Source organism: Vibrio sp. vnigr-6D03 (assembly GCF_002835515.1).
In the GTDB taxonomy this organism is placed as follows: Bacteria; Pseudomonadota; Gammaproteobacteria; order Enterobacterales; family Vibrionaceae; genus Vibrio; species Vibrio penaeicida.
On record NZ_PIZL01000021.1, the window covers coordinates 1074 to 116416 of the forward strand.

Annotated in this window: 95 protein-coding genes and 2 pseudogenes (1 of these 97 only partly in view); 69 read left to right on the top strand and 28 right to left on the bottom strand. The window is 44.1% G+C overall.

The genetic code is table 11. The features are described 5' to 3' along the window. The first annotated feature begins 35 nt into the window (after nt 1-35). From CW749_RS17925 to CW749_RS17955, 7 genes are all read left to right on the top strand, one after another. A complete protein-coding gene (locus CW749_RS17925; RefSeq protein WP_101113648.1) occupies nt 36-617 on the top strand; it encodes a hypothetical protein in 582 nt (193 codons plus the stop codon). Nucleotides 618-668: 51 nt separating this feature from the next. Beyond that, the gene (locus CW749_RS17930; RefSeq protein WP_101113649.1) at nt 669-1133 is read left to right on the top strand and encodes a GNAT family N-acetyltransferase; all 465 of its coding nucleotides are present in this window, start codon (nt 669-671) and stop codon (nt 1131-1133) included. Nucleotides 1134-1440: 307 nt separating this feature from the next. Continuing rightward, nucleotides 1441-2073, top strand: a complete 633-nt coding sequence (locus CW749_RS17935; protein WP_101113650.1) for a hypothetical protein — start codon at nt 1441-1443, stop codon at nt 2071-2073. Nucleotides 2074-2212: 139 nt separating this feature from the next. Continuing rightward, a complete protein-coding gene (locus CW749_RS17940; protein WP_101113651.1) occupies nt 2213-2572 on the top strand; it encodes a hypothetical protein in 360 nt (119 codons plus the stop codon). Nucleotides 2573-2758: 186 nt separating this feature from the next. After that, nucleotides 2759-3067 carry a transposase gene (locus CW749_RS17945; protein WP_216602694.1) on the top strand — a complete coding sequence of 103 codons (309 nt, stop codon included), beginning with the start codon at nt 2759-2761 and terminating at the stop codon, nt 3065-3067. Then, entirely contained in the window at nt 3064-3915 is an 852-nt protein-coding gene (locus CW749_RS17950) for an IS3 family transposase (RefSeq protein WP_101113652.1), read from the top strand. Before CW749_RS17945 ends, CW749_RS17950 begins: the two co-directional genes overlap by 4 nt. Before the next feature lie 55 nt (nt 3916-3970). Continuing rightward, entirely contained in the window at nt 3971-4321 is a 351-nt protein-coding gene (locus CW749_RS17955) for a lipoprotein (RefSeq protein ID WP_101113653.1), read from the top strand. Between the two features lie 27 nt (nt 4322-4348). On the opposite strand, the gene CW749_RS17960 is transcribed toward CW749_RS17955, so the two are convergent. Further along, the gene (locus CW749_RS17960; RefSeq protein WP_101113654.1) at nt 4349-5305 is read right to left on the bottom strand and encodes an IS110 family transposase; all 957 of its coding nucleotides are present in this window, start codon (nt 5303-5305) and stop codon (nt 4349-4351) included. 341 nt (nt 5306-5646) lie between these two features. Here CW749_RS17960 and CW749_RS17965 point away from each other — a divergent pair, with 341 nt between their 5' ends. After that, entirely contained in the window at nt 5647-6084 is a 438-nt protein-coding gene (locus tag CW749_RS17965) for a hypothetical protein (RefSeq protein ID WP_101113655.1), read from the top strand. 79 nt (nt 6085-6163) lie between these two features. Here the strand turns inward: CW749_RS17965 and CW749_RS17970 are convergent. Beyond that, nucleotides 6164-6733 (bottom strand): annotated as a pseudogene (locus CW749_RS17970) (transposase); the annotation flags it as partial. 279 nt (nt 6734-7012) lie between these two features. Here CW749_RS17970 and CW749_RS17975 point away from each other — a divergent pair. After that, entirely contained in the window at nt 7013-7312 is a 300-nt protein-coding gene (locus CW749_RS17975; protein ID WP_101113656.1) for a hypothetical protein, read from the top strand. Between the two features lie 150 nt (nt 7313-7462). After that, nucleotides 7463-7909, top strand: a complete 447-nt coding sequence (locus CW749_RS17980) for a hypothetical protein (RefSeq protein ID WP_201797013.1) — start codon at nt 7463-7465, stop codon at nt 7907-7909. 422 nt (nt 7910-8331) lie between these two features. On the opposite strand, the gene CW749_RS17985 is transcribed toward CW749_RS17980, so the two are convergent. Next, nucleotides 8332-8532 carry a hypothetical protein gene (locus tag CW749_RS17985; RefSeq protein WP_101113657.1) on the bottom strand — a complete coding sequence of 67 codons (201 nt, stop codon included), beginning with the start codon at nt 8530-8532 and terminating at the stop codon, nt 8332-8334. A 459-nt stretch (nt 8533-8991) separates the two neighbouring features. Between CW749_RS17985 and CW749_RS17995 the strand changes: the two genes are divergently transcribed. Next, nucleotides 8992-9411 carry a GNAT family N-acetyltransferase gene (locus tag CW749_RS17995; protein ID WP_101113658.1) on the top strand — a complete coding sequence of 140 codons (420 nt, stop codon included), beginning with the start codon at nt 8992-8994 and terminating at the stop codon, nt 9409-9411. A gap of 34 nt (nt 9412-9445) precedes the next feature. On the opposite strand, the gene CW749_RS18000 is transcribed toward CW749_RS17995, so the two are convergent. The 4 genes from CW749_RS18000 to CW749_RS28090 form a co-directional block, all read right to left on the bottom strand. Continuing rightward, complete coding sequence (locus CW749_RS18000; protein ID WP_101113659.1) at nt 9446-9589, bottom strand: DUF2256 domain-containing protein; 144 nt, start codon at nt 9587-9589, stop codon at nt 9446-9448. Continuing rightward, a complete protein-coding gene (locus CW749_RS18005; protein ID WP_180958439.1) occupies nt 9586-11040 on the bottom strand; it encodes a deoxyribodipyrimidine photo-lyase in 1455 nt (484 codons plus the stop codon). The genes CW749_RS18000 and CW749_RS18005 overlap by 4 nt, the downstream gene beginning before the upstream one ends. A gap of 4 nt (nt 11041-11044) precedes the next feature. Then, nucleotides 11045-12400, bottom strand: a complete 1356-nt coding sequence (locus CW749_RS18010; RefSeq protein WP_101113661.1) for a DASH family cryptochrome — start codon at nt 12398-12400, stop codon at nt 11045-11047. Between the two features lie 71 nt (nt 12401-12471). Beyond that, nucleotides 12472-12648, bottom strand: coding sequence for a DUF6435 family protein (locus CW749_RS28090; RefSeq protein WP_126608638.1), 177 nt, complete (start codon nt 12646-12648; stop codon nt 12472-12474). Nucleotides 12649-12827: 179 nt separating this feature from the next. Here CW749_RS28090 and hchA point away from each other — a divergent pair, with 179 nt between their 5' ends. Then, the gene (gene hchA / locus CW749_RS18015) at nt 12828-13679 is read left to right on the top strand and encodes a glyoxalase III HchA (RefSeq protein ID WP_101113760.1); all 852 of its coding nucleotides are present in this window, start codon (nt 12828-12830) and stop codon (nt 13677-13679) included. A gap of 207 nt (nt 13680-13886) precedes the next feature. Here the strand turns inward: hchA and CW749_RS18020 are convergent, their stop codons facing one another. The 4 genes from CW749_RS18020 to CW749_RS18035 form a co-directional block, all read right to left on the bottom strand. Next, nucleotides 13887-15788: a sugar phosphate isomerase/epimerase and 4-hydroxyphenylpyruvate domain-containing protein gene (locus CW749_RS18020; RefSeq protein WP_101113761.1), complete on the bottom strand. Its 1902-nt coding sequence runs from the start codon at nt 15786-15788 to the stop codon at nt 13887-13889. Nucleotides 15789-15793: 5 nt separating this feature from the next. After that, nucleotides 15794-16246: a type II 3-dehydroquinate dehydratase gene (gene aroQ, locus CW749_RS18025; RefSeq protein ID WP_101113662.1), complete on the bottom strand. Its 453-nt coding sequence runs from the start codon at nt 16244-16246 to the stop codon at nt 15794-15796. Beyond that, nucleotides 16246-17364, bottom strand: a complete 1119-nt coding sequence (locus CW749_RS18030) for a Gfo/Idh/MocA family oxidoreductase (RefSeq protein ID WP_101113663.1) — start codon at nt 17362-17364, stop codon at nt 16246-16248. Before CW749_RS18030 ends, aroQ begins: the two co-directional genes overlap by 1 nt. 229 nt (nt 17365-17593) lie before the next feature. Next, on the bottom strand, nt 17594-18229 hold the full coding sequence (locus CW749_RS18035) for an FCD domain-containing protein (RefSeq protein WP_101113664.1): 636 nt from the start codon (nt 18227-18229) through the stop codon (nt 17594-17596). Between the two features lie 315 nt (nt 18230-18544). On the opposite strand from CW749_RS18035, the gene CW749_RS18040 reads away from it, so the two are divergent. Genes CW749_RS18040 through CW749_RS18050 form a run of 3 tightly spaced genes read left to right on the top strand, consistent with a single transcriptional unit; the run spans nt 18545 to nt 21345 of the window. Continuing rightward, nucleotides 18545-19543, top strand: coding sequence for a sialic acid TRAP transporter substrate-binding protein SiaP (locus tag CW749_RS18040; protein WP_101113665.1), 999 nt, complete (start codon nt 18545-18547; stop codon nt 19541-19543). Nucleotides 19544-19555: 12 nt separating this feature from the next. Continuing rightward, entirely contained in the window at nt 19556-20047 is a 492-nt protein-coding gene (locus CW749_RS18045; RefSeq protein WP_101113666.1) for a TRAP transporter small permease subunit, read from the top strand. 2 nt (nt 20048-20049) lie between these two features. Next, nucleotides 20050-21345, top strand: coding sequence for a TRAP transporter large permease (locus tag CW749_RS18050; RefSeq protein WP_101113667.1), 1296 nt, complete (start codon nt 20050-20052; stop codon nt 21343-21345). Nucleotides 21346-21374: 29 nt separating this feature from the next. Here CW749_RS18050 and CW749_RS18055 read toward each other — a convergent pair whose 3' ends face one another. Further along, nucleotides 21375-22271: a helix-turn-helix domain-containing protein gene (locus tag CW749_RS18055; protein WP_101113668.1), complete on the bottom strand. Its 897-nt coding sequence runs from the start codon at nt 22269-22271 to the stop codon at nt 21375-21377. A gap of 136 nt (nt 22272-22407) precedes the next feature. Between CW749_RS18055 and CW749_RS18060 the strand changes: the two genes are divergently transcribed. The 15 genes and pseudogenes from CW749_RS18060 to CW749_RS18125 form a co-directional block, all read left to right on the top strand. Beyond that, a complete protein-coding gene (locus tag CW749_RS18060; RefSeq protein ID WP_101113669.1) occupies nt 22408-23469 on the top strand; it encodes a 4-oxalomesaconate tautomerase in 1062 nt (353 codons plus the stop codon). Between the two features lie 86 nt (nt 23470-23555). Then, the gene (locus CW749_RS18065; protein ID WP_101113670.1) at nt 23556-24428 is read left to right on the top strand and encodes an amidohydrolase family protein; all 873 of its coding nucleotides are present in this window, start codon (nt 23556-23558) and stop codon (nt 24426-24428) included. A gap of 4 nt (nt 24429-24432) precedes the next feature. Continuing rightward, nucleotides 24433-25140 carry a 4-carboxy-4-hydroxy-2-oxoadipate aldolase/oxaloacetate decarboxylase gene (locus CW749_RS18070; RefSeq protein ID WP_101113671.1) on the top strand — a complete coding sequence of 236 codons (708 nt, stop codon included), beginning with the start codon at nt 24433-24435 and terminating at the stop codon, nt 25138-25140. Beyond that, the gene (locus CW749_RS18075; RefSeq protein WP_101113672.1) at nt 25137-26186 is read left to right on the top strand and encodes an amidohydrolase family protein; all 1050 of its coding nucleotides are present in this window, start codon (nt 25137-25139) and stop codon (nt 26184-26186) included. Before CW749_RS18070 ends, CW749_RS18075 begins: the two co-directional genes overlap by 4 nt. Further along, nucleotides 26183-26590 (top strand): protocatechuate 4,5-dioxygenase subunit alpha, encoded by a 408-nt coding sequence (ligA, locus tag CW749_RS18080; protein WP_101113673.1) that lies wholly within the window; start codon nt 26183-26185, stop codon nt 26588-26590. The genes CW749_RS18075 and ligA overlap by 4 nt, the downstream gene beginning before the upstream one ends. Next, the gene (locus CW749_RS18085) at nt 26583-27449 is read left to right on the top strand and encodes a class III extradiol dioxygenase subunit beta (protein WP_101113674.1); all 867 of its coding nucleotides are present in this window, start codon (nt 26583-26585) and stop codon (nt 27447-27449) included. Before ligA ends, CW749_RS18085 begins: the two co-directional genes overlap by 8 nt. A gap of 1 nt (nt 27450) precedes the next feature. Then, on the top strand, nt 27451-28404 hold the full coding sequence (locus tag CW749_RS18090) for a Gfo/Idh/MocA family oxidoreductase (protein ID WP_101113675.1): 954 nt from the start codon (nt 27451-27453) through the stop codon (nt 28402-28404). Nucleotides 28405-28429: 25 nt separating this feature from the next. Beyond that, complete coding sequence (locus CW749_RS18095; protein WP_101113676.1) at nt 28430-29464, top strand: aldo/keto reductase; 1035 nt, start codon at nt 28430-28432, stop codon at nt 29462-29464. A gap of 109 nt (nt 29465-29573) precedes the next feature. Continuing rightward, entirely contained in the window at nt 29574-29936 is a 363-nt protein-coding gene (locus tag CW749_RS18100; RefSeq protein ID WP_101113677.1) for a VOC family protein, read from the top strand. A 335-nt stretch (nt 29937-30271) separates the two neighbouring features. Then, complete coding sequence (locus CW749_RS18105) at nt 30272-31072, top strand: N-formylglutamate amidohydrolase (RefSeq protein ID WP_101113678.1); 801 nt, start codon at nt 30272-30274, stop codon at nt 31070-31072. Beyond that, a complete protein-coding gene (locus CW749_RS18110; RefSeq protein ID WP_101113679.1) occupies nt 31069-31701 on the top strand; it encodes a DUF2268 domain-containing putative Zn-dependent protease in 633 nt (210 codons plus the stop codon). Before CW749_RS18105 ends, CW749_RS18110 begins: the two co-directional genes overlap by 4 nt. Before the next feature lie 193 nt (nt 31702-31894). Beyond that, a complete protein-coding gene (locus CW749_RS18115) occupies nt 31895-32113 on the top strand; it encodes a VF530 family protein (RefSeq protein ID WP_101113680.1) in 219 nt (72 codons plus the stop codon). 17 nt (nt 32114-32130) lie between these two features. Further along, nucleotides 32131-32607, top strand: coding sequence for a GNAT family N-acetyltransferase (locus CW749_RS18120; RefSeq protein ID WP_101113681.1), 477 nt, complete (start codon nt 32131-32133; stop codon nt 32605-32607). Between the two features lie 10 nt (nt 32608-32617). After that, a complete protein-coding gene (locus CW749_RS28235; RefSeq protein ID WP_180958436.1) occupies nt 32618-32902 on the top strand; it encodes a hypothetical protein in 285 nt (94 codons plus the stop codon). A gap of 237 nt (nt 32903-33139) precedes the next feature. Then, nucleotides 33140-33412: pseudogene (locus CW749_RS18125) on the top strand (GNAT family N-acetyltransferase); the annotation flags it as partial. Nucleotides 33413-33440: 28 nt separating this feature from the next. Here CW749_RS18125 and CW749_RS18130 read toward each other — a convergent pair. Continuing rightward, nucleotides 33441-33890, bottom strand: a complete 450-nt coding sequence (locus CW749_RS18130; RefSeq protein ID WP_101113683.1) for a TerB family tellurite resistance protein — start codon at nt 33888-33890, stop codon at nt 33441-33443. Between the two features lie 395 nt (nt 33891-34285). On the opposite strand from CW749_RS18130, the gene CW749_RS18135 reads away from it, so the two are divergent. Together CW749_RS18135 and CW749_RS18140 are read left to right on the top strand one after the other, a co-directional pair. Further along, the gene (locus CW749_RS18135; protein ID WP_101113684.1) at nt 34286-34573 is read left to right on the top strand and encodes a UxaA family hydrolase; all 288 of its coding nucleotides are present in this window, start codon (nt 34286-34288) and stop codon (nt 34571-34573) included. Nucleotides 34574-34590: 17 nt separating this feature from the next. After that, nucleotides 34591-35757, top strand: a complete 1167-nt coding sequence (locus CW749_RS18140) for a UxaA family hydrolase (protein ID WP_101113685.1) — start codon at nt 34591-34593, stop codon at nt 35755-35757. 157 nt (nt 35758-35914) lie between these two features. Here the strand turns inward: CW749_RS18140 and CW749_RS18145 are convergent, their stop codons facing one another. The 8 genes from CW749_RS18145 to CW749_RS18180 form a co-directional block, all read right to left on the bottom strand. Beyond that, complete coding sequence (locus CW749_RS18145; RefSeq protein WP_101113686.1) at nt 35915-36634, bottom strand: GntR family transcriptional regulator; 720 nt, start codon at nt 36632-36634, stop codon at nt 35915-35917. 172 nt (nt 36635-36806) lie between these two features. Further along, entirely contained in the window at nt 36807-37805 is a 999-nt protein-coding gene (locus tag CW749_RS18150) for an alcohol dehydrogenase catalytic domain-containing protein (protein ID WP_101113687.1), read from the bottom strand. Nucleotides 37806-37830: 25 nt separating this feature from the next. Beyond that, nucleotides 37831-38598: an SDR family oxidoreductase gene (locus CW749_RS18155; RefSeq protein WP_101113688.1), complete on the bottom strand. Its 768-nt coding sequence runs from the start codon at nt 38596-38598 to the stop codon at nt 37831-37833. Beyond that, entirely contained in the window at nt 38598-39902 is a 1305-nt protein-coding gene (hisD, locus tag CW749_RS18160; RefSeq protein WP_101113689.1) for a histidinol dehydrogenase, read from the bottom strand. The genes CW749_RS18155 and hisD overlap by 1 nt, the downstream gene beginning before the upstream one ends. Nucleotides 39903-40066: 164 nt before the next feature. Further along, nucleotides 40067-41389, bottom strand: coding sequence for a TRAP transporter large permease (locus CW749_RS18165; protein WP_101113690.1), 1323 nt, complete (start codon nt 41387-41389; stop codon nt 40067-40069). Between the two features lie 8 nt (nt 41390-41397). Further along, the gene (locus CW749_RS18170; protein ID WP_101113691.1) at nt 41398-41916 is read right to left on the bottom strand and encodes a TRAP transporter small permease; all 519 of its coding nucleotides are present in this window, start codon (nt 41914-41916) and stop codon (nt 41398-41400) included. 71 nt (nt 41917-41987) lie between these two features. After that, nucleotides 41988-43142, bottom strand: a complete 1155-nt coding sequence (locus CW749_RS18175; protein ID WP_101113692.1) for a TRAP transporter substrate-binding protein — start codon at nt 43140-43142, stop codon at nt 41988-41990. A gap of 130 nt (nt 43143-43272) precedes the next feature. Next, nucleotides 43273-43545: a hypothetical protein gene (locus CW749_RS18180; RefSeq protein WP_101113693.1), complete on the bottom strand. Its 273-nt coding sequence runs from the start codon at nt 43543-43545 to the stop codon at nt 43273-43275. Between the two features lie 352 nt (nt 43546-43897). Here CW749_RS18180 and CW749_RS18185 point away from each other — a divergent pair, with 352 nt between their 5' ends. The 15 genes from CW749_RS18185 to CW749_RS18255 all read left to right on the top strand — a co-directional run bounded on the left by CW749_RS18185 (nt 43898) and on the right by CW749_RS18255 (nt 58392). After that, the gene (locus CW749_RS18185; RefSeq protein ID WP_180958437.1) at nt 43898-44947 is read left to right on the top strand and encodes a LacI family DNA-binding transcriptional regulator; all 1050 of its coding nucleotides are present in this window, start codon (nt 43898-43900) and stop codon (nt 44945-44947) included. 963 nt (nt 44948-45910) lie between these two features. Further along, the gene (locus tag CW749_RS18190) at nt 45911-46777 is read left to right on the top strand and encodes a LysR family transcriptional regulator (protein ID WP_101113695.1); all 867 of its coding nucleotides are present in this window, start codon (nt 45911-45913) and stop codon (nt 46775-46777) included. Between the two features lie 295 nt (nt 46778-47072). Further along, the gene (locus CW749_RS18195; protein WP_237322487.1) at nt 47073-47282 is read left to right on the top strand and encodes a Flp family type IVb pilin; all 210 of its coding nucleotides are present in this window, start codon (nt 47073-47075) and stop codon (nt 47280-47282) included. Nucleotides 47283-47342: 60 nt separating this feature from the next. Then, nucleotides 47343-48116 (top strand): pilus assembly protein CpaB, encoded by a 774-nt coding sequence (locus tag CW749_RS18200; RefSeq protein ID WP_101113697.1) that lies wholly within the window; start codon nt 47343-47345, stop codon nt 48114-48116. After that, nucleotides 48116-49420, top strand: a complete 1305-nt coding sequence (locus tag CW749_RS18205; RefSeq protein ID WP_101113698.1) for a pilus assembly protein N-terminal domain-containing protein — start codon at nt 48116-48118, stop codon at nt 49418-49420. Before CW749_RS18200 ends, CW749_RS18205 begins: the two co-directional genes overlap by 1 nt. A 77-nt stretch (nt 49421-49497) precedes the next feature. After that, complete coding sequence (locus CW749_RS18210; RefSeq protein ID WP_145997863.1) at nt 49498-49929, top strand: hypothetical protein; 432 nt, start codon at nt 49498-49500, stop codon at nt 49927-49929. A 3-nt stretch (nt 49930-49932) separates the two neighbouring features. Beyond that, nucleotides 49933-51129, top strand: a complete 1197-nt coding sequence (locus tag CW749_RS18215) for a type II secretion protein (protein WP_101113700.1) — start codon at nt 49933-49935, stop codon at nt 51127-51129. An 11-nt stretch (nt 51130-51140) separates the two neighbouring features. Further along, complete coding sequence (locus CW749_RS18220) at nt 51141-52406, top strand: CpaF family protein (protein ID WP_101113701.1); 1266 nt, start codon at nt 51141-51143, stop codon at nt 52404-52406. Beyond that, nucleotides 52403-53314, top strand: a complete 912-nt coding sequence (locus CW749_RS18225) for a type II secretion system F family protein (RefSeq protein WP_101113702.1) — start codon at nt 52403-52405, stop codon at nt 53312-53314. The genes CW749_RS18220 and CW749_RS18225 overlap by 4 nt, the downstream gene beginning before the upstream one ends. Further along, nucleotides 53314-54186, top strand: coding sequence for a type II secretion system F family protein (locus CW749_RS18230; RefSeq protein WP_101113703.1), 873 nt, complete (start codon nt 53314-53316; stop codon nt 54184-54186). The genes CW749_RS18225 and CW749_RS18230 overlap by 1 nt, the downstream gene beginning before the upstream one ends. Further along, nucleotides 54179-55366, top strand: coding sequence for a tetratricopeptide repeat protein (locus tag CW749_RS18235; RefSeq protein ID WP_101113704.1), 1188 nt, complete (start codon nt 54179-54181; stop codon nt 55364-55366). The genes CW749_RS18230 and CW749_RS18235 overlap by 8 nt, the downstream gene beginning before the upstream one ends. 12 nt (nt 55367-55378) lie before the next feature. Further along, nucleotides 55379-55921, top strand: coding sequence for a TadE family protein (locus CW749_RS18240; protein WP_101113705.1), 543 nt, complete (start codon nt 55379-55381; stop codon nt 55919-55921). Then, nucleotides 55914-56480, top strand: coding sequence for a tight adherence pilus pseudopilin TadF (gene tadF, locus CW749_RS18245; protein WP_101113706.1), 567 nt, complete (start codon nt 55914-55916; stop codon nt 56478-56480). The genes CW749_RS18240 and tadF overlap by 8 nt, the downstream gene beginning before the upstream one ends. Before the next feature lie 68 nt (nt 56481-56548). After that, entirely contained in the window at nt 56549-57826 is a 1278-nt protein-coding gene (locus CW749_RS18250; RefSeq protein ID WP_101113707.1) for a VWA domain-containing protein, read from the top strand. Further along, nucleotides 57823-58392, top strand: a complete 570-nt coding sequence (locus tag CW749_RS18255) for an OmpA family protein (RefSeq protein ID WP_101113708.1) — start codon at nt 57823-57825, stop codon at nt 58390-58392. The genes CW749_RS18250 and CW749_RS18255 overlap by 4 nt, the downstream gene beginning before the upstream one ends. A 55-nt stretch (nt 58393-58447) precedes the next feature. Here CW749_RS18255 and CW749_RS18260 read toward each other — a convergent pair whose 3' ends face one another. Further along, nucleotides 58448-58795: a hypothetical protein gene (locus CW749_RS18260; RefSeq protein ID WP_101113709.1), complete on the bottom strand. Its 348-nt coding sequence runs from the start codon at nt 58793-58795 to the stop codon at nt 58448-58450. 252 nt (nt 58796-59047) lie between these two features. Here CW749_RS18260 and CW749_RS18265 point away from each other — a divergent pair, with 252 nt between their 5' ends. The 12 genes from CW749_RS18265 (at nt 59048) to araD (ending at nt 71312) form a co-directional block, all read left to right on the top strand. Further along, a complete protein-coding gene (locus CW749_RS18265) occupies nt 59048-60334 on the top strand; it encodes a MipA/OmpV family protein (protein WP_237322491.1) in 1287 nt (428 codons plus the stop codon). A gap of 592 nt (nt 60335-60926) precedes the next feature. Then, nucleotides 60927-61658, top strand: coding sequence for an FCD domain-containing protein (locus CW749_RS18270; RefSeq protein WP_101113711.1), 732 nt, complete (start codon nt 60927-60929; stop codon nt 61656-61658). 6 nt (nt 61659-61664) lie between these two features. Continuing rightward, entirely contained in the window at nt 61665-62753 is a 1089-nt protein-coding gene (locus tag CW749_RS18275) for an ABC transporter ATP-binding protein (RefSeq protein ID WP_101113712.1), read from the top strand. 72 nt (nt 62754-62825) lie between these two features. Then, complete coding sequence (locus CW749_RS18280; RefSeq protein WP_101113713.1) at nt 62826-64172, top strand: extracellular solute-binding protein; 1347 nt, start codon at nt 62826-62828, stop codon at nt 64170-64172. 80 nt (nt 64173-64252) lie between these two features. Continuing rightward, nucleotides 64253-65170 (top strand): sugar ABC transporter permease, encoded by a 918-nt coding sequence (locus CW749_RS18285; protein WP_101113714.1) that lies wholly within the window; start codon nt 64253-64255, stop codon nt 65168-65170. After that, nucleotides 65170-66042 (top strand): carbohydrate ABC transporter permease, encoded by an 873-nt coding sequence (locus CW749_RS18290; RefSeq protein ID WP_101113715.1) that lies wholly within the window; start codon nt 65170-65172, stop codon nt 66040-66042. Before CW749_RS18285 ends, CW749_RS18290 begins: the two co-directional genes overlap by 1 nt. Before the next feature lie 36 nt (nt 66043-66078). Next, on the top strand, nt 66079-67209 hold the full coding sequence (locus CW749_RS18295; RefSeq protein ID WP_101113716.1) for a lactonase family protein: 1131 nt from the start codon (nt 66079-66081) through the stop codon (nt 67207-67209). Nucleotides 67210-67259: 50 nt separating this feature from the next. Further along, on the top strand, nt 67260-67457 hold the full coding sequence (locus tag CW749_RS18300; RefSeq protein WP_101113717.1) for a hypothetical protein: 198 nt from the start codon (nt 67260-67262) through the stop codon (nt 67455-67457). Further along, a complete protein-coding gene (locus CW749_RS18305) occupies nt 67454-69088 on the top strand; it encodes an FGGY-family carbohydrate kinase (RefSeq protein ID WP_101113718.1) in 1635 nt (544 codons plus the stop codon). Before CW749_RS18300 ends, CW749_RS18305 begins: the two co-directional genes overlap by 4 nt. Next, on the top strand, nt 69085-69735 hold the full coding sequence (locus tag CW749_RS18310; RefSeq protein WP_101113719.1) for a 3-dehydro-L-gulonate-6-phosphate decarboxylase: 651 nt from the start codon (nt 69085-69087) through the stop codon (nt 69733-69735). The genes CW749_RS18305 and CW749_RS18310 overlap by 4 nt, the downstream gene beginning before the upstream one ends. A 1-nt stretch (nt 69736) precedes the next feature. Continuing rightward, nucleotides 69737-70615: an L-ribulose-5-phosphate 3-epimerase gene (locus tag CW749_RS18315; protein WP_101113720.1), complete on the top strand. Its 879-nt coding sequence runs from the start codon at nt 69737-69739 to the stop codon at nt 70613-70615. Then, nucleotides 70608-71312: an L-ribulose-5-phosphate 4-epimerase gene (gene araD / locus CW749_RS18320; protein WP_101113721.1), complete on the top strand. Its 705-nt coding sequence runs from the start codon at nt 70608-70610 to the stop codon at nt 71310-71312. The genes CW749_RS18315 and araD overlap by 8 nt, the downstream gene beginning before the upstream one ends. Nucleotides 71313-71391: 79 nt before the next feature. On the opposite strand, the gene CW749_RS18325 is transcribed toward araD, so the two are convergent. From CW749_RS18325 to CW749_RS18335, 3 genes are all read right to left on the bottom strand, one after another. Continuing rightward, the gene (locus CW749_RS18325) at nt 71392-72408 is read right to left on the bottom strand and encodes a serine hydrolase domain-containing protein (protein WP_180958438.1); all 1017 of its coding nucleotides are present in this window, start codon (nt 72406-72408) and stop codon (nt 71392-71394) included. 184 nt (nt 72409-72592) lie between these two features. After that, entirely contained in the window at nt 72593-73177 is a 585-nt protein-coding gene (locus CW749_RS18330; RefSeq protein WP_101113723.1) for an NAD(P)H-dependent oxidoreductase, read from the bottom strand. A gap of 320 nt (nt 73178-73497) precedes the next feature. Further along, the gene (locus CW749_RS18335) at nt 73498-74001 is read right to left on the bottom strand and encodes a YgjV family protein (protein WP_101113724.1); all 504 of its coding nucleotides are present in this window, start codon (nt 73999-74001) and stop codon (nt 73498-73500) included. 185 nt (nt 74002-74186) lie between these two features. Between CW749_RS18335 and hrpA the strand changes: the two genes are divergently transcribed. The 4 genes from hrpA (at nt 74187) to CW749_RS18360 (ending at nt 81129) form a co-directional block, all read left to right on the top strand. Continuing rightward, nucleotides 74187-78104 (top strand): ATP-dependent RNA helicase HrpA, encoded by a 3918-nt coding sequence (gene hrpA, locus CW749_RS18340; RefSeq protein WP_101113725.1) that lies wholly within the window; start codon nt 74187-74189, stop codon nt 78102-78104. 198 nt (nt 78105-78302) lie between these two features. Further along, the gene (locus CW749_RS18345) at nt 78303-78758 is read left to right on the top strand and encodes a porin family protein (protein WP_101113726.1); all 456 of its coding nucleotides are present in this window, start codon (nt 78303-78305) and stop codon (nt 78756-78758) included. Between the two features lie 345 nt (nt 78759-79103). Beyond that, nucleotides 79104-79583: an outer membrane beta-barrel protein gene (locus CW749_RS18355; protein ID WP_101113728.1), complete on the top strand. Its 480-nt coding sequence runs from the start codon at nt 79104-79106 to the stop codon at nt 79581-79583. Between the two features lie 295 nt (nt 79584-79878). Beyond that, nucleotides 79879-81129: an MFS transporter gene (locus CW749_RS18360; protein ID WP_101113729.1), complete on the top strand. Its 1251-nt coding sequence runs from the start codon at nt 79879-79881 to the stop codon at nt 81127-81129. Between the two features lie 18 nt (nt 81130-81147). On the opposite strand, the gene CW749_RS18365 is transcribed toward CW749_RS18360, so the two are convergent. Next, nucleotides 81148-82095: a cupin-like domain-containing protein gene (locus tag CW749_RS18365; protein WP_101113730.1), complete on the bottom strand. Its 948-nt coding sequence runs from the start codon at nt 82093-82095 to the stop codon at nt 81148-81150. A gap of 261 nt (nt 82096-82356) precedes the next feature. Here CW749_RS18365 and CW749_RS18370 point away from each other — a divergent pair, with 261 nt between their 5' ends. Further along, the gene (locus tag CW749_RS18370; RefSeq protein WP_101113731.1) at nt 82357-83607 is read left to right on the top strand and encodes an MFS transporter; all 1251 of its coding nucleotides are present in this window, start codon (nt 82357-82359) and stop codon (nt 83605-83607) included. Nucleotides 83608-83623: 16 nt separating this feature from the next. Here the strand turns inward: CW749_RS18370 and CW749_RS18375 are convergent, their stop codons facing one another. Continuing rightward, entirely contained in the window at nt 83624-84940 is a 1317-nt protein-coding gene (locus tag CW749_RS18375) for a hypothetical protein (protein WP_101113732.1), read from the bottom strand. Between the two features lie 178 nt (nt 84941-85118). Here CW749_RS18375 and CW749_RS18380 point away from each other — a divergent pair, with 178 nt between their 5' ends. The 3 genes from CW749_RS18380 to CW749_RS18390 are packed head-to-tail and all read left to right on the top strand — an operon-like array spanning nt 85119 to nt 111719. Next, complete coding sequence (locus CW749_RS18380; protein ID WP_101113733.1) at nt 85119-90329, top strand: non-ribosomal peptide synthetase; 5211 nt, start codon at nt 85119-85121, stop codon at nt 90327-90329. Next, complete coding sequence (locus tag CW749_RS18385; RefSeq protein WP_101113734.1) at nt 90329-102499, top strand: non-ribosomal peptide synthetase; 12171 nt, start codon at nt 90329-90331, stop codon at nt 102497-102499. The genes CW749_RS18380 and CW749_RS18385 overlap by 1 nt, the downstream gene beginning before the upstream one ends. Then, entirely contained in the window at nt 102492-111719 is a 9228-nt protein-coding gene (locus tag CW749_RS18390; protein WP_101113735.1) for a non-ribosomal peptide synthetase, read from the top strand. Before CW749_RS18385 ends, CW749_RS18390 begins: the two co-directional genes overlap by 8 nt. Before the next feature lie 101 nt (nt 111720-111820). Here the strand turns inward: CW749_RS18390 and CW749_RS18395 are convergent, their stop codons facing one another. Further along, nucleotides 111821-112864 carry a substrate-binding domain-containing protein gene (locus CW749_RS18395; RefSeq protein WP_237322495.1) on the bottom strand — a complete coding sequence of 348 codons (1044 nt, stop codon included), beginning with the start codon at nt 112862-112864 and terminating at the stop codon, nt 111821-111823. 151 nt (nt 112865-113015) lie between these two features. Here CW749_RS18395 and CW749_RS18400 point away from each other — a divergent pair, with 151 nt between their 5' ends. Together CW749_RS18400 and CW749_RS18405 are read left to right on the top strand one after the other, a co-directional pair. Further along, a complete protein-coding gene (locus CW749_RS18400; RefSeq protein ID WP_101113737.1) occupies nt 113016-114134 on the top strand; it encodes a substrate-binding domain-containing protein in 1119 nt (372 codons plus the stop codon). Then, nucleotides 114131-115343 carry the start of an EAL domain-containing protein gene (locus CW749_RS18405; RefSeq protein WP_101113738.1) on the top strand. The gene runs 1262 nt beyond the window's last position, so only the first 1213 of its 2475 coding nucleotides appear in the window; its start codon is at nt 114131-114133; its stop codon lies off the right edge, out of view. The genes CW749_RS18400 and CW749_RS18405 overlap by 4 nt, the downstream gene beginning before the upstream one ends.

The window sequence follows — 115343 nt, forward strand, 5'->3', positions numbered from 1 at the left end:
CTACTTAACTGGGCGTTATGTCACTGGAGGTATAAATGGAAACTATGGAACTTAGTGTAATTGCCTACTTCGCCAATGCAGTAGGAATAGGGCTCATACTTTGTTTAGCTTTTGGAGTCATATTCAAAGTTGGGATGGTGGCTTCAGCTGTCTTTGCTTACCCAGTATATTTGGCGATTTTTGCTCTTGAAATGTTCATCCAGAAGAACAGAAAGGACACAGAGCGAAAGTTCTTCAGGTTAAATATTCCAGCCGAGAATCCAAAGCGTTTTTTAATGAATACGTGTGCATCGATAGTGTTGCTGTTCATGTTGCCGAACTTTTTCGCTTTGTACTCGATACTAAGCCTAGAAGCACATAATGAAATTTTGGCTGTTGATAAGTTAGTTAAGTTGATGTTCGGCTCTGATAAGTTCCAGTTATGGTGCAACGCATTATCCGGTCTTTTTGTACTTGTTATTTTTGCTATAAGCTATTTTACCGAGGTTGACTCGCGAGAACCATTCGAAAAAATTGAACAACTATCTATTCCATCTTTGTGGAAAAGTGTGCTCAAACCAATTGCGGGACATAACAAATTGTTCAATCAGACCCAAAGCGCTTGGCATTTTTGCTGACGCAAAATTATATACCGAGGTTAACAAGGCGTTATGTGCTAGGAGGGGAGTTTGGATAAAATCTTTATTTCACAATTAGTTGGTAGTGATCGAAGCTCTGTGTTTGATTTGCTTCAAAACGAGCAAACTATGAGGTTTTTGGGACCTAGAAGACCTTTGACTGATGCAGAAGCTGAGATTTGGTTTGCTAACGAGCAACAGGCAGAAACTAGGTTTGCTTTCAGGTCGATTGAAACCAACGAAATTGTTGGTTTTTGCGGAGTTACTCAACTTGATGGCGAGTTAGACTTTGGGTATTTCATTCGTCAGAAGTTTTGGGGGCAAGGGTTAGCGTCTCTAATGTGTAAGTCCGCAATATTCAAACTGGCTCAATCCATTGATTTAATGCAAGTTAAAGTCTTTATCGCTTCAGATAATGTGGGTAGCCAAAAAGTGGCGCATAAACTCGGCTGGCAAATAAAGTGCACCGCTGAGAACGAATTTGAGTCAGGGCACTCGTATCAAATACGCACATAACAAACAATTCAAACAGACCAAAAACGTGTGGCACTTTTAGTTGGCGTTGAGTTTGGTGTTTATGGTGGTATGCAGAAACGGTATTTGTACGTTTTTGGCAGTTTAATTGGGCGTTAGAATGAAAGAGGTTGAATAAATTAAACTTGAGATATGGGGTGTTTCTCGTTAATTTCCTTCTTTAACCTATAGCCGGATTTTTCGAATCAGGGAATCTCTAATACTAAGCTTACAAGTGTTTTATGTGATATGCCTTTAACGTTGTGGTATGTTTGTAGCAGTATGATCGGGTCTTAGTATAGTAAACAAAATGCAATTGATAGATTATAAAAAGTATACAATTAAACAGTTACTGGAAGTTAAGTCTACTATAGAAGCCTCCTCGGAAAACTATGAGGCTTTTCAGAAAGAATTTCAGTCTAGAAAGCAAGAGATTGACGAGTATTTCGAAAACCAGCAATCTCAAAAGCTCTTGAATAAGAATAATAAGATTCAAGTATTAGCGTATTGTCAGCTTTTAGCTGCAGTAGGCATTCCAATGGTTGCTCTGATTCAATTCTTTTATAGTTCATTATCTACATTAACCCTATTAGCAACAATTCCCTTTGCAGCTATTAATTTTATAGCAGGTTATACACTTTTGACCCAAAAAAGACGGTACATCTGGGTTTCGGTTATTAATCAGCTACTTCAGGTTCCAGCTTTTGCTCTTGGTAGTATTTACGCAAATTATTCTGGTCTTGGGGGCGTGTACTTCTCTGTGTACTGGGGGCAGTCTATGGCTTTCGAATTTATAGCAAATTTTTCTCCGGGTTTTATGATTCAGAAGGTCGCAGGAAATTTTCCGGTACAAAGTGTCTCTATCGATATCCTAGCAATTTTGTTTATTCTTTTACTTGTTACGGCGAGTTTTACTTCAAAATCTGAAACCTCATCGAAATAGAGTTCTAACAAACGCTTCAAGCCGACCGCCAACGTGTGACATTTTTGGTTTGCAGTAATTTTAGTGTTTAAGGCGCAATGCAGCGGCTTGATTTGTGCGTTGTCTGCGGTTTAAGCTGGCGTTAAGTTTAAGGATTACTATGGGCAGAACAGGTTACTACAATAAGCTGCGTAAAAAAGAGCGATACTCTGATACGCATTGTATGAGTCAACTAAAAGCTACTCAGGCACTACTTAAGTTTTGTTCCGAGCACGGCCATGCAACAGATGAGTATATTGTAGCGATAGCATCATGTGCTGAAGCTTTAGAAAATAAAAATATAGAGCAAGCCGTTAAGGATTATCAGAAAGTGCCTTTAGGTGGGAACAACTGCTTCAACGATTGGTATCCTCCAGCTGTATATGAACATGAAACAGAAACCTATGCTTTAGCAGTTTTCGAAGCACTGACGATTAATTGGTCTCGACTGATGGCACTATCTACGGATAATAAAACTTAACAAGCATTTAAGCAGACCCTCAGCGCGTGGCATGTTTGGTTTGCAGGACTTTCAGTGCTTATGGCGCTATGCAGAAACTATCGTTGTGCGTTTCGGGCTACTTAATCGGGCGTTATGAGTCCGAGTACCCCACGTTTAGTAGACACTTTACTAAGTTAGATCTAGGGTCTAATTGAGAGGTGATTTATGGCTAAACATCGTAATCCAGCGTACACCGAAGAATTCCGCAAAGAAGCAGTGCGTCTTGCCAGTCTTCCAGGTCGAACGGCGGTCTCGGTTGCTCAAGAGCTGGGCATCAGCGCTCAGCAAATACGGAACTGGAAGCGTCAATTCACACGTCTATCGGATAAACAGTTTAACACCTTAGACGGTGTTGATTATTCGAAGAAAGAGTCTGAAGAGCTTCGAGCGTTAAGGCGCGAGAACAAGCGACTCAAAGATGAAATGGAATTCCTAAAAAAGGTCTCTGCGTACTTCGCGAAGCAGCAAGAGTGAAGTACGAGTTCATCGACAGTTATGTTGAGAAATACAAAGTCACTCACATGTGTCACGCTCTTGATGTCTCACCTAGTGGCTTTTGCAAGTGGCGTCATCGAGTGCCCAGTGAGCGTTCAAAGCGTCGACAGTGCTTTGAACAATTGGTGATGTGTACCTTTGCTCAGTATCGGGCTCGCTATGGTTCCGTGCGGATAACCGAAGAGCTTAACGAAGCAGGGCATGCCTGCTGCGTGAATTATGTGGCTGATATCATGAAAGAAAAAGGCATCAAGGCGCGTAATGGCAAAGGGTTCAAATACAGCAAGGATGTCGCTGCAATGACGAACGTTGCCGACAATTTACTGCGCAGAGACTTTGAGTCAGAGACACCGAATCAGAAGTGGGTCACAGACATCACGTATATCTGGGTGAAGAGCCGTTGGCTCTTCCTAGCGACGGTGATGGACCTACACTCAAGGCGCATTGTTGGTTGGTCGTTGGGCACAACGATGACGGTGGAACTTGTCATGACATCGTTAAAAATGGCGTTTGAGTCACGTAAGCCACCGAAGGGGGTCATCATCCATTCGGACCGTGGTGTACAATATCGGGCATATAAATACCAAGACTTCATGCGTCAGCATGGAGGCATACCAAGCATGAGTCGACAGGGAAACTGTTGGGATAATGCGGTGATGGAGTCGTTCTACAGCCGACTGAAAGTCGAGCTGATATATGCAGAAGACTACCAAACGCTTGAGGAAGCCCGACTGGGTATCTTCGAATACATTGAGGTATTTTACAATCGTAGAAGAAGGCACTCAGCGTTGGGGCATGTCAGTCCGGTTGAGTACGAAAATATGTAGTTATGTGGTGTCTACTTTTTGAGGGGTACACCAGTATAATCAAGGACAGTTCAACATGAAAAAATACCTTTTAGTCTTATGGATTGCGTTATTGTTAACAGGATGTGATTTACCTTTTGAACAAGCAAATCAAAAATTTGGTAGACAACACTTTATTTCAGCAGTCTCGGCAATCGAACTCCATAAAACTCGAAATGGTATGTACCCTTCAAGTTTAAATGAGCTTGAATTCTTAGGAGATTGGGATCAAATATGGATTTCATCAGTAGAATATAAAAAGACGGAAACTGGCTATAACCTCTATCTAGAAAAAAGCTGGTCAACGACTCCAGAGTTGAACTTCCCATCTTCTTTTAAACGTGGTTTGGGTATCGAAAAAACAAATATTCAGTGGAATCAAAATTAACATAACAAGAGACTATGGCGTCAATAGTTAATTTTTGGCGCTACCTTTATCCCACATAACACCATCTCTTAGCATTGAATTTAGTATCACAACCATCTTTCTCATGCAGGCTACGATAGCCACTTTTTTAGGCTTTCCTACCGCAAGTAATCGTTCATATGTGGCTTTGAAAATGGGGTTACATTGGATAGCCGACATCATCGCCATGTATAAAACGGTTCTCACTTGAGCTCGTCCACCTTGTATCATTCGCTTACCTTTGAGGCGACCGCTTTCTCTTGTTATTGGAGCAACGCCAATGAGAGAAGAAGCTTGTTTATTGGTGATGTAACCAAGTTCAGGTACGTTACTGATGATAGAGGCGGCGACTATTTTCCCTACTCCTGGCATGCTTTGTAGGAGCTCATTTTTGGCTTGGTACTCAGGGCAGGTGTCGATGAGTTTTGTTATCTTTTCTTCTATTTTGGTTATCTGGTTTTTTAGTGCAGTTAAGATGGGTTTTATAGAAGAAGCAAGGGATTGGGGTAGAACTTGTATTCTGTTTTTCTCCATGGTTTGCATCGAGAGTAATTGATTGTGCCTAGTTACTAAGTCACTAATTAAGCGGATGTTTTCGCTTTTTAGCTGAGTGAGTTTTGGTTGAATAGCTTCGGCATAGTGAGCAATAAGCGCAGCGTCTAATCGGTCATTTTTAGCTCTTTGACCTATAGCGCCAGCGAACCTTTTCACATGCAAAGGGTTGGCGATAACATAAGGCAAATCGGCTTTGTCACAGGCTAGAATGAATGGCATTTCTAGTCGACCAGTCGCTTCGATAACGACCCGTTGAGGTCGATGTTTCTGAATGGTTTTTATTGCATCGCTGATGGCTTTCTCATTGTTTGGAACAGTGAAGTAAATATCGAGCGGGCGGATGTAAATGTCTAATTGTGACTTACCAGTATCAACGCCGACATTAATGTTTTGAAGTGTGTTTGTATTCATAATAAGCTAACTCTTGCTTGCAAATGCGGGCTCGAGACCCAGAAGACTATTCGAGTGTGGTGCTTGGAGTTCTATCAGGCGTTCGTACTTGTTACCGGTCTCTCAATTGAGGAGCCAACGTTTAATCGAACTACCAGATAGAAGAACTTTAGTTGCAGCTAAAGTCTGGGTCTCACCTTACCCGATTTGAGTGCTTATTATCCATACAAAGTGTTTAAGATTGATTCTCAACCCTCGGCATTTTTGGCTTGCTTTAAATTTAGTATTTTACGGCACAATGATTTAGGTTAGGTGGTCGGTATTGCTTACTACTTAATGCAGCATTATATGTAGGAGGCGCAATGATAATTAGATATATAGCAATTTTCCTAGTTGCTTTAAGTATCGGTGCATATGCAAGTTTTTATGCTACTACTGGGCAAGTAGAAGCAATTAAGAAAGCAGAGTATCAAAAGGGTTTAGAGAAAGGATCAGAGGTGTTCAGGTTAGCAATGAGCGTAGACTCTGCACCCTTGGTCGAAAAGTCAAATCTACTAGCTCGCTATACAATGTGTGAACTTGATGGTGTTGAATCAGATGCACTTGCTACAGTACTGGTATTAGACGCTTTACAGCTAGGAACATTGACCAAGCAAAATCAGGAATTGGTTGCTGATACACTACAAACAACACTAAGTCTCCATACAAAACTAGATGGGAAATACTCAGAACAAAGTGTATTAAACAAAGTGCTAGTACAATATTGTGAAGCCAATTTGCACGTCTTTGGTGACTGTTAAAAAGTAGAGAACTTAGCAGAAAAGGACTTAAGCAAACACAGTCCAAAATGCACATAACAAACGACTATGGCGTCAATAGTTAACTTTTCGCTGTATTTTTATTCCACATGACGCCATCTCTTAGTATTGAGTTTAAGATGACAACCATCTTACGAACGCAGGCGATGATAGCGACTTTCTTTGGTTTTCCTGATTGAACAAGGCGGGTATAAGTCGCTTTGAAAACAGGGTTACACTGCATAGCAGACATCATTGCCATATATAGAACGGTTCGAACTTGCGCCATTCCTCCTTGAATCACCCGTTTGCCTTTGTAGCGCCCACTTTCTCGAGTAATGGGTGCGATACCAACGAGGGAAGCGGGTGATGTAACCCAACTCGGGAACGTTGCTGATAATTGATGCAGCCGCGATGTATCCAATGCCAAAATACTTTGTAGGGTGTCGTTTTTGGTCTGATAGTCTGGACACGATTCGATGAGTTTAAGCAGCTTATCCTCGATGTTTGAAATCTGTTTTTTCATAGCAGTTAGCATTGGCTTGATGGTCGAATACAGAGACTTTAGCAATACCTGAATACGGTTCTTCTCCATTGTTTGCATAGAGAGTAGCTGATTGCGACGTATGACTAAGTCACTCATTAATCGAATGTTTTGAAGTGTATTGGTGTTCATGGGGGTTATCGGTCTCTCAAGTGAGGAACCTAGCTTCAATCGAACTGCCCCATAGAAAGCTTTAGTTGCTGCTAAAGCCTGGGTCTCACATTACCCGAATTTAGGTAAGATTATCCATACAATCAATTCAATAAGATTTGCAACACTTGGCATTTTTAGTTTAAATCGGCGTTAGTGTTTACGGCACAATGGCTTGGGTAGGTGGCAGCGTTGTTCACTACTTAATTGGGTGTTAGGCTAATAAAGGAAATATATATGACACTTGGTGTCTTAATTCTTCTTTCTTTTCTTCATATTGCAGTTTGTGTAGCGAGTCCTTTTACTTTCTTTATTGCAGTATTTAAGCAGCGCAGATTTGAACTTTCCAAATCCGATACCGATATTTGTGTTGCCTTGTGGGGAGCATATTCCATCCTAACAATCGCGAGTGTTGTTTTAGTTTCATATTGTTATCTCACGAGCAGCCTAGCTGCGTATTATTGGTGGTTTGCAATGCCTTGGGCTTCATTGGCTGTACTTATTGCTTTTGTAGTGAGGGTATCGAAGGTCAAATAGACCTAACAAACGCCTACCCATACGTTTCTCTTTAGGTTTGCAGTAATAATTGTGTGTAAGACGCTATACAGTAGCTTGTTTTGTTAGCTGTCTGCGGTTTAAGCTGGTGTGAATCATCTAAATTACCCATACAATTATGAGAGGTTAAAATTGAATATACATATTAGTGGCCTAGGGGGGGAAACTAATATTCTGGGGAGCGGTACTTTTTCTTATTGGCTTGCTTCAGGGAGTGTTTATCCCATTATTTCTAAATCCAAGAATGGCATTGTCTGCCCACTTAACAGCCGTTCAAAGTGGGATGGCATTAATGATATTTGGCTTAATTTGGGGCTTGTTATCTCTAGGAAAAAATGGCTTAGGGTATCTTACTACTCAAGTATTGGTGGTATGTATTTAATCTGGCTCGCCATAACTCTTGCTGCTGTGCTAGGCGCAAGTAAGGCGCTCCCAATCGCTGGTAAAGGATTTTCATCAACTCCCATTGGTGAGGTCGCCGCTGAACTTATGGTTTATGCTGGATCAGGTCTGTGCGTGCTTTCAGCGGCACTAATAGTTGTTGGCTTGTACCGTGGTCTTAAAAATCTAGGTACTTAATAATTCGCTCCAAGATGACGTACTATGTGTGCATTTAATCAAAACATTGGCTGAATAGACCCTCATGAATGATGATGAACTCAAAAAGTAGACTTGCCTGATTTTTAAGCTCTTCTCTCGTTTCCTTTTTCTAAACTCTAGACTGAATCGGTGTTTTGGGTTTTGTGGTCTGGTTGCAGAATACTTTGTTGGCTAAGATGCTGCCCATCAAATGCAAGCCAGATGCTTAAGCGCTAAGCGAGTCTGTTTGCTTGTATCGCTCGAACAAATACTTCAAACCGACAGCCAACGCGTGGCATTTTGGTTGGCTGTAAATTTAGTCGTTAGTGCGTAGACTACTTTTTGACGGATATACCAGTGTGCTTAGGGGAGCAGAAAGGGTCGTGAGGGAGTCGACCCTAGCTTTAAAGAAGGGAGAGGTTTTACGCTGCACGCTGGCTGGTTTCATGGCGGTAAACGCGAGTGCCAGTTTCAGTGTTCTCGTAAACTTCTAATTCTTTTAGATATGACCAAGCGTGAACGTGAGTGTTTGTTTGCGCTGCAAGTCTAGCGATAACTGCATTCACACTGCGACCAGCGTAGTCTTTAGTCGGTACGAAAATGTTCTTAATTACAGATAGCATAATGGGCTCCTTATGTAATTAAATTACCAAATCTATCTGCGGCAACTATAGCAAAGAGTTAAAGTGTGATCAATGTCCGTTATTAAATTTCACAATCATTATTGAATGTAATTTTTAGATCAAAAAAATGAGCCGCACACATAACAAAAAAATTCAAACCGATAAACAACACGTGGCATTTTAGGTGCGTGGACAATTTACACGTCTTACGCTAAATATTTGGCGAGTCACCCTAGATCCAAAAGAGCTTTACGTTTTGCTACTGGTTGGGATTATCAACCGCAAATGCTATTCACTCTAAGTGAACTCAAAACATGTCCACAATTAGTTTTCCATATACTCCCAGTTCAGAGCGCAGGTGTATGGACGATGAATATTCTGTTTTGGGGTGGTATGGTTTGGTGCTTGATACTTTAAGCTGGTCTTAGTTGCCCTAGCGAGTCCGAATTTAGGAAATATATGGAATACAAATTAGACATAGAGCCGTCGGATAGTGATATCAGTGAAATTCGTGGTGGGTTAATTAAGCACAACACTCCATTTCTGGAGGGGATACCTAAGTCGCAAGTTGGGTACTATGCAGTCGAAGGCGAAAACAAAGTGGGGGGTATTATCGCTGATATTAGGGGTAATTGGTTACTTATCAAATTTCTTTGGGTTGATGATTCCATGAGGGGGAAACGAGTTGGTAGTCAACTTCTTCATCACATTGAAAGCTATGTGAAATCCCAAGGTTGCCAATCGGTACTGGTCGATACTCTCAGCTTTCAAGCGAAGCCCTTTTATGAAAAGTATGGGTACAAGTGTCAGATGGTACTGGAAAATTACCCAATAGATTCATCTTTGTCATTTCTCACAAAATCGTTAATCGAACAATGAGTTAGTGTTAACGTACCGCAGCGCTAATTCACAATCAGTCTTTAATTTGCTTACGTTGGCCTACACATCTTTTTGAACAGTAAATGACGTTTTCCCAGTCTCTTTGCCATTTTTTACGCCAAGAAAATGGGCGCTGACATACAGGGCAAATCTTTTTTGGTAAATGGCACTTTTTCATTTGGCAGGTCTTACATTGCGCATTAGCAAGCGGGGAACGTGCTTTTGTACTTCGGGTCGTTTTTGCCATTGCCACAGTAAGTCTTTGGCGCTTTTGTATTGTTGGTTAACATCTACGATAGGATCGGGGTAGGTTTGAGAGTCAAAGTTGTACATCAACTTTTCCATTTCTGACAATTGCCAAGGCGCATGAATCAGCGGGGCGGGTATTTCTGCTAGCATTGGCAACCACTTTTTGACGAATGTACCGTCAGGATCTTTTTCTTCACCTTGTTTAACAGGGCTATAGATTCTAATGGTGTTGAAGCCTGTGACACCTGCTTGCATTTGAAATTGGCTATAGTGAATACCTGGCTCAAAGTCTAAAAACAGGCTCGCCAAATGGGAGACACCCGCTCGCCAGTCCAGTTCTAAGTGGTGACATAAAAAACTAACCAGCATAGCCCGCATTCTAAAATTAATATAACCAGTGGAAATTAAACAGCGCATACAGGCATCTACCATAGGTACACCAGTCTTACCTTGTTGCCATGCTAGTAAACGTTGTTCTGCTAATTCTCCACCGACTCTCGGTAAATTATCATAGCCTCGGTTTAGATTATGAAATTGAATGTGATATTCGGTTTCAAACTTTTGAATAAAATGACAATGCCAATGCAGTCGAGAGCTAAAAGCAACTAAACTGCGCCTCCATCCTTTCAATTGCCAATGTTCCAGAACGGTTTGATAGACTTGTCTTAGGCTTAGATTGCCCCAAGCCAAATATACAGAGAGTCGAGAGCAGTGAATTTGACTGCTTAGTGGACTCGAAAGGCTATATGCATAAGCCTGACCTCGTGATTGAAAAAAAGACCTCAATGTAGTTTGCGCTTTGCTCTCACCACCTTGTTGAAACTCACCTTGTTCAGTAGGTAGTTGCTTAAACATCGCCTTCAAATCGCAATTTAACTGGTGCTCCGTAAACCAATTCACTTGCTCTAATGAAACATTGGCTTGTTCTGCTCTCATCATTTGTTGCCAATGTTTATCCCAATTCACTCTATTGGTTAAACCGCGCACTACCGCTCCAAAGGGAGCCTGGTGCCACCCTATCATTGCACTATTACAATATTGAGCGATCATTCGGTCACGAGCAAACGTGTTTTCAAGCCCGACTTCTTGATGAGAAAATATGTATTTAATCCCAAACTTTTCATGTAATTGAGATAGGGTGTGTTGCGCAGATTGCATGGAGCAAAATAGAGCACCTTGGGGAAGTTTACTTTGCATGTCGCGTAATGACTCAGCCACAAATTGCCAATGCCTCGGGCGATAATGTGGATCAGACATTAGGAGCGGCTCAAAACAATACACCAGCAAAACCGGTAAACCAGTTGAAACAGCATTTAATAGTGGTTGGTGATCTGTGAGCCTTAAATCGCGCTTTAACCAGACAACGGCAATGGACATAATTGTTTTACTCCACAGTACCGCTAATCGGCCAATCCACCATGTCTGTCGAGTCTAAAGTTGTAACCACTTCCGAGGTGCACCATTGACTCACGAAATGCCCATGAGGATCATACTGTTGTGTTTGTTTCGTTAAATTAAAATGACGACCGCCTTTAGGATCTGCCCCTACACCAGCAATGTATTGCCAATTCCCCCAATTCGCAGCGACGTCGTAATCTAACAGCTGTTGTTGAAAATACGCTGCACCATAGCGCCAGTCTATGCCTAAGTCATAAATCAAACAGCTAGCAACTATTTGCCTGCCTCTGTTTGACATATAACCTGTTGCGTTTAGCTGTTTCATACACGCATTGACTAGAGGGAAGGGGGTGTTACCCAAACACCATTTTTTAAAGCGTTCAGCAAAAAAACTTGTGAGTGGTTTAGTTTTTTTACTTCCTTGAAAACTAAATAATTGTTCAGATAAATCAAAAGCCGACCACTGGAAAAATTCTCGCCACAGTAACTCGAATTTTATCCAATATGTCGACTCATTAGCACCTTGCTGTGCTTCAAATTCATTGATTTCATGCCAGATACGGCAAGGTGAAAGACTGCCAATTGCCAAATATGGGCTGAATTTAGTGGAGTTGGACCAACCGTCTAATTCGTTACGGGTTAATTTGTAGGTATTTGCAGCACCTGATTGAAGGTAATCGGTTAAATGCGTAAGTGCAGCTTGTTCTCCAGCTAAAAATTCGCAGTGCGTAATGTTGCTATCAGATCCAGATAAGTCTGAGGCCGATTCCTGATGTAATGATTTTAAAAGTTTGTTTAGCTTGAGTGGGGCAATATCTGCCAGATTAACCTTTACCATCGGCACCCTAATATTGTGTACCTGTTGCTTTTCAACCAACTTCCTAAATTTTGAAAATGTAGTTAAGTCACTCGAACTACGGGCTGGCTGTTGATCAAAAAGCGTGTGTTGCCAATGCGTTAAAGAAGCTAGTTTAGGTAATGTGCTAACAATATGGTGGTATAACTTTGTTTCATACCAGCCTATTTGTTTTGCGATAGCTATTTGCGATATATGCAAACTTTCAACGCACTGCGCTATGAGTAATTTAGAACTACCCTTCAAAATTATTAAATCGTGACCGAACTCTGCCAAATCTTGCTGCAATTGCTCCAAGGCTTGATGAATAAATTGCAAACGTTGTTTACCGATGGCGTGCGAATTAAATTGTACGTAATTAACCAACTGCTCATCAAAAATGTAAATGAAAGTGATTTGTTCAGAAGTTTGTAGGGCAAGTTGTAATAATTCGTTGTTCTGAAGTCTCAAATCATGAGTAAACCAGTAAAGCGTTTTATGTTTCATCAAACCGAAATATCCGTAATACAATTCAAAATTTTACGTGGTTAAAGGGTGACTGGAACCTTATCTTGGCGTTAGGTTTTTGAAGGACTCAAACTCTTAATTTCTTGAAAAACTTCTTCTGCCTCAGCTGTTAGTTGCGAGTAAGTTCTAATATCACCGTTTCTTTGGGCGTGCATAGCTTGTTCAAGCAGCATTGAGTGTCTTTTTTTGAGTTTCTTAGCTGGGTTGCTCTTAAAAAAAGAAAACATGAATAACTCCGTTAATGTTTAGTTTTTTCTATACGTCCAGCTAAGAGGAATAGTTCACTCTGAGGCTCTCTCAGCAAGTAGTCTAAAAAAACAGTCAATCAGATTTTTAAAGCTTAGCTTTGTCGGTTGAATTTACTGGGCTAATATCTAGCTATCAACATAATGAAAGGATGCGAATTGTGTTTAAGAAGTTATTAGGGTTAGCACCAAAATTAGAATCGGATGGTTCATATTCACCTTCAAAGGTTGCTTTGAAAATTGCAACTGCTGACAAGACCGATTACAAAGAAGTTGAATACAGCCCTGTAGACGGATCAAGGCGAAAAATCTTAGTCTTGGCGACCGAGCAAAAAAATATGGAAATGAAAAACGGGAAGCTTTTTTCGACTGGTAATCACCCTGTTGAAACTCTAGTACCCATGCTGCATCTTAGAAATGCAGGCTATGAGTTTGAAATATCTACGCCTAATGGTAAGCCCGCGATCATAGAAATGTGGGCATTTCCCCATAAAGATGAGCACGTAAATTCTATTTACAGTGAATACAAAGAACAATTGGAAAACCCCATTAGTCTGGCTGAATTGGTCAACAGTGGATTGAACGTTGAAGAATATGCAGCCGTATTCATCCCTGGCGGTCATGGTGCAATGTTGGGTCTCCCAGAAGATAAACGTGTTGGTACTGTTCTAAATTGGGCACACGACAATGATGTTTTTACAATTTCTATTTGTCATGGTCCAGCTGCTTTCTTATCTACTCATATGAATGGTTCTGAGTTTTTATATCAGGGGTATAAAATGGCAGTTTTCCCTGATTCAGTTGATGCTCAAACACCGATGATCGGCTACTTACCGGGTAAGATGCCCTGGGGATTGAGTGAGAAGTTAAAAGGTTTAGGCGTGGAGTTAGCGAATAGTAAAGCTGACAATACAGTTTGTCGTGATCGCTTGTTAATTACAGGAGCAAGCCCATTGGCCGCAGATGCCCTTGGAAGGTTGGCTGCAGAAACGTTGGTTTCAGTACGTACTTAATAAACACTTCTAGCCGACGGCCAACACTAGAGGGATAAATCGGTGGTTTGGGCATATTCTCGTTTCCACTCAAAAGATCACTTCGTTTGAATTAGGGAATATCAGAGGTGAAGTTTGCTCTTTTTGGGTGAGATTAACGGCTTATTGGTGAATAAGCCGTTTTATATACGCGACGTGTAAAAGGCAAAGAAAGGAATACCGATAGAGTTAAAGAGACTCTAGCTCTTTCGCCTGCATGGTCATTCTGATTTGCGAGTTAGGCGCACCAAAACCCCGGTACCCATCTCTTTGAACAATTTCGAAACAGAATCGCCCTTCAAAGAGCTCCGAGTACAGTTGATAGAACACACCGTGCTCGTCTTCATCGTAAAGGATATTAAAGCGCCTCATAAGTGACAATTGTTCCGAAGACAGACCGAATCTCGTGGCGAGATCGTCATAATAGTTATCAGTAACCGGCATCGTTTTTACATTGAGAGACGCTAACTTTTCAGCCATAGCGAAAATATCTCGAGTGCTGAATGCGATATGGTTTACCCCTGTTCCGGCGTACGTATCCATAATTTTATTAGAGACTGTACGCGAGGCTTGCGAGCTATTGAGTGTGAAGGCAACTCGATTGTCCGGTGTTTGCATTGCCTGACTTTTCACTAACCCGCTCGGGTCTGTCAGGCTGACGCTCGGTGAGCCAACCATGTTAAACATAGCGCGGTACAGCAGGATAGAATGCAACATTTCTTCATAGGGCATGGTGGTGGCGATGTGGTCAATTGCCGTTAGATACGCTTGTAGCTCGGCAGGCTCATTCCATTCAAACTCTCGCTCCCAATGAGCGGGTTGGTCAGATTCATCAACCAGATAAATTAAGCTTTCTCCGGGGCCTTGAATGGCTGGTATCCCGTGCGTGTCAGAGCCCGTATTACCGTGAATTTGGTAGCAGAGCTTATTGGCGCGATCAAGCAATTGAGGAACGTCGGTACAAGTTAACCCAACAGCACAAACAGAGGCGCCATGTTTTTGGTGGTATTGCTGTGCGAAGCTATCAGGTTCAAGGTTCATGACTAGGTTAATACTTCCCTGACGCCATAGTTCTACGTTCTTCTTCTTGTGAGTTCCAGCGTGGTAAAACCCTAGGTTACCGAGCAGTAACGTAAGCGCCTCTCGCTCTTTGATATTAAGGGCGAACTCTATAAATTGGACTTCAGAAGGCGGAAGTGTTTTGGGCAATAATGAACTTGATGGAAGCACATTAGTTCCGGCTACATGATCTTGTCTATTGGCTGGCTTAGATGCCTTAATGTCTTCACTTCTATTGTTGGCAAAAACCAAGGAGCGGTATCCATCAATAGCGGTTTTTTCTGGAGAACTTGATCGAAATTGGTCGTTAAAAATTTCGAGAGAAAATGGACCGTCATATCCTGTAGCGTGAAGATTTTTCATAAATTGATCTAGGGGAAGCTCTCCTTGACCGGGGAAGCAGCGAAAATGTCGACTCCAACTCAGGTGGTCCATAGACAGGCGCGGAGCGTCGGCGGCTTGCACTAGGAAAATCTTTTCCCCTGGAATGTTCAGCATAGAATCAATTTCGGTCCCTCTAGAGAAAATATGGAACGTATCTAAACAAACGCCTATTTTCTCGTGATTGGCTCGGCGAACAATTTCCCAGGAGTCTCTATAATCAAAGACATGCTTACCCCATGCGAGAGCTTCATAGGCGACTCGCTTCTCTCTTTTCTCCGCGATAGATCCAAGTTCACTAAAGTCGTCGGCAGCTCTTTGAATTCCACCTAAAGCATGTGGTGAACAACTGCTGCAAACCATAAGAAGATCGGTTCCAAGCTCATCCATAATGTCGAACTTTTGATTGGCTCGCTGAAAGATACGATCACGATACGGTGCAGGTAAGCCTTCAAAATCTCTCAATGGTTGATAAGCAACAACACTAAGCCCGTTATCATCAAGCATTGAGCGAATTTCTTTTATTGAACCGTTATGGTTGATCAAGTCGGCTTCAAAAATTTCAATTCCACGAAATCCCGCTTTGGCGCTGGCTTCAATTTTTTGCCTTAATGATCCTGAAAGACAAATCGTCGCAATAGAATAAAGCATCACCATTACCCCTTTGTTTGATGAATTAACCCTTTGATGGCTAATGCGTACCCCTGAATGCCAAACCCTACGATGATTCCATTTGCTACAGGGGAAATATAAGAGTGGTTTCTGAAAGCCTCTCGAGCGTGGACATTAGAAATATGGGTTTCGATGGTGGGGACTTGAGTGCCTTTAATAGCATCATGCAACGCCACCGATGTATGAGTAAAAGCGCCGGGGTTAAAGACAACGCCCAGAATTGAGCCGTTCTTTACACCAATGCCCGCCTCATGAAACCAGTCAATAAGCACACCTTCATGATTGCTTTGCATGAATTTGATGGTTACACCATGCTCTTTAGCGGTTTGATGACAAAGTGCCTCTACATCATCTAACGTAGAATTACCGTATTGTTCAGGTTCCCGTTGACCGAGAAGATTGAGGTTAGGACCATTGATTACGAATATAGAGGACATTATTTTCTTCCTTGAGCAGATTCTAGGTCTTGAAAAGGCGGTGTTTGTATAAACACTTTCTCTCCACTTTTCACCGCCTCAACGATGGCTTCGGTGACACGTAAATTTTGAACACCATCATGGACACTCACCAAAGGTTCAGCTAAGCCTCGAATCACGTTACAAAAGTGGTGGAGCTGAGCTTCCAAGGGATCTGTTCTTTCTAATTTCACATCACTACATTCGAAAGGCTTCCACCAAGATCGATCTTCATCCTTCAAGTAACGTTTTAGCTTGAGGGTGGGAACGGAAAGCGACCCGTGAGTTCCAGCGATGTGGTAACAATCTTCATCGGGGTAGGTAGCGTAAGATTTGTTCTCTTGTGCGGTTTGCTCCCAGCTTCGAGCCGATCCTGCCGTGTCCGAAAGAATAAATGTGCCCAGCGTGCCGTTGGAAAAAGAAAATACGATAGCAACGGTGTCTTCAACTTCAAATCCACGGTGTGTATTAGAAGCCGTAGCTTGTACTGAAGAAATTTCCCCACACAAATATCGAAGATTACCTATTTCATGAATCATGTTGATGAGAATAGGACCTCCTCCGATTTTGGTTCGCCAAGTCCCTAGTTCAAAATAATCGTCGGGCTTGTAAAAAAGAGCACTGCCTGTCACGGCAACAGTCGCCCCCAATGAACCAGAATCTATGAGCTCTTTTGCTTTACGCATAATAGGGCTATGCATACGGTGGTGACCGACAAGCAGGGGGGTAGAGTAATTTTGAGCAATGCGATACAAGCGTTCTCCCTCTGAAAGAGAGTGAGCCACCGGCTTTTCGATGATGGCAGGTATCCCCGCTTCTAAACAGGCGATAGCTTGTTCTACATGAAGGTGATTTGGCGTAGCCAGAATGACACCATCAGGTTTTTTAGAGCGTTCGGAGGAATTGGAATCCGAATTACTGAACATTGTCTCAAGCTTACTGTACCAAGGGACACCGAGACTCTTAGCAAGCTCGCGCCCTTCATCGGTAGGGTCAACAATCGCAAACAAAGCGTAATTCGAATTGTCAGATGTTAATAACTTAATATGACTCTTTCCAATGAGCCCGGCTCCGACAACAGCAATATTAATTTTTTCCATGGGCAAACAGGCCATCCTTGTATTGGCAATTTCTTTAGATGAGCGAAACCCTCACGTAGAGTGATACATTTTATTAGAGGGTAGGTTGGTTCTTTTCGGGAATAGTCAAAGAACCAATCTTGAATTTGAAGGGGAAGAACTATCGTCCTACTTAGGGTTGCTCACCCCCTTCGGTATTATTAATGTTTTCATGACTCTGTATTTGGCGTTAGTCCCCGTTTTGAACGTGTTATTCGGACACTTTTAAGCGATTAACGAAACCAAATAAGTGCGATTCAATGGCTTCCTGGCATACGTTGAAATCTCTTTTGAGCGCTGCTTCCATAATGGATTCATGCTCATCTACTATATCGGTACCGCGGAAACCATTGGTCTTTAATTCAACAACCACAAATTGACGAAATTGGTCATAAATCTGCTTATGGTAGTGGATATGTAACTCTGATCCGCAAGCCGCAATCAATGCCGCATGAAATTCGTAATCGCATTGATGCCACATTCCAAAATGTTCTTCGATATCCTCTCGCATCTTTCGTTCAACGTGCAAAAGTTTATGGTGAGCGGCAACCAGATTACTTTCCCACTCCATTCCACCATTAGAGAAAGACTGCTTTGCCCCATCGCTTTCAAGCAAGACTCTAAGGCGAGTCAACTCGTTCATTCGCTCGTTTGAAGCGCTGGCAATACTGAACCCCTTTTGACCTTCTGCCTCAACAAGCCCCTCGCTTGATAGCCTTGCTAAGCTTTCTCTTAACACGTTCACACCACTGTTATAACGGCCTTTCAACGTATCCATTTTAAGTTTGCTACCGGGCTCGAAAGCACCCATCAAAATATCGTTACGCAAGGTTTCATAAAGATTCATTCGGTTTCCTATCAAAGCGCGCTATTGCTATCTACTATTTTTACAGTAACACACGATTAAGATCGATTTTTGGGGTGACTGCTTATATTTATGAGTTTTTCATTTATCGATGTCAAATCATTTTTGTCACCTATTTTTAAAAATGAGTGATGTTTTAACAAATAATCTACAAAATTAACATTAAGGGTTGTGCGAGGTGAAAAAATCGTGCAATTATTGATCAGAGATTAAGGCGTTAATGTGTGTAAACCTGTTAATGCCCACTTTGAGGCTGACCATTTGGTTTGGTCTTTTTACACAAAGGAGTGTGTCATAATGAAAATGAACAATGTTGCAAGCCAGTTTAAAAAAGCCTTTACGACAGTTGCGATGACTGTTGCGTTGTCCGCAACCAGTATTGCAAATGCATCTGATGTTAAATTGCGCTTATCGGCGACGAGCTCAGAAACGGATCAACGTGCTGTGGCTTTGTTAGAAAAGTTTGGTCCTGGAGTTTCTGATTTTGCGACGTTTGAACCGCATTGGAATGCCTCATTGTTTAAACAAGGCACAGAGTTAGAAGCAATTGCGCGAGGAAACTTGGACATGACCATTACGTCGGCGCAAGAGCTGGCTGAGTTTATTCCTGAGTTTTCTATCTTTTCTGCGGGTTACATGCACAGAGATGCCGCTCACCAAGTGGCGGTATTCAATGCTGATTTCATGGATGATTTCAAAGAGAAAGTGGAAGACGTACTAAACGTTAAGCTCTTGACGGTTATGTACATGGGTCGACGTCAATTGAATCTGCGTACCGATACTGAAATCCAAACGCCAGACGACTTGAAAGGGGTGAAACTGCGCATGCCAGGATCCGATGCGTGGCAATTTTTAGGCAAAGCATTGGGTGCCAACCCAACGCCAATGTCGTTTACTGAAGTTTATACCGCGCTTCAAACGGGAGCCGTTGACGGTCAGGACAATCCGTTACCAACCACGAAAGACGCTAAATTCTATGAGGTGACAAAGCAAATCGTACTAACCAGTCACCTAGTGGATCTGAACTACTTAGCCATTTCCAATAAAGTGTTCAATAAATTCTCGAAAGAGGAGCAAGCGAAATTGCTAGTGGCAGCAGAAGCCACTGCAGAGTTTGGACGTCAAAAGCAATTGCAATTGGAAAATGAATTGGCAGACTTTTTCCGAGATCAGGGTTTGAAAGTGTACACGCCCAATGTGGAGGCATTTCGTAAACAAGTTCAAAGTACTTACTTAAACTCCGACTTTTCAAAAACTTGGCCTGAAGGTCTTCTTGAAAAGATCAACGCACTATAAAGCTTTGAATTTATGACTATCTGGAATTGGCTGAAAAAAGCAGCTGATGGCATCGCGGTTACAATGTTAGCCGCTATGTTCATCATATTTTGCGCTCAGATATTTTCGCGATATGCGTTGAACGAACCATTAGGGTGGTCAGAAGAACTCTGTCTCACTCTTTGGCTGTGGCTCATTTTTTGGACAGGGGCATTTTGTCTAAAAAGCAGCGACCATATTCGTTTCGATATTTTGTATCTCAGCGCCCCCAAAAAAATACAAAGAGCGATGTTCTTTTTGGCCGCTCTTGGGATCATTGTAGGGTTTGGAATCAGCCTAGCACCTACTTGGGATTACATTACTTTTTATAAGATTAAAAAGAGCGCCATTTTGAAAATTAGATTGGATTACGTGTTTAGTATTTATGGCGTATTCCTAGCCGTGATAATTATTCGATACTCTTGGGCGATATATACGCTAATAAACCCCAAGCGCAAAGAAGAACAAGAGAAAAGTAGGTTGTAATCATGAGTATCTCGTTGAGCTTATGCCTAGTAACGGTTTTGTTACTGGCCGCTTTTGGCGCCCCTGTATCTTATTCCATGCTGATTGGCGCTATCGTTTATCTTTTTATTAGTGGGCAAGACCTCGCTTTAGCGGGCGAGCAAATTATTCAAGGGTTTTACAGTAGCTACATCTTGCTGGCTGTTCCGCTATTCATTTGTGCTGCGAATATCATGAATGCAGGCAGCATTTCAGACCGACTGCTTCAATTTTGTGTCGCCATTGTTGGGCATTTCAGAGGGGGGCTTGGTCACGTTAATATTGTGTCTAGCCTTATCTTTTCTGGTATGTCAGGTTCCGCGGTTGCAGATGCGGCCGGCATAGGGCGCGTAATCATCAATATGATGACCAAAGACGGGCGTTACCCGCCGAGTTACGCCGCGGCGATAACGGCTGCTTCGGCCACCATCGGCCCTATCATTCCTCCATCTATTCCCATGGTGATTTATGCCTTGGTATCAGATACCTCTATCGGTTTCCTATTTATAGCGGGTTTGGTACCGGGTCTGATGATGGGGGTAGCGCTTATGATCATGAATACCGTTCAAGCGAAGCGTTTGAATATTCCGATGGAGCCCAAAACCCCGACTAAGGATTTACCCAAGATCACTTGGCGAGCATTGCCGACTTTGATGATGCCAGCGATCCTGTTATACGGCATTTATGGGGGGGTTACCACGCCCACGGAAGCAGCCGCTGTTGCAGCCGCTTATGCACTAATATTGGCTGCAGTCGTGTACAGATCGATAAGTTTTAAGGAGCTTTACCATGCGATTAAAGAGAGTGCTTATTCTTCTGCGTCGGTGGGGTTGGTCATAGGGTCGGCATTGATTTTTAACTATATTATTGCTACTGAAAACGTACCGACTCAGATTGCTGGTGTGATTTCAGCATTGGATTTATCTCCAATTGCATTCTTGTTGTTGGTTAATCTCATCTATTTGTTACTGGGATTCTTATTGGATGCCACGACCGTCATATTGGTGATTGTTCCTCTGTTTATTCCTGCTTGCCGTGAATTAGGAATCGATCTCGTTCACTTTGGGGTTGTGACGATAGTAAATTTGATGATTGGTTTAATTACGCCTCCTTATGGGATATTGCTGTTTGTGATTAACGGCACAACCGACATTCCATTAGCCGGCATTATTAGACAAGTCGTCCCTTTTATTATTATGTTGTTAGGCGCTTTGTCCGTAATGATTTTCTTCCCGGACTTAATTCTATTTTTACCGCGTCTATTCGGTTACCAAGGATGACTATTTTGAGGTCACTTGGGCATAAGCATTTATTCCGTAATGTCTCTCTGCTCTCGCGCTTTTTTCTGAAATTGTTTTGGTGGCATTCCACTGACTCGACGGAAAAAGCGCGAGAAGTAACCGGGATCTTCAAAGCCGAGTTTATAGCCGATCTCTTTCGCAGAAAGCTGTGTGTAGATAAGTTGTCTTTTGGCTTCGGTGATAAGGCGTTCGTGAATCAACTGCAACGCATGTTGGTCGGCGAATCGTTGACATAATCGATTGAGTCTGCCGGCGCTTAAACCAAGTTCATCTGCGTACTGGCTAACACTCCAATGCTCTAAATAGTGTTCGTCTACCAGCGCCATAAATGCCTCGTATGCGACAATTTTAGAATCGAGACCCACGTCAGAAATTTGGTTGGGTTTGAGAGAACGATGTATCAATAACAGCAATATTTTTAGATAGCCCCCAATCATGGATTCTTGGGCTGCATCCGACGAATGATATTCCTTGATTAATTGCTGAGTGAGATACATCGCTTCTTTTGAATGCTGGCTACCAGGCTCCAGTTGAACCACTAATGATTCGCGGAACAACTGAGGAAAGAGTTCCCGTTCTTTTTCATTGAATAGCTGCATAAGAAAGGGTTGAGAAATTGTGACAATGTAACCTTCGACGTTAGGTTGGTGCACAAATCCATGCACTTCTTTGGGGGGGATCGATAACAGACAGTGCTCTTCTCTTTCTACTGACAAGTCTCTGACTTGGGCCAGCATTTTGCCTTTTTCTAAAATCAGCAACTGATGCAAATTGTCATGGCGGTGAGGGTGAATTTCCCAATTATGTTTCGGTAAAGAATGCTCCAGCCTCGCGATATCAAAATAGGCTAAAGCGTTAGAGGGGACGGCTTCACCGTAAAGAAAATAGTGGGGGATATCGGACATGGTGCCTCTGTGAAAAATTGTTGATTAAATGGTCAAAACGTTACAAATGTACAATAAATTGTGAAAAAGTTGAATTTATTCCTGATGTGATGGCGATTAATCTAAATACTCATTCAGAGTACAAGGTAGAAATAGAGTGCACGGGATCCCTTATATGCAGATACGTGGTGGCAGTTCGAAAGGGCTGTATTTTCTTGCCAAAGACCTGCCCGAAAATGAACAGGAACGAGACCAACTCATACTCGATATTGTGGGGCGAGATCACCGCCAAATCGATGGGCTTGGCGGCGCGCACCCACTAACTAGTAAGGTTGCGATTGTTTGTTTGTCGGATGATCCGCTCGCAGATGTCGACTACCTCTTTGCTCAGGTTGTGTTGGGAGAAAACCGAGTAGATACGTCCCCCAATTGCGGAAATATATTGTCTGGTGTTGGGGCGTTTGCTCTCGAAAGCGGCTTGATTAGCGCAGCGGAAGAGACAACTACGGTTCGCGTAAAAATGCTCAACAGCCACCATTACTGCGACCTTATTTTGGAGACGCCGAACGCGACCTTGACCTACCAAGGCGACACCAAAATCGATGGCGTTCCAGGAACGGCTTCTCCAGTTATTTGCCAGTACAAAGATGTGGCTGGTTCGGTATGTGGCGCGCTTCTCCCTACGGGAAATGCAGTCGATGTGTTTAATGGCGTACCCACAACGTGCATTGACAATGGAATGCCAGTGGTGGTCATTCAAGCAAAAGATGTCGGGTGTACAGGTTATGAAAGTGTGGAGGCTTTGAATCAGGATTCAGAGTTGAAATCAAAACTCGAAGCCATTCGTTTGCTGGCCGGCAAAGCAATGAACCTTGGGGATGTCACAAACAAAGTGGTACCCAAAATGAGCTTAGTTTCAAAGCCGATTTCGGGTGGTCACATCCACACGAGGACCTTTATCCCTCATACGTGCCACACCGCCATTGGCGTATTGGGGGCGGTATCTGTCGCCACGGCATGCATGCTGCCGTCTTCGGTTGCTCAACCTATGACACCGCTCAGTTTGCCTCAATCTGTTAATACCGTTTCGGTTGAGCACCCAACCGGAGAATTCTCAGTCGAACTGAGTACCGATGAAGATGGTCGCATCAATCAAGTGGGTTTAGTTCGGACTGCAAGGGTTTTGAGCAAAGGCATTGCTTATCCAGCGCCATATTGAGAAGGACCAAAGGAAATCAAATGGATAATTGGAAAAGAACGCATTGGCGTGAGAAGGAAATCTTGGCATGAAAAGGAGAATTGAGCATGAATAAACCCAGTTGTATGGCACCAGACAACAATACACGTGTGCCGAGGTTTAAAGCGCCTCCTAAATCGTGTGATGCCCATTGCCATGTATTTGGTCCACACGATGTTTTTCCCTATGCGATGACATCAATGTATTGGCCACCCGATGCCGACAAGCATGCCCTTAAACGAGTTCATGACACTCTGGGAGTGGAACGAGCCGTGTTAGTTCAAGCAAGTTGTCACGGAACAGATAACCGAGCCATGTTGGATGCCATTAAAAGCAGTAACGGTGCCTATCGAGGAGTTTGCATTGCGGACGACACCTTTTCTGAAAATGATTTCCAAGACTTACATGACGGCGGAGTTCGAGGAGTGCGGTTTAACTTTGTTCGGCACTTAGGTGGCGCTCCAGATTTAGCAAAAATGCAAACTGTCCTAGATAGGGTTAAGCCACTTGGCTGGCATTTGGTGATTCATGTTAATGCGGAAGACATGATCCAATACGAATCTTTTTTCAATCAGATAGACATGGAAATTGTTGTTGACCACATGGGGCGAGTGCCAACCAGTGGAGGAGTAGGGCAGAAGGCGTATCAAATTTTGCTGGATTTCATGCAGCGAGATAATTGGTGGGTAAAGGTGTGTGGTTCTGAAAGAATTGCAGTTTCTCCTCCTTTTTACGATGCCATTCCGTATGCCCAAGGCTTAGTTGAGTTAGCGCCTGACCGCATTCTGTGGGGAACGGATTACCCACACCCAAACATCAAAAAACACATGCCTAATGACGCCGATTTATTGGATTTAGTGCCACTGATCGCGAGAGATGAAGCCACTCAAAAGAAAATCTTAGTGGATAACCCAGCGCGACTCTACGGATTTGAGGATTGAAACGATGACCCATTTAATACAAGGCGTCGCAGTAAGAAATATCAACAGAGCGAATAAAAAAACTATTGAAGCGTTAGGGCAGTGCGGAGCAGCAACAGTCCATGAAGCGCAGGAGCGTATCGGGCACCTCAGTTCGGAATTAAGGCCCATATACAGAGGTGCAAGGATTTCAGGCAGTGCAGTGACCATTTTGGCTCAACCCGGTGACAATTGGATGGTTCATGTTGCGATAGAGCTCTGTGAACCGGGCGATATTTTGGTGATCGGTACGACATCGTCTTCCGATGATGGCTACTTTGGCGATTTATTAGCGACCTCGGCGCAAGCCAGAGGGGTGAAAGGATTAATTATTGATGCTGGTGTTCGCGATGTGCGAGACCTTGAAGAAATGGATTTTCCAGTTTGGTCAAGGGCGGTATCGATTAAAGGAACGGTCAAAAATACTCTCGGCTCGGTCAATGTTCCGATTGTGTGCGGTGGTCAAATGGTGATGCCCGGTGATGTGGTGGTCGCTGATGACGATGGGGTTTGTGTCGTTCCTCAACAGTTGGCAGAAACCACGTTAGAAGCCGCCCAGCAGCGTGAGGCAAACGAAGAAGAAAAACGTCAAAAATTGGCGAGCGGCGTACTGGGTTTGGATATGTATAACATGCGTCCCAAATTGGAAGCGGTTGGATTCCGATACTTAGATTCATTGGAGGATCTGAAATGAATGAAAATGCGTTAGTGATTGATTGTCATGGACATTACACCACGGCACCGAGTGAGCTCGGCGATTACCGAGAACAGCAGAAAAAAGAGCTCGCGGAAGATCCACTTTTTGAGCATGTAAAAGGCATAGTAGAAATCAGTGATGATCAAATACGCGAAAGCTTAGAAGGGGCGCAGTTAAAGCTTCAAACTGAACGTGGTTCTCACGTTACGATATTCTCGCCTCGTGCTAGCTGGATGGGTCACCACATTGGGAACCAGACGACCAGTAAATATTGGAGTGAGCATTGTAACGATCTGATTTATCGGATTACGCAGCTCTATCCCAAGAACTTTATTGGCGCAGCGCAATTGCCGCAATCGCCGAACTCCGATTTAAGAGCCAGTGCAGCAGAGCTGGAACGCTGCGTAACAGAATTGGGGTTTGTGGGCTGTAACTTAAGCCCAGATCCTTCAGGAGGGCATTGGACCGCTCCGCCGCTGGATGACCGCTATTACTACCCAATCTACGAGAAAATGTCGGAGTTGGGTGTGCCTGCCATGATCCATGTGAGTGGTTGTTGTCACCCTTGCTTCCATACAACAGGCTCGCATTACTTGGGCGCAGATACGGTGGCTTTTGAACAGTTGATGAAATCAAAAACACTGTTTAAAGATTTCCCCGATTTGAAATTTATTATTCCCCATGGGGGAGGCGCCGTTCCCTACCATTGGGGACGTTTCAGAGGCCTGTCCGATATGCTTGGGCTTCAACCATTAGAGGAGTTCATCAAAGATAATATTTACTTTGATACGTGTGTTTACCATCAGGAAGGCATCGACTTACTCAATGAGGTGGTACCAATAGAAAACATTCTCTTTGCTTCAGAAATGTTGGGCGCGGTCAGAGGTATTGATCCTAAGACGGGTCACTATTTTGATGATACGAAGCGCTACATTGACGGCTCAAGTTTATCGCAAGAAAACAAACAAAAAATATTGTCCGGGAATGTTCGGCAGGTTTTTTCTCGACTGGACAATCGATTAAAAGAGGTGGGTTTGTTATGAGAGACGAGCGTGATTACGACGACATTCCAGGGACTTATGTATTTGATGGTGAACAATCGCGAAAAGGCTACCATTTGAACATGTTTTGTATGTCTTTGAACAAGCAAGAAAATCGCGATGAATTTGAAAAGGATGAGCAAGCTTACGTCAATAAATACGCTTTGACGGAAGAACAAAAGCAAGCCGTACTGAACCGAGAATGGCTAGAAATGCTGAAGTTAGGTGGCAACATTTATTACACCTTTAAACTGGCCATTTTCGATGGGCTGACCATGCAACATGCCGGTGCCGCGATGTCGGGAACCGAGATGACGGTCGAAGAGTTTAGGCAAATGATGCTAGACGGCGGACGCTCAATAAAGGGGAACCGCAGTAAAAAAGAACAGGGGAATCAAAATGGCTAAAGTTATTGCAGGGGTAGGCACTTCGCATATCCCATTGGTCGGCGCCACAATGGACAACAACACAATGACTGGTGACTATTGGCAGCCCTTTGTTGATGGTATTCAACCAGCTCGCGAATGGATGGAACAAGTAAAACCAGATGTGTGCATTATCGTTTATAACGATCACGCGTCCGCGTTCTCTCTTGAGTCTATCTCTACCTTCTCTATTGGGGTCGCGCCCGAATTTCAACCTGCCGACGAAGGGTACGGGCCCCGTAAGGTACCGGCGTGTAAGGGAAACTCTGAATTGGCGTGGCACATAGCCGAGTCTTTGATCCTCGACGAATTCGACATGACCATTGTTAACGAAATGCCAGTGGACCACGGTTTGACGGTTCCTTTGTCCATCATGTACGGAAAACCCGAGTCGTGGCCATGCCAAGTCATTCCCTTGGCTGTTAATGTTGTGCAGTACCCACAACCTACGGGCAACCGTTGCTACAACTTAGGCAAGGCAATCCGAAAAGCGGTGGAATCTTTCCCTAAAGATCTGAACGTTGTGGTGTTTGGTACGGGAGGGTTGTCACACCAATTGCAAGGAGAGCGTGCAGGCTTAATTAACGTTGATTACGACATCAATTGGTTAAACCAATTTGTGAACGATCCTGAATCTATTAAGGACATTCCGCATACCGAGTATATTCGAGAGACTGGCTCTGAAGGCATAGAGGCCATTATGTGGCTGGTGATGCGTGGCGCCCTGCAATCTAATGTGGATGAAGTTCACCGATTTACTCATGCCCCAATATCAAACACACACTATGCCATGACGCTGTTAGAAAATACCGCTGAGCGCGTAACAAAAAAAGGACGTTAGAATGAAAATTTGCCTAGTTGGAGAAGGCGCGTTTGGTCATAAACACCTCGACGCTATAAAAAACATAGACGATGTTGAAGTCGTAAGTATTGCTGGTGGCGTAAAAGAAAGTACTGAATTAACGGCAAAAAAATACGGAGTTGCGCATTGGACACTGGATCTAGAAGAGGCACTCGCGCAGCCGGGTGTAGAAGCTGCCATTATTACATCGCCAACTCCAATTCACGCTAAGCAGGCTTTGCAAGTAATGAAAGCCGGCAAACACGTGATGATAGAAATCCCGATGGCGGATTCTTTGGCGGATGCGGAATCCATCTGCCAGATGCAAAACGAGACAGGTTTGATCGCGATGGCGGGGCATACACGCCGTTTTAATCCTAGCCACCAATACGTCCACAACAAAATCAAACAGGGTGAAATGAGCATTCAGCAAATGGATGTACAAACCTACTTTTTCCGTAGGAAAAATTTGAATGCGTTGGGGCAACCAAGAAGTTGGACAGATCACTTATTGTGGCACCATGCCTGCCATACTGTGGATCTATTTTCTTATCAAACGGGTGAAGAAATCGTTCAAGTTCAAGCGATGGAGGGGCCTAAACACCCAGAGTTGGGTATTGCGATGGACATGAGCATTGGGCTAAAAACAGAATCTGGTGCGATTTGTACACTGTCGCTTTCGTTCAATAATGACGGTCCTCTTGGCACGTTCTTTCGTTATATTTGTGATAATGGCACTTACATCGCACGTTACGATGATCTTGTTGATGGTAAAGAAAACCCGATCGACGTTTCAAATGTCGATGTATCAATGAATGGAATCGAATTGCAAGACAGGGAGTTCTTTGCGGCAATTCGTGAAAAAAGAGAGCCCAATGCCAGCGTTCATCAAGCGTTGTCTGCGATGAAGGTACTCGATCAAATTGAAAACTTATTGAATCTCTCGAATAAATAAACAGCAATATCAATCAAGGATGAGTATGGAAACGCGACGTATAGGATCATTGAATGTGTCACCTATTGGGTTAGGGTGCATGAGCATGTCTATGGGATATGGTCCTGCAGACGACGCGACCTCGGCGAAGTTATTGAATCGAGCCCTCGATGTGGGGTATCGATTTTTGGATACTGCTTCGATGTATGGCAGAGGTCACAACGAATCTTTGATTGGAGAAACGCTCAGGTCGCGACGCGATGAATATGTGCTGGCGAGTAAATGTGGGTTTGTTAAAGACCCTCAAGGCAAAGCCATTATTGACGGACGTCCTGACACGTTAAAGGCGCAATGTGAAGCCAGCCTGAAACGATTGAAAACGGATGTTATCGATCTCTATTACCTTCATCGCTTGGATCCCAATGTACCCATCGAAGAAAGCGTTGGTGCTTTAGGCGATTTAGTTCGTGAAGGGAAAATCCGAGAAATAGGGTTGTCTGAAATATCCAGTAGTACGTTAAGCCGAGCTCATAAGGAGTACGCTGTTGCAGCGGTTCAATCTGAATACTCGTTATGGTCTCGCACTCCGGAATTTCGCCTGTTACAAACCTGCACCGATTTAGGTGTTACGTTCGTTCCTTTTTCTCCCTTGGGGCGTCAATTCTTCACAGGTAAGGCATTGGATGTCACCCAATTGCCCGACAATGATATTCGGTGTACAAACGCCAGACCGCGTTTTGAACCGCTTGCTTTTCAACAAAATAAACAGCTGTTGGTCCCTTTTAAAAAGCTTGCGGAGCAACTTGGGTGCTCTATGGCACAGTTGTCGTTAGCATGGTTGACGAATCAAGCTGATTCGAACGGTAATAAAACGTTAGTTCCCATTCCGGGCACTAAAACTATTCAATATATGGAAGAAAATATCGGCGCTTCCGATTTGGTATTGGATGAACAAACGCTCGTTATGTTGGACCAAATGATCAACGAACAGCTCGTAGTTGGTCAACGTTATACAGATGCGATCATGTCTTCGACAGATTCAGAAAATGACCGAGCACTTGCAGTAAGTTCATTATCTTAGCCACTCTTCTTGTGCTGATAACTTTTGAGTTGATAACCATCGCTACTGACACCCCCTGTCAGGGAAACGGTTCATTATCGGTTCTCAAATAAGTGAAGAGTATAAAGCTATGAAAATGAACTATTTCGTTGTAGGAACCAATAACATTGAAGCCGCGAACACATTCTATGATTCGCTATTCGAAAATACAGGGCTTAGCCAAGTGTTGGCGACGGATAGAATGACCTACTGGCAAGATGAAAACCAAGACTTTGCGTTTGCAGTGGCTATCCCTTTTGATAAGGAAGCCGCCACCAATGGAAACGGAACAATGGTTGGTTTTAGCGTTGGATCCACCAATGAAGTAAAAAGGCTCTATGAAAAAGCCATTGAATTAGGTGGTACTTGTGAAGGAGAGCCAAACCAGCGTGGTCCTCGTTTTTCTGCGTATGTTAGGGATCTCGACAAGAATAAACTGGTTTTTGCTGACTAGGTCGACAGGCTCTTAACATTTAAGACTCGACTTACCGATGCTTTATATAGCTGGCTGATTTGCCCAATAGCAACGGTACTCCAGAGCTTCTGCGTCAATCCAGCGCAGAAGCTTTTTGTTTTCTGAGCTTAGCTAGAAATCGCTATTTCTTAGTTCTTCGATGTGCTTCTCAAAACTTCTATAAATCTTTTTGATGTGATTAGCTGTGTATACAGAGTGTGAGTATGATTGCCGCCATTAAATACCTATGAGTTTGAGGTGGCTGGTTTCTCCGCGTCTCCGCTCATCCCAATACAACCAAGTTATTCGATGGATGACCATCAAGGAGTGAATAATTGCATTGGCTGAAAGTAAAGAAAGACCCTTCATCACCTTATATCTTTAGCTTTCCTCACAGCGGTGTCGAGCTGTGTGAAGAAGCACTCAACAACTTGTCAGACTTAGGTCGACGCTCTCTACCCAATATGGATTGGCACTTGAATGAGCTTTATGATTTTCTCGATGAATATAACGTAAACATCATTTCCACGAGCATGAGTCGATATGTGGTCGACCTAAATAGAGAGCTAAAAAAAGATTCGTTTGGCGAGTTTAAACAAGCCATCGTTTACGAGCGAAATACTTGGGGGGAGGAGATATACCGAGTAAAACCTTCTACCTCTGAAGTTTCTAAGAGAATCGAATCCTTTTATCTCCCTTATCATTCCGCACTGGATGAACTAATAAAAAGCGCTATACAGCGATTCGGCGTTGCCTACCTAATTGACTTACACAGTTTTATGGGGCCTTTAAGCTGTGATATTTGCTTAGGCAATGTTCATGGAAAAAGCTCTTCACCGGAATTTTTAGAGAAACTAAACACCTCATTCGAACGCAATGGTTTTGAAACTGAGTTAAACAATGTATTCACTGGAGGGTATATCACTGCAAAATACTGCAATAACCCAAATGTTGAAGCCATTCAAGTTGAGTTGCGCTACACCAACTATTTACCGAGTGAAGGGTGGGAGAGCAAAACAGTTCCCGAGATCAACCAAGCCATTTTCGACAAAGCAAAATCAAGGCTTAAACAAGTCTTTTTGGATTCAAATTTGATTTGTGATGACCAAAGCAAAGTGAAAGGGAGTGTTAGGTGAAACTAACGATTTTAAATGCATCGGGAAAGCTTGATGGTCTGGATACAGAATTAGAACGCTACTTTCACCTTGCGTCTAAACCATTATGCAAATATTTCGATTTGGATGATGTCGACGTTACGCTAAGCCCCTATGAAAAAGGGGAAGCACCGAACTCAGGTATTGGTGGATGGGCGATCAATCGTTATCGTATCGAAATCATGTTGGATACCGACAGAGATGACGTCAAAAGCATCATTGCGAAAGAGTTTGGGGCAGTTCTGGCACACGAAGTAAACCATATCGAACGTATGAAGTTGGGGCTTCCTGGAGATACGTTAGCTGAAAACTTGGTTTACGAGGGGTTAGCGTGTCACTTCGAACAAAGGTTTAATGGTGGTGTGATTCCATCACTGTTTACTGGCATGGAAGACGTATGTTGGCGCAATCTACTTGAAGAAATGGAGCTTAAGCTGACTAGCAAAGACTTTAATTTTGCTGAATATTTCTTTGGTACCGATAACGGAAGATTTCCTAAATACGCTGGGTATTGGGTTGGTTTCAACTTAATTGCGCAATACATAGAAGAGCACGGTGTCACCGAAGAAATCGCACTGAGTTTGCCCGCGGATGCTTTTTTTACTCAATGACGCTCTCGTTCAACTTCTTCGAAGGCGAAACAAAGCTTCGAAGGCGAAACAAAAGCTCGAGCGTTAAATAAAAACTTGGAGAGTTAAATAAAAGCTTGGAGCGCTGAACAAAACGCGTGGGTAGCCACTCAATGCCTGATATGATGCGTTCTTTGTGCCATTTCAGACTGCATGTTGATAGGAATAACGCTCCATGACTCAATCTCAACCAAATAATCCACTTCACGGACTCACGTTAGAAAAAATACTCACGCGGCTTGTTGAGCACTACGGCTGGGATGGGTTATATAACGAGATTAATGTGAACTGCTTTTACAATGACCCATCGATAAAGTCGTCACTCAAATTTCTAAGAAAGACCCAATGGGCCCGCGACAAAGTCGAGTCTCTTTATATCCAAACATTCAATTAAATTGAAGGAGAAACGGAGTGCGGATAAGGAAAGCCACAGTAGAAGATGCCAGCCTCTTACTTGATTTGATTAAGGAAAAAGCAGAATTTGATCGCCAGATGAAAGGATTCTCTGGTGAAGTTACGACAACCGTAGACAAAATCGAATCAACACTATTTGGTCCCCAACCCTTTGCTCACGCCATTTTGCTTGAGGTAGAAAATCGTGTGAAGGGTTTTGCTTTGTACCATTATCGGTATTCATCATTTAGCGGCACACCTTCTGTTTGGCTCGACGATTTATTGGTTGTGGGAGAGCATCGGTCTAAAGGATATGGTCGTCATATTCTGAAAACCCTATTTGAAATCGCCGAAGAGCATTCCGTTTCCCATATTTCGTGGACGGCAAGCCCGTTGAATAAACGTGCTCATCAATTTTATGTAGGGTTGGGTGCCACCATTGAGCGATGGGAAGGGGAGAGACCTTATTTCCATTGGCTCATAAATACAAAGTAATGGGTTTAACATGAGTTGTGAGTTGGCAGGTGACGAAACGTTGAATATCGTGATTAGGGAAGCAGAGGTGTCAGACGCATTGGGCATCATCAACATACTGAATCCGATCATTGAAGAGGGGCGCTTCACCATATTGGATAAAACCTTTTCTCTGAAGGAAGAAGAAGCGTTTATTCGACAATTCCCAACACGCGGTGTGTTTCAGGTCGCGGTATTAGAAAAGTGCAATACTGTGGTCGGTTTTCAAAATGTAGAGCCCTTTGCGACTTATACCCAAGTAACCTCAAGGTGCTAGGTTCAGCGAGAGTTAACTGGCTTTCAGTCAAGGCATCGATTTGAAGATCTAGTGGTTCTAAATCAAGAATCGATAACGCAGTATGAAAGCCAGTTAAACTCGCCCTTGGGAGCCCATATTCTGCCTCACTTCCTCGTCAAAGAACTTGGAAAGGACTCATCATTCCGCTGCGTTCTTTTCCTTGAATTGAAACAGAATATGAGGCTCTGAATCCTGCACCTTGAGGTCACTTGGGTATACACTAACGCATTCGATCATGTTGGTGTAATCGGTACTTTCGTGGATAGCCAATTTCGAAGGCAAGGTATCGCAAAGCAATTGTTTCAAGCGACGTTCTATTCAGCGAAAGATAAAGGATACGAGAAGTTGTTTGCGTACGTGAGAGGAGACAACGACAGGGCGCTGTCAACGTATCTAAATCACGGGTTTGAAGTCATCGGGACAGCAAAAAGCCATGCAAAAATGCGTGGCAAGCTGATAGATGAAATATTGATTGAAAAGTTCCTCTAGGTAACCCGTCGTAGTCAGGGGGAACCTATCACCTATCTCCCGTCACTTCCAATTTAGTCTTGATGAAATCTTTATGATCAACATAAAGTAATTCAGCCGCTTTTCGGATGACGGATTCTTCTAGAGGATCCAAATGCTTATCGGCATATGCGACCTCCCACAAAGCTTTGATGACAGTAATGCGTTCTGGTTGACCAAGGTGTCTGAGTTGAGAAGTAAACTCATAGAGAGAAGAGACATCTTTTGACTGATTCTTAGCTTGATCCAATAAGGCTTTCGCTTCTGCTTCATCCACTTCGAGTACTTTCTTTAGCATGGACAAAGTAGCTTTTTCTTCCGATTCATCAATGTGGTGATCAGCTCCAGACACTTCAAAAAACAGTGAGGCAATGGCCAAATTGGGGTTGGTCGATTCGCCTGAATTCAGATCGCTGCCTTCAGTAAGCTGCTTAAAAATTTTAGATAGAGTAGAGATCATCTTTATCTCCTAACGATTGGCATTATTTAAACTTGAAGCTCTGATTAACTTTGGGGCAAAGACCGTCAATTGCAAGTTGCGATAGTCAATGATCCAAGCATTGATCCTCTCATACTGATGTGGATGAAAATGATAATTTGAAGTAAATCACGATTATTGAAATTGGGTAGATGACGTATTTCTAAGATTTTTTGTTAATAGGTTATTGAATAATAAATATTTAAAATGAATTCTATCCGTATATCTTATGTCTTATATAAGACATAAGATATAAAATCCTATTGATTGCAAATTAATCGATTGGTACTTTGGATCTCAACATCAATAAGTCATAAGAACATATGCCTGAGAGAGGGTTTTCAGGTGGTCTAAATAACGCAACTAAGGACAGAGATATGAGCGAAACACACTTCCTAGTTCACGATGTAAACGATAGCGTGGGCGTAATGGTGGTTGAGAATGTTGTAAAAGGCATGCAAGTCACCGGATACATGATGGATACCGATGAAGAGATCGTTTTGACCGCACTGAATGACATTCCCCTTGGTCACAAAATTGCTTTGAGGGATCTTGATGTGGGCGACACCATTATCAAGTACAACGAAGACATGGGCAAAGTCGTGGAATCTATCTCTGCTGGCGGTCACGCTCACGTTCACAATATTAAAACCAAGCGCTGGTAATCAAAGGAGTGATAAAAATGAAACGTAATACATTTATGGGTTACCGTCGCGAAAACGGTCGAGTGGGCGTACGTAACCATGTACTGATTCTTCCGTTGGATGATATTTCAAACGCAGCGTGTGAATCCGTTGCCAATAACATTAAAGGCACCATCGCTATTCCACACGCATATGGTCGTTTGCAATTCGGTGCCGATCTTGATTTGCATTTCAGAACCATTATTGGAACGGGGGCGAATCCAAACGTTGCCGCAGTAGTGGTCATTGGTATCGAGCCAGGTTGGACACAGAAGGTAGTGGATGGCATTGCTGAAACGGGCAAACCAGTAAAAGGGTTTTCGATTGAGCAAAACGGCGACATTAACACTGTGGCTGCGGCGTCTCGTACGGCAAAAGAGTTTGTCCACTATGCGACAGCATTAAGCCGAGAAGAGTGCCCAATTAGTGACTTATGGGTCGCTGTGAAATGTGGTGAATCGGATACGACGTCTGGTTTATCTGCTAACCCAACGGTGGGTAACTTCATCGACAAGATGAACGAAGCGGGTGCGACAACATGCTTTGGAGAAACATCGGAAATCACGGGTGCCGAGCAGATTGTTAAAGGTCGTGCGGCTACGCCAGAAGCTGGCGAGAAGTTTATGAAAACTTGGTCATCCTATAACGAGTTTATTCTGGCAGAGAAAACAAACGATCTTTCTGACTCGCAACCGACGAAAGGGAACATCGAAGGTGGCTTAACCACGATTGAAGAGAAAGCGCTCGGTAACGTGCAAAAAATCGGTAAGAAAACACAGTATGTAGACGTGTTAGAGCCAGCTGAAACACCAGCGAAAGGCCCTGGTTTGTACTTTATGGATACTTCTTCTGCCGCAGCAGAATGTAACACTCTACAAGCCGCTGGTGGCTATGCGGTTCACCTATTCCCAACGGGGCAAGGTAACGTAATTGGCAACCCAATTATGCCTGTGCTTAAGATCACCGGAAACCCAAGAACAGTGCGTACAATGAGTGAGCATATTGATCACGATGTGTCTGCAATTTTACGCCACGAAATGACGTTGGATGAAGCTGGAGATGAATTGATCGAAATGGTTATAGACACAGCAAATGGTCGTAATACCTGTGCTGAAGTTCTTGGTCATGTTGAATTTTCACTCACGAAGTTGTATCGAAGCGCATAGCGATTTTCGAATCCACGGTCACTTATATCAATCACTCCCAAGCCTTTCTTTTTAGAAAGGCTTTTTCGTGTTTGGTTGAGGGAGCAAGGGCTCTACAAAAACGAATACCTTACAGAATTGGCTGCAGGAGAATGACGCAAGTTTACGAGGTGTTCTTCTAGCTCAGTTCGTTCAAGTAACAATGCTGATCGGTATGGCAGCGCGTGACCCTAAGTTCCACCGCTTCTCCATTCAAAGCGTATGCCACACGTTTGGCTTCTAGCAGTGGTGTTCCAGTCTTTATCTCTAGGTGGGTTTCTTCTATCTCGTTTGACAAAACGGCTCTCAGCTTTTCGATAACTTTAACCACAGACAACCCAAATTCACGCTGGTAAAAGCTATATAGCGTATTGGGAAGTTCATCGGTTAGCGGCATGTTAGCGAACAGCTTTTCTGGCAGAGAGATGGTCTCGTATATGACAGGAACACCTTCAAGTGCGCGAGTTCGAGTAATTCGAATAACTTGTTCTTCATCGGATAAATCCAACGATTCGCTTTCGAGAAGAGTGGCAGGGTAGCGATTGAAGTCGAGTATTGTACTTTCGGGAAGGTGACGTTTCCCTTGTAAATCAACTAATCGAAAGAAATGGTAGAGCGGTTGTTCTTGTGTGTGTTCGGCTACGTAAGTGCCTTTACCTTGTCGACGAACTACCAACTTTTCCGCTGCCAATTCATCCAGGGCCTTCCTTACTGTACCTTGGCTGACTTGCAATTCATCCGCTAACTGAAATTCACTGGGTAAAGGGCTACCCGGTAACCACACTTTATCGATCAATCTTTGTATCAAAAGCTCTTTTACTTGCATGTACAAAGGAAGAAAGTGGGTGGGTTTATTCATGAGATGTGTGCTCTTTACTCGTTCGTTTCTTAAGCTTCATATTAACAATCAAGAGGTAAGCTGTCTGTAGTGGAATGGAATAAATACAGTGTTTTGAGCGAATTTAGGTGTGATACCAGTTAGAAAAATCCCTAGTGGTTTTCTAGGGATTTTTTAGGAACGGTTTGTTGCGTTAGGCACTTACATCGAGAATGATTTTGGCTGCTGCGGTTCGGTTGTTATCAAGGTCATCAAAAGCCTGACTTCCCAAACTTAAAGGGCGCTCCTCAATCCACGATAACTCACCCAATGCACCACGGTGTAAAGCATCTACGGCTGAAATCATATCCAGTTGAGTGTAAGAAAATGAACCCAAAACAGCGACTTCTTGAAGGGTCATTTTCCGTACATCGAATTCACCAAAGGAATCTTGTAACCCCACATGCATGAATACGCCACCCTGTTTAACCGCGTTCATCCCCGCATTGCGTGTATGGCTAGAGCCTACTGCATCGACAACCACATCAATACTAGATTCATCAACGGGTTCGTCTTTAGCTGGGTTGTGTAAGTCAGTAATTCCAGAAACCCTAGCGGTGTTTAGCCTTTGCGCATTCGTATCACTCAGAATAATGTGTCTTGCGCCTTTTAGTTTGAGAAAAAGGGCGCAAAGCAACCCGATGGACCCGCCACCAATGACCATTGCTGTGCTTTCACTTAACGTCCGGTGCATGTGTTTTTCCACCAGCGCTATGGCGTGTAAAGCCGTTGCTGCGGGTTCGGCTAAGGCGGCATGTTCTGGTTTCATCCCCTCAGGCACTGGAATAAGGTTGGTTTCCGGTATCACCGTATATTCGGCAAACGCACCTGGCATTTTTAACCCAATGGCCGTTCGATTTTTACACAAATTAGTTCTGCCGCTTAAGCAGTCGGCGCACTCCATGCATGTAATCAAAGGGTTAAGGACAACTCGCTTGTTCAAGTACTTACCATTCATGGCAATACCACAGGCTTCATGCCCAAGAATCAAAGGGGGTACGCGTCTTGGGTCGTGTCCGTGATAAGCGTGCATATCGGAACCGCAAATGCCCGCTTTCTCTATTTTCACCAATACCTCGCCTTCCTGCGGGGTAGGCGTGTTTTGCATTTCAAAGGTGACTTCGTTTTTATTGGTATAAACGAGTGCTTTCATGATTCTATCCTTTTTAAATTCACCGTCACTTAGCCGTAAACCCACCATCCACAAATAAGGTTTGACCCGTTACGTAGTCCGAAGCGTGTGAAGCAAAAAACAGTATGGGACCATTTAAATCTTCCATTTCACCGTTTCTGCCTATCGCCGTTTGATTGGCGAGTACTTGCAGTTTGTCTGCATCTTCAAACAAGGGTTGCGTCAATTCACTCGGGAAGAAGCCAGGAGCGATGGCGTTGCACGTGATACCATCACCAGACCAAGCTTCTGCCATGGCACGAGTCAGCTGACATACGCCACCTTTAGATGCGCCGTAAGGCACACTGTTGGCAAACGCACGCTCGCTTTGCAGTGAGGCGATATTGATGATCTTTCCGTATCCCTTTTCTTTCATGTCTGGTACCAAGGCTTTTGCAAGAAAGAAGGGCAATTTTAGGTTGATGTTGAGAGTGCTATCCCAGCTCGTCTCATCAACTTCATCAACGGGTTGGCGCAAGTTCTGACCTGCAACATTCGCCAAAATATCCGGCGCACCATAGATGGATTTGCACTGCGCAATATGTTGTTCTAACTGGTCAAAGCGTGTTAAATCGCAACGAATGTAACTCGCCGTTCCTCCCTCCATCTCGATCTCTGCCACTGTGTCTTTGAGGGGAGAATCACGCCTGCCCATGATGACAACTTTAGCACCAGCGGCCGCAAGCGTTTTGGCAAACTGGCGGCCGATACCGGAACCGCCGCCAGTGACCAGTGCGACTTGCCCTTCAATAGAGAAATTCGCCGATGTGCTCATTATTTGTATCCCAACTCAAACTGTTCTTCAGGGAAGTATTTTGCCAATCGAGCATCACCTGTTCTGGCATGCGCTTCCATACCTTCAAGACGAGAAATACGCGCGGTAACGGCGGCAACCTCACGGTTTGCTTCTTCGCTCAGGCGTTGGAACGAACAGATCTTAATGAACTTGCTGACCGACAATCCTCCGGTGTACTTCGCCGCGCCTTTGGTCGGAAGAATGTGGTTAGGCCCTGAGCACTTATCACCAAATGCGACAGTGGATTCCTCTCCTAAGAAAAGTGAGCCGTAGTTCGATAAGTTTTCTAGCCACCAATCAAGATCGGCAGTTTGAACTTCCAAATGCTCCGAGGCGTATTCGTCACTGATTTGGACCACTTCTTCGCGCGTGTCACACACAATGACTTCACCATAATCATCCCATGCGGCAGTCGCAGCTTGTTTGGCTGTGTCTGGCAGGTCGGCGATCAGCTCAGGTACTCGCTTCATCACTTGCTCTGCAAGCGAATCAGACGTTGTGAATAACCAAGCAGGGCTATCGAAGCCATGTTCGGCTTGGCCTACCAAGTCAACCGCGACGATTTCAGGATCCGCTGTTTCATCTGCAATCACTGCAATTTCAGATGGACCGGCAAACATGTCGATACCGACTTGACCGTAAAGTTGACGCTTAGATTCCGCGACAAACCGATTACCTGGTCCCACCAATATGTCGGCTTTGTTTCCGGTAAATAAACCATTCGCCATAGATGCAATACCCTGAACGCCACCTAGTGCCAACATATAATCTGCGCCACACAGTTTCATGGTGTAGAGCACCGCTGGGTTAATGCCAACCTCTGGTCGAGCTGGAGAGCAAGCCACAACATTCTTTACGCCCGCTACTTTGGCGGTGGTGATACTCATGATGGCTGACGCAATGTGAGAGTATCGTCCTCCCGGTACATAACAGCCCGCAGTGTTCATTGGGATAAGCTTTTGCCCTGCGTATAAGCCGGGAGACAGCTCCACTTCGAACTCTTTTAAAGAATCTAATTGCGCTTGAGCGAATCGTTTGACTCGGTCATAAGCAAATTTGATGTCCGCCTTCATCTGATCGGTGAGTTGCTCTTCGGCAGCTTGAATCGCTTCTTCACCAACAAGGATATCGCCATCCCAATCGTCGAAGGATTTTGTGAAGTCGATGACTTGTTGTTCACCACCTTCTGCAATTTTAGCAAGCATGTCGCTGACGATTCGGCTTGTATCTTGTTCGCCAGTTGAAGCTGTTTTTATCGCCTTTTTCTTATATTGAATTGCCATTATTATCTCCTTGGAAATGTGCTTCTTTCAAAAATTTGGCGTGCAGAAACCCCTACAGCGATCGCTGCACGTTTAAAGCTATTTTTGTTACATGAGTAGTTCTGTTACGTGACTAGTTCGGTTGCACGACTAGTTCAGTTACATGAATTAACGCGTTATGCGAATCAGTTAAATTGGAGTGCCCATAGTGAAATCTCTGGAACAAATGCCAAGAGTAAAACCACTAGTAGCATCGACAGTACGTAAGGTGCTGCGTACTTAGCCACTTGCAAAACCGGTGTCTGGGTAACCCCTGAAACAACAAACAGATTCAACCCTAATGGTGGTGTGATGAACCCGACGCCCAGTGCGGTCACCATCATGATACAAAAGTGAATTTCATCCATGCCGATCGATTGAGCCAAAGGCAACAAGATGGGGGAAAGCACCACAATATTGGGTGTGGTTTCCATGACGCACCCAGCCAGAATTAGGATTCCAATCATAATCAGCGTTAGATACACCGGATCTTCCGTGATGTTGGTCATCTGAGTCACGAAACTTTGCGGAATTTCCAATACCGCCAAGGTTTGTGCCAAAGGAAGTGACATCGCAATGATTGGCAGAATGATTCCATTAATTTTCGCTGAACTGTAAAGCATTTTAGGGAAATCACGCCAAGTAATGGTTCGTTGGTATAAACCGATGCTCAACCCTACGAGTACTGCAACCGCTGCCGCTTCAGTTGGTGTGAAAATACCGGAATAGATACCACCAAGAATAATGAAAGGGATCAGTAATGCATCGCGTGAGTTATAAATAGTCGCAAACCAGTGCTTTAGTGAGAATCCTGTTTTCGAATTTTCGTACCCATTAATGGCGTTAAGCACAACATTGGTCGCCATAATAGAAATCATGATGAGTAAGCCTGGGATAGCAGCAGCCAAAAACAGCGTTGAGGCTGAAATACCCAAAATCAAACCAATAATGATGTAAGCGATAGACGGTGGGATCAGAATACCTGTACAGGCACCTGCAGCGACAAGAGCACATGCATACGCTTTTGGGTAACCTCTGTCGACTAAGCGATCAATCGTCATTCGGCCTACGGCGGCCGCACCAGCGGCATCGGATCCTGATATACAAGCGAAAAAACCACACCCCAAAACGGTTGATGTCCCTAAGCCTGATTTCGCACTGCCCGTCGAAGCTTCTGCAACATCCAGCAGTTTATTGGAAAGCCCCGTTCTTACCAGTACGTCGCCCGTTAAGATAAATAATGGTATTGCGATAAGCGCGAAGGCATCAATACCGTCAAATAACGACTCACCCACTAGAGAAAGTGGCAGCACATCAGTAAAGACCAACATCGCGATAGAGCCTAAACCCAGAACCACCCAAATTGGTACGGCTAAGAAAATCATGACCACCATGGCAATAACAGGACCGTAAACGGCAATGCCATAAGAAGCAGCGGAGGCTTGGTCGAGCAAATAGTAGTTATTCATTTTTCCTCCTAATCGATCAAGCGTTCGCCTTGGTATACCTGTCCGTTATTGAGCAGTGCTTTCACATCCCTTCTAATGGACTGAAGCAAGCGCAAAACAATTAAGGTGAAACCAAAGGGAACAGCAAATAAAAACCAAACTTGGCTGATGCGTAAACCATGGGTCACGGAGCCGAATTCCAGAGACGTTAATACGGGTCCGATAGAGACGATCAATGAAATCACTGCAAGCCCCAACGTAAGAAAGTCGCTGAACAGGTACACGGCAATTTGTGCGCGATTTGGCAAGAACCCCAGCAAAACATCTATGCGTATGTGAGCGCGGTTTTTAACCGCAAGTGAAGCGCCTATCCAAGCTAGGTAGATAAAGCAGTATCGAGCGACTTCTTCTCCCCAAATGGAGGAATAACTGAGCACAAATCGTCTGGTGACTTCAGAGATGATCGTCAGTACGATCATTGAATAGAACATTAGGCAGAGCCATCGTTCTAAATTTTGCTCTATGGTTGAAAACCGACTTTGTTGCATGTTTTACACCTTGATAAGGGAAACAAAAGAGAAAAAGGGCAGCCGCAAAGTAAACTACGGCTGCCAACGCCCTACACGTCATGGACGTAGTAACGTCCTTTAGTGTTCGCTGCTTCAAGCAACTTGTCGAAAGTGTCCAGCGATCCCGCCAGTGACTTCTTCGTTGAATCCCAAACCGCCAGTTGATGCCCTGCTTTTTCTTGCCATTGCGCAAGCTCTGAAGGCGTAGGGGAGTAGAATTGAACGTTATTCTTAGCAAGTTCAGACATCGCATATGCCCTTGCTGCGGGAACTTTGGCGAGGTTTTGATGCGCCGTTACTTCGCTCGCGGCTTCAATTGCTTCTTGCACGTCTTTTGGTAGCTTGTTAAACCACTGCAAGTTACATGAGAACACTTGAGCATCCGGTACTGAACGGATGAAAGTCACAGAAGAAAGCACGTCTTTAAACCCGAAAATGTTTAACGCTTCTACACTCGGATCCAGTGCATCGGCGACACCCTGTTTAATAGCGGAAGGTGTTTCCCCCCAAGCGATTGGCGTAGGGTTCGCACCGAGCAAGTGGTAAAACTGTTGAAGGATTTTAGAACCTGGAACTCGGAACTTAATGCCTTCCATTTGATCTGGGGTTTTAATGATTTCGTCTCTGCCTTTACGAAGGGCAACCACACGCGGATCGATGGTGACGTACCACAATGCTTTAAAGTTACGTTCTTCAAGCTTAGGGTCCACTTCTGCTTTCCACGCCGCTGAATTCACCAAGTTGACAAACTTTTGGTTTTCACCACACCAATAAGGAATATTGATTAAGTCCACAACAGGTGCGAAAGAAGAGAAATTAGAAAGCGAGTGCTGCGCAGCCTGAATGGTGCCTTGCTGTACTTTCTGAGCCAGTGCGCCGCCAGCACCAAGTTGACCACCTGGCGCTAATTTCACGTAGACCTGACCGTTGGTCATATTTTGGATATTCTCTTTGAAATCCAATTGCATAATAGGGTAACCACGAGATGCACCGAGAATGTAAGCGGTTGCAATGGTCATCGTGTATTTGGCTGCTTTCTGACGTTCACGCTCTTCTTTTGAGATAGCGGCAGCGGCTGTTGGGCTCATTAAAGCGCCCGCAGCACCCACCATTATCGCGGCAGTGACACCGGCTTTACCTGCAACTTCAAAGAATTTCCGACGCTCGATAGACTCGATTTGGTCGCTTTCGTTGATTCCTTTCATTTTTTGACTCCATTTTCACGTGATTGAAATGACGTTGGATTGTTGTCTACGAACCTGTTTTAGCGTCTAACACTGGCAACGCTTTACTGCTGATGGGCAGTGCATCGACCATCTACTCAAAACTGAGTTCTTAGGTTGTTTGTTTTTCTTGTTGCAAAATAAAAATGACACCAAACGCAGCGCCTGCGGCAAGCAGTAGTGCTTCTGGTACTACGTCTAAAGGTGGAATAGGAAAGTCGTGCCGAATGGAAGCCCATCCAACAAGAATGTTAGAGAGGTAAAGTACAAAAGAAGCAATACTGAGCACTAAATATTTGCGACTTCCAGCGGTAATAGGCACGGGATGAGATCCTGAAGATTTCTGTGATGCATCAGATGACTTTTCTGATATCGAAGTAGGCATGGTTATCATCCTTGCGTGGTTTGATTAACAACTCATTAACACCACCTTATTTATCGACTAAATAATAGTCAACTGTAAGCGCTTACATTTTTCTAATTAGAGCAAAAGTTAATCAATTTTTTCAATGTTGATCACGGAAATTGATGGTTTTATAGTCAATTGGTTTCATTTTTAATTCGGCTATCTTTTGGTGTTTACCATTTAAAATTATGAATAATAAAGACTTGTTGGTTTTTCTTGCGATTGAAATGCCGCTTGAATTTAAGCTTAGTCACAGTTCGTTATAGTCAATCTGATATAAATGTGTATAAAGTTTATACTGACAAACGTCTTGGTTAACTGTTGGAAAAACATGGTAAAAGGTAAGCGCTTACGCAAATCTTCAGACAAGCCAACGTTGGGCGATGTAGCCAAAGCGGCAGGGGTTTCTACCGCTACGGTTTCACGGGCACTTAATCAACCTCATCAAGTTAAGGAAACGTTGCGGGCTCGCATTGAAGACGAAATTAACAGGCTGGGCTATGTGCGTGATGGCGCTGCAAGGGCACTCGCCTCCAACAAAAAGCGCATGATAGGCGCAATAATTCCAACCATCGATAACGCAATCTTTGCTTCAGGCATTAACGCACTCGAACGCCGTTTATATGAAGAGGGATACACCCTTATGTTGGCGGTCAGTAACTACGATCCCAAGCACGAGCTCAAACAGGTTCGAGATATTATGGAGCAGGGGGTTGATGGGTTGCTACTGGTTGGAAATGATCATGCGCCTGAAACGTATTCCATCTTAAAGCAACATAACCAGATATTTGCCAATCTTTGGGCGCTGGACCGGACAAGCCCACACCCCTGTGTTGGGTTCGACAATTTCACCGCGGCGCAGCAAGTGACTGAGTATCTCCTTAATCAGGGGCATACTCGCTTTGGACTTATTTCCGGAATAACAAAAGGAAACGACAGAGCAACTGCGCGCTTAGAAGGCGCAAAAGAATCGCTTAAAAAAGCTGGTATCTTCCTGCAGCCCCAAGACGTTGTTGAATGCCGATACGATATATGGGAAGGCAGAAATGCATGTCGACACCTACTGGGTAGACCGGAACTAGAGAGACCGACTGCTCTTATTTGTGGTAACGACGTGTTGGCGTTTGGCTGTTTAACCGAATGCGATAAATTAGGCATTTCTGTGCCAACGCAAGTCTCCATAACCGGTTTTGATGACTTGCCCTTGTGCGAACACCTGTCACCAAGCTTAACCACTATTCGCGTCCCGTCTCGAATGATGGGTGAAAGAGCGGCCGATTTTATATTGGACCAAATTTCAGGTCGAGAATCTGCGACACATATTGAGGTTCCAACTCAGTTAGTAGTAAGAGAAAGCACCTCCGTTCCTATAACCAAGTAACTCCAAGAAGCTTGGTTCAGTGGCTTGTCTACCAACGACTTCTCAACCAAAGAAAAGTTAACTGGCTTTCAGACAAGACGCCGCTCCCTTCATTTTTCCCTTTATTCTAGCGATACGCCTAAAGCTCATTATCCAGATGATGTTTGGATACACACTTAGGTGTTCCGCATCCGTTATTGTTTCAATCTTCACTGTTCGATCTAAATGAATGACCATTGGTTTGTTGTGATACCTTTTGAGCTTTTAAGGCAATCAATGCGCTATAGAGTCAGCCATACGGTGAGTGGGGGAGTGTTTTATATCATTGATTGAAAGTGAAACAACTCCTATTTTTAACGCAAAAGTAGTAATTAATTTAACGAATCATTTACATGTTGTGACCTCCTATTATTCCTTAAGAAATTACAATTATATTAATAAATGTATTTCACTGTATTACAGAGTAAAAAGAAATAAGTTAGAAAAACAATTGGTGTCTACTGTGTGGTAAAAAATATCGTTACATTAGAAATGATATGTTTGTTCAAAAAAATGAATAAAGTAATGTTCAGTTTGTAATCTAATGAAAAATAAGAATTTTTAACCGTCTATCGACCCGTTAACGAGTGGGTATTACAAAGCGTTATCGCGCTATTAGAAAAATTTATAAGAAAATCATATATATGTGATGTGAAATTAGATTATAAAATAAGAATGTTTGTTATCATGCTTTTTATAAATTCTATGGAAGTAATGTTAGTCGTTTGAAATTTAATCAGTTAAATAGAGAGGTCGTTATAATTGGTTACACACGCCGTTCACGTTCAAACGAAAGATATTGACTTAGTCTGATAGATTCGGTTTTGCGTATTGTAAGTAGGGTATAGACAATATTTCTTTGCCCCCATTTATATGAACCCTAATTGAATGAGTAGCAATACAGGCTAAGTTTATAAGGGCACTAAATAGTAAGAGTAAAATCAAATGCTGAGAAATGTGATAGAAATTAAATACTTAAAAACATTCTCATGTGTCGCAAAATGTAAGAGCTTTTCGGCTGCTGCTGAGTCATTGTTTATCACTCAGCCTGCCGTTTCACAACATATTAAAAAGGTTGAAGCTCATATAGGTGCAAGTATTTTCGACAGGGAAGAAGGTTTTGAGTTAACGACGGAGGGCAAGATCTTACTAAAGTATACTGAACTAAGTTTAGAGCTTTACGATCAGCTTTTCGAAGAGTTAGGGAAAACTAAAAATAAAGAACATTATAAGATTGCGGTATCAGATTCTTTTTCAACTGAATTAGTCGATGAGGTGGTAAAGGCATTTCGTATATTAAGCCATCTCGATCTTAGTTTGGTCAATTTTCGCAATCCGAGAGATTTAGATGCCAGTAAATATGACATTATTCTAGGAGTAAATTCAGAGCCCTCGCGCACAGGACAAATGGTGAAAGTGAAGAGGACGCAATACGTAGTGTGTCAACGACTAACGGATCAGCCCATTATCCAGAACAACCCTGTTCGCATTGTACACTGCAGCTCTATAGAGAGAGAGCAAGTTTCAAGCCTACTGCAAGAGGTGGGCATAGGAACGGCAAATATACAAAGCTGGTTTAACACAAGTTCTTCAAGGCTTATGAAAGGTGAAATGGAAGAGCCAGGTACGGTATTAGTTTGCCCAAGTTGGAGTATTCAATCAAATAATCTTAGGGTACATAAAACATCTAATATCGTGAACTGTTTTGCATGGTGCAGTGAGTCGACATTTAAAGAGTTAAGCCAAGTCGGGTTGACGAACCAAATCAAAGAGCTTTTTATTCAGTCAGAACCCAAACTCGTCACAATGTGATATTCAGCCCAAAAAATAGTGGTAATTAAAGCAGGTTATTAAAACTTTAAAAGTACAAATAAGGCGAGCAAATCAATGCTCGCCTTTTTTATTGCTTCTATCTTTTTTGATTTCAATAAAATGATCTAATACACCTAGAAACAAAATTTATAATCAGTGGCTAAATTCCTAATGGATACGGCTTATTACATACAACTATAAGCATAATTAATAGTTGTATAAATAAGTATTAATTGTCGTTTTTCCTTTCGTTGCTATATTCGCTTCGGTTCATTCAAAGAAGGATTAAATGACAATGTTAAACACAATTACAAACCTATTGGCTAAATTCCAAAAAGACGAGCGCGGTGTAACTGCAGTTGAATATGCAATCATTGCTGTTGTTATTTCGGGCATTATTTTGGCGGCATTTAACAGTGGTTTAGGTGATGCAATTTCAGGTGCTATTGCTCAAATTTCCAGTCAACTAACAACCGCTACTACTGATGCAGCCGTCACTCCGTAATTTTTAGTCATCACCATATGGGTAGGCTTTTCCTACCCACAATCATAAGAGTTACGCTTCATGAGTAAACCTGTTCTCTTTATCTTACTTTCTGCGTTGTTATTTCTAGGGCTGTTTTATTCCAAAGATATTTTATTTGCTAGTGAAGCCCCAGTAATACCCGCTTCAACACAAGAAGCGACGGTTAACGTTCTGACTTTAGTTGAGCCTGTAGAAAAAGGGGTTCAATACAGCTTGGCCAATGTGGAATGGGTTGAGATGACAGAAAAAAAAGCGCAGCAAAATGGCTTGCTGGTTCAAGGCAGCAAGATTCCCAAAAGTAGTCTTTTTAGAGCTCAACTTGGCGAAGGAACGCTGCTTAAAAGATCCCAGCTATCGTTCCCAGGTGACGATGATTACATCAGCTTTACCTTGGCGAAAGATCACGTGCCTTACTACTACGAAACCGATGGGAAAAGTGTGTTAGATGCCATTGGCACCTATGCGGGTGACAAAGTCAGCTTCATCTCCACCACCAATTCCTATTCGAATATTCACGAAGCGGAATTTAAAGATGTGGGTAACCTGATTTCTGAAGTTCTGATTCATGACGCTAAGGTTATCCAAGTCACCAATACAGGCGAATCCAGCAGCGAGCAGGGGCGTCAAGTTAAAGCAAAACGCTTGGTGATTGAGTTGAGTATTCGTCAGGTAATGAAATTGGATATCGCTAAGCAAATCGGGCAGATCAGTATTGTGCCCTCCAACATGACCAATCAGTTTCTTTCCGTACGTAGCGTTGACTTACTTGAAAAACAACATGGGGTCAGAGAACTCAGAGCAGGCAGTGAATAATGAAAAATACAAAAGTAGCCGTTCTCATTTTTGCTTTATTTACGCACCTCAATATTGGCGCAGCTGAACTGATGTCGATAGATCAGGGAGCGGCAAAAACGGTGAAAACCAATCGAACGATAGATACCGTTTTTGTGTCCGACCAAAACATCGCCGACTACAAAGTAATAGACGAAACCAAAATCGTGATTCATGGAGTCAGTGTGGGCACGGCGAGTTTGATCGTTTTTGATCGCGGTGGCAATGAAATCTACAACTCAGAAATCGTAGTGAATAAGAGTTTGCGTTTGGTTAAGCAGATGCTTGTTGCTCATTTTCCGGATGAAGAAGTCAACGTAACTAATGTCGGTGAGCAGGTGGTTTTAGACGGCACCGTTCAAAGTGAAGAAGTAAAAAAGAAAATCTATCGCTTAGTTGGTGAAATGCTGAAGAAAAAATCCACGAGAAATACCTATAAGTTGGAAGACAGTGTGTCTGATAACGAGTTGGATTACACCGAAAGTTTCGTTTTCGAAGGGATTATCAATCACCTCAAGGTTCTGTCCACCGAACAAATAAACGTAAAGCTGACCGTCGCTGAAGTCTCTAGCAACTTTTTGTCGGAACTGGGTGTTTCGTACAGCAACATTGGTCAACCCGGTAAATACGTTAAACAAATCTTAGAATTTTCGGCTGAGGACATCGTCGCGGTAATTGCCGCCAGTAAGGACGACTCCATTGGGCAAGTGCTCGCAGAGCCAAATTTGTCGGTTATTTCTGGCGAAACCGCGAGCTTTTTAGTCGGCGGCGAATTACCAATGGTGGTGCGAGACGGCGATGGTGTGTCCATCTCATACAAAGAGTACGGCATTAAACTATCGATGGTCGGTAAAGTAACGGACACAGAAAACATTCGACTAACACTTCTGCCTGAAGTGAGTTCGATTGATGCATCGAATAGCCAAAGCAACGCGTTCTACAACATGCCTTCTCTGCGTACTCGAAAAGCACAAACCACAGTGCAACTTAAAGATGGGCAAAGTTTTGTTCTTGCAGGGCTATTAACAACAGAAGAGCGTGAAACATTAAGCCGTATTCCTGTCTTGGGTGACATTCCAATTCTTGGCGCGTTGTTTAGCCACACTAAATCCAACCGTACGAAAACTGAATTGATCATAGTAGCCACCGTCAACTTAGTTGATCCGGTAAAAAGCAAAGACATCAAGTTGCCAAAGTTCAAAGCGAGCAGCGATTTAGAGCGGCTATTCAGAATCAATTTATCTGATCCAGAAGTAGAACAAACCATAAAAGCAGGAGGTTTTTAATGCTCTTAAGACACTCATTCGTCTCAAAAATTTTGACGATTTCAGCGCCTCTTTTGCTTATCGGTTGCAGTTCTCCAATGTCTACGAACTTAACCCAAGTCGATGAGTTAGAGCAGATATACGAATTTAATGTTGTTGATAAACACATCGCGTTGAAACGCAGCATGGGGTTTATCGGTGACGTAAATAAGCACCACAAAAAGTCGGAGTTTGAAGTCTTCTATCACCCCAACGAAAGCGAGTTTGTTGCGGAATTACTGGAGTCGGCGAAAACAAAAGGCATTGATCGCCATCGAATCAGCGCGAAGTTAAAAGAATCAGGCGACACAGATAGTGAGTCACGCCCGCTGTCCGACAAAGCCGTCTCAATTGTTTCGCGTTACACCTTGGTTAACGCGAAAGAGTGCGAATCTCTTCATATGGGTAATGCGCAAAACTTCCATTTCGGGTGCGCGGTTGAATACAACCGAGTGATCAGCCTGAGTCAGCCTCTGAAAGGTGTTAAGTAAGCGATGGATTTAAACAACTTATTTAAAACCTCGGCGTCACCAAAAAAAAACGTATCCGAGTTCTCCGATCTGCTGGTTTCCGACGACGCAGAGTTTGTTCAGTCGGTAAGGGACTTGTATGCGATAGAAGGATTTCCTTCGCCGATTGAAATGCCGGAATTGACCAGCCAATCCAACATGGATTTAGGTAAGCAGAAAATCAAACACGTGGTGTTGGATTTTCGTCAGTCGAACAATGTTGTTGAAGAAATCAGCGACATTACCACTAAGTTGGACGTAGGTATTCGCATTATTGCCATCAGCAATTCGGATTCCATTCGGTTGAAAAACCGCGTACAAGCCCTCGGCGCAGAATACGTCTTGTGGGATGAAAATCTCCAAGATCTGCTCAATGCAGTGAGCGTATCTGAATCTGCAACCGGAACATTGGTGAATAAAACCCGTGTTGCAAAACGCGTTCTTCTGCTTTCTTGCAAAGGCGGAATTGGGCTCTCGACCATATCTTCATTAGTGGCGTACGGATTGTCTTCCGAAGCGCAGTTGAAAACGCTGCTGGTGGATCACGATTCTGGCGCGTTTACCTCGGATATTTTTCTCGGTATGAAAGGGGTAAAGCCAAGGCATAACAGCATCGATTTGAATCAGAGAGACATAGACAGTGCCATCGCTCAAACCTATGTCTCGAAGGTCGACGATAAGCTCGACTATTTGATTCTCGAAAAAACCACCGCTTGTGTCGGAGACCATGCCTCCACACTGCATAACCTTTCCTATCAGCTTGAAAGTAATTACAACTTTATTGTGGACTCTGTGCCACTGACGTCTTTCGAAGAAGTGCACGATCAAGACTTGAGTGAAAAGTATCACCGTATTTACCTGATCTGCGATCCGTCTGTGGCGTCATTGCGCGCCTATAACATCATCAAGAAAAAGATGGGCAAGTCGGCTCACCAAGTGTTGTTCATTCAAAATCGCCCTGCGAAAGACTACATGGTGCCATTAGAGAACGCCAAAGAACGAGTTAAGCGAAAAGAAGCGCTGTCTTTTTCATACGAATCGGGCTTGGAAAAGTTATTGATTCAGCAGGGAATGAAAGCGGTGATGAAAAGTAAGTTCTCTTTGCCAGTCGTTGAAATGGTGAAAGACCTCACTGGAAAAAACATCCGCCCTAAATCCAAATTTTCTTTGTTCAAGAAATAAGCGAGGGGTAGATGAGCCAGTTTAATAAAATCTACATAGAGCTAAGAGATGAAATCTTTGATGCGTTAGATGCGTCAACCTTAGTTGAAATCAGTAACGAAGACTTGGAAGCTCAGCTTAAAGAAACCGTTAACCTGCTTATCGACAGGCGAGGGTTACAGGTGTCCAATTCTCAGCGCATTGAGTTAGTGAAAGCGCTACTTGCAGAGCTAAAAGGGCTGGGACCACTGCAAGCCTTGCTCGATAACGATGACATTTCAGACATTATGATCAACGGACCGCACAATATCTTTATCGAGATTGGCGGCAAAGTTCAGAAGTCGCCGATTCAGTTCGTTAACGAAAAACAACTCAGCACCATTGCAAAACGAATTGCCTCAAATGTAGGGCGTCGAATCGATGAATCCAAGCCGCTTTGTGATGCGCGTTTAGAAGATGGCAGCCGCGTCAATATCGTCATCCCCCCACTAGCGATAGACGGCACCTCCATTTCTATCCGTAAATTCAAACAGCATAAAATAAAACTCGAAAACTTGGTGGAATTCGGCGCTCTCTCCATCGAAATGGCAAAGCTTTTGTCCATTGCCAGCCATTGCAAATGCAATGTGTTGATTTCTGGTGGTACGGGTTCGGGTAAAACCACATTGCTCAACGCACTATCGGGCTACATCGGTGAAACGGAACGTATCGTCACCATTGAGGACGCGGCTGAACTGCAATTGCAGCAGCCTCATATCGTTCGTTTGGAAACTCGCCAATCCAGTGTTGAAGGAACGGGCGAAGTTACCGCTCGCGACTTGGTGATCAACTCCCTGCGTATGCGACCAGACAGAATTATTGTGGGTGAGTGCCGTGGCGGTGAGGCGTTTGAAATGCTTCAAGCGATGAACACGGGTCACGATGGATCGATGTCGACACTTCACGCCAACACTCCAAGAGATGCGGTTGCTCGAACAGAGAGCATGGTGATGATGGCAACGGCAAGTTTACCTATTCAGGCGATCCGACGCACCATTGTGAGTGCGGTGGATTTGATTGTGCAGGTTAAGCGCTTACACGATGGCAGCAGAAAAGTGCTCTACATCTCGGAAGTGGTTGGGTTGGAAGGCGATAGCGTGGTGATGGAAGACATCTTCCGGTTCGAGAACAAAGGCACATTGGAAGATGGAAAAATCGATGGTGAGTTTCGCTCTCCAGGTTTATCTAAACGTTCTATTGTGTACGAGCGAGCGCAGTTTTTCGGCTTAGAGGGCGCATTAGAGGAGCTGTTCTCATGATGTGGGTGTTCGCCATTTGGTGCGTGGGTGCCATTGTGTTTTGGTTCCAACATAAGAAAACCAGCCGAAAAGTGACTGCACTTATCGATCAAGAAACAGAGTTTGATGGGATAGAGGGTGTCAAAACGGTCATCGATATGGATCGGTTTGAAACCAGTGTTTGGATCCAAGTGAAGTTCATCTTCAAGAAGCTGAAAAAGCTGTTGGAACCCAATATACCTAAAAAAATAGTGCTGTTTTTGCTGATCAGTGGAGCACTTATTTATGCGGTTAACTTGTTCTTATTCAGCCAAGATTTTCTGGTCTGCTTAGCGATTGGTCAGCCTATTTTGTTCATCGTATTTCTGTTCAAACTCAGCGACATTAAAGAAGAGAAATTCAAAAGTGACTTTCCAGACGCGCTGAATATTTTGTCGGGTGCCATCGCTGCTGGGCAAAGCATCATTCACGCATTTGAGTACGTGGGCGAAAAGCTGGATAACGAAGTAGGGCGTGAATTTAAATTCATGGCAGAACGCTTATTGATTGGTGAAGATCCAGACGATGTGTTGTCACGCAGCGCGACCACCTTCCCATACGTGGAGTACTTCTTTTTCATTTCGACCATTCGAATCAACCTGAGCCGAGGCGGTCAGCTTAAAAACGTGATCAACAAAATCAACCGAATCATGTTTGAATCACGAGCCATGGAAAAAAAGAAAAATGCTTTAACGTCAGAAGCGCGATCTTCAGCAAAAATTGTGGCGTGCTTGCCGATCATTTTTCTTCTCATTCTGAGATTCACCAGCCCAGAAAACTATAACTTCGTAATGTTTGAAGAAGGTGGAAAACCCATTTTTTATTACGTTTTGATCAGTGAGTTTATTGGATTTTTCTGTATCTCCATGATTTTGCGTGGAGTGAACTGATGGATCTACGCACCACTATTTTCTTAGCTTTCGCGCTTGCTGTCTCTCTTATCTTTGCTTGGCTTCTTATCAAGATGTGGGATTCGTTGGTTGCTAAATTCTATACCAGTCAAATCATCGGTTCGACCAAAGAAGAAAAACGGCAATTGGCGATCATGAATCGGTTGGTGGAAGCATTCAGTTTCAACCATGAAGAAAACCGACAAAAACTGATTGCCGCAGGGATTTACAACGAGTTTGTCGCCAAAAGTTACTACCTGTTTAAGTTCATTCCGTTTCTATTGGTGTTTTTAAGCACGCTTTACGGGTTCTTTATTGGGGACCTCGATTTTGCTGAATTCTTCATGATAGCGGGGGTCGCTTTAGTTTTATTTTTGATTGGGCCGGATACCTATGTGGCGGCGAGAGCGAAAAAGAACGTCAAGCACATCAGCTCACGATTGCCGTTTTTACTCGATCTGATGAATGTCTGTGTTCACACCGGCATGACCATCGAATCTACCTTGGAATTCCTGAGTAACGAAATCGCAACGGTGGATGAAAATTTGGCTTTTGTGTTAAGGCGTAATACCGAACGAGCAAGAGTGGTGGGGCTGGAAAAGGCGTTGGCAGAGTTTTATGACATTGTCCCTACAACCGAAGCGCAGAGTTTTGTAATGACACTGACTCAGAGTTTGCAGTATGGCTCGTCTGTCGGGCCGGTACTCGCGACATTGGCAACCGACATACGTGAAATCAACATGATGGATCTCGAAGAAAAGATAGGAAAAATGGGCGCCAAAATGTCCATACCACTTATCACGTTCATCATGGTTCCCATTGTTGTGCTGATTGCTGCCCCTGGAATTTTAAGGATGTTTTCAAATGGCTAATGAAAGACGGGCTATCGAAATTTGGACCAACGTAAAGTGCGCTTTATTGCTCTCACTTGTTTTAACTGGCTGTGCGTCCACCAACAGTGAGTTGGATACCAAAGAGGACTTGTTGTTGAGAACCAACGACAAGACGCAACTGGTTGAGTTTTATAAAGCCAATATTAAAAAAAATGACGAATACAAAATCAAGCTGGTGAGTGTGTATATCGACTTGAAAGACACCTCTTCAGCGGAGCTTTATCTCAATACATTCGATGAGTCTGAAAAAGACGAGCCTGAAGTGATGCTAGCCAAAGCTGAAATTGCTTACCTGAAGCGTGGTTTCGCAGAAAGTGAACAGTGGTTAGAGCGTTACCTGGATGAAGGTGGTGACAAATATCAGCACCATATTCTTATGGGCAAAATCAAAGCTCAGCAAAGGCAATACGGGGCGGCAATTGAGTATTTTGAACAGAGTAGAAAACTTGGAGCGTCGGATAGAGAAGCGAAAAATAGCATTGCCGTTGTGAACCTCATGCAGGGGCGATACGAAGATGCGATGACCATGCTGTACGACTTATACCTCGATCAACCAAACGATGAAAAAGTGCGTTCAAATTTAATCTTGGCATCTGTGAATGCGAACCGACCGGATATTGCTTTAGATGCGCTTCGAGAAAAATACCCTGAAGAAGAGGCAAGAACGCAACTGACCAAATTGATGAAATCGGTGAAAAAGAAACCTGCGCCCAAAATGGTTCGCTCGTCTTCCGCCAAGGCTCAAACTCATTCAACCAGCGCCGCAACTCGGCCTGTCAATCAATCACGTTATGCGGAGGAAAGTGCGGTGTATAAGCCACAAACCCAACTACAAACTGCCGCTATGGCGGTCGACCACGCTGGAAACCATCAACCAGTCGCTAGCAAGATGGTATTCAACCCGCAAAACCTCAAACCTAAAGCACCGTCGATTTACCGAATCCAAGTATTGGCGACGTATAAAGCGATTTCGAGTGAGTACCTGAATTATCTGCGTACGAATTATGGAACGGTTTACGCCTATTCTCATAACCTCTGGAAACGCTACTGTATTGGTGAGTTTAGCTCCATTGAAGAAGCGAAAGCGTACCTAAACCGAATGAAGGTGAAAGGGGCGTTTGTTGTGGATTACACGAAAAATCGACACATAGAGCTGTAGGTAATCTTAACTATGTCGATTGGAACGTCACAACTTAAGAAGCAAAAAGGGGTCATCAGTGTAGAGGCTGCCTTTGGTTTACCGATTTTACTTTTAATGGTGCTGACATGGTTTGAACTATGTTTGATGGTCTACGCCATTGCGGTGACTGATCACGCCATCACGCGAGCAGTATCTGACACTAAAAAATTGGGCAGGGCAGACGCCATTAGCACGATCAATTATGACAGAGCCATTCGGTCTGCGATTCGTCGAAGCGGGGGTATTTTTCTTCCCGCGGTCATTGATAGCCAATCGATTCAGTCTCGTATTCACTATATCGATAGCTATCAAACGCTCGTTCGTTGCAGTACATCCGTCAGAGAGTTTTCATCTTGCTCGGGGGTGTCCTCTGAACCCCAAAACAAAGCGTTAGCACTTTATGAAGTCGCCTTTGAGTATTCCCCTATTTTTAACTTTCTACTGCCATCCATTGAAATGCGCCGTGAAGTAATGGCAATTCAGGAATATGAGCGATGCACCTTTAAGTTAGGCCAAGGAGGCTCGTGTGCTTAGACGTTCTTCCAATTCAAATGTGCAGCGCGGCGCTTTTACCATTGAGCTTGCTTTGGTGTTGGTGTTTGTGACGGGCTTTTTTGTTATGCAGGTGAACTTTCTCGTTGCTACTGCCAAAAAAGGGCAAATGGATCGGCTCGCGTATTCACTCGTGTCGGTGATGTCTGAGCGACGAGAGTTGTTCCGTGACGAAGGCGACATATGTCGGTACGCAGGGGAATGCGAACTGCTGGCGGCAGAATTATACGCCGTGGGCATTTCGGCAATGAATCGGATGTCGAATCAGTTTGACTCGAATAAATTTGGCATTCGAATTGAGGAGCTGGTGGTTTATCCCGACCGACAAGTTTACGCGATGCGCGAAGTAGGGTGGGTGACTGGGTGCAGTTTTACGCCGCTAAGAGAAGTGGACAAGATTATCCCAACCACGTCTCGAAACCGTAAGTTGCCCGTTTACAAAGTGTCACTCTGTTACCGCACGCCTTTTAACCTATTGGGTGCGAGTAAAGGTGAGCTGCTTAATGTTGTTACGTCTGCCTTTTCGTTTGCGAGGATTTAGCCATGTCTTTACAGAACATATGTTCAACGAATCAGCGTTCGAAGAGTCGGCGTTCAATGAATAGAGGAATGATGAACAAGCAAAAAGGGGCAGCGTTTTTGATTTTCATGTGCTGTCTGCCGTTTATGTTTGGCATGTTGGCATTGGCGATGCAAACCACGCAACAGTTGCACGCGCACGCCAAGTTAAGTGAGGCAACAGAGGTGGCAAGCCTCGGGCTGATCTCATCGTCTACCGGAAATAATGCACCGGACACGGAGCTGGCGTCTCGAATCGTCAATCATTATATGCCGTTTAACGACGGTGACGTGGCAATATCGATTGTCGATACGCGCTGCGATTACGACACAGGGTGTGTGCAAGATGCTGGTGAGATTTCTCCTTTTGCAGATTTCGTGGTGACGGCCACAACCGAGCACAATTCTTGGATTAGCTACAGCAGTTTGGGCCTAAAACCAAAATTTAAGATTTCTGGAGCGTCGACAAGCCGAAAGTATCTACCTAAACCGGTAGATATCTATTTTGTTGTCGATTTTAGTGGGTCAATGAATGAACGCTTTTCAGCAAGCCCAGGGCGAGGCAGTAAACTCACCACAGTGAAAAATACCATTAATTTGATATTGGATGACCTTGAAAACTTCAACCGATTCAACAGCCATAAAAGCCGCGTAGCGCTTGTTGGGTACAACCACTTCAACTATCAAAAAATTAATGGTAGACGCGAAGTGTTTGAACATGTGGTTTTACAAAGAGTGAACGATTCAATTGTCCATCGCAACGACAAAAAAAGTCCCCTAATTATCAGTCCCGAGCTTGAACGGCATAACTATCGCCCGAGGCGACTGTTCCACGATATTGATCTGACCGACGATTACAGCGGGTTCAGCGATGAGTTTAAAGCGTTTAAAGCAGGTGGCTTTACTCACTCATGGCAGGGTTTACTCCGCGTGGCCGAACTTTCGAATAGCCAAGAAGAGTACAACCCTCAACAAGTGATCATCGTCCTATCCGATGGTGAGGATACCGAGAGACCTTGGGCAATTCATAGCCCAGATGGCAGTTGGCGGAAAACACGGATACTCAAAGAGTTCACGAAATATGGGCTCTGCAGAAATATGGTGTCGGATTTAGAAAACAAGACTGACCGTTTTGGAGAACCTATTTCTGTCACCTTTGGTGTGATAGGTATCGATTTTGAAATGAACCAAGCTGTGAATGGCTTTTTTGATTGCGTGGGGGAAGACAACGTCCTTCATGCCAAAAATGGCAGCGATGTTTATAAGCATATTTTAAACCTGTTGAATGAAGAGACAGGGCGACTGAAAGGAAATGAGGGCTCACTATGAGAGTAATGGCGTTTGGCGTACTTTTGCTGTTATCAGGGCAAGCCGCAGCGAATTGTTTAGCGGAAGAAAATGTATATTTAAAAACGACTCGTGTGCTAGCGAACAATCACTTGGGCACACAGCAATCGGGCCAATTACTTAGTCATCACGTTACGCAGCCAGAGCAACCTGTGTTCGTGAGTGAAGATAGTATTACGGAACAGTTTTCGGTGAGCGACGAGTGTATTTATGACCGTATTTCCCAGACATTGGTGCTGAATTACGCCTTCGATAAAGACAAACTCAGTGACGAACATAAACACATATTATTGGATTACATCAACTTGTTGGATAGCAGTGTTTCCATTGCTGTAGAAGGACACGCTGATGAAGTCGGCACAGACGAATACAACAAAGGGTTGTCACAAAGACGCGCGCGAAACGTTGCGACGTTCTTAAAGAAAACCTTCGGAAAAGAAAAGCAGGTAGATTTACGTGCTTACGGAGAAACAGCGCCAATATGTGAACAAATAGAGAACAAAGTGAAAGGGTGCAACCGCCGTGTCGTCTTAACCGTTCAGACTTGAACTAGGATGAACCCCAAATTTGAGTTTCGAACATTTCAGATGCGCAGCTAACGCATCAATCAACGTCTTCTTCTAGAATTTCGATCACTTCAGATGAAGAGCGTTCATGCCCAATAAGAAACAGAGCAAGGAACGCTTCTGTTTTCATATTCGAGTCACCTTCTTCCTCAACAATGGTACGAATCTTATCTCGTAGCATTGAGATCTCATGCTCGACAAAACCACGGCCTTCTTCATCACCGCCTTGGTCAGCAGGCTGATGGTCGAAATGCAAGAACAGAAGATCGTCATCAAGCTTGGTTGTGAGTAAACGTTCTGGTAACCACTCTTCTCCCGTCACAACTTGGGGATCGTTGTTATCGGAGAATTTACTTAATATTTGCAATAATTCAGATACTTTCACAATGATTCGTTATACTGTACGCCTCTACTAAGTGTAGCGGCAATTTTGCGTGAATCTTAAAGTAATTTCTCTGATTTTACTACGATTGTTGACCAGTAACTCAATAAAACTCTAAGTCAGAGTGATTAAACGCTGGATCTAGCATCTTAAGGTTACTCATGTACAAATGTTCAATGTTTTAATAAATTGAGGTGCTCGATTTCTATGCATGCTTCAACCCACCTGACTCCAACTGTTTTGCTTTTGGGTGCGATGACTTTCCCTTCGATAGCTTCAGAAGAAAAAGTAAAAGAACAAGAATGGGGCGTAGCGATGGCCTACCGAGGTGCATCCATTGTTTACAATCTTCCCGGTGAATCTGATTCTTCAGTATCGACCTTTGTTCCTCTTTTCTATTACAACGGCGAAAGTGTTTACTTAGATGGCTTAGAAGGCGGTGTGCACCTTTACAAGCAAGATGATTACCAAGTCAATCTGTTCTCTCGTCTTCGATTTGTCGATTTACCCGCCTCGCAACAAAACCGTTATGGTGGTCATTCGTTTGATTTGGGTGTCCAGTATCGACATTTCTTTCAAGACTCTGATTGGTATGTTGATGCTGAACTGATGAGCGACGATGACGCACGCTTGTTTGGTAATGTGCGTGCGACGGCGAAAAGCTCGACCGAAAATTGGGATTTCAAACCAAGCGCAGAGCTAAGAATCAAATCAGACAGCTACAACTCCTATTACTACGGAGCCAGTGGCTTAGAAGGTTCCCCCGGTTTTGGTAAGCAGATTGGCGGTGGTGTTGAGTTTAAAGTGGGTTTCGAAACTCGCTATCGTGTCGCGTCTAACTTGTACTTATTAGGCAGCGCTTATGCGACGATGCTTGATGACAACGCCTACGATAACATCGCAGTCAAAGAGCGGTGGGGTCAGGAGTACTTTGTCGGATTCGGTTTCTTTAACGACAAGAATACCGCCTCTCGATCTGACATTACCACGCGTCCGTATCTTCGTGTTGCACAAGGGTTTGCCACACCTTCAGATATGGGTGACATATTTAAGTTTAAGGGTGAACCAGATGAAAACGGCAATAAGATGACCTCGTTTTTCTACGGTCATCCTTTAACCGATGAGCTCTTTGGTGCCCCCATTGATATTTACTTAACTCCAGGCGCTGCTTGGCACTGGAACAGTTCTACTCAAAGTGCCAGCCCTGAGTACGTCATTGCGGTGAAAGCGTATTACACCTTTGAGTGGCCATTCCGTTGGAAATTCGGAGCGGCGGAAGGGATTTCTTATGTTCAAAATATTACCTACATTGAAAGCAGTGAGCTGGAAGGTAAATACGAGAACATGAGTAACCTTATGAACTATTTGGATATTTCATTCGACTTCAATGTTGGTGATATGGTCGGTAAGCCTGAATGGGACCATCTTTGGATTGGGTATGGTTTACACCACCGTTCTTCAATATTTGAAAAGGCTTCGCAGTTCGGTCGGATTAAAGGCGGCAGCAATTACAACACTGTGTATCTGCAATACGATTTCTAAATAACTTCGTGTTCGCAAGATAAAAACGTGCTTGAGTCACAGAAATGGATTTGAAAAGTAAAAAACGAGGCGAATTATCGCCTCGTTTTTCTTTTTTATTCGGATATACCATACCAGTTTTAAATTTTTCGTTTTCCAGAGGGAATCAAGCAAAACTCCAATTACCTATACTGCTATTTTTATTATTAAATCATATATATCAATACCTTAATAGTAGCCTCTTCTTTTCTAAATTGTCTAATCTCACCTCAAATCACCATAACTTCCTATCTGAACATATTTAAATTCAGTCTCTTTTATGCAATTTATTTTATATTTAATGATGCAACCAGTTGCTATTTTGGTATTAAAACCAGACCAAAGTGACGGCTCTAAGTGACAATAAAGCATCTATTTTTGATAACTTCGTCAACAAAGTGAGTGAAAAACAAACTGGTCCGGTTGAATAAAGACCAGTTCGTCGTTTAGTCTGAATGAAGTTAACGATTTGGTCACAAAATCAGAACATCCGTTAACTATGGCAATAAAACAAACTGGTACTGAATAAATACCAAAATGGTAAATGTAGTAAGCGATGAAGGATCAATAAATTATGTCCGATGACTTTAATGATACGCCCAATTACAGCTCGGACGTCTCTAGGCTTACGCTTAAGTCACAAATAGCAGACAAACTGAGCGCGTTAATTGCGTCAAAAATGATTGAAGAAGGAGAGGCATTACCTTCTGAGCGAGAACTTGCCAAATCGTATGATGTGAGTAGAGAAACAATACGCGGTGCATTGGGGATTCTGAGTGAGCGCAAGTTGATTACGGTTTCTCGCGGACGAAAAAGTATTGTGACCAAAGGATCCACAGAGATAATTCAATCGAACAATATAGTGGAAGACATTCAAAATTATGATGCTTTTACCGTAGTAGAAACAAGGAAAGTAATAGAGTCGGCAATTCTGCGTTCTGCGGCAATAAACATTAAAGATGAAGATATCGAGAAACTCTCTTCTCTTATCGAATACCAAGAAACGGTCTTAGATGATCACATCGCTTTCCAAGTATCAGATAAAGAATTTCACACAGTTATCTATCAGGCTTGTCGAAATACTTTGTTGTCAAAAATAGCAATCGATGTCTATTCCTATGCGCTTGAGCACAGAACGGCAGCACTGGCAGAGGAAAAGTCGACAGTGAGAAGCCTTCGAGAACACCACCAAATTCTAAGATCATTGAAAAGCCACGACCCAGACGCGGCGGAACGTTCCATATTGGGGCATGTTGATAGCATCTTCAAATCAACACTTATTATGCAAAATAAGGACAACGAGTAACGGATTATGCCTGTAATAACTTTGAATAAATTAACAAAAAGATATCAGTCTACTGAAGTGATCCATCAGATTGATTTAGTGATGGAAGACAATGAGTTTACCGTATTCGTTGGTCCATCTGGTTGTGGAAAATCGACCACGCTAAGAATGATCGCAGGTCTAGAAACGGTGAGTGACGGCGAGATTACAATGGATGACCGACCCATATCGAACCTTGAACCCATTGATCGCGACATTGCAATGGTATTCCAAGATTACGCTCTGTATCCGCACATGGATGTCTATAAAAATATGTCTTTCGCATTGAGGTTAGCCAAGCATCCGAAAAGTGATATTAAAAAACGCGTAACGGAAGCAGCAGAAATGCTTGGGCTTACTGAGTATTTGTACCGAAAACCTGCCGAGTTATCTGGTGGGCAAAGGCAGCGTGTTGCAATGGGCAGAGCCTTAGTTAGAAATTCATCGACACTATTGATGGATGAGCCTCTGTCAAATTTGGACGCAAAGCTTCGAGGGCAAATGCGTGCAGAATTGGCAATGATGAGCAAAAACATAAAGAAGAACATTATCTACGTTACGCATGATCAAATCGAAGCGATGACGCTCGCAGATCGCATTGTTGTGATGAAAGATGGTTATATTCAACAGCATGGAACGCCCAGAGAACTTTTTGAAAAACCAAGTAATAAATTCGTAGCGGGCTTTATGGGAATGCCACCCATGAACTTCTTGAATATGACCGCTGAAGAAATAGATGGGAAATTATACGCAATTGGGTCGGGCTTTAAACTTGAGCTACCACAATTAAGCCCTGAGGCAGAATTACCTAAATCTGGAGAGATAATTGTCGGTATTCGACCTTCTGCTTTAGTCTCCACCGATTCTGATGAATTAGAAAATATCATTACATTTACCATTAATGTTAATGAATATATTGGGAATCAAACAGTATTGATATCTGATGTTCAAGAAAGTCGATTTATGGTTGAAGTGGATTCATTATATGAATTCAATGCCGGTGAAACTGTAAAATTTAAAGTAAAGCCTGAAGATATATATATATTTGATAAGAAAACAGAAGAAGCTATTTACTAATAATAACTATAGAAACAATCATATAACGCAAATTGGAACATAAACTTAATTCTCTTGCTCTTAGGAGGCAAAATGATTACGTATCTAAAAAGGATTTTTGGAAAAAAAACACTGACCGCCGTAGCCGTTAGTACCATCACAACATTCTCTTATGCGAGTCCATACGACGAATATAAAGATACGACGTTAGTTGTGAACTTTCCAGCACACCCACATTACAATGCGGTAATGAAGGTATTACCTGAATTCACAAAGGAGACGGGAATAAAGGTTGAAGTAGACCAACTTCAATATCTTCGCATGCGTGAAAAGCAAACGCTGGAATTAACAAAAAGAAAAGGCGATTACGATCTTATCGCGTACGTTGTTTTTTCAAAAGCGGATTATGTTTATGCCGATCAACTTGAAAACTTAGCTAGATATTTCATGAACCCATCGCTTTCTGACCCGAACTTTGACGCAGAAGATTTGGTTGATGGCTATGTGTCTAATATTGGTGTAGCTGGCGGTAAGAAAGGCTATCTAAAAGGGCCAACGGGTTCCCTGTTTGGTTTACCATTTGGTGCTGAAACCTCTATCTTGGGTTACCGAAAAGACATCTTTGAAAAACACAATCTTAAGGTGCCAGAAAACTACGAAGAACTGCTTTCTTTGGCGTGTGAAATTCCAAAACTAGAACCTGGAATGGGTGGCTTAGCGTCTCGTGCAGCGTCTGGTCACCATGCATCACATGCATTCCTTCTACATTTGGCACCGCTTGGTGGTCGTATCTTTGATGATCAATGGAAGCCAATTGTGAACAATGCGCAAGGCGTTGAAGCAGCGAAAGCGCTGAAAACGATTGTTGAATGTGGCGCAGAAGGCTCTAAAACATTTGGTTTTGCCGAAGCTGGAACCTCTTTCTTACAGGGTAATTCAGCAATGTTCCTAGACTCTACGGTATTCGCTGGACAAGTGAATGATCCGTCGAAGTCGAAGGTGGTAGGTAAAATTGGCTGGGCACCGCACCCTATGGGCGTTCGCAAAGGATCTCAAACCGGTGGTTTTGGTATCGGTATTCCTAAAAACGCACAAAATAAAGAAGCGGCTTTCCTATTGATGCAGTGGCTGACGTCTAAGAAAGTCGACAAGCTGATTGCGCTAGCAGGCGGAAACCCTTCTCGTTACTCAACTCACTTTGATGAGGAAGTGAACAAGAAATTCCCTCACATGGCTACGTTTGGTGAAGCGCTTAAAAATGCAGATCCGGATTGGCGTCCAATTATTCCTGTGTGGGGAAAAATTAACTCAGATTTAGGTACAACGTTATCGAAAGTGCTTACTGAAGATCTGGATATTCAAAAAGCGTTAGACGGCGTTGCTGAACGAGCGGAAAAAATAATGGCTGATGCCAACTATTATTCTTGGAATGAGAAGTAAATAGTGAATAGGGCTGCATCTCGTCGCACTAATCCAATGGCGAGATGCACCTAAATCTGTGCAACCTTGGTGTGTTTTAAATGAAATCTATTAATCTAAATCGCATGACCCCTTATTTATTCTTGGCTCCTGCGGGTATTGTTCTATTGTTTGGGCTTCTTTACCCAATAATATATATGATGTATGCGAGTTTTTTAGAATGGAACCCAAGCCAATTAATTAGCGAGGCAGATTGGGTTGGTTTTAAAAATTATATCAATTTATTCCAAGATGAATCTTTTCGTGAATCTCTCGGCGTGACCTTAAAGTTTGCTTTTGTTGTCGTCGTGTTAGAAATGTTTATTGGTGTTGGACTTGCATTATTACTTGATAGAAATATTCGCGGAATGTCTCTATTAAGAACGATTTTTATATTACCAATGATGATTGCACCTATCGTTGTTGGATTAATGTGGCGTTATATGTATCACCCAACAATTGGGATATTTAACAGAACATTAAATGCACTTGGATTTGAATCTGCCCCTTGGTTATCTGATTCGAGTTGGGCACTTTATTCAATTGTAATCGCTGATATTTGGCAGTGGACTCCTTTTATTTTTATTTTGTCTCTTGCTGCATTGCAATCATTGCCAAAGTCGACGTTAGAAGCATCCAAAATTGATGGAGCAACGCAATGGCAGCAAATTCTATACATCAAGATACCTCTAATGCTGCCAGTACTTATTGTGACTTTACTGCTTAGGTTGATAGACGCATTTAAAGTCCTCGAAGTTGTATTAGTTATGACAAATGGTGGTCCTGGTTTATCCACCGAAATTCTCGCGCTGAGAATCTCTCGAACGGCGTCTGAGTTTAGGGAGCTAGGTGTGGCAGCAGCGATGTCGAATCTTCTGCTGGCAGTGCTTCTTTTCCTAACACTGGCCATGTTTATCTACAACAAAATTAACGAAAAAAGAATCGAGAAGCAGGCGTTTGCGAATAAGGATGAAGAGTAATGAGCAAGCTAAACGAAAGTAAGCAAAACCCGGCATTTTATGCCTTGTTGGTTGCTTTGATAGTGATGTCACTTGGTCCAATCATGTTAATGGTGATGACGTCGTTCAAACTGAATGTCGACATCATGAATGACAGCAGTGGGTTATTTTTCACGCCTACATTGAAAAATTATGAAACGGTACTGTGCGATGTACTGTGGTATACGCCGGATCATGTTGATTTTTGTAGCCCAACGTTCACACGTTCGCTCGGGAATTCGATTTTTATCGCGCTCGTTTCAACGGTGATTACGCTCACCATCGGCTGTATGGCTGCTTATGCGTTAGTTCGTTTCAGATTCATGGGACGTGGTGTGGTTTCTTTAACAACACTCATGATGCGCATGGTTCCACCCGCTGTTCTATTGGTTCCTGTGTTTGGGATCTGGACGTTTGATTATGGTTTAGACGGTACTTTTACCGGAATCATATTGCTATACGTTGCGATGAACCTACCGTTCGTGATTTGGATTCTTCAGAGTTTTATTGTGCAAGTGCCTTTACCTCTTGAGGAAGCGGCCAAAGTAGATGGGGCGAGACCGCTGCAAATCTTCTTTTTGGTGGTATTGCCCATTATCAAGCCGGGTCTTGCGGCGGCAGCCATCTTTACGTTTCGAATTGCATGGAATGAGTTCTTGTTGGCCAACGCGCTGTTGCAACGAGATACCCGTACCGTGCCCGTTACCATCGTTAATTCATTAACGGAATACGACATCGATTGGGGTGTGATTATGGCGACAGGAATGTTGCTTGCGGTACCGCCAATCATATTCACCTTTGTTGCATCCAAGCAAATTATTACAGGTATGACTGCTGGCGCTGTGAAAGGTTAATTTACATTTATTTCAATAAGTTATTTAGGTATTAATATGAATTTAGAGAAAGATTATCAGCTGGTTATTGGAACATACAGCGATATTGACGCGCTAGCCCATCAGCCTTACTCACCTAAACCGGGTGAAGGTATGTATTGTGCGACTTTGACCAAGCAAGGGAAACTTGTAGTCAATGGTTCAGTAGAGTCGTTAAACCCAGCGGTTCTTATTCCAGGAACAGACAAAAAATACCTATACGCTATTTTAGAAACAATCCGTGAAAACGGCACAATCATTCAATATGAAGTTCAAGAAGATGGTTCGCTAAAAGAGCTTTCTAGCTTCGAAGCAAATGGAAAATCGACATGCTATTTGTCTTTTTCACCTAATAAAGATGCGGCTATCGTCATCAACTACTGGGACGCCATTATTGATGTTGTCGATGTAGACGAGAATGGTCGTTTAGGTGAAGTCCTTCAAACCTTCAAACAGTTTTACCGCCCTGAAACCGAATGGCGACAAGTGGAAAACCGCGAAGACCATTGGGGTAACCGTCAGGTCGGTCCTCATGCGCATTGCGCGCACTTTTGGCACGACTGGGTTTTCATTCCCGATCTTGGTGAGAACGCTGTGTTTCAATACCGCTGGGATGCTGAGAGTCGCCAGTTAACTCGTGAAACTTGGATAGAGTTTGAACCGGGTTCAGGCCCTCGCCACATGGCTATGCACCCAGATTTAGACATTTGCTACGTATCAAATGAGCTGTTTAACACCGTGTGTGTTGCTGAGTTAGACAAGTCGGAGCCTGCTGAAGTTAAGCCGCGTCTTATTCCGATTCAGTACGAGTCGACTCTGGATAATCACGATCAAATTAGTTACGTATCAGAGATTAAGTTGTCACCAGATGCGAAATTTCTTTACGTTTCAAACCGAGGCGATAACTCCATTGCTGTGTTTAAAGTTCAAGAAGGCGGTAAGTTAGAGCGGGTCGATATCACTTCGACGTACGGAAAGTTCCCGCGACACTTTGCCATTTCTCCTTGTGGGCACGCTGCGATTATTTCAAACCAAGATTCAGGGAATGTGATTGTCTTTTCGAGAGATATCGAAACTGGTCTGATCAAGAAGACAGATGAAATCATTGAGGTACCAGCTCCCAATTATATTCGCTTCTTGGCGCTGTAATTCAAACATCGAATATAGCCAAGAATCGTCGCTAAGATATAGAGACAATTATGTATACCGAACTTAAACCCTCTGTTTTAGATCCACAATTAGCTTTAGAAGTCAGTTCAGTTTTAGAGCCAAATACAGCTTTAGAGACAAATACAGTTTTAGAGCCAAGTTTCGCTTTAGAAGCACACTTACCGTTGCCAACATTTTTGTTGCTTTCGAACTTATTGGTTGCAAAAGAATTGGATGGTGTGTCATGAGCTATTGGTTAGGCGTGGATTGCGGCGGTACTTACCTAAAAGCGGGTATCTACGATAAAAATGGGAAAGAAATGGGTGTCGCGCGTGAATCCCTTGAACTTATTTCTGATCAATCTGGTTGGGTTGAAAGAAGTACTTCACAGCTATGGGCTTCGACCTGCTGTGTGATCAAAAAGGTGCTTGCCGACACTCAGATAAACTCGAACCTCATTCAAAGCGTTGGTATCTCGGCTCAAGGGAAAGGGCTATTTTTGTTGGATAAAAATGATCGGCCAATGGAACGCGCGATTTTATCGGCCGACCAGCGGTCGATAGACGTCGTAAAAAGGTGGCAGAGCGAAGAGATACCTCAATCTATCCATCCGAAAACAAGGCAAACCCTGTGGACGGGGCATCCTGTATCTATTGCTCGTTGGCTAAAAGAACAACGCCCAAAACAATACGACCAGATCGGTACCGTATTCATGAGTCACGATTACCTAAGATGGTGCCTCACGGGTGAAAAGCATTGTGAGATCACCAATATTTCTGAATCCAACTTATACAACTTTGATACTCAATATTACGATGCAGAGTTGGCGGATATCCTTGGGATTCCAGAAATTATGGAGGCGTTACCACCTATTATCGGTGCAACGGATATAGCCGGAACCGTCACGAAATCAGCATCCATCCTGACAGGGCTTAAAGAAGGCACTCCAATTGTGGGTGGGGTGTTTGATGTTGTGGCTACCGCCATTTGTTCGGGCGTTAGGGATAACAGCGCTTTAAACCTAACAATGGGGACATGGTCTGTAACAACGGGTGTAACCGATAGCCTGTTTGAGGTTCGCGAAGCCAATCAAAAACCGCATGTTATCGGACATCATGCGCAAAAAGATCAATACATTACTCACGATGCTAGCCCGACGTCGGCAGGCAATTTGGAATGGTTTACGGAATTATTCGCGGATGAAAATTTTGGAGAGATAAATCACTCCATAAGTGAGTTGCCTAAGTTGAGCTCAGAGCTTCTGTTCGCGCCCTTTATCTACGGATCAAATGCAGGGTTAGGGGTTAAAAGTGGTTTTTATGGCGTTCAATCACTCCATACCAAACCACATCTATATCAAGCCATTTACGAAGGGGTTGTGTTCAGCCACCTATCGCATCTTGACCATGTCAGGCTCCTTTATCCGGATCTCAAACATCTCGTTGTTTGTGGTGGTCCTGCTCGCTCTAAAGAGTGGATGCAGATACTCGCGGATGCCAGTGGCTTGCCTGTTTTACTGCCCAAGATTGAAGAAACCGGATGTTTAGGTGCGGCTATCGTCGCGATGGTAGGAAGCCAAGTTTATTCTTCGACCAGTGAAGCGATGGACGCCATGAACATTGAAGAAGAAACGGTTTTACCTGACGAAGAAGCTTTTGAGAGTTATCAAGTCAAAAAGAAAAAGTATCGAGTTTATGTCAAATCGTTAGCGCAGCTCGAGAATGACCTAAGCCATATTTCTTCGGCTCAGGTTTCTCCGAGCGTGGTTTCTTCGAGCTTGGTTTCTTCTACGCAGGCTTCTCCGAGCCTAGCTTCTTCAAGCCAAGTCTCTTCAATCAATGTTTCACCAGACCAATCCAACCAAGGAGAGCTGTCGTGATCCCTAAATTACAAGTCGCACTTGATGTAACAACCGAAGCAGAAGCGTTGAGTGCAGCCAAAACGTTGGCACCCGTGGTCGATGTGCTAGAGGCAGGAACCCTGATTTGTTTTGCCGAAGGAATGTCTGTCGTTCGTTCACTGAGATCGCAACATCCAGATAAACCACTGGTTGTCGATATGAAGCTTGCTGACGCTGGGCGAGATTTAGGTGAAATGGCGTTTAAGTCGGGTGGAACATTACTAACGGTCATATGCGCCGCGCCTTTAGCCACTATGGAAAGCGCATTAGAAGTCGCAAAAGAGTATGGCGGAGACATCCAAATTGAACTGTTTGGAGATTGGACGTTTGAGCAAGCGAGTGAATGGCGAAAACTGGGTATTACTCAGGCGATTTATCACCGTGGAAGAGATGCCCAAGCCAAGGGGCAAACATGGCACCAAGAAGATTTAGATTGGTTGCAACGTATGTGTGATATGGGATTTAACATGTCAGTGACTGGCGGGATTACGCCAGAGCTATTACCCATATTCCAACATCTACCGATTGATACCTTTATTGCTGGTCGAGCACTTTTGTCTGCTCCTGACCCGCAAAAAGCCGCCATCTCGTTCAAAGAAACACTGAATTCACTTTGGAGAAAATAGCATGACTTACGTTGACTCCTCACGCACGCACCCAATTGGCATTTATGAAAAGGCTTTGCCTGCGCAATTGACTTGGTCGGAAAGGCTGGCGTTAGCCAAAGCCTGTGGTTTTGATTTTGTCGAAATGTCGGTTGATGAAACGGATGAAAGGCTTGCTCGCCTAGACTGGACAAAGGAAGAACGCAAAGCACTGGCGAGTGCGATTATTGAAAGTGGTATCCGTATTCCGTCTATGTGCTTATCTGGTCACCGTCGGTTTCCCTTTGGAAGCCACGACTCAGACGTTCGCCAGCAAGCTTATTCCATCATGGAAAAAGCCATTGTTCTTGCCCAAGATTTGGGGATAAGAACCATACAGCTAGCAGGTTACGATGTTTACTATGAAACACAAGATGAGAGTACGCTCGCTCATTTTGAAGAAGGGTTAAAGTGGGCGGTTGATTTAGCCGCCAAATCCCAAGTAATGCTGTCTGTTGAGATCATGGATACCCCTTTTATGAGTTCAATCACTAAGTGGAAAGCATGGCAACAGAAAATCGACTCCCCATGGTTTACGGTTTATCCCGATGTCGGAAATCTCTCTGCTTGGGGAAACGATGTGGATGCGGAACTGGAATTAGGCATGAATCAGATCGCCGCGTTACATCTTAAAGATACGCTGGCGGTGACCGATACATGCGCAGGTCAATTTAGGGACATTCCTTTCGGAGAGGGCTGCGTTGATTTTGTCGGGGTATTTAAGACGCTAAAACGCTTGAATTATCGCGGCAGCTTCTTAATCGAAATGTGGACAGAAAAAGCCGATGAGCCAGTGAGCGAATTGATTAATGCTCGACGCTGGATAGAAGACAAAATGGTGCAAGGAGGATGGAATGTATAAAGCATTAAAAGAGGAAGTCCTTGAAGCTAATTTGGCACTGCCGAAGCACGGGCTCGTGACGTTTACATGGGGAAACGTGAGTGCCGTTGATCGCCAACGTGGTGTCATTGCGATTAAACCTTCAGGGGTTGAATACGATGTAATGAAAGCCAATGACATTGTGATCGTCGATTTGGAAACGGGATCTGTCGTTGAAGGCGACAAGAACCCATCATCGGACACGCCTACACACCTGTGTTTATACCGCGCTTTTCCTGATATCGGTGGCGTAGTACATACTCATTCACGTCATGCCACTATTTGGTCTCAAGCAGGTCTTGATATTCCGGCCTGGGGCACGACTCATGCGGATTACTTTTACGGTTCAATCCCTTGCACGCGTGAGATGTCTGAAGAAGAAATAAAGCGAGATTATGAGTGGGAGACAGGGGAGGTGATCATTGAAACGTTTAAAAGCCGCCAATTGAACCCGAACCAAATGCCGGCGGTATTGGTGAATGCTCATGCGCCTTTCGTTTGGGGAAAAGACGCAAACAGTGCCGTTCATAATGCTGTTGTATTAGAAGAAGTCGCATACATGGGGCTATTCTCTCGTCAGCTAACGCCGCAACTCAGTTCGATGCAGAAACCACTGTTAGACAAACACTATTTAAGAAAACATGGAAAAAATGCCTACTATGGGCAATCCTCGAAGTGAAGACTATTACGCTAAAGTGACTTTGGCTTAGGCGAAAAGGTAAGGTGAATTTATTTTCCCTTACCTTTTCATTAAATCGCTACTGAGAAATCGTGTCTTCCATCAAATCAAAAACCAGCTTATCCATAGCGGGTTCCTTGAATTTCGACATACCTGTAATGTTAGATAGCGCCACGAAGCCGACTTGGTTTTGAGAATCAAGCAACATACACGAGCTGTATCCTCCGGTGCCCCCGTTATGAAAGTAGAAATGTTCGCCTTTCTCTTTCAAATTCAAGACAACCCAACCTAATGCATGGGACGCATTGGCATCTTTAAAAACCGGCTGTTTTTGGAGCTGAAACACTGAGTTGCTCGGATCAAAACAAGAGAGTGCGAACGCAGAAAGGTCTTCTACGGTAGAAAGAACCGCGCCAGCACCAGATAGAATGCCAAGATCCCAGTTTGAAACGGGTCGACCCTTTCCATCTAATCCCTGAATCAGCCATGGCTTCAAAGCAGCTAAATTAGTGGTAGAGCGCGTCATTTTTAGCGGTTCAAACAATGCTCTTTGGAGCAGGTCTTCATACGATGTTTTTGCCACACGAGACAAGGTATACCCTAAAAGCCCGGCCCCGAGGTTTGAATACACATGCTTTCTTTTAGCACTGAGCTTAAGCTTATTTTCTAGGTAATTCAGCAGTTGAGGTTCTTGATACTCTTTGTAAGGGTCTTGAGGGTTTTTAAATAGAGCGCTCCAAATTAACCCTGGTGGCAATCTTGGTAGCCCAGATGTGTGTGATGCGAGCGCTTTATAGGTAATCGTGGCACCGTTTTTAAGTGGAACAGGTATCGCTGAATTGATCGCATCATCAATCTGAACATCACCTCTTAGTATCATGTCGCAGAGTAAGTAGCTGGTGAAAACTTTGGTGATAGACCCAATCTCAAAGACGGAATTCTGATTTATAGCGGGTACTACCGTTCCATTTTGCTTTTTAGCACCATAAAAATCGACGTGACCATGCGCTATTTTCGCGATCGCCAATTCGTTGTTGTCGTTAAATGGGGAGAGAGTGCTCTCGATGGTTTCTATGTCTTGTTTGGTGAAGCTCATATTCATGACCCTAAGCAGTGAAACGAGAAAAGAACAGAAGTAGCGACTTAGGTGTGCAGTGCATTTTGTCTTATTTGGATGTGAAGGTACATCGGGGAGGGTTAATGGTGAGTTAAGAGACACAAAAAAAGCCCACTTAAAAGTGGGCAAAGACAAGGTTTATTAATGGAACTTATATAGGGGATTACAATGTTGGAAGCTGCTCTTTTGCGTTGGTTAACTCTTGGCTGGCGAGTTCCTCACCCATGCTTAGCGCTTCGGCATACACAAAGTTGACGTTATGGATGCCGACAAACCCGAGCGTCGTTTTTAGGTAGCTGGTGACGATGTCGTTTTCGGTGTCTTTATGCACACCACCGCGAGTCGTAATAACCGTGGTTTCTTTTACGTTGGTCAGCAAACCTTCCGGTCCATTTTCAGAATATTGGAACGTCACACCAGCACGAGCAATCAGGTCAATCCAGTTTTTAAGCTGGGTAGGTACAGTAAAGTTGTACATTGGCGCAGCGATGATCAATTTGTCTGCTTGTTTAATCTCTCCAATTAATTGGTTTGAGGTCGCCAAGATGTTTTGTTGTTCTTCCGTTAAGTCTTCGCCTCCACCGAATGCAGCCAATACATTGTGATCGAGAATAGGTAACGGGTTTTCCGCCAAGTCTCGAATAACCACATTTGTTTCAGTTGCGTTTTTTGCGATAACGTCAATTAGCGCATTTGATTGAGAGTAAGCGCCTAGAATGCTTGATTTAAGAATCAGTACTTGAGCCATTTTTTTGTCCTTTATTTATCTATTTTCGTTTTAGGTAACGGGAATAAGCTCACTTTAGGAGATTGCTAAGGCTAAGATAATGCTGCGTTAACGATGAAGTCGTTCAATTTTTTTGAAGGAGTTTGGAGCGAGATGTTCTATTGCACAGATCGTATTTGACCTGACTATAGGTTTAGGAGGCATACTTGCATTTCGATTGGCTGATGTAGCTGAAAATATAAGGTTAGCGTACCTATATTTAAATCAATACGGCGTAGAAGACTCGGTAATAAAAGCGCGAATTTATTGAACCCGATTTGTTACCGATTCCTCGTTATTAGTTACGTAGTGGCGCTGTTTCTATAGTAGTGACGATAATACCCAATAAGATTACTGCTGATAAAAAGCACTTCCATCAAAACAGCGGTTGGAGAACCAACTACGTAGTTATGTATCAGCCAAAAACTGGTACCAATGAGCATCAATTCTCTTAGCTTCTTATCGTCTTTATTGAATGCAGCAACGGTTTGAAACATAGAGCCTAAACAGCTGAGAATACTTGTTATCCCAGAGAAGGTGACGACAGTAGCAATAGCGGATGTGCCGCAGAAAAAGGTCATCAATTTTGGAGACGTTGAGAAAATACTGGTGAGATACCGAATGGTGGCAATAAGCATCAAGCTTGCGGCTGTCCACTGTTCTAGCAGTATGAAATGGCTGGAAATCAAGACTCCAGCGCAGAACAGGCAGCCAACAATTTTTTTTCGATCCTTAAATTGAAATGACATCAGATCAAAAACAATGGCAAAGCCCACCAATACCTGAGACAACATGAAAGCAGACATTAGCAGTCCTTTTGCGTAATTTGTTAGCAAAACTATCAGCTTAATGATTGATTGGTCAATCGCATTTTTCTTAGATTGTTACACAGTACTCTCGCATAGTAGCGCTTTTGGATTTGGAGCATTGTCTTACTCATGTGATACAATCGCGCCAGTTTTGAAGGACAATAAATAAAGAAGGTATCGCTTTGACCTCGTCACAGCAAAATGCTGCCGAAAATCATGCGCCTAACAGCCCATCTAAGTTAAGAGCTGCATTAAAAGAATGCATGATTAAAGACCGTTTTCGTTTTAGCCGACGAATTCAGGGTGCCAGCAAAATCAAAAAAGAAGAATCACGAAACGCTGCGTTAGACGACATCGCACTTAACATTGCGAAGTCCATGATGACGGTTCAGCAAAGATGTTCGCAGCAACCGACAATCGAATACCCAGAAATCCTGCCTGTTAGCCAAAAGAAAGATGTGATTGCAAAAGCGATTTCAGAAAACCAAGTGGTGATTGTGGCGGGTGAAACGGGATCGGGCAAAACCACTCAGCTTCCTAAAATCTGTGCAGAGCTTGGCCGTGGAAAGTATGGCTTGATTGGTCACACCCAGCCTAGGCGACTTGCTGCGCGCTCAGTCGCAAACCGAATCGCGGAAGAAATGGAAACCAAGCTGGGAGAATTTGTCGGATATAAGGTTCGATTTAACGATCAAATCTCCGAGAACACCCAAGTTAAGCTGATGACAGACGGTATCTTGTTGGCAGAGATTCAGCACGACCGATTCTTGAATCAATATGACACCATCATTATCGATGAAGCGCACGAGCGAAGCCTGAATATCGATTTCATCTTGGGCTATCTCAAGGAATTGCTCCCACGTCGCCCTGATCTGAAAGTAATTATTACGTCTGCGACCATCGATCCTGAACGTTTTTCTAACCACTTCAATGGTGCGCCTATTGTCGAGGTATCTGGACGAACGTATCCGGTAGACACGCGTTATCGTCCACTTTCAGGCGATGATGAAAACGATCGCGACCAACTTGAAGGCATATTTGAAGCTGTAGACGAGCTATGTGATGAGGGTTTGGGCGATATCCTGATCTTCATGAACGGCGAGCGCGAAATTCGCGATACGGCTGATGCGTTAGGCAAACGTAATTTGCGTGACACAGAAATTGTTCCTTTGTATGCGCGATTGTCGGCCGGTGAGCAGAACAAGATATTTCAACCTCATGCCGGTCGCAGAATTGTGTTGGCAACCAACGTTGCAGAAACATCATTAACCGTGCCGGGCATAAAATACGTTATCGACCCGGGCACCGCGCGTATTAGCCGATACAGTTACCGAACTAAGGTACAGAGGCTTCCTATCGAACCGGTTTCGCAAGCAAGTGCAAACCAACGTAAAGGTCGATGTGGTCGTGTTGAAGAAGGTATCTGTATTCGCCTGTATTCGGAAGAGGATTTTGAATCTCGTCCTGAATTTACCGATCCGGAAATCCTAAGAACGAATCTAGCGTCTGTTATCCTTCAAATGACAGCGCTGGGGTTAGGTGATATTCAAGCATTCCCGTTCGTTGAAGCGCCAGACAAACGCAACATTCAAGATGGTGTAAGGCTACTTGAAGAACTGGGTGCGATAAACGATAAAGCGAACGATCCCAAGAAGCGCTTAACGGCGTCTGGTCGTCAGCTTGCTCGGTTGCCGATCGATCCACGCTTGGCTCGAATGGTCCTAGAAGCACCTAAGTATGGCTGTTTGAAAGAAGTGATGGTCATTGCTTCTGCCTTATCGATTCAAGACCCGCGTGAACGCCCATCGGAAAAACAGCAGTCGTCTGATGACAAACATCGCCGCTTCTTCCATGAAGAGTCGGACTTTTTGACCTTTGTGAATCTTTGGGATTACATCCAAAAGCAGCAGAAGGCTTTAACAGGCAATCAATTCCGTAAACAGTGTAAGCAAGACTTCCTGAACTACTTACGAGTGCGTGAGTGGCAAGATGTGTACTTCCAAATCCATCAAGCCATGCGCGAAATGGATTTCAAACTGAATGACGAACCTGGAAACTACCAATCGGTTCACAGCGCCATTTTGGTCGGTTTACTTTCTCATATTGGCGTAAAAGATCAGGAAAAGAGCGAATACCAAGGCGCGCGCAACGCCCGATTCCACATTTTCCCTGCATCGGGTCTATTTAAAAAGCAACCTAAGTGGATCATGTCGGCAGAGCTGGTTGAAACCTCCAAACTCTGGGGGCGTATTATTGCCAAGATTCAGCCTGAATGGATTGAGCCATTAGCCAAACACCTGATCAAGCGAAGCTATAGTGAACCGCACTGGTCGAAGAAACGTGCGGCGGTAATGGCTCATGAAAAAGTCATGCTTTACGGCGTGCCTATCGTGCCAAAACGTTTGGTGAACTACAGCAATATAGACAGCGTGATTAGCCGCGAGATCTTTATTCGAAGCGCACTTGTAGAAGGTGAGTGGGAAACCAAACACGCATTCTTCAAGCAAAACCGAAAACTGCTTCAAGAAGTGGAAGAGTTGGAACACAAATCGCGCCGTCGAGATATATTGGTCGATGACGATGAGCTGTTTGATTTTTACGATCAGCGTGTGGGAACAGAGGTTGTGTCGGGGCGTCATTTCGATACGTGGTGGAAAAAAGCGTCGGCTGAAAATAAAGAGCTGCTCAACTTTGAAAAAGAGATGTTGTTCAAAGGCGATGCGAGCCATATTACCGATTTGGATTACCCAAATTTCTGGCACCAAAATGGGCTTAAGCTCAAGTTGAGCTACCAATTTGAACCGGGCGAAGACAGCGATGGGGTAACCGTTCATGTTCCACTGCCGATCCTAAACCAAATTGAGCCAGCAGGCTTTGATTGGCAGATCCCTGGTTTAAGACACGAATTGATTGTTAGCCTAATTAAAGCGTTGCCGAAAACGTTGCGTAAAAACTTCGTACCTGCTCCTAACTATGCCGACGCATTCTTAGCGCGTGCTACCGCAATGGAAGCGCCATTGCTCGATTCGTTAGAAAAAGAGCTCAGACGTATGACGGGCGTTGAGGTATTGCGCGATGATTGGAACTTGGAACAGGTGCCAGACCACCTAAAAGTGACATTCCGCGCTGTCGACCATCGAAATCGCAAGTTAAAAGAGAATCGCGATCTTCACGAACTGAAAGAGAGCTTGAAGGACAAAGTTCAAGAGACTCTTTCCAAAGTTGCTGATGACGATATTGAGCAACAAGGTCTGCATACGTGGAGCTTTGGCGAACTGCCAAAAGTCTACCAGCAGAAGCGAGGCGGTTACGATGTGAAAGCCTTCCCCGCTATTGTGGACTCTAAAGACAGCGTTGAAATCAAACTGTTTGAAACCGAGCAAGAACAAATTTCGGCGATGCGCGCAGGTCAACGCCGTTTGGTCTTGCTCAACGTGCCTTCTCCGATTAAATACTTGCACAGCAATCTACCGAACAAGTCAAAGCTTGGTCTGTACTTCAACCCGTATGGCAAGGTGTTAGATCTGATTGATGATTGCATTGCCTGTGGTGTTGATAAGCTGATTGAAGAGCAGGGCGGCTTGGTTTGGGAATCAGATAAGTTCGATGCACTTAAGGAGCACGTAAGAGCAGAGCTAGACGATACAGTGGTGGATATTGCTCAGCAGGTTGAAACGATTCTTACCACGGCGTTCAATATCAACAAAAAGCTAAAAGGCAAAATTGATTTTACGATGGCTTTTGCGCTTTCAGATATTAAAGCTCAAGTAGAAGGTTTGATATTTAAAGGCTTTGCAACTGAGTGTGGTTGGAAAAAGCTTCCCGATATTTTGCGTTACATGAAAGCGATAGAACGCAGAATGGAGAAGTTGCCGATAGATCCGAATAAGGATCGACTGCACATGTTGAAGATTGAGTCGGTAACGAACGACTACAAAGAACTGCTGAACAAGATCCCTAAGGGGGTTGCGGTTCCAGATAACGTTAAAGAAGTCCGCTGGATGATTGAAGAGTTGCGAGTAAGCTTCTTTGCACAGCAACTGGGTACGCCATACCCGGTATCAGACAAGCGAGTGAAAAACGCAATTTCTGAATGTTGACCTAGTTCAGAATGTTGATCTCGTGTGAGGACAATGTTCGACCGAAGCGTATTAATTTTGACCAGAAATCTTATTTCTGGTCTATTATTTGCAGGACAATGATTAAGCTGACGTAAATACGACTGTTGTTTTAATGTGTTGCGTCAATTCACCGGGGATAAATCGTTATTCTCTGATCATGTATTTGAGGGAATGGAAATGAAAAAAACATTGTTGGCTCTAGGTTTAGCGAGCATTGCGGCAACAGCCAGCGCGGATTCTTTTTTCTATGCTGGTGGTAATTTCGGTCAGTCTGATTTCGGCAGCGGCACCGACAAAGAAACGGCATATGGTTTCCACGTGGGTACCGGCATATTGCCGATCTTAGGTCTGGAAGGCGGATACTGGAGCCACGGAAACGATACTCGCTCACTATTTGTTGCAGCAAAACCAAGTATCGATTTTGGTCCTCTTCATGTTTACGCCAAAGGTGGCCTGCATTCATGGGACCGCGATAATGGCGGAGATGGTACTGGGTTGATGTACGGAGTGGGGGCAGAATATTTCCTCGTCGACAATTTGTCTCTTGGTGGTTCATGGCAATCATTCAACCGTGGCGACAACTTTAACGACATTACTTCCTTTACTGTTACGGCAACGTTCCACTTCCTGTAAAAGAAGCTTAAGTCGCACAGGAAAGTAACGCAATTATGTAAAATGCCAGCCTTAGGTTGGCATTTTTATTTAGCCCTCTATATGTTCACTAAGAAGGACATATATCTATGTAAAATACAGAGATTATTTAAAAAGTTTTACATCTTAGTATGGCGAAATCCTGTTGTTAATCTTAGAATAAGCCCGCCTCAGATACTATTGAGTATCTTCTTAACGAAGAACTATATTCAAACGACTTTTTATAGGTTTTTTGGGTATGTTTTTGTGGTTCATGATGAATCATGGTTGTAATCAAAAGCGTGTGTAGCGGGAAGGCTTGCACGATCTTAATTAAAGTTGTACGAAATGAAAAAAACACTTTTAGCTTTAGCACTAATGGGCGCAGCAACGACTGCAAACGCGGATTCATGGTTGTACGGCGGCATTAACGCTGGTCAATCTGATCTCGATGGCAACACAGCAACCGCGGTAAGTGCCCATGTAGGTACGGGTATTCTTCCAATTATTGGCGTAGAAGCTGGTTTTTGGAACCACGGTAAATTTGATGGTGGTACAGAAGCAAATTCTGTTTACGCCGCTCTAAAACCAAGCATCGATTTTGGTCCTTTGCATGTCTACGCGAAAGGCGGCTTGCACAACTTCAAACTGGACAACAACGGCACCAAAGCTGGTGACGGCACAAAGTTGATGTACGGCGTTGGTGTTGAATACTTTGTTATCGATATGCTGTCTGTAGGTGGTTCTTACCAACAGTTCAAATTCGATGAGAACAACATTGATTCAATCGGTTCATTTACGCTGAACGCTACGATTCACTTCCTGTAAATTAATCGATCATATTTGAAGCCCTCTGAGAGATCAGAGGGCTTTGTTTTTTCTGCAACCTTTATCTATAGACCACTAGGGTATAACCCACCATTACCTCTCCCAACTGGCGGATTTTTGGTGAAAAACTTCACTCGCTTACGTACCAAATCCAATAAGAAAGTTCTTTATAAAATCGGTTGGATATTAAGAGGTGGGGGTATAAAATTGCCTCACTGTTATGTGTTCTATCTCATAAATTACCTCGTTCAGAGGGAGATTTGTGGATGTCTTCCTCTCTCAGAATGGAATCTCAATGAATAAATCGCAACTGAGCCACTTTATGGGGTTGTTTGCCGGGCTTTTCCTGTTTTCACTGTTTCTTTTTATCCCGATACTCACCCCTTTGTTAATGGCTTTTGGCATGAGCCTGCCGGAAATCGGCATTATCATGGCGACCATGGGCATGACCGTTATTCTGCTTGAATTACCGACAGGTGGCTTAGCTGATCAAATTGGACGACGTAAAGTGTTCACGTTTTCGATGTGGTTTTGTGTTCTTGCTTATCTTTGCTTGCTGATGTTTCAGGGTTTTATTGGCGGAGTGATAGGCATGTTTCTCTGGGGAACGAGCATTGCACTTAATTCAGGCACTTTAAACGCATGGTTTGTTGAACAATTTAACAAAGCTGAAGGGACGATGACTCTGCAAAAAGGCTTTGCGCGTGTGAGTTTCCATTCAAGCTTGCTAGGTGCATTAGGGGCGCTATCGGGTTCGGCTGTTATGTTTGTTGGTGAGAAGCTTGGATACAGTGCTATAACGCTTTACAACTTTTTGATCATGCTGGCGATGATCATTGTTTTTGCCGTCATCGTGATGACTCAACTTTGGATTAAAGAAGATCGAAACTTCGATTCTCTTTCTGTGAAAGTTTTTGCCCAGTTACCTAACCAGATTACCAGTGGTGTGAAAGCCGTAAAGCACCCAGTACTGTGGCGAATTCTATTGGCACTCTTTCTAACAGTTCCTGTTGCAAGTGGAATCGAGAAATTCTGGCCTATTCAATTTGAAGTGTTGTCAGGTAACAACCCGTTAGAGTGGGCGTATGGCTTAACCTACACCGCCATATTGTGCTTAGGAAGCTTGGCGGCGATGATGACTAATTGGTTGTCAGAGAAACTTAGCCATCAATTGGGTAAAGTACTATTTGTGAGTGTTTTGCTAAGGATGATCGCAGCATCGGCGTTTGCTTTAAGCGGGAACCTCTACTTGTTTATCGCTTTTCTCATGTGCTACGAGTTGTTTCATCAATTGGGTGGGTCGGCATACAACGAGCTATTGCATCAATCAGCCGACAACGAAATCCGATCTACTATCGATTCGGTCTCTTCACTGACAATGAGATTTGGTGGCGTTGTTGGGTCTTTGCTTTGTGGCTTTGCTTCAGAACATATTGGTTTAACAAACGTGTGGCTTGTTTGCGTCGTTATTTCAGCAGGTGCGTTGTTGATCTACAAAAGTAGAGTGCTTAACCAACCTAAGATTGAAGAACCTGTCACTGCGTAAATCAACAGAACCAAATTTCTAAGTTCGAAAAGGTTTACTGATGAATCGCCATGCTTGGGCAACCAAGCTGGCGATGCCTAACCCCGTAATAAGAAAGGTCACTTTTCCTAATTCGGTGTAACCTTTCTTCCATATTTTTCTCACCGTCGGGTAAGACAGATCGCCCATCACATGCAGGGGTGAGCGCCAGCATTGCGCAACGGTAATACCAAAATTATCGTCAGTTGGTTCAATACCATGCCACCAAAAGGGTGGAATATACATGGCATCACCAGGCTCTACCATTGCGGTATACGGTTTCAATTGAGAAGCTCGGCTGGCATCAAAACAGGTACCATTTTCAAGGTAGGCATCGGCTTTAAATGCATCAAACACAAGATCATCGGTGAGTTTATCTGGCGGTAGTAAGCCGACCTTCTTAGTACCAACCACTTGGCTCATGAGGGTTTCATCCGTTACATGAAAATGCCAGCCTGTTCCTGCCCCCTTATACATGAATGCTCTCGATTTTGGGTAAGCAATAGGAGGCTTTGGGTTGGGTAGAAAAGGATAGCCATCGGTGTCGGTAGACAATACATCAAAGGGTTTTTCGCTCAATACGACCGAAGGCGCACTCAGAATTCCTGTGTCACTTGATTGCAGCATTTCTAGCACTTCATGGAAAGGCCTTACTTCTCGTCTTTCTCCCATTCGCTCTGGGCTTTCGTAGTTCATATGAGGGTAGTGAGGAGTAGGGACATCGTGACATTTTTCAAGTAAGTACTCGGGGCTGCGCCATTTCTCCATCGCCGGCCAATGCTTTATCGCTCCCTTAATTAGACAAGGTCTGTTTTGGGCAACGTATTGAGAGTAAAACGCTTTAGGAGTCAGACTGTCTGCATAAACCGTTTCAATATTCTGAGCCGAGTCCATACCTGGAACGTGTTTGAAAACGTGTTCTTCCGCTATTTTCTCTGCTGTATCCATAAATACTGGCTCCAATAAGGTGAGGAATTCGTCTCATTTGATCGAAAACGGTTCAATTTTAATCGCTGGAAATGTTATACCTTTTTTAATGAAATGATAATTGATGTTGTTTTAACTGTGATCAAAGCGTTATTCTCTAGTGGCGTTACTTTGTATCTTTAATCGTAATTACCTTCATCATCAAAACTTTAAATGCCACTTTTCTCCAATTCCCAATAGGGCAAAGTGAGCGGAAAATGCCAATAATTTACGGATACGTGGATGAATCGAATTCAGCTTAGTCATCGATATGGTCTCTTTATGGGGCTATTTTTTATCTCCCAGTTTTTAGTGATTCCAATAATGACACCGCTGCTTTTGGGGTTTGGGATGAGCATTCCTCAAATCGGAATGATCATGGCGACCATGGGGATTACAGTCATGGTGCTTGAATTGCCAACGGGCGGTTTGGCTGATCAAGTTGGGCGTAAGAAAGTATTCCTGATCTCGATTTTGTTTAGCATGCTGTCTTATCTTGTGCTGCTGTTTATCCCAAGCTTTATTGGTGGTGTTGTTTCGATGTTTTTGTGGGGAGCCAGTATCGCCATTAGCTCTGGCACACTTACAGCTTGGTTTGTTGAATCCTTTAACGAAAGTGAAGGGGATATTACCTTGCAAGCGGGTTTTGCGAGAGTGAGTGCTAGAAGCAGCTTTTTTGCAGCCACCGGCGCTTTAATTGGTGCTGGCATTATGTACGGTGGCGTTGAATTCGGTTATGAGGCGCGGCAACTTTACGATGTGTCTTTGTGGGCTGGATTGGTCTGTTTGGCATTGGTGTTCGTTATCGCATTACTTTGGATTAAAGAGCAGCGAGAGTTTAAGCCTTTTTCATTTGCATTGCTTACAAGTGTGCCGACTCAAATGAAAAGTGGGATTGATGCAGCGAAACACCCAGTGCTTTGGCGAATATTGTTCGCGATGTTTCTTACCATTCCCATCGCCAGTGCCATCGAGAAGTTTTGGCCTGTTAGGTTTGAAGAATTGTCAGATGGACAGCCATTAGAATGGGTATATGGATTAACGTATGCCGTCACTTTTTACTTAGGAAGTCTAGCGGCTGTAATGACTAATTGGTTATCCGATAAGTTTGATCAACAAATGGGTAAGGTGCTTATGGTCAGTGTCGCTATTCGCCTTATCGCGGCCACTATTTTTGCGTTGTCTGGCAATGTTGTGATGTTTGTACTTCTTTTTATCTGTTACGACTTTACCAATCACCTCGGCAAGTCTGCATACAACCAGCTGTTGCATCACTCCACAGATGACAGTGTACGCTCCACGGTAGACTCGCTCAATTCTTTGGTGATGAGAATCGGAGGGGTAATCGGGTCACTTATGTGTGGTTTTGGGGCGGCTTATATCGGGTTAGTGAATATATGGCTTATTTGCATTGTGCTTGCCATCGGGGCATTGTTCTTTTACAAAAGCCCAATGCTTAACCAAGCTTCTGAGCCAGCAAACGCGGCAACGTAAAAACGTTGCCCCAGCATCATTTCTGAACTCTCATAACACCGAGCGCAGCTTGATTGGCGGTGCATACTACGCCTTTTCCAGATAGAGATTGGCGTACACAACCCCCGCCAAATTCTTCCCCTAACATAAATACACCTAATACCGAAGCTTCGTCCGATTCAACAAAAACACCTTTGGGGGTCATTGAAATGGCAGCTTCACGCTTGCCTTGTATTCTTTGCTGCATAATGGCTGTAGGTGATTCTGCCAGAGCCGCTTTATTTAGTAATGCGACCCACTCTTCACGATTACACTCCCAACCGCAAAAGACGCCGTGTCCACCGTAGCCAATCGCGTCTTTAATTACCCAATCATTCTGGTTCAAGTCGAGAAGGTGGTTGAGATTTTCCGCAGATACAATAAACGTATTGGGGATCAAGGCTTCAATGGTGTTGTTTTGATCCTTAGTGAGCTTTGACTGAACGCGCTCTTCCCTAAGTAACCCCAGAATGGCTTTACTCATGAAGACTTCGCTTAAAGGGTGAATAACGGAATGAACTTTCCCACTATCCAATCCGTCCAAAAACGGCGTATAGCTGTCGTCGGACGAACGTGCAATATCACTTAACGTAAACACTTCGAAGACCAATACGCAGCCGTCATGTGAATCGATGACATCACTAAGTTTTGTATGGGGAATGGCGATGATGTCTTGGTTGAGCCGTGTACTTAATGCACCAGACGCACTGTTTGCTACCAAAGGGCTTTCTTGAAACTGAAGCGCGTCGTCTACAACTATCAGCAGTGGCTTTTCGAGCTCTGCCAGTTTGTCTTCAATTTTGGGTGTAATGTGGGAGTAGGGCGATCGCCAATACTCTTCAATAACCACAGAAGGTGTGTCCTGTTTTTCTTGAGCTAATGCCTCATCGTATAGCGTTTGAATGCCATCATAAGCAAAACCGCCAATGGCTCCACCTACGTTCACTTCCATGACTTTCCAATCGGTTCCATTATCTAAAATATCCCATCGGCAAGGAATCAAACCAGTTCGAGAGGATAATCGCTCTGCCAAGGAAATGACTGTTTCGTCACGAAACCCTGCAGCGGCTAAAAAATCTCGCACATTACCGTCAAAAGCAATCTTAGGGAGGTTCTCAATAATGCCGAACAATTGGCTTAGCATATTTGTCTGTTTTTTAATCACATCGTTGGGATATACGATAGGTGTCATCAGCAAATGCCAATCAGGACGAGAAAATCGGCTGCTTGCCCCGTTATGTCTGATGTCATCCGCCAAGTCATCTGCCAAAGGATTCTCTTCAAAATAGTCGAACCAGAATGTGCTTGATTGCATATTATTACTCCGAGGAATTAATTTAACTTATTGTTTTATATTGAAATGAATCAGGTGATGTAAGACAAAAATTAGTTTTATGAGCAAACCATTATAAACTTTAACAAGTCGTTTACAAACTTCAGGATATTGTATAAGAATATGTAAATTTTTGTATCAAAAAGATAGGCAGTGGCAGATGACTTCAAACGATAAAAAAAACAAAAAATCCATAACTGACTCAATTATAAGTAAATTTACAGATAACGTACGTCTTTCTCCTGATTCCCCTGCCTTAGATGATAATGTTGAATTTTTAACCTATGCACAGGTTGATGTTCTTAGCAACAATGTTGCCTATCACATTAGCTTGATACAAAACGAATCGTCGGCTTCTGTGTTGTCTGTTGGTATTTCACTTGAGCGTGGAAATGACATGATCATTGCCATGCTCGGTGTCCTTAAAGCTGGGGCAATCTATGTGCCTATCGATCCCAACCAGCCAGCAGACAGGAAGCGTTATATGTATGAAAACGCGAACTGCGACTATCTGATTTGCGATGAAGGCAACACATTTAGTGAACTCTCCAATCACGGCGATGACCCGTCTGTGAAAAGAGGATTGATTAAAAACTTACGAGTTACAGAAGACCCTTCGTCTGCAGATGGTCGTTCTCCAACAGTTCATGATGTGGCGTGTATTCTTCATACTTCTGGATCAACAGGAGTACCAAAAGGCGCTGCATTAACGCATCTTGGTTTACTCAATACCAGTTTTTCACTCAGCGAAAAGATGAGGCTTGATGCCACTTCCACTGTCCTCCATTACGCGTCGTTAGGGTTTGATTCTGCGACACTTGAATGGCTTTTGGCTCTGACTAACGGCGCTCAACTAGTGATCATTCCAGATGATGACCGCACAGCACCGGATGCGTTGGCAGAATTTGTAGCTCGAAAGCAGGTCACGCACGCAATTTTTCCTTCAACTATGTTGCCATACTTGGACATCAACCGTTCATACGCATTAAAAGCCATGGCATCTGTTGGAGATGTTGCCGACCCAAGCTTGTTGTGGCAATGGACCCAAAAGTGCAGTGTTTTTAATGGCTATGGTCCGATGGAAATGTCGATTTGTACCTCGTTACATTCCGTGCAGGATGCCGAGCCAATCACCTTGGGCCAGCCGATTGACCGAACCGAGGTTTTGGTTGTTGGGGATAGTGGCGCTCCCGTTGATACGGATGAAGTAGGGGAGCTCTGGGCAACTGGGGTGGGGTTATCTTTAGGCTATATAAACAACCCGAGTCAGACCGCCAAATCGTTTGAACAACGTCAAGATGGACGGACTTGGTATAAAACCGGCGACTTAGTGAAGTTGGACTCAAAGGGAGAGCTGCATTTTGTTGGGCGAAAAGATCATCAAGTTAAAATTCGTGGCAATCGAGTGGAACTGGAAGAGATCGAGCAAAGCCTCAAGTCGCTTCAATCGGTAGAAAACGTGTGTGTTGTAGTCAAGCATGACTCAGATGGGAACAAGTATCTGGCAGCGTTTATCTCCGGAAACGAAAAAGTCACAGGTGATGAAACCGATCATGTGCGCCAGCAACTAACCGAAATGTTACCTGAAAGCCATTTACCAAGAGTGTTTCAATGGCTGGATTCCATGCCACTAACGGCAAACTTGAAAGTCGATCGCTTGGCTATTCAAAACATTCATCTTGCTGATTCAAAAAAGGCTGTCACGCAGAGTGATAATGTTCTGAAAGCATTGTTTGCATCAGAACTTGGGGGAGTAGATTTAGCCGATGATGATCATTTCTATCAGAAAGGGGGCGACTCAATTGCATCCATTCGGTTGATCAACCAAATAAACCGAGTTTTCAATTGCAACCTGAGCATGCGCGAGTTTAGGGAGAACCCAACCATTTCAGGGGTTGAGAATCTTATCTCTGCGAAGGGTTTAACTCCTATAGCCGATGCCAATTCAAAAACTGGTGCTAATTCAAAAACCGAAGCTATTTCAAAAGCTTTAGTTCAACACCAAAACAGACCAGAAATGTTCGATTTATCAAGCCAACAATTAGTAGCTTGGTATATGTCCAAGCAGCAACCGGAGAGTAAAGCCTACCTTGCAGAAGCGGCGATTCACTTTTCGGGTGAATTGAACATTCATGCATTGGAAAAATCGCTCAACGCCTTGTTTGCTCGTCATGACATCTATCGAACCATTTTCAACGATGAATCTGGTGAACCTATGCAAACTGTGCTGCCCAGTTTCGAAATGAAGCTCAAGGTAATTGAAGCCGAATCGGTCATAGAGCACGCTGAAGCTGGCTCAAATGGCAACATAATCCTAGATAAAAAAGCCGTTATTGATCGTGTGTTGACTCAAGAACTTCCAGGTATTTCCGATCTTTCAACGCTACCTCTTGCCGAGTTCGTATTAATCCGATTTAGCCCTACCGATCACGTGCTGTTGCACCAAGAGCATCATATTATTCACGATGGTTGGAGCGGCAGCGAATTTACTCGGGAAATGATGGAAGCGTACCGCGCTTACTCACATGGTAAGGAATCTAGCGATGCCAAATGGACGCCAGAACCTGTCGCGCAATATTATGATTTTCATGTGGCGCAACAGGCTTGGTTAGAGTCGAAAGAAGCGACCGAACAACTGGATTACTGGAAAAGTAAGCTAGAAGGTAACCCCCAAGGGGTCGCGCTATTTGGCAAGCAATCCCATTCCCTCGGTTTTTCTGGTGGGCATCAAAAAATGGTGTTTACCAAAGCCCAGTGGGCATCAATGGAACATCGATGTCAGCAGCTCGGCATGACGCCATTCGCTTTTACTTCCGCTGTGCTTTATCTCTGTATGTGGCGATATTCAGGTCAACAAGACCTCACATTTGGCTCTGCTTTTGCTAACCGAAATTGGCGAGATTCTCACGGTACCCTCGGCATGTTGGTGAACACATTGGTCCTTCGACAGGCGATGGACTCGACGCAGTGCGTTTCTGACTTTCTTGCCGAGACCCAACGTGTGATTGATGAGGCGCAAGACAACCAAGAGCTGCCGTTCACAAAAATAGTGGAAGCGTTAAACCCAGATAGATCTTCCGTCAGTAATCCGTTTTTTAATGTTCTGTTGGGCTTTCACGATACGCCTATCGATGTTGATGCCATGCCTGATCTGGACTGGTACAAAGACGAAACCATGATTTCGGAAACCTCTAAGTTCGACTTAGATTGTTTGGTTGTGCCGCGTGGCGAGTCGTTCAATCAAGACGGTGAGGTTCATTTTTTGTGGGAATACCGGAGCGATGTGTATTCACCCGAAGAAATCGCTGTATTTTTGGAAAGCTTCCATGACTTGTTTTTGCAGTTGAGTGAAAGCTATGAATCCATGGCATCACAGCCTTTATCTTCTGTATCGGCGATAACACCTAATCAATCTAAGTGCTTGGTTGAGGACTGGGGTGTTGGCGGTGCGCTATCTCACCCTGTTCGACACAAATACGCCAAATCGAGCATCGCCGCTTTGATTGAAAAGGGGGTTCAGAACTTCCCACAAAAAGTGGCACTGAGTACGAATAATCAAAATATCACCTACGCTGAACTGGATAGAACGGCAAGCCAAATTGCCATTGATATGGATGCTCTGGGTATTGAACCTGGTGATCGAGTTGGTATTTCAGCAGGTCGCTCCATTGAGCTAGTGGCATCCATGCTTGCGGTGTTTAAGTTAGGCGGTTGTGCGGTGGTTATAGACCCGAGTTTACCGCGTCAGCGTCAGGCATTTATGGCGCAAGATGCCAATATTTCGATACTGCTTTTTGATGGACGTGGCTCGGTTCATCAAGACAACAATGAAGCCGTTGGATCGTTAGCACCGCTCACGCTGGACATTGCCCAGTGCTTTGGAATTGAAAGCACCAGCCGTGTTTGGCGAACCCCTATTTTTGAAGACAATCTAAGTGCTTACGTGTTGTACACATCTGGCTCTACTGGCGTTCCAAAAGGCGTCGAGGTAACGCAATCGTCGCTTCATAATGAATGTTGCTGGCACATCGACCAATTCAAATTGAACGAAGATAGTATCGGAACGAGCCTTGCTTTTGCTGGTTTTGATGCCTTTTTAGCCGAGGTTTTTCCTTTGCTTATGTCCGCTGGGCATGTGATTTTGATTGAAGATAAAGATCGAGACAACCTCACAGCGTTATCCGATTGCATGAACAGCCACAACGTCACTCATAGCTGTTTACCGACAGGGTTACTTGAAGCCGCTTGTGCCAGCCAGTTTAAATGGCCAAGCTCGCTTAAAAACCTACTGGTCGGTGGGGACGCACTTGGTAATGTTGTGTTTCCAGAAGGATTTGATGCCAGCTTTTACAATCTGTATGGCCCTACAGAAACCACCATCGACGCGACGTTTGCCAAGCTTACTCCTAAAACAGGGGGCGATGATGAATCGGAGTCGTTAGCACCGCCGATAGGGCGACCTATCGCCAATGCTTTTGCGGCAGTGATTATTGATGGCGGCATAGCTCCCATCGGTGTTCCCGGAGAATTATTCATGGGGGGCGCTGGCATAGCCAATGGCTATCTTAATCAAGCGGAATTAACCCAAGAACGCTTTTCCCTAGGGGATGTTTCGTCGTTTGCTTCGGATATTCGTTGGTACAAAACAGGGGATTTGGTTCGCTGGTTACCTAGCGGTGAACTTGAATATCTCGGGCGGTTGAATGATGAAGTTAAAGTTCGGGGCTATCGTGTTTCTTTAGGGGAAATTAGCGCTCAACTTTTACAACTTGAAGAGGTGGCGCAAGCTGCTGTGGTTGTTAGGCAAGGCGCAATATACGCTTATGTAACCTTAACGGATCATGATGCGATTGCATGGAAAAGTAACAGCACCAAGTATGAACGCCAGCTAGCAAGAAAAGTACGCGTGTCTCTTAAAAAGACCCTACCTGAATACATGCGTCCCAGTGCCACTCTGATCTTAGATTCCCTTCCACTTACTGAACAAGGCAAGCTTGATAAACGTCGTTTGCCTTCACCGTTTGAAGAAGAAACCACCTATGAGAGTGCCAGCGGTGCTATGGAAGAGGCCATTCTCGCTATCTGGCTGGAATGTTTAGAGCTGCCTTCACTCAGTGTTACCGACAACTTTTTCTCGATTGGAGGGCATTCGCTTTTGGCCATGCGGATTATTGCTCGTATCCGGATGGAGCAAGGGGTCGAGCTTCAAATGAGTGACTTTTTTGAATTCAGCACGGTGCGTGAATTGGCGAGTTACATCGAGAGTATTCTCGCGGTTCAAGACGGCGGTTTCTCTAGCATCTCTGGAAGTGGGGGTGACATTGAAGGCGAAGGATCCGATTCCGAATTCTTGGAAGAGGGCGAAATCTAATGGCTCACGAATTGATTCGGTTAGCGAAATCGCAAGGTGTACACCTTTATCTGGATAACGGCGCCTTAAAATATAAAGCCAAAAATGGTCTGAGCAAAGAATTAGCCACGGCATTGCGCAGCAGTAAATCCGAAGTGATTGCGTTTTTGCAGCAACACACAAAGCAAAGCACCAGTATCCCAAAGAAAGAAGCCAACAGGTTGCGATTTCCCTTAACGTCTGCGCAGCAACGGCTATTTTACTTAGAAACGTTATACGGAGATAAAGCACCTTACAATATGGCGACAGCGTTTCGAATGAGTGGTAAGCCAAGCATTGAGAAGCTGGAAAATGCCATTAATGCCATTATCGAAAAGCATCAGGTGCTCAAAACGCAATTCCAGATTAATGATGGCATACCTGAACAGGTGATATTACCAGACGTTCTATTCACTATTTCTGAATGTTCTGATACACCAAGTATTTCCAATGCTGTAACAGATGAGGAATGGATGGCGGAAGAGGCAAGCCGACCATTTACTTTATCTGAAGCCCCTTTATTCAGAGTGAGCACAAAAGCCAGTTCAAACTCGAATAGCACTCTGATCCTGTTTGTATTCCATCATATTGTGTTTGACGGTTTGTCTTACCGACTTTTTTTCAATGCCCTTAATGAGTATTTGTCTACAGGGAAGATTGAACAAGTTTTAGATTATCAGTACGGCGATTATGCCGCATGGCAACAAACTGAGGGTAATACGGCTTTAAAAGCCGGAGAAGCGTATTGGTTTAAGCAAATGAAAGGTGTTGAAGAGCTCAACAGCTTAACCCCTGATTTTCCACGCCCCGATACGCCTGAGTTTTCGGGCGCGATTAGCCGACAAATTCTGGATAAACATTTAACCGCGACACTCAGAGCCTTTGCCCAGCAACAAGGGGTTTCGTTATTTACGTTACTTCAAACGTTTTTCTCACTGTTGATTGGGCGTTGGACAGAGCGAACCGATGTAGTAACGGGTACGCCAGTCGCTGGGCGTCAAGTGTCGGGTTCAGAGAAACTTATTGGCTTTTTTGTTAACACCTTAGCCCTTCGTTTTAATCTCGACGATGATCATACCTTTCTGAGTTTACTCAAGCATTCAAAAACCAAAATAGCGGAAGCGTTTCGCCATCAAGATGTGCCATTCGAACGCATTGTTCAACAACTAGGGCATGAGAGAAGAAGTGGCTTTTCACCCATTTTACAAGTGCTGTTTGCGTTGCACGAAGAAGGAGAGTTTCAACTCGATATCGATGGTATTCCGTGCGAAAACGTGGTGGTAGAGCGCAGCAACATCAACTTCGAACTTGAACTTCACGTCATGGACAAAGGGGAGGTGTTGGAGGCGACGTGGGTGTTTGCTGATAACCTTTTCCATGAAACTACCATCACATCGCTGCAAGAAGCGTTGAATGCACTGATTCAAGGCGTATTGGCTGACCCTGAATCCACCATTCATCAATTACCGTTGATTTCGCTGAAAGCCGAGCAAACCATCGCGTCTTGGAATCAAACTGGTAAGGACTACCCTCTAGACAAAACGTTTGTCACGCTGTTTGAAGAACAAGTCGCCAAAACCCCGGATAGCGTTGCGTGCGAATGGTCCAATGCCAATGGAGGCGTTGAAAGCCTCAGCTATCACGCGTTAAACGAAAAGGCTAACCGCCTTGCAAACTACTTGATTGATAAAGGTGTGAAATACGATCAATGTGTCGGCCTGATTGATGCTTGGTCGCACACGTCTTTGGTTGGTATTTTGGGGATATTAAAAAGTGGTGCAGCGTATTTACCGCTGGATCCTAATCACCCAGAGCAGCGCTTGAATCAAATACTGTCTTTGGCGTCTGTCGAAGTGCTGCTGGTGGCAGGTTCCTTTGAATTGGATAGAGCAACAGCTCAATCCGTTCATACAGTTGTGGATTTAAGTGAGCCCGATTTTTGGACCGAGCCCCTCCCAGCTTCACATTCAGACCCGCTTGCTCATACAAATCCTAGTGAACGGGGAATCGCGTCGCAGCCAGACCATCTTGCGTATGTGATTTATACGTCCGGCTCCACAGGTGTTCCAAAAGGCGTGATGGTTGAACACAAAAACGTTTCGAACTTTCTGTTTTCATTGCAGGACACAGTCGAGTTGGAACCAACGGATGTCGTCGCGTCCATTGCACCACCCGCGTTTGATATCCACGTAACGGAAATGTATTTACCGCTAATGTTGGGAGCAAAAGTGGTGCTGCTGAATTGGGAGCAAACGCGTTCTCCTTCTTCTATAACGCAATGTCAGCAGAAATACAGCATAAGTATGATGCAAGGTACGCCTTCAACATGGCAAATGCTGATCGACGACGGTTGGCAGCCATACGATGGTTTGAAAATGCTGACGGGTGGTGATGCACTTGGCAGGCAGCTTCACGATAAGCTATTGAGCAGCGGAACCACGGCTCGGTTTTATAACTTGTACGGACCGACAGAAACCACGGTCTATTGTTCCGGCAACGAAGCATTTCTCGATAACCCACGCATCCATGTTGGGCGTGCATTTCCGAACAACCATTACTATGTTCTGGATGATTTTCATCAACACCGCCCTATTGGTTGCATTGGCGAGGTGTACCTTTCTGGTGACAACGTCACGAGAGGATATCTAGGGCAGCCAGAACTCACGACTGAAAAATACCGCATTGATCCTTTTCTAAAAGAAAAGCATCGCTTATACCAAACGGGTGATTTGGGAAGATGGTTGCCAGACGGGACTATCGAAATTGTTGGGCGTAAAGATTTCCAAGTAAAAGTGAATGGATTTCGAATTGAGCTGGGTGATATTGAGCATCAAATAAGGCAGCACTCAGACGTTGAACAAAGCCTAGTGACTGCGATACCTAAAAGCCGGATAACGGGCACTGAACCGTCAATAGGTGAGCCGCAGATATTGGTTGCCTACATCAAAAGCCAAGCCGATAGTCTTGAGCTAGAAGAAGCATTGAAATCAAGGTTGGAACGGGCGCTTCCAAGGTACATGATGCCAAATTTCATTATGGTATTGCCTGAGTTTCCACTAACGGACAACCGTAAAGTAGACCGGCGCGCACTGCCTCTTCCGACGTTTCACCTGCAATCCGAAAGCAAGGTACCCACATCTGATACCGAGCGTTCGCTTTGTGCGATATGGTCGGAATTACTCGAACAAGATATCCAGAATATAGAGGCAAGCTTCTTTTCATTAGGAGGGCACTCTCTTCTCGCGATCAAAATGATCAGCCAAATTCAGGAGCATTTTGGTGTTCGCTTGTCACTTAAAGTGTTGTTTGACGCCCCCACAATTGAACAAATGGCAGCGGTTCTCGATGAGCAACTCATCAACTTCTCAGAACAAAAGAGTAATGATTCCATACCCATTATTCCGAGAGTCGAGCCCAAGAGTGTTGCGCCACTATCATACTCTCAGCAACGCTTGTGGGCGTTAGATTTACTTGAAGCAAAAGGGCGATTTTACGCGGTACCTTTAATTTATGATGTGGACGAAAACATAAATCATCAGGCACTTTATCAAGCCTGTCTGGCTTTGATTCAACGCCATCAAATACTCCAAACGGGGTATCAAGTGATCGAAGGTTCAAACGGAGCTTCGAGTGCTGAACAAATCACGATGGGCGAAGATGCATTCCAATTTTTTACTGAAGATGTTACTGAGCAAACCGAGCAGAAAAAAGAGCAAGAGTTAGGTGAGTTCGAAAGGAAAATGGTTGATACGCCTTTTGAATTGGCTAGAGGCGAAGTATTCAGAGTTGGGGTAGCCAAGCTAGGAGAGCGTAAAAGTCGCTTATTTATAGTGGTTCACCATATCGCGACAGACGGCTTATCTTTATCGATACTGCTAAACGAACTTCAGCATTACTATCTCTCATTTTGTTCTAACCATTCGAGCAAAGATTTAAAGCCGTTACCATTGCAATACCGCGATTATGCGGCGTGGCAACGGGAACAATACGGTCATGAAAGCTGTCTTCGACATCGTTTAGAAGCCTATTGGGAACAACGGCTAAAGGACTCCCCCGAACAGCACGCTCTGCCACTCGACTTTGCGCGCCCAGAAACACCAACTTACCAAGGTAAAGCGTTCAAACGTTCCTTGGGGGAGAAATTGTCAGCGAATCTCACCTCCTCAGCTAAGCAACACAGCACGACGTTGTTTAACGTTATTTACAGTGCTTTCTCTCTTTTGCTGACACGCTACTCTGGAGTTGAAGAGATCGTGATAGGGACGCCCGTTGCAAACCGTGAGCGAAAAGAGTTAGACGACTTGGTCGGCTTTTTTGTGAACAACCTGCCGCTTCGCGCAAAGGTGGAACCATCCGATAGTTTTGAGTCCTTACTCAAACGAAATCATCAACACATTTTGCAAGATTTTGAGCATCAATCTTTGCCATTTGAACACATCATCTCGCTGGTTAATCATCGCCGTCAGCTCAATTGCCCTCCAATCTTCCAAGTTATGCTTTCAATGGAGCAAGAAAGCCATGAGACCATTGATTTTGGTTTCACTCAGGCAGCGGCAGTGTCCCCAAATTCTACTGAGGCTAGGTTTGATTTAACGTTGGGTGTTAGACAATCCTCAGATGGGATTGCACTCTCTTGGAATTTCTCCAGTGATATTTTTGAGCAGGCGACGATAGAGTCCATGGCCGTGAGTTTTGAAACATTGATTTCCAAGCTCGTTGCAGAACCTAAATCCGAGGTGAAAACACACGCCCTTGCTGATTGGAGCGTGTTCGACATAGAAGCCGATAACGTAAAATCAGACGACCAATCTACGACGTTATTGGCGTTGTTCGACAAACAGGTAGCGCGTCATCCAAAGGGTATTGCGCTTGTGTGTGAAGAGCGTGAGATCAGTTTTGAGCGTTTGAATGCACTGGCAAATCGGGTAGCGAATATGCTCGCTAGCAAAGGTGTGAAGCCGGAAGAACCGATAGCCATTGTGCTGGACCGTTCGCCAGAGATGATCATTGCCATGCTTGGTGTTGTAAAAGCAGGTGGCGCGTATGTGCCGCTGGACAGCAACCAGCCGAGTCAAAGACTTATCCAAATTATTGAAGACAGCGGAGCACAATTTGTTCTGACGTCGATAAAGCTTGCGAAAACCTCCTTGCCTGAACTGTCGGATGAGAGGTTGATACCCATCGAGTCAGAATCGCTTTTGGGCGAGCAGATTAGTCGCTTATCTTCTAAACAATTACCTCATAAACAATTGTCCCCTAAACAGCTGGCGTACATCATTTATACCTCAGGGTCGACAGGGCAATCGAAAGGGGTGATGGTCGAGCACCAAGGTGTGGCGAATTACATTCAAAACCAAAATGAGTACTTAAACCTGAGTACATCGGATATCAGTGACTCCGCTGGTTTTCTTTACTTAACCAATTTTGCGTTCGATACATCGGTAGCCAGTATTTGGGGAGCCCTTGCCAGTGGTCGTCCGCTACATATCGTTTCGGAAGCGGAGCGCTTTGATATCGATAAGCTGCAAGCCAAACTCTATCAACCGGAGCATTATGCCGTGGCGTACATTCCTCCAGCGTTGCTAAAAGAGCTGGATGTGTCTGCGCAGGGGGATTTGATTCCACGAATGGTGGTGTCGGGGGAGGCAACAGATGCCGATCTTATTCATTCATTAGTTAATCGAACACAGCTTTTCAATGAATACGGACCGACGGAAAACAGCGTATGTTCTACCGTTCATCGGTATGAAAAAGGCGATGTCGCGAATGTGATAGGGAAACCGATCGCAGGCGTTGGTTACGCACTATTAGATGATTTTTATCTCCCTGTACCGCAAGGTGCAAAAGGGCGCTTGTATTTGAGTGGAGTCGGTGTTGCGCGAGGGTATGTAGGTAAGCCTGAGCTGACAAAAGATAAGTTCAGGAAATTGGAAAACAGCGATACCGTTTATTACGACAGTGGTGATGTGGTTCGGCTGAATGCTCGGGGAGAGCTCGAATTCTTTGGGCGATCTGACAATCAAGTGAAAATTCGTGGGCACCGCGTAGAGCTGGGTGAAATCGAGCATTGTATCTCACGAGTTTCAGGCGTGAAGTCGGCCAAAGTGCTGGCAGAAAAAAATGACAGAGGCACGCTGGTTTTAAACGCTTACATTCAGTGGGATACGAGTTTAAAAGCGATGAACTCTGAGATGGAGTCAACGCAAGATATAAGCGCAGAGTTCTTATTCTCGGTAAGAAACCAGCTAGAACACACACTACCAGACTATATGATGCCCAGTGCTTGGGCATTTGTGGATGTTTGGCCTCTTACCCCTAATGGGAAAATCGATCAAACCGCATTGCCAAGCACTAGGTCCATTCAACGGGCTTCTCACTCTTTATCGTCAAATGATGCTGCTCAAAGTCCTTCCCCTAAAACACAAGTGGAACAGGTCATAGCCCAAGTATGGCAAAGGCTGCTTGGGTTGGAAAATATCGATGTGAATGACAACTTTTTTGCACTCGGGGGCGATTCTATCGTTGCTATGCAAAGTGTGTCGCGCTGTTCTTCGGAGGACGTTCGCTACACGGTGCGTCAGTTATTTGAAGCGCCGACGGTCGCTGCATTGGCAGATATTGTTTCTATCCATGATGATAATCCGTTAGAAGGTGAATTTTCACATACAACCTCATCTCTTTCTGTTAGTGGTGAAATGCCGCTACTACCCGTTCAAAAAGAATTCTTTTTCCACGCCAAGAATGCAGAGAGCCCTCATCGATTCAACCAGTCTATTCTGCTTGAGTTACATCAAGCGATAACCGATGAACATTACGTTTCGGTGGTGGAATCATTAGTCAACAAACACGATGCGCTGAGGCTTTCTTTTCATTTGGATGGTGATAATTCGAAGAGTGGAAATACAGAAGTATGGCGAGCTACCCACCAGGAAATAACCGATGAGTGGTTACAACAGGCGTTAAGCGATATCGCGGTTCAGAGCCAAAGCGAACTTGCCGCTGTGTGCGATCGTGTCATTGATGAGCTGGATATCACACAAGGTCCGTTGTTCCGATTTGTAAAAATTACCGATCGATCCGTGCAAACCAACAAGCTGTTTGTGGTGGCCCACCATTTGGTTATTGATGGGGTGTCTTGGCGAATTCTGTTGGATGACTTGCAAGCGTTGCTGCTCCATCCCGACGATTTCCGGCCTGCTAAAACCTTGTCGTTTTCTGCTTGGTCGCAGCGTAATCTCGAATGGATTACTGGTGATGCAGGCGCGAAAGCAATTCCATACTGGAGAAAGGTAGAAGCCTCGATTAAGCCGCGTTTCCGTTCTTCACAAGATCCAGTGATGGCGCACATTGAATTCGATATTGGGGCGAGCCAAACGCAAAAACTGACTCAATCTGCTCATCGTGCTTACGGAACCAATACTCAAGATATTCTTTTGGTTGCCTTGCTTCTCAGTTTGGGCTGCGATACCGAATGTGGGGAAGATAAGAAAATTGAAGGGAGCAACGCAGGTAAGAGAAAGTTCGCTTCCCTTTCTATTGCCTTAGAGGCGCACGGTCGACATGCCGAGCACCTTTGTCTAAATGGGAAAAATGCCGATTTAAGTGAAACAGTCGGGTGGTTTACGTCCATATACCCGATGAATTTGTCAGGGAATAGTGCCCAAATATCCGATCTGATTTGCTCGATTAAAGAGCAAGTTCGCAGTGTGCCAGACAAAGGTGTGGGGTACAGTTGGCTAAAATCGTACACGGACTCGCTCGATAAAAACGTCGCTCAGCCAGACATATTGTTTAACTTTCTTGGTCAGTTTGGTGGTGATACAGCACCAGATTCGATTGAAAAAAACCAGGCAGCCTTTTCAGTCGTATCGGGATTTAGAGCCGAAGACGGTTCGAAAGGGCACATGACGCCACGTGCGATGGCGTTTAACTGCCGAGTAAGCGATGGCGTTCTGTCGTTCGATCTGGACTACGATACAGGCTGTCTTTCCCACGAACAGATTAGTGCGTTTTCCGTTCAATTTCAAAAACAACTCACGCAGATTATTGATCACTGTGTTCAGCAAGAAACGACTCGCCGCACTCCTTCCGATTTTCGCACACCTGATTTACACCAAGTAGACATCGACGCTTGGGAAGCAGCACATAAAAACGTATCCCTTCCTTTGATTGATGTATATCCGGCAACGGGTATGCAGCAAGGCTTGCTGTTCCATAGTGAGCTGGAAAAAGATGCGTATGTTACCCAGCTTACCCTCACATTGGATAACGTCGATCCCGATATTCTCAAATTGGCATGGCAGGCTGTTATCAATCGACACGATATATTAAAAACGTCGTTCGCGCTTTCAGAGGAAGGAACGCGATATCAGCGCGTTGCAAAAGAGGGGATACTGCGCTGGCAGCATACGAATCTAACCAGTCTTGGTGCAGGGAACGGTTGTGATGCGCAAAACAGCAGCGGTGAATTACAAGACAAAGTGGACGTCATTGCACATCAAGAAAAGTGGGAAGGTTTTGATGTGTCTTCACCAACGCTCACTAAGTTTCATTGGATACAACTTTCAAAGGGTCAGGGAAAACTGATTTGGTCCACCCACCATGCACTGTTGGATGGTTGGTGTCTGCCTATAATCGTGAGCGAGCTTCGAGCTTGCTATGCGGCTTGCGAGAACGCTTCTACGTTGGCATTGCCGTCTGCCAAGCCTTATCGCCGCTACATTGATTGGTTACAAAATCAAGATCATCAACTTGCTCGGCAGTATTGGCGAGTTCAACTCTCTCGTTTTGAAGAACCTACACCGCTGCCTTTAAAGTCGTTCTCGGAGCAAGCTAACGAGTCTTTAGGCGCTAACAAGGGCGACCAAAGATTCAAAACATTGCCGCTGTCGTTGTCTTCGCAGCAAACCCAAGGTTTAGAACGACTAGCAAGAGAATCGGGATGCACTTTAAATACCGTACTTCAAGGTGCGTGGGCATTATTGCTGTCGACCTATTCTGGGTGCGAACAGGTGGTATTTGGCTCGACGGTTTCTGGTCGACCGGCATCACTGACTGGTTCTGAAACCATGATAGGGCTATTTATCAACACGGTGCCTGTAGTGGTTGATGTTGATCTCTCAGCTTCATTAAACCTCTGGCTACAAAAGTTACACGTTCAAAATGCGCAGTCTGAAGAGTTCAGTTTCTTGCCTTTGTTCGAGATTCAAGCGCAAGCAGGCAGTGCTTCTCAAGCCTTATTTGACAGCATTTTGGTGGTTGAAAACTACCCTGTGAGCGAAGAAGCAAGGAATGCCCAGCATGATGGGAGTTGGCAAATCGCCGCAGTCGAATCGGTAGAGCACACTAATTATGGCATTTCGCTTCAAGCGTACAAATCTGCGTCTACAGCCAACGAGAACAATAAAACCTCCCAGTTGGAATTGTCTGCAACTTACGATTGCAGCAAGTTTACCGATTGGCAGATGCGGCAGTTAGTTACACATTTAGAAAACGTGCTGCACGCCTTTTCAAGTAATTCGCGCTCTGCGTTGCGAGACATTCCAATGTTGGGTGAGCAAGAGCAGCATTACCTGTTACGCGAGTTGAATAACACGCAAACTGAGATCCCGACACAATCGATTCATGGGTGGGTGGAACATTTTTCAGCGAGCGCACCCAATAAAACCGCATTAATTGAAGGCGACAGGCGCTGGACATATCACGAGTTAAATCTGGCTGCGGATAGGATTGCCCATCATTTGCAATCCAAAGGCATTCAAGAAAATGATCGCGTTGGTGTATGCGTTGAACGCTCAGCAGAGATGGTTTTGGCGGTACTGGCAGTATTAAAGCTCGGAGCTTTGTATGTGCCGATGGACGCGAATTACCCAAGAGAACGCATTGAATTATTGGTTTCGTTGTCGGAAACACAATGCATTCTAACGGATGGCAATGCGGAATTTCTCTCAAGCAATTCGCGCTACCACGTAATCGATATTTCCCCACAACACATGAATGTATGGGAACAGCCAAGCAGTTTTTACAGTGTCAAACGCGACCTTGGTGACAGTGCGATGGTGATCTTTACATCGGGTTCTACGGGGCAACCTAAGGGTGTGGAAGTGCCACATAGCGGCGTGGTTCGCTTATTGAAAAACACCAATTTTGTGTCGATTACTCCTGAAACCACAGTGGGGCAAGTGAGTAACTTCTCTTTCGATGCTTCTAGTTTTGATATCTGGGGAGCGCTAATCAATGGTGCAACCGTCGTGGTGTTAAAAGACGACGAAGTACAGGACGTGAACCGATTATCCGAGCAGATATCAACTCACAACATCAAGGTATTCTGTATGGCGACCGCGTTGATGAATCAATTAGTGGAGCTTAAACCGAATTTGTTTGAGAACGTAGAGTATCTTCTTTTTGGTGGTGAAGCCGTTAACGGGAAAACCATTGAATCGATATTTGAATACGGAAAACCTAAGCACCTTGTAAACGTTTATGGGCCCGCAGAAAATTCCACAATATGTTCTACCTACGAGATCACCGATCTTCGTTCTGATTACCCCATGGGTCGCGCAACGGCGAATTCCACTGCGTATGTTTTAAATCATCGCCAACAGTTGGTTCCATTAGGGCAAATAGGGGAGCTGTACGTAGGTGGGAAAGGATTGGCAAAAGGCTATTTTGGTCGAAGTGATTTAACTGCTGAACGTTTTGTACATCAACAGCTTGGTGCCAACCATATAGAACGCCTATACAGAACAGGCGATTTGGTGCGTTACAACCAAGAAGGTCAACTGGAATTTGTTTCGCGTGTCGATCATCAGGTCAAAATTCGGGGGCAAAGACTCGAACTTTCTGAGGTTCAACTGCGAATATTAGCGAGCGACAGTGTAGAGGCAGCTTATGTTGGCACTCTAAATCAGGGAACAGAAAAACAACTTTATGCAGCGATTCAATTTGCAAACGTTGAAGATTCAGAAGCAAAACTAACGCAACTTAAAGAGCTTTTAGGATCCATATTACCCAATTTTATGGTGCCTACACTTTGGGTTACCGTGGAAGAAATGCCACTAACACCCAATGGAAAAATAGACGCTAAATCGTTAGCTACATTGGTCGAAAACAGCAATCAGAAACAAGTGAATACCGGTGCGCCAAGAGACGATGTGGAAATGGCGCTATACCGGATATGGCGCGAGATTCTGTTAGAGAAAGAAATCGGAATACGCGATAACTTTTTCGATGTCGGGGGCTCTTCAATCGCTGCGATCAAAGTGATGCACTTTATTGATAAGCAGTTCGCAGTACGTATCCCAGTATCGGAACTTATTAATCACCCTACCATTGAGGCATTAGGCGGATTGGTTCGTGCTGAGGCGTCCAATCAGCCTCAGTTATCCAATCAACCTCAGCTATCCAATCAACGGCAGCCGTCGTCGAATTGGCCCCACGGTGTGATTGAGTTTCGACCCAGTCAAAATGGTAAGAATGTAATTTGTATTCACCCTGCGGGTGGTACAGCATTTGGTTACCTTTCTTTCGCTAAAGCCATGCCTGAAGAATATGGTGTCTACGGAATTCAAGCGAAGGGTGTTGATACGGATGAAGATTTTTTACCCGATGTACAAGCCATGGCTCACTACTATTTAGACCAAGTTAAATCGCTGTTAGACAAGCCCCATGTGTTTGTTGGCGCTTCCTATGGTGGAATCGTGTCTTTCGAGATGGCGAGGGTAATGAAAGCGCGAGGTTGTTCGTTCTCGACGGCGGTGGTTCTCGACAGTGAAGCCACTGAAAATAGAGCGGCGCTTGCCAAAATTCAACCTGTTTCGAATGAAGTGTTTCGTCAGAAACTCGTTACTTACAACGGCATGTACCCTGGTATTAAAGACCAACAAATTGAACGCTATCACCGCCTGTATAACCACCATCTGGATACATTAAAAAAACTGACTCTTGATGTGTCTAGCGCCCCAACGATCCTAGTATTGGCAACCGATGATAAAGACGAGGAACACCTGCAACTGATGCGAGATTTTTGGTCAGCTAAAGTCGCCGCGACCATCCAAGTGAAAACCATTCAGGGTGATCACTCGACGTTGCTGGAACCACCTTACATTGATTCCGTCGCCCGTATGATCGAGAAGGAGCTTTCACATGATTGAGCAATTCATGCAGGTGGTGACAGAACAGGGTAATCAAATCGCAGTTGAAGATGGGAACCTGAGCCTTAGTTATTCAGAACTGGATTCGATTTCTAATGCGTTGGCGTCATCTTTGGTGAACATAGGCGTTCATGAAGGGGTACATGTAGGCTTGTGTTTGCCTCGCTCCGCAGAATTGATCGCAACCATGGTCGCGGTGATCAAACTAGGTGCTTGTTATGTGCCTATTGAACCGAGTATGCCCGTAAGCCGTAGACAAGCACTGTTTGAGCAATGCGATATTCGAACTGTATTGAGTTATAGCGAGCAAATAGAATTATGGCGTCATGAAGAAGCGGAGAACAGTGTCGCAGAATTGTTCGACTTTAAGGCTGAGTTTAGCCATGCCTTATCGCAAGTTAAAAGCGGGGAAACAGTTGAATTCAAAACGTTTACAGCTTCCCCCGATACGCTGGCTTGCCTGTTTTTTACATCAGGTTCAACGGGGTTGCCGAAAGGTGTTTCTGTTCTAAACTCCGGCATTAAAAGTGTGGTTCATCAACCCAATTACGTGCCGCTGACATCTGGAAAACGCGTCGGTAATTTCGCGAACCCTTCATTTGATGCATTAACGTTTGAAGTTTGGGGTGCCTTGCTAAACGGTGCGACTGCGGTGGTATTCACGCAAGAAGAGATCAACGATCCTCAAGCTTTGGCATCCAAAATAGAACAGTCTGCGTTGGATGTCGCTTTTATGACGACGGGGCTGTTCAATCTTATGGTGTTGGAGTTCCCACAAAGCCTTGTGCACATCAAGCATCTACTCGTTGGTGGTGAAGCGTTTGTCGCCAGTAATGCCGCCCCCTTTTTCGATGCTGCAACGAGTGCTGGGTTTGCAGGTAGTGATTATCCCGCGTTATACAACGTATATGGCCCTACTGAATGCACGACGTTTAGTGCATGCCATCGCCTGCTACCCGAAAATGTCGAACAGTATATTCGTGATGCGAGAGTGCCAATAGGTAAGGGCATTAATCGTACTCAAGTCTATGTTGTGGTGGAACAAAACAGGCTAGCTCTGTCTGGTGAGGTTGGCGAGATCGCGATTGCGGGTCCTGCTCTGGCGCAAGGATATTACGGCGATGAAACCCGAAGCGCAGAACGGTTTGTGTATTTGCCTTGGTTAAAGGAACACGTTTACCTCAGTGGTGACCTGGGTATGCAAAACGAGCAAGGCGACATCGAGTTCTTGGGGCGGGCGGATCAACAAGTCAAAGTACGAGGGCATCGGATTGAGTTGTCTGAAATCGAGCAATGTATTCAGTCTCATCCGAATGTACTGCATGCTTCTTGTGTTTCTGTAAAAGGGCAAGAAACGGATATCTACGCGTATTTATCTCTGCATTCACGAGTGTCTAAAGAGGCGTTGAGGCAGTACATCCGTCAGCATTTACCGAGTTACATGGTGCCGCATCGTTTTTTTACTATCTCTCAAGCACCTCTCAATAAAAACGGCAAGTTAGACAAACGTCGGCTCAGAGATATGGAGCATGTTGAACTAGTTAGTGAGCAAAGCACTGCACAACTTGGCGATCAGATTGACGTGTTTGCCCCGACGGTCGGTAAGCTATTTGTTTCCGTCGTTAGCGACATATTGAGGTTAGAAAGCAGCCCCAACCAAAATGGCAGCTTTTTAGAAAATAGCTTTTTAGAAAACACCTTGGTCGAGAATGGCGGTGATTCGCTGAAAGCCATGCGAATTATTGCTCGTTTGAGAAAGCAATTATCGGGGAGCCTAGAGCTCAGTGTCGGCGACTTTATGGCGGGCACAAGCTTGATTCATCTGGCGACCGATATAGAACAGCAATATGCTGCGTTATCTGAATTTGAATCGGAATCTGAAAAAAAACCAGAAAGTGGCTTGGAGTCGAGAACAGAAACTCAATCGAATGTCTATTCAGCCTCGCCAGAACAAAGCCGTTTGGCGTTACTGCAATATTTAAATACCGATTCAACGGCTTACAATGCCCCTTTTGTTTTCACACTGACTGGAAAGGTGGATGTTGAAGCATTGCAGAAGGCGTGGATAAGTGTTGTAAAACAACACGGTGCATTGAGAAGTCAATTTTCCACATCGAGTACAGGTGTCAAAGTCGAGGAATGCGAGTTCCAAGATGAGGTGGTTTCCTTACGATACCAACTTATGCCAGAACACTCAGTCAATGAAGCCATTAATGCTCGTGTGACTCAGCGCTTCAACATTGAAACTGCCCCGCTGTTTACATCCGATTTAATCAAAGTAGATGGGAGTCAGCAGCAAGCTACTTATCATCTCGTTCTTTGTTTTCATCATTTAATTGTTGATGGGTGGAGCATCAATGTTCTACTGAATGATTTAAGCCGTGCGTATGAAGCGTTCACATCGAATCAGGCGCTTAAAGTAGATAGAAAAGTTTCAAAATACCGTCATTTTAGCCAGCAAAGACAAACGGCTATTGCCGCAAGTTCTTATCAAAAGCATATCGAGTTTTGGCGAAGTCAGCCGTTGAACATCGTGCCGAGTTTGTTTTCGTCACTATCTTTGGTGCACAAGCAAGTTGAACCTGATGGTGTGGTGAAAAAGACGTTCACGCCAAAAGAGTGGAATGCACTAAAAAGTAATGCCCAAAATAGAGGTATGTCGCTGTTCAGTGCATTACTTGGCGTTTGGGGCTTAACGCTAAATCGGTATTTTCATCAAGATCGCGTGGCGATAGCGTCCCCAGTGGCAAATCGAGAAGGTGGCAGTTTTGAAAATTTGGTTGGTATGTGTGCGAATACCTGCCTTTTTAATATTGAGATGCCAATAGGGTTAGAAGTCAGCAAGTTTCTAAACAAAACGCATCATAACGTTACGCAAATTCAGAAGCATCAGCAGGTGGATTTTGCAGATGTCGCGAGCATAGTGCAGCAGCGTTCTGTAAGTGGTATTAGCGATGATGTTATTGAAAGTATGTTGGTTTTGGAAAATACCGATCCTAGTATTCTCGCCATCAAAGGGGCGGAGATAAACGCACAAACGTTGTTTAGTGGTGAAGCAAAATTTCCCATTACCTTGTTCGTGACCGACTGCGGTGACAATGCGGAATTGGTATTGGAATATCAGGGTAAAAAGATATCGAATGAGGCAGCCAATGCCATAGTGTCTTCATTTATGACCCTTTCAACCCATTTATTCCAATCATTAAATCGAGCGATTCAACAGGTACCCCATTTGTCGCCATCTCAGTTGGCACAAGTTGCTGAATTCTCGAAACCTCAATTGCAGGAGCATAAATCGAGATCGCCTTCTTTACCTTGGCACCGCGTCGAGGATTGGTTTGCTTATCAAGCTTCGGTGTCGCTACAAAATATTGCGGTGGAGATGGAAGGGCAACAGCTCAGTTATCAAGCACTGGAGGCGAAAAGTGAAAAGCTTGCCGTTGTCTTGCGTGCCCAATACCAACAGGTTCCAAGTGAGACGCTTGTCGGGCTGAGCTTTTATCGGGGTATTGAGCTGGTAGTGGCGGTCATGGCTATTTTAAAGTCGGGCGCGGCGTATCTTCCCCTCGACCCTGATTACCCGAAGCAGCGTTTAAACACTATGTGTGAGTTAGCAGACCTCGATTTGCTGTTAACGGAGGAGGGCAATTTACATAGCTTTGTCCGCAATAGCAGCTCTAATAAAAGCGCAGCTCATTCGATTTCTAGCCCTATTTATTGTCTGACTTCGAGTTTTGAGTTGAAGCCAGTCACTAACAAAGAATCGCACAAAGAGTCCCAGCAAAGCTCAGAACGCTTAGGTGTCACCACACCGCCAGAGGTGATTGAAAAGCAGGGCAGCGACAGAGCCTATGTTATTTACACTTCAGGTTCTACCGGTGTTCCGAAAGGGGTAGAGATACCACACGATGCATTACTGAATTACCTCGACCATTGCGTTAATCATTATTTTGAAGACGCGCAAGTGAGCGCTGGCGTGGTGTCTTCTTCCGTAAATTTTGATGCAACAGTAACCACTTTAATCGCGCCTTTAATGGCGGGTAAAACGGTGAAGCTGATACCGCAAGACGGGAATGATGTTCACTCGCTAGCCAGTACCATCAAAAATGCTACGGAGCCGATGGTATTCAAATTAACGCCCACCCACCTAAAAGCCCTGAATCATTACTTGGGAAAAGAGCAATTAGAACTGGCACATCGCTTCGTAGTCGGTGGTGAAGCATTTGATACCGCTACTGCAAAGCAATGTCAGCAGTGGCTTCCTTCGGCGAAATTGATCAATGAATATGGTCCAACTGAAGCGACTGTCGGTTGCTCTACCTATGTATATCCGCCTCAAATGAATCAATATGATGATGCGGCTTTGCCAATCGGTCATCCTATTTGTGGGGTAAATCTTCATGTCTTAAATCGAAACGCGCAGCTCTGTGCCCAGAACGTGATTGGTGAAATACACATTAGTGGAAGTGGTGTCGCATTGGGGTACTTGAATCAAGCTGAAAAGACCCGAGATCGTTTCGTTCATTTGGATATCAACGGCGCAATTCAGCGTTGTTATAAAACGGGTGATTTTGGTTACTGGAACACAAATGGAGAACTTATATTCTGCGGGCGAGAAGACGATCAAATTAAGCTTAATGGTTATCGAATTGAATTAGGTGACATCGAAGCCGCATTAGCGCTTGCTTTGCCTAACGTGCGCAGTGCTGTGGCGTTAAAACAAAGCGACAACACACTGCTGGTGGCATATATAGAGCTTAGTGAAAGTCAGCTTGCGAACAAGCAGCAAGTTGTCATGGACGTGTTGGCTAAACAGCTACCCAACCACATGATACCCAGCCACTTTTGTTCGGTGGATACTTTGCCGGAAACACCGAATGGCAAGCTGGATCGTGATGCGCTTCCAATTCCCGATTTGGCAACAAAAATCAATAATAGTGAACAAGAGAAAGCACATTCAGAATCGCCTTTAGTTAATCATTTGATTTCGATGTTCAGCCAACAAAATGGTGCTCAGATTCATCCAGATACCCCATTTTTTGAATCGGGTTTTAACTCTTTAAATCTTATGAAAATGCATAGCCAATTATTGCAAGACGAATGGCTTTGTTCTCAATTCCCCCCGATTAATCTGGTCGATCTTTTTGCTTATCCTAGTATCCGTAAATTGGCAGAATTTCTAATGCAAGAAGAGGCTTCTTGCGCTGAGTTCGAAAGTAATGAACGCAATGAGCGTAAGGGAAGTACTCAAACCAAAGAAAGCCGCAAAGCCGTTAACCGTGAGATAGAAAAAAGCCACGATATTGCGGTTATTGGTATGGCTGTGAACTTGCCAGCGGCGAATGATTTATCGGAGTTTTGGGAAGTCATTAAAAATGGCAAGGAGTGTATTGAGCGCATTCCATTAGACAAAAACAGCGAAAAGTTTGATGAGGAAAATTGGGTTTCTGTCCGTTCAAGTATGCTAGGGGTAACAGATTTCGACCCAGCTTACTTTGGTATTTCCGAGCACGACGCAAAGTTGATGGACCCCCAGCAGCGGCATGCATTAATGACTGCTGTTCATGCTCTAGAGAATGCAGGCATAGAGAATACACATATAGAGAGAAAGGTTGGTTCGAATGGTTCCGATATGGAACCCCATTCCCCTCTATCAAAAGATGCTCGAAAGATCGGCGTTTTCATGAGTGCGAGTGACAATACTTATGGTCCAGCCATTGCTAAATATGGTGAAGAAAAAATCGACCCATACCATTTATCACTATTGAACGAGAAAGATTTCATTGCCACACGTATTGCGTACCACCTTAATCTTTCTGGTCCAGCTATTACGGCTCAAACGGCTTGTTCTAGTTCTTTGGTGGCGATCCATCAGGCTTGTCAGCAAGTTCAACTGGGGGATTGCGATATCGCGTTGGCTGGCGGTGTGAACGCTGATCTTGAGACTTTAGATGGCTACCCATTCAGGAAAGGGATGATTTTATCGGAAGATGGGCATTGCAAACCTTTTTCCAATCAGGCGAGCGGTACGGTTCCAGCCAATGGAATAGGAGTGGTTGTACTCAAAAGGCTGGACTTAGCAAAGCAAGATGGCGACCGTATTTACTGCGTCGTGAAAGGCAGTGCCGTAAATAACGACGGTGGAAACAAAGTCAGCTTTTATGCTCCTTCTGTTCATGGTCAGCGCGATGTTATCGTACAAGCCCAGCGAAATGCCCAAATATTTTCTGAACAAGTACAGTATGTAGAAGCGCATGGTACTGGCACTCCTTTGGGCGACCCCATTGAAGTGGAAGCTTTATCCGCCGCGTTTGACGCGAACCGAAAGTCACCAGACACCAAGGTGGTATGTCAGCTAGGATCCCTTAAAAGTCAGATGGGACATTTAGGCAGTGCAGCTGGTGTAGCAGGGTTCATTCGTACGGCTTTGTGCCTATATCACCAACATTACCCGGCAACGCTTTGGTCGGACAGTCCAAATGAAGCCATTGATTTTAAAGCGGCTGGGTTTACTTTGAGCACGCAAGCCCGTGCTTGGGAAGGTCGGAATAGATTCGCTAGCGTCAGCAGTTTTGGTATGGGAGGCACAAACGCGCATGTGATCCTTGGAGCTTTCGATGACGCCATTAATGGCGCTCTCAAATGGAATGTCACGCCAACCCCATTCAATACTAAATCGTACTTGAGTCCATATTATGTAAAACCCATACAAACCAGTGAACTCCAGCACACGGCAGAGCGAAATCGAGCGCCATTTGAACAGTGGTTTTTGGAAGAAAGCTGGCAGCGGGTTCTTCGAGTAAAAACGGTTAAAGGGGTAAACAATCAAACCCTCTTTATTGGCAAAAAAAGTGAGTATCGTGATGAGGTCATAGCCCATTATCAGCAGCAAGGTAATCAAGTCACTCACGTTTCCGACTCCACAGACTTGCAAGCATGGTTGAACATTGAATCCAACCAGGTTGCGCAGCTAAATGTAGTCGTATTTAGCCAAAGTGATCATTCAGGAAGTGGCTTTATACAACCTCTGTGGCAACGAGTTGAGCTGGTTCAAGCCTTGCAATCTTGCAGTTCAACAACTGACATCCAAGTGATTTTCTTAAATTCGAACTCAGCAGAGGTGTTGGGAAACGAGCTGGTTAACCCTGATAGCGCTTTAATGAATGGTTTGGTTAAAACCATGACCATAGAAAACCCACGTATGAATGGGTACTGTTTGGATGTGAGTGAAAGTGAGTCGTCATCCGATTTAGCGGCTTCTTTGACCCATCTATTCAGTTCATCGAGCGCCAGTTCTAGTCAACCGAATGAGCCCTTTTTCGCTTTGCGCCATGGCTATTTATGGCAGCGATCATTTGTAGAATCACCTATTGAATCAACAAAGTTTGATTTGCCGAAAGAGCAAGATCTGCCTAAACAAAGCAATGAATCCAACGTGTATATTGTTACGGGTTCGAAAGGAGGCATTGGACGGCATTTAACCCAGCACCTTTTAGCGCAAGATAGTCAAAACGTGGTGATAGGACTATCTCGATCAGCAAAGCAACAAAGCATTCAGCAAGGTGTGAGTGAACAACACATCCAGTGCGACATCTCAAATGGTACGCAATGGCAATCGCTGGTGGAACAAATTCACCAAACTTTTGGCTGTGTAAAAGGCATTGTTCACGCCGCTGGGCTAGCTGGCGGTGCGATGATACATACGCTCAATGCCGATACTCTCCAACAAAACGTGGGCGCTAAAGTGCTAGGAGCCATTCAGCTGGCTCATTCGATCGATACGTTGAAGCCGGAATTTGTTTTGTATTGCTCGTCGATGTCTTCCATTTATCCTGTGGCTGGGCAAACCGATTACAACGCAGCAAATGCGTTTCTGAATCAGATGTCTTCCTGTCGAGGGGGTTCAACAACACGAATGATTTCGGTTAATTTCCCGACATGGCTGCAAACAGGCATGGCAAAAGACATCAATAAAACAGATTTTGCGATAACGCCACAAGAGGGGCTAATGGTTTTTGATAGGGTGACACATAGTCTATTCGAAGGCTGTTTGTATGTGTCGCCTTTAAATCAGGTCGATGCACGCGATTTCTTTCATTCGATTAATCATCGGGACGTCCGTACTCGTAATGATAAAAACAGCACCGAACAAAGCGGATATTCAAAGAATTCGTTTGTCGAGGATGCGAACAATAATCTAGACATTCGCCTTAAGCTAACAGCGTTATTTGCACAAGTGTTGGGGATGGAAGAGAGTGATATCGACCCCGATGTTTGCTTTTACGATTTAGGCGGTGATTCGTTAACTGTGCTCGATTTGTTGGATGCACTAAACGAATTATTTCCTAATGCTTTTACCTTGGTGCAACTGAATCAGAATGTTTCCATTGATTCACTTACTCTTCATTTGGAAGCTGGTCTTTACTCAGAGGAAAATGAGCATATAGAAAAAAACGCCCATTTAGAAAGAAGTGATGAGTTAGAAAAAAGCGGCGAGTTAGAAAAAATCCGGCACGTAGACGTACTGATTCATCCGGTAGGCGGTGATGTGTCTGGTTACCGAAAATGGCGAGAGTGTTATCCGAAAAGCAGAGAACTGATCGCTATTCGAGATCCTTTATTGGAAGGAGGGGCGTCATTGAATACGATTCAAATATGCGCTCAAGAGTATTGCGCTCAAATTTCTTTTCATCAAGTAAAGCGCGTGATTGGTTGGTCTTTTGGTGCAGTAGTGGCGCAGGAAATGGTGAAGCAATTAGGTGACGATGTAGAGCTGGTTTTGATAGACCCTCCTGCACTTAACCATTCTTCACAGCATCTTCCTGAGCTTGCCAATTCGGTTTTTGTTAAAGAGGTTTTGCAACAATACCCTGAACTCAAAGGGCGATTGAACGAGCGCAGTTCAGTGAATGACATTGTCGATGCCATGCATACAAATGGTAGTGAAGCACGCCAGTATTTGGAGCGCGTTGTTTCTGCTTGCCAGAAGAATGCCAATGCGTTGAGGCAATACAAACCTAGCAAAGTTCACGTTAAGCAAGCTTGGTTGTTTGTTGCGTCGGAGCATTCTCCAACTGAGAAAATCGATGTCACAGAATCGTGGCTAAACGTTCTTTCTGATATCAATATTTATGAAGTTAATGGAGACCATTACTCGATTTTGAATGAAGCGGGATCACGCGATATGTTATCCAAGATAGTGGAAACTGCACCACATTAGGGAAGCCTAAATGAAAACGCCCTGCTCAATGAGAGGGCGTTTAGGGTTTAGGTTTAAATGAACAGCAACCCGTAATTAAAATAGCGAATAGTGTAAGTCGGTTATTGACCGGAGTAACGAAAAGCCTCACGTGTGAGTGTATTCAGCTCCACATCACTCATGCCACTGTGAGCCACAGTAATACGCCCGAGATAGATATGCGGGACTTCTGCTGCGCGTTTTTCAACATAAAATTTGATTGCTTCAGCCGTTGCTACGCCCAAGTCATCACTCATACGCATGGGCGTGGCATCCAATTCATCGCGCTTTATTTTCTCGATCTCCTTGGCCGTTCCACCCCAACCAGTCACGAAAATATCTTCGTGCTTATTTGCCTCAATTAATGCGTCTACAGCGCCCATTGTCATTGCAGTATTGGCATTGTGAAGCATAGAAACTTCTGGAAAATTATCTAACACTAAACGAACGCCATCAGCTCCCCCGAGCTTCTGATACTGTCCGAAATGTTCGTAAAGGCTAAGCCAATCGCCTTTCTCTTCTACACAGTCAATAAAACCTTGTGAACGTTGAGTATCGGTGATTCCGGGAATACCACGGTTAGCGGCAAATTCCACTCCCTTTCCTAACTCCTTGATTACGTAGTCACAAAGTACTTCTGCACCCATTTCACTAGAAAAGTCAAACCAAGCATCTGGCTGATGACTCCACTCGGGATTGGGCGTATGGAACGCCCAAATAAAGGTTTGGAAATCTCTAGATGCAGATAATTTTTGAATATTTCCGGCTTGTATACCAAGCTCAGATGGTCCGAAAATGACAAAATCGTATGGAATGTCTGAATTGAGAACCGTTTCAGTATATTGTGTCTGCAACGAGTGCTCTATCTGCTTTGAGGCAAACTCATCGATTTCAAAAGGGAGGTTTAGTGCTTCCAAACGTTTTGTCATTGCTATGAAGTTACGTACCCAAAAATCAGAGATATCGGCGCTTGGATAAATAATTGCAATGCGAACGGGCTTGTTAAGTTTTTTAGTTAGCGGTTCAGGGTTGGCGCTTACCGTAACTTGAAAACTGTCTAGTTTGTTTGCATCTACTTGATGTGTATAGGAGTTCTCGCCCTTGTTGTCCTTGGTTAAGCCTTCCATTGGCGTCGTAGCTAGAGCTATGAATATTGCAGCAAGAAAATATTTATAAATCTGGTCACCCATCACTGTTACCAATTGTTTAATTATGTATTAACATTATTGTTAATCTATACAAAAATGCTTACAAAAAAATAATTAAATATACAAATATATGAAGAAAATCATACGCTGGTCCGTTTCTTGGTTCATAGTTGCTTATAGCTCATACAGTATAGCCAATACTTTTGATGGGGATTTTCTCGCTTACGCGCGTGAAAAAGTTGCAAAAGCAGTGGCGAGTGACCTGAATTGGGATGGCCCTACAGATGGACCGAAAATGGTCCACGAGAAGAACATCATCTTTATTGCTTCCGATCTAAGAAATGGAGGCGTTTATGGCGTGGCAAGGGGTATGTCACAAGCCATTTCCAACTTAGATTGGCATCTCCGCTTCATCGATGGATTGGGATCTGAAGTGAGGCAGGGAGCAGCATTGCGAAAAGCCATTGGGTTTGAACCGGATGCTATCGTTCTTGGAGGAATAGATGCGCAACGTCACCGAGAAACCCTGAAGCTTGCTGAAAGCCTAGGCATTGTGGTAATTGGTTGGCATGCAACCGAGCAGGCTGGTGGAAATGAAGAGCTTGGGTTGTACATGAACATCACGACCGACCCGATCGATGTGGCTGAAGTGGCGGCGCTACTGGCAATTGTGAATTCTAACGGCAATGTTAATGCTGTGGTATTCACGGACCCTAACTACGAGATTGCCACCATAAAAGCCAACGTGATGGCAGATACCATCAAGCGCTGTCAAACTTGTAATCTATTGGAAGTACAACCGCTGCCGTTGGATAAAATAGCCGAGGAGATGCCAGAAACCTTCGAGTACCTTTGGGATAAACATGAAGAACAGATTACTCACATTTTGGCTATTAATGACTTATACATCGACTACGCAATCCCATCACTAGAGTCCAATATAGAGAAAGGGAAGCCCGTTTCAGACAATATTTCTGCGGGTGATGGAAGTAAAGCGGCGTATAAGCGCATAGACCAAGATTATTTCCAGTTAGCCACCGTTCCTGAGCCTCTTTACCTGCAAGGTTGGCAGACAGTCGATGAGCTAAACCGAGCTTTTCATGGTATGCCACCAAGTGGGTATTCGGCACCTGTACACTTAGTGACACCGGAAAACGTAGCGGAACTTATCAATCAGGAAGATACGGGTATTTATGACCCCCAAAATGGTTACCGTGACGCCTACCTAAAAATATGGAAGGGTCGATGAAATTAAATCAAGCCAGTATTACTCAGCGCATTATATTCTCCAATCTATTACTATTGGCCATTCTTAGTATCGCCTTGTTCACCGTTATTCGTTCGTTATATTACGTTGAATCCACACTAAAAACGGAAGCCTCCGAACACGTTTCTGTGCTGACTGTGAACTCGGAAATCAGCCGCCGAGTTTTCGCCCTGACTTCAAGAGTGAAATTGCTAGAGCAAACGTTTCTGTTCAGTGAAACTACGTTGTCCGAGGAAGCATTCAATATCGATCTTCAATTGCAGCGTTTGAGAGATCTATCGACTAACCGAGATTTCTCGAAAAAAATGGACTCATTTATCGATAACTTTCACCGTTTTTTGGGGAGTTCACTGGCGCTGAATCGAATCCTGAAACAGACCCAAGAAATTGACGACTCTTTAGCCGAACAGCTTGATCAACTTGAATTAGTTGTTGCCGACAGCAAACTCACTCACATTCGCGAGCCAAACTATATTCGTTACAACAATGAACTCGATTTGGTGAACATGCTGCGCGAAGTGTTTCTCACCGTTGGTAAAATGGTTGGTAGCATTCACAGCCGTATCACACCAGAAACAGAGAAAGTGCTAATAATCGAGATTCAAAAAGAACTCGATATCTTTTTACTGCATTTGGAAAACGTCGACATCGACACCAATGAAGTAAAAGCGCAAAAAAAACGAATGAAGCGCACGGTAAGACGTTACAACGCAGCATTGCGGCGCATTAGCGCGAATTTAGAACAACGTTGGGTGGTCATGCAAGCGTTGGTGAGCGCGCAAAATGAATTGCTTGATATGGTGGAAAGAACAGAAGCGCGCGTTCAAAAGCAAGCTCTGCAACTTACCCAGCAGCTAGAGCAAGAAATTAGCCAATCCAGATTTAATGCCATCATCATCAGTATTCTTGCGTTTCTTACCTCCTTGCTACTGATCAGCCAAGTTGTGAAACGACACATTCGAAAACCGCTTGATGACTTAAAAGAAGGGTTTGAAGGTCTTGAGTCTCAAGGCGCAAATAAACCGATCAACCTAGGAAGAACAGATGAATGGAGCCACATAGAGAACGCGTTTAACAAGATGGCTGTTCGTCTGTCTCAAGCGTATTCTGATTTGAATGAAGAGAAGAAAAATTTCGACTTCTTGGCTCATCACGATCCCCTTACCGGTTTGGCAAACAGGCTACTGGCGA

Bases quoted from the DNA above. Each gene is read 5' to 3' on its own strand.
- CW749_RS17925 (WP_101113648.1), top strand. From the start codon at position 36: ATGGAAACTATGGAACTTAGTGTAATTGCCTACTTCGCCAATGCAGTA.
- CW749_RS17935 (WP_101113650.1), top strand. From the start codon at position 1,441: ATGCAATTGATAGATTATAAAAAGTATACAATTAAACAGTTACTGGAA.
- CW749_RS17940 (WP_101113651.1), top strand. From the start codon at position 2,213: ATGGGCAGAACAGGTTACTACAATAAGCTGCGTAAAAAAGAGCGATAC.
- CW749_RS17945 (WP_216602694.1), top strand. From the start codon at position 2,759: ATGGCTAAACATCGTAATCCAGCGTACACCGAAGAATTCCGCAAAGAA.
- CW749_RS17955 (WP_101113653.1), top strand. From the start codon at position 3,971: ATGAAAAAATACCTTTTAGTCTTATGGATTGCGTTATTGTTAACAGGA.
- CW749_RS17960 (WP_101113654.1), bottom strand. From the start codon at position 5,305: ATGAATACAAACACACTTCAAAACATTAATGTCGGCGTTGATACTGGT.
- CW749_RS17965 (WP_101113655.1), top strand. From the start codon at position 5,647: ATGATAATTAGATATATAGCAATTTTCCTAGTTGCTTTAAGTATCGGT.
- CW749_RS17975 (WP_101113656.1), top strand. From the start codon at position 7,013: ATGACACTTGGTGTCTTAATTCTTCTTTCTTTTCTTCATATTGCAGTT.
- CW749_RS17985 (WP_101113657.1), bottom strand. From the start codon at position 8,532: ATGCTATCTGTAATTAAGAACATTTTCGTACCGACTAAAGACTACGCT.
- CW749_RS17995 (WP_101113658.1), top strand. From the start codon at position 8,992: ATGGAATACAAATTAGACATAGAGCCGTCGGATAGTGATATCAGTGAA.
- CW749_RS18000 (WP_101113659.1), bottom strand. From the start codon at position 9,589: ATGAAAAAGTGCCATTTACCAAAAAAGATTTGCCCTGTATGTCAGCGC.
- CW749_RS18010 (WP_101113661.1), bottom strand. From the start codon at position 12,400: ATGAAACATAAAACGCTTTACTGGTTTACTCATGATTTGAGACTTCAG.
- CW749_RS28090 (WP_126608638.1), bottom strand. From the start codon at position 12,648: ATGTTTTCTTTTTTTAAGAGCAACCCAGCTAAGAAACTCAAAAAAAGA.
- CW749_RS18020 (WP_101113761.1), bottom strand. From the start codon at position 15,788: ATGCTTTATTCTATTGCGACGATTTGTCTTTCAGGATCATTAAGGCAA.
- aroQ (WP_101113662.1), bottom strand. From the start codon at position 16,246: ATGTCCTCTATATTCGTAATCAATGGTCCTAACCTCAATCTTCTCGGT.
- CW749_RS18030 (WP_101113663.1), bottom strand. From the start codon at position 17,364: ATGGAAAAAATTAATATTGCTGTTGTCGGAGCCGGGCTCATTGGAAAG.
- CW749_RS18035 (WP_101113664.1), bottom strand. From the start codon at position 18,229: ATGAATCTTTATGAAACCTTGCGTAACGATATTTTGATGGGTGCTTTC.
- CW749_RS18040 (WP_101113665.1), top strand. From the start codon at position 18,545: ATGAAAATGAACAATGTTGCAAGCCAGTTTAAAAAAGCCTTTACGACA.
- CW749_RS18045 (WP_101113666.1), top strand. From the start codon at position 19,556: ATGACTATCTGGAATTGGCTGAAAAAAGCAGCTGATGGCATCGCGGTT.
- CW749_RS18050 (WP_101113667.1), top strand. From the start codon at position 20,050: ATGAGTATCTCGTTGAGCTTATGCCTAGTAACGGTTTTGTTACTGGCC.
- CW749_RS18055 (WP_101113668.1), bottom strand. From the start codon at position 22,271: ATGTCCGATATCCCCCACTATTTTCTTTACGGTGAAGCCGTCCCCTCT.
- CW749_RS18065 (WP_101113670.1), top strand. From the start codon at position 23,556: ATGAATAAACCCAGTTGTATGGCACCAGACAACAATACACGTGTGCCG.
- CW749_RS18070 (WP_101113671.1), top strand. From the start codon at position 24,433: ATGACCCATTTAATACAAGGCGTCGCAGTAAGAAATATCAACAGAGCG.
- CW749_RS18075 (WP_101113672.1), top strand. From the start codon at position 25,137: ATGAATGAAAATGCGTTAGTGATTGATTGTCATGGACATTACACCACG.
- ligA (WP_101113673.1), top strand. From the start codon at position 26,183: ATGAGAGACGAGCGTGATTACGACGACATTCCAGGGACTTATGTATTT.
- CW749_RS18085 (WP_101113674.1), top strand. From the start codon at position 26,583: ATGGCTAAAGTTATTGCAGGGGTAGGCACTTCGCATATCCCATTGGTC.
- CW749_RS18090 (WP_101113675.1), top strand. From the start codon at position 27,451: ATGAAAATTTGCCTAGTTGGAGAAGGCGCGTTTGGTCATAAACACCTC.
- CW749_RS18095 (WP_101113676.1), top strand. From the start codon at position 28,430: ATGGAAACGCGACGTATAGGATCATTGAATGTGTCACCTATTGGGTTA.
- CW749_RS18100 (WP_101113677.1), top strand. From the start codon at position 29,574: ATGAAAATGAACTATTTCGTTGTAGGAACCAATAACATTGAAGCCGCG.
- CW749_RS18115 (WP_101113680.1), top strand. From the start codon at position 31,895: ATGACTCAATCTCAACCAAATAATCCACTTCACGGACTCACGTTAGAA.
- CW749_RS28235 (WP_180958436.1), top strand. From the start codon at position 32,618: ATGAGTTGTGAGTTGGCAGGTGACGAAACGTTGAATATCGTGATTAGG.
- CW749_RS18130 (WP_101113683.1), bottom strand. From the start codon at position 33,890: ATGATCTCTACTCTATCTAAAATTTTTAAGCAGCTTACTGAAGGCAGC.
- CW749_RS18135 (WP_101113684.1), top strand. From the start codon at position 34,286: ATGAGCGAAACACACTTCCTAGTTCACGATGTAAACGATAGCGTGGGC.
- CW749_RS18140 (WP_101113685.1), top strand. From the start codon at position 34,591: ATGAAACGTAATACATTTATGGGTTACCGTCGCGAAAACGGTCGAGTG.
- CW749_RS18145 (WP_101113686.1), bottom strand. From the start codon at position 36,634: ATGAATAAACCCACCCACTTTCTTCCTTTGTACATGCAAGTAAAAGAG.
- CW749_RS18150 (WP_101113687.1), bottom strand. From the start codon at position 37,805: ATGAAAGCACTCGTTTATACCAATAAAAACGAAGTCACCTTTGAAATG.
- CW749_RS18155 (WP_101113688.1), bottom strand. From the start codon at position 38,598: ATGAGCACATCGGCGAATTTCTCTATTGAAGGGCAAGTCGCACTGGTC.
- hisD (WP_101113689.1), bottom strand. From the start codon at position 39,902: ATGGCAATTCAATATAAGAAAAAGGCGATAAAAACAGCTTCAACTGGC.
- CW749_RS18165 (WP_101113690.1), bottom strand. From the start codon at position 41,389: ATGAATAACTACTATTTGCTCGACCAAGCCTCCGCTGCTTCTTATGGC.
- CW749_RS18170 (WP_101113691.1), bottom strand. From the start codon at position 41,916: ATGCAACAAAGTCGGTTTTCAACCATAGAGCAAAATTTAGAACGATGG.
- CW749_RS18175 (WP_101113692.1), bottom strand. From the start codon at position 43,142: ATGAAAGGAATCAACGAAAGCGACCAAATCGAGTCTATCGAGCGTCGG.
- CW749_RS18180 (WP_101113693.1), bottom strand. From the start codon at position 43,545: ATGCCTACTTCGATATCAGAAAAGTCATCTGATGCATCACAGAAATCT.
- CW749_RS18185 (WP_180958437.1), top strand. From the start codon at position 43,898: ATGGTAAAAGGTAAGCGCTTACGCAAATCTTCAGACAAGCCAACGTTG.
- CW749_RS18190 (WP_101113695.1), top strand. From the start codon at position 45,911: ATGCTGAGAAATGTGATAGAAATTAAATACTTAAAAACATTCTCATGT.
- CW749_RS18195 (WP_237322487.1), top strand. From the start codon at position 47,073: ATGTTAAACACAATTACAAACCTATTGGCTAAATTCCAAAAAGACGAG.
- CW749_RS18200 (WP_101113697.1), top strand. From the start codon at position 47,343: ATGAGTAAACCTGTTCTCTTTATCTTACTTTCTGCGTTGTTATTTCTA.
- CW749_RS18205 (WP_101113698.1), top strand. From the start codon at position 48,116: ATGAAAAATACAAAAGTAGCCGTTCTCATTTTTGCTTTATTTACGCAC.
- CW749_RS18210 (WP_145997863.1), top strand. From the start codon at position 49,498: ATGTCTACGAACTTAACCCAAGTCGATGAGTTAGAGCAGATATACGAA.
- CW749_RS18215 (WP_101113700.1), top strand. From the start codon at position 49,933: ATGGATTTAAACAACTTATTTAAAACCTCGGCGTCACCAAAAAAAAAC.
- CW749_RS18220 (WP_101113701.1), top strand. From the start codon at position 51,141: ATGAGCCAGTTTAATAAAATCTACATAGAGCTAAGAGATGAAATCTTT.
- CW749_RS18225 (WP_101113702.1), top strand. From the start codon at position 52,403: ATGATGTGGGTGTTCGCCATTTGGTGCGTGGGTGCCATTGTGTTTTGG.
- CW749_RS18230 (WP_101113703.1), top strand. From the start codon at position 53,314: ATGGATCTACGCACCACTATTTTCTTAGCTTTCGCGCTTGCTGTCTCT.
- CW749_RS18235 (WP_101113704.1), top strand. From the start codon at position 54,179: ATGGCTAATGAAAGACGGGCTATCGAAATTTGGACCAACGTAAAGTGC.
- CW749_RS18240 (WP_101113705.1), top strand. From the start codon at position 55,379: ATGTCGATTGGAACGTCACAACTTAAGAAGCAAAAAGGGGTCATCAGT.
- CW749_RS18250 (WP_101113707.1), top strand. From the start codon at position 56,549: ATGATGAACAAGCAAAAAGGGGCAGCGTTTTTGATTTTCATGTGCTGT.
- CW749_RS18255 (WP_101113708.1), top strand. From the start codon at position 57,823: ATGAGAGTAATGGCGTTTGGCGTACTTTTGCTGTTATCAGGGCAAGCC.
- CW749_RS18265 (WP_237322491.1), top strand. From the start codon at position 59,048: ATGACTTTCCCTTCGATAGCTTCAGAAGAAAAAGTAAAAGAACAAGAA.
- CW749_RS18270 (WP_101113711.1), top strand. From the start codon at position 60,927: ATGTCCGATGACTTTAATGATACGCCCAATTACAGCTCGGACGTCTCT.
- CW749_RS18275 (WP_101113712.1), top strand. From the start codon at position 61,665: ATGCCTGTAATAACTTTGAATAAATTAACAAAAAGATATCAGTCTACT.
- CW749_RS18280 (WP_101113713.1), top strand. From the start codon at position 62,826: ATGATTACGTATCTAAAAAGGATTTTTGGAAAAAAAACACTGACCGCC.
- CW749_RS18285 (WP_101113714.1), top strand. From the start codon at position 64,253: ATGAAATCTATTAATCTAAATCGCATGACCCCTTATTTATTCTTGGCT.
- CW749_RS18290 (WP_101113715.1), top strand. From the start codon at position 65,170: ATGAGCAAGCTAAACGAAAGTAAGCAAAACCCGGCATTTTATGCCTTG.
- CW749_RS18295 (WP_101113716.1), top strand. From the start codon at position 66,079: ATGAATTTAGAGAAAGATTATCAGCTGGTTATTGGAACATACAGCGAT.
- CW749_RS18300 (WP_101113717.1), top strand. From the start codon at position 67,260: ATGTATACCGAACTTAAACCCTCTGTTTTAGATCCACAATTAGCTTTA.
- CW749_RS18305 (WP_101113718.1), top strand. From the start codon at position 67,454: ATGAGCTATTGGTTAGGCGTGGATTGCGGCGGTACTTACCTAAAAGCG.
- CW749_RS18315 (WP_101113720.1), top strand. From the start codon at position 69,737: ATGACTTACGTTGACTCCTCACGCACGCACCCAATTGGCATTTATGAA.
- araD (WP_101113721.1), top strand. From the start codon at position 70,608: ATGTATAAAGCATTAAAAGAGGAAGTCCTTGAAGCTAATTTGGCACTG.
- CW749_RS18325 (WP_180958438.1), bottom strand. From the start codon at position 72,408: ATGAGCTTCACCAAACAAGACATAGAAACCATCGAGAGCACTCTCTCC.
- CW749_RS18330 (WP_101113723.1), bottom strand. From the start codon at position 73,177: ATGGCTCAAGTACTGATTCTTAAATCAAGCATTCTAGGCGCTTACTCT.
- CW749_RS18335 (WP_101113724.1), bottom strand. From the start codon at position 74,001: ATGTCTGCTTTCATGTTGTCTCAGGTATTGGTGGGCTTTGCCATTGTT.
- CW749_RS18345 (WP_101113726.1), top strand. From the start codon at position 78,303: ATGAAAAAAACATTGTTGGCTCTAGGTTTAGCGAGCATTGCGGCAACA.
- CW749_RS18355 (WP_101113728.1), top strand. From the start codon at position 79,104: ATGAAAAAAACACTTTTAGCTTTAGCACTAATGGGCGCAGCAACGACT.
- CW749_RS18360 (WP_101113729.1), top strand. From the start codon at position 79,879: ATGAATAAATCGCAACTGAGCCACTTTATGGGGTTGTTTGCCGGGCTT.
- CW749_RS18365 (WP_101113730.1), bottom strand. From the start codon at position 82,095: ATGGATACAGCAGAGAAAATAGCGGAAGAACACGTTTTCAAACACGTT.
- CW749_RS18370 (WP_101113731.1), top strand. From the start codon at position 82,357: ATGAATCGAATTCAGCTTAGTCATCGATATGGTCTCTTTATGGGGCTA.
- CW749_RS18375 (WP_101113732.1), bottom strand. From the start codon at position 84,940: ATGCAATCAAGCACATTCTGGTTCGACTATTTTGAAGAGAATCCTTTG.
- CW749_RS18380 (WP_101113733.1), top strand. From the start codon at position 85,119: ATGACTTCAAACGATAAAAAAAACAAAAAATCCATAACTGACTCAATT.
- CW749_RS18385 (WP_101113734.1), top strand. From the start codon at position 90,329: ATGGCTCACGAATTGATTCGGTTAGCGAAATCGCAAGGTGTACACCTT.
- CW749_RS18390 (WP_101113735.1), top strand. From the start codon at position 102,492: ATGATTGAGCAATTCATGCAGGTGGTGACAGAACAGGGTAATCAAATC.
- CW749_RS18395 (WP_237322495.1), bottom strand. From the start codon at position 112,864: ATGGAAGGCTTAACCAAGGACAACAAGGGCGAGAACTCCTATACACAT.
- CW749_RS18400 (WP_101113737.1), top strand. From the start codon at position 113,016: ATGAAGAAAATCATACGCTGGTCCGTTTCTTGGTTCATAGTTGCTTAT.